Source organism: Streptomyces sp. NPDC102490 (genome assembly GCF_044765285.1).
Lineage (GTDB): Bacteria > Actinomycetota > Actinomycetes > Streptomycetales > Streptomycetaceae > Streptomyces.
Genome location: NZ_JBIWJU010000011.1, coordinates 167,348 through 281,772, shown reverse-complemented (window position 1 = coordinate 281,772; position 114,425 = coordinate 167,348). Strand labels below are relative to the sequence as shown.

Annotated in this window: 103 protein-coding genes, 1 tRNA gene and 1 riboswitch (2 of these 105 running past the window's edge); of the genes, 16 read left to right on the top strand and 88 right to left on the bottom strand. The window is 72.2% G+C overall.

Features of this window, described 5'->3' with window-relative positions; translation table 11 throughout:
• Nucleotides 1-1,375, top strand: partial view of an AAA family ATPase gene (locus ACIRGB_RS26285; RefSeq protein WP_403869751.1) — the 3' portion only. It extends 482 nt beyond the left edge of the window; 1,375 of the gene's 1,857 nt are visible here — the last part of the coding sequence; its start codon lies off the left edge, out of view; its stop codon occupies nt 1,373-1,375.
• A 32-nt stretch (nt 1,376-1,407) separates the two neighbouring features.
• Here ACIRGB_RS26285 and ACIRGB_RS26280 read toward each other — a convergent pair whose 3' ends face one another.
• The 9 genes from ACIRGB_RS26280 to ACIRGB_RS26240 form a co-directional block, all read right to left on the bottom strand.
• Nucleotides 1,408-2,445, bottom strand: coding sequence for a hemolysin family protein (locus ACIRGB_RS26280; RefSeq protein WP_403869748.1), 1,038 nt, complete (start codon nt 2,443-2,445; stop codon nt 1,408-1,410).
• A complete protein-coding gene (locus ACIRGB_RS26275; protein WP_403869744.1) occupies nt 2,442-3,773 on the bottom strand; it encodes a hemolysin family protein in 1,332 nt (443 codons plus the stop codon). The genes ACIRGB_RS26280 and ACIRGB_RS26275 overlap by 4 nt, the downstream gene beginning before the upstream one ends.
• Nucleotides 3,774-3,976: 203 nt before the next feature.
• Nucleotides 3,977-4,447: a PH domain-containing protein gene (locus ACIRGB_RS26270; protein WP_403869741.1), complete on the bottom strand. Its 471-nt coding sequence runs from the start codon at nt 4,445-4,447 to the stop codon at nt 3,977-3,979.
• A gap of 38 nt (nt 4,448-4,485) precedes the next feature.
• Entirely contained in the window at nt 4,486-5,343 is an 858-nt protein-coding gene (gene hisG / locus ACIRGB_RS26265; protein WP_403869738.1) for an ATP phosphoribosyltransferase, read from the bottom strand.
• A 49-nt stretch (nt 5,344-5,392) separates the two neighbouring features.
• Nucleotides 5,393-5,665, bottom strand: coding sequence for a phosphoribosyl-ATP diphosphatase (locus ACIRGB_RS26260; RefSeq protein WP_011027788.1), 273 nt, complete (start codon nt 5,663-5,665; stop codon nt 5,393-5,395).
• A 34-nt stretch (nt 5,666-5,699) separates the two neighbouring features.
• A complete protein-coding gene (ribH, locus tag ACIRGB_RS26255; RefSeq protein ID WP_403869734.1) occupies nt 5,700-6,185 on the bottom strand; it encodes a 6,7-dimethyl-8-ribityllumazine synthase in 486 nt (161 codons plus the stop codon).
• Nucleotides 6,186-6,206: 21 nt separating this feature from the next.
• Nucleotides 6,207-7,496, bottom strand: a complete 1,290-nt coding sequence (locus tag ACIRGB_RS26250) for a bifunctional 3,4-dihydroxy-2-butanone-4-phosphate synthase/GTP cyclohydrolase II (protein WP_403869731.1) — start codon at nt 7,494-7,496, stop codon at nt 6,207-6,209.
• Nucleotides 7,493-8,137: a nicotinamide riboside transporter PnuC gene (locus ACIRGB_RS26245; RefSeq protein WP_403869728.1), complete on the bottom strand. Its 645-nt coding sequence runs from the start codon at nt 8,135-8,137 to the stop codon at nt 7,493-7,495. Before ACIRGB_RS26245 ends, ACIRGB_RS26250 begins: the two co-directional genes overlap by 4 nt.
• The gene (locus ACIRGB_RS26240; protein WP_403869725.1) at nt 8,134-8,736 is read right to left on the bottom strand and encodes a riboflavin synthase; all 603 of its coding nucleotides are present in this window, start codon (nt 8,734-8,736) and stop codon (nt 8,134-8,136) included. The genes ACIRGB_RS26245 and ACIRGB_RS26240 overlap by 4 nt, the downstream gene beginning before the upstream one ends.
• A 148-nt stretch (nt 8,737-8,884) precedes the next feature.
• Nucleotides 8,885-9,015: riboswitch (FMN riboswitch) on the bottom strand.
• Between the two features lie 215 nt (nt 9,016-9,230).
• Between ACIRGB_RS26240 and ACIRGB_RS26235 the strand changes: the two genes are divergently transcribed.
• Complete coding sequence (locus ACIRGB_RS26235; RefSeq protein WP_403869722.1) at nt 9,231-11,606, top strand: chitinase C-terminal domain-containing protein; 2,376 nt, start codon at nt 9,231-9,233, stop codon at nt 11,604-11,606.
• 182 nt (nt 11,607-11,788) lie between these two features.
• On the top strand, nt 11,789-12,223 hold the full coding sequence (locus ACIRGB_RS26230; protein ID WP_403869719.1) for a hypothetical protein: 435 nt from the start codon (nt 11,789-11,791) through the stop codon (nt 12,221-12,223).
• Between the two features lie 208 nt (nt 12,224-12,431).
• On the opposite strand, the gene ACIRGB_RS26225 is transcribed toward ACIRGB_RS26230, so the two are convergent.
• A complete protein-coding gene (locus ACIRGB_RS26225; protein ID WP_403869716.1) occupies nt 12,432-13,631 on the bottom strand; it encodes an ROK family transcriptional regulator in 1,200 nt (399 codons plus the stop codon).
• Between the two features lie 113 nt (nt 13,632-13,744).
• On the opposite strand from ACIRGB_RS26225, the gene ACIRGB_RS26220 reads away from it, so the two are divergent.
• Entirely contained in the window at nt 13,745-14,956 is a 1,212-nt protein-coding gene (locus ACIRGB_RS26220; protein ID WP_403869714.1) for an MFS transporter, read from the top strand.
• Here ACIRGB_RS26220 and ACIRGB_RS26215 read toward each other — a convergent pair.
• On the bottom strand, nt 14,916-15,374 hold the full coding sequence (locus ACIRGB_RS26215) for a thioesterase family protein (protein ID WP_356365051.1): 459 nt from the start codon (nt 15,372-15,374) through the stop codon (nt 14,916-14,918). The genes ACIRGB_RS26220 and ACIRGB_RS26215 overlap by 41 nt on opposite strands.
• Before the next feature lie 168 nt (nt 15,375-15,542).
• On the opposite strand from ACIRGB_RS26215, the gene ACIRGB_RS26210 reads away from it, so the two are divergent.
• From ACIRGB_RS26210 to ACIRGB_RS26200, 3 genes are all read left to right on the top strand, one after another.
• A complete protein-coding gene (locus ACIRGB_RS26210; RefSeq protein ID WP_403869711.1) occupies nt 15,543-16,970 on the top strand; it encodes a uracil-xanthine permease family protein in 1,428 nt (475 codons plus the stop codon).
• A 121-nt stretch (nt 16,971-17,091) separates the two neighbouring features.
• On the top strand, nt 17,092-17,787 hold the full coding sequence (locus ACIRGB_RS26205; protein ID WP_403869708.1) for a DUF5995 family protein: 696 nt from the start codon (nt 17,092-17,094) through the stop codon (nt 17,785-17,787).
• Nucleotides 17,788-17,937: 150 nt separating this feature from the next.
• Entirely contained in the window at nt 17,938-18,870 is a 933-nt protein-coding gene (locus tag ACIRGB_RS26200; protein WP_403869705.1) for an LLM class F420-dependent oxidoreductase, read from the top strand.
• 18 nt (nt 18,871-18,888) lie between these two features.
• Here the strand turns inward: ACIRGB_RS26200 and ACIRGB_RS26195 are convergent, their stop codons facing one another.
• The 15 genes from ACIRGB_RS26195 to ACIRGB_RS26125 form a co-directional block, all read right to left on the bottom strand.
• Entirely contained in the window at nt 18,889-20,586 is a 1,698-nt protein-coding gene (locus ACIRGB_RS26195) for a flavin monoamine oxidase family protein (RefSeq protein WP_403869702.1), read from the bottom strand.
• A 64-nt stretch (nt 20,587-20,650) separates the two neighbouring features.
• On the bottom strand, nt 20,651-21,439 hold the full coding sequence (locus tag ACIRGB_RS26190) for a carbon-nitrogen hydrolase family protein (RefSeq protein ID WP_403869699.1): 789 nt from the start codon (nt 21,437-21,439) through the stop codon (nt 20,651-20,653).
• Between the two features lie 160 nt (nt 21,440-21,599).
• The gene (locus ACIRGB_RS26185) at nt 21,600-22,841 is read right to left on the bottom strand and encodes an MFS transporter (RefSeq protein ID WP_403869695.1); all 1,242 of its coding nucleotides are present in this window, start codon (nt 22,839-22,841) and stop codon (nt 21,600-21,602) included.
• Nucleotides 22,842-22,989: 148 nt separating this feature from the next.
• Nucleotides 22,990-23,442 (bottom strand): Lrp/AsnC family transcriptional regulator, encoded by a 453-nt coding sequence (locus tag ACIRGB_RS26180; protein ID WP_003977367.1) that lies wholly within the window; start codon nt 23,440-23,442, stop codon nt 22,990-22,992.
• A 15-nt stretch (nt 23,443-23,457) separates the two neighbouring features.
• Entirely contained in the window at nt 23,458-24,948 is a 1,491-nt protein-coding gene (locus ACIRGB_RS26175) for an amino acid permease (RefSeq protein ID WP_403869691.1), read from the bottom strand.
• Nucleotides 24,949-25,333: 385 nt separating this feature from the next.
• Nucleotides 25,334-25,729 carry a hypothetical protein gene (locus ACIRGB_RS26170; protein ID WP_403869687.1) on the bottom strand — a complete coding sequence of 132 codons (396 nt, stop codon included), beginning with the start codon at nt 25,727-25,729 and terminating at the stop codon, nt 25,334-25,336.
• A gap of 73 nt (nt 25,730-25,802) precedes the next feature.
• The gene (locus ACIRGB_RS26165) at nt 25,803-27,245 is read right to left on the bottom strand and encodes a GuaB1 family IMP dehydrogenase-related protein (RefSeq protein WP_403869684.1); all 1,443 of its coding nucleotides are present in this window, start codon (nt 27,243-27,245) and stop codon (nt 25,803-25,805) included.
• 108 nt (nt 27,246-27,353) lie between these two features.
• Nucleotides 27,354-27,707, bottom strand: coding sequence for a barstar family protein (locus tag ACIRGB_RS26160; protein ID WP_403869681.1), 354 nt, complete (start codon nt 27,705-27,707; stop codon nt 27,354-27,356).
• A gap of 50 nt (nt 27,708-27,757) precedes the next feature.
• The gene (locus ACIRGB_RS26155; RefSeq protein ID WP_087810377.1) at nt 27,758-28,801 is read right to left on the bottom strand and encodes a sugar-binding transcriptional regulator; all 1,044 of its coding nucleotides are present in this window, start codon (nt 28,799-28,801) and stop codon (nt 27,758-27,760) included.
• Nucleotides 28,802-28,878: 77 nt separating this feature from the next.
• Nucleotides 28,879-29,565 (bottom strand): ribulose-phosphate 3-epimerase, encoded by a 687-nt coding sequence (rpe, locus tag ACIRGB_RS26150; protein WP_403869678.1) that lies wholly within the window; start codon nt 29,563-29,565, stop codon nt 28,879-28,881.
• 150 nt (nt 29,566-29,715) lie between these two features.
• The gene (locus tag ACIRGB_RS26145) at nt 29,716-30,921 is read right to left on the bottom strand and encodes an extracellular solute-binding protein (RefSeq protein WP_403869675.1); all 1,206 of its coding nucleotides are present in this window, start codon (nt 30,919-30,921) and stop codon (nt 29,716-29,718) included.
• Nucleotides 30,918-31,856, bottom strand: a complete 939-nt coding sequence (locus ACIRGB_RS26140) for a hypothetical protein (protein ID WP_403869672.1) — start codon at nt 31,854-31,856, stop codon at nt 30,918-30,920. Before ACIRGB_RS26140 ends, ACIRGB_RS26145 begins: the two co-directional genes overlap by 4 nt.
• The gene (locus ACIRGB_RS26135; RefSeq protein ID WP_403869919.1) at nt 31,853-33,271 is read right to left on the bottom strand and encodes a VWA domain-containing protein; all 1,419 of its coding nucleotides are present in this window, start codon (nt 33,269-33,271) and stop codon (nt 31,853-31,855) included. Before ACIRGB_RS26135 ends, ACIRGB_RS26140 begins: the two co-directional genes overlap by 4 nt.
• Nucleotides 33,272-33,386: 115 nt before the next feature.
• The gene (locus ACIRGB_RS26130) at nt 33,387-35,882 is read right to left on the bottom strand and encodes a tetratricopeptide repeat protein (protein ID WP_403869669.1); all 2,496 of its coding nucleotides are present in this window, start codon (nt 35,880-35,882) and stop codon (nt 33,387-33,389) included.
• The gene (locus ACIRGB_RS26125) at nt 35,869-37,602 is read right to left on the bottom strand and encodes a trypsin-like serine peptidase (protein ID WP_403869666.1); all 1,734 of its coding nucleotides are present in this window, start codon (nt 37,600-37,602) and stop codon (nt 35,869-35,871) included. Before ACIRGB_RS26125 ends, ACIRGB_RS26130 begins: the two co-directional genes overlap by 14 nt.
• 75 nt (nt 37,603-37,677) lie before the next feature.
• Here ACIRGB_RS26125 and ACIRGB_RS26120 point away from each other — a divergent pair, with 75 nt between their 5' ends.
• Complete coding sequence (locus ACIRGB_RS26120; protein ID WP_403869664.1) at nt 37,678-37,974, top strand: trypco2 family protein; 297 nt, start codon at nt 37,678-37,680, stop codon at nt 37,972-37,974.
• A gap of 22 nt (nt 37,975-37,996) precedes the next feature.
• Here ACIRGB_RS26120 and ACIRGB_RS26115 read toward each other — a convergent pair whose 3' ends face one another.
• The gene (locus ACIRGB_RS26115; protein WP_403869661.1) at nt 37,997-39,424 is read right to left on the bottom strand and encodes an RsmB/NOP family class I SAM-dependent RNA methyltransferase; all 1,428 of its coding nucleotides are present in this window, start codon (nt 39,422-39,424) and stop codon (nt 37,997-37,999) included.
• Between the two features lie 80 nt (nt 39,425-39,504).
• Nucleotides 39,505-40,437: a methionyl-tRNA formyltransferase gene (fmt, locus tag ACIRGB_RS26110; protein ID WP_403869658.1), complete on the bottom strand. Its 933-nt coding sequence runs from the start codon at nt 40,435-40,437 to the stop codon at nt 39,505-39,507.
• Nucleotides 40,438-40,738: 301 nt separating this feature from the next.
• Between fmt and ACIRGB_RS26105 the strand changes: the two genes are divergently transcribed.
• Nucleotides 40,739-41,290: a hypothetical protein gene (locus ACIRGB_RS26105; protein WP_403869656.1), complete on the top strand. Its 552-nt coding sequence runs from the start codon at nt 40,739-40,741 to the stop codon at nt 41,288-41,290.
• A 166-nt stretch (nt 41,291-41,456) separates the two neighbouring features.
• Here ACIRGB_RS26105 and ACIRGB_RS26100 read toward each other — a convergent pair whose 3' ends face one another.
• From ACIRGB_RS26100 to pyrR, 14 genes are all read right to left on the bottom strand, one after another.
• On the bottom strand, nt 41,457-43,607 hold the full coding sequence (locus ACIRGB_RS26100) for a primosomal protein N' (protein WP_403869653.1): 2,151 nt from the start codon (nt 43,605-43,607) through the stop codon (nt 41,457-41,459).
• Between the two features lie 124 nt (nt 43,608-43,731).
• Nucleotides 43,732-44,940, bottom strand: coding sequence for a methionine adenosyltransferase (metK, locus tag ACIRGB_RS26095; protein WP_059299511.1), 1,209 nt, complete (start codon nt 44,938-44,940; stop codon nt 43,732-43,734).
• A 239-nt stretch (nt 44,941-45,179) separates the two neighbouring features.
• Nucleotides 45,180-46,382: a bifunctional phosphopantothenoylcysteine decarboxylase/phosphopantothenate--cysteine ligase CoaBC gene (gene coaBC / locus ACIRGB_RS26090; RefSeq protein WP_403869650.1), complete on the bottom strand. Its 1,203-nt coding sequence runs from the start codon at nt 46,380-46,382 to the stop codon at nt 45,180-45,182.
• 152 nt (nt 46,383-46,534) lie between these two features.
• Nucleotides 46,535-46,807 carry a DNA-directed RNA polymerase subunit omega gene (gene rpoZ, locus ACIRGB_RS26085; protein WP_003977348.1) on the bottom strand — a complete coding sequence of 91 codons (273 nt, stop codon included), beginning with the start codon at nt 46,805-46,807 and terminating at the stop codon, nt 46,535-46,537.
• A gap of 71 nt (nt 46,808-46,878) precedes the next feature.
• Nucleotides 46,879-47,472: a guanylate kinase gene (gene gmk, locus ACIRGB_RS26080; RefSeq protein WP_403869648.1), complete on the bottom strand. Its 594-nt coding sequence runs from the start codon at nt 47,470-47,472 to the stop codon at nt 46,879-46,881.
• A 37-nt stretch (nt 47,473-47,509) separates the two neighbouring features.
• Nucleotides 47,510-47,833 carry an integration host factor gene (locus ACIRGB_RS26075; protein WP_003977346.1) on the bottom strand — a complete coding sequence of 108 codons (324 nt, stop codon included), beginning with the start codon at nt 47,831-47,833 and terminating at the stop codon, nt 47,510-47,512.
• A 223-nt stretch (nt 47,834-48,056) separates the two neighbouring features.
• Nucleotides 48,057-48,902, bottom strand: coding sequence for an orotidine-5'-phosphate decarboxylase (pyrF, locus tag ACIRGB_RS26070; protein WP_403869646.1), 846 nt, complete (start codon nt 48,900-48,902; stop codon nt 48,057-48,059).
• Entirely contained in the window at nt 48,899-50,005 is a 1,107-nt protein-coding gene (locus ACIRGB_RS26065) for a quinone-dependent dihydroorotate dehydrogenase (protein WP_403869644.1), read from the bottom strand. The genes pyrF and ACIRGB_RS26065 overlap by 4 nt, the downstream gene beginning before the upstream one ends.
• A 71-nt stretch (nt 50,006-50,076) precedes the next feature.
• Entirely contained in the window at nt 50,077-53,385 is a 3,309-nt protein-coding gene (carB, locus tag ACIRGB_RS26060) for a carbamoyl-phosphate synthase large subunit (RefSeq protein WP_403869641.1), read from the bottom strand.
• Nucleotides 53,378-54,520, bottom strand: coding sequence for a glutamine-hydrolyzing carbamoyl-phosphate synthase small subunit (carA, locus tag ACIRGB_RS26055; protein ID WP_403869638.1), 1,143 nt, complete (start codon nt 54,518-54,520; stop codon nt 53,378-53,380). Before carA ends, carB begins: the two co-directional genes overlap by 8 nt.
• A complete protein-coding gene (locus ACIRGB_RS26050; RefSeq protein ID WP_403869635.1) occupies nt 54,517-55,134 on the bottom strand; it encodes a hypothetical protein in 618 nt (205 codons plus the stop codon). The genes carA and ACIRGB_RS26050 overlap by 4 nt, the downstream gene beginning before the upstream one ends.
• Nucleotides 55,089-56,375, bottom strand: coding sequence for a dihydroorotase (locus ACIRGB_RS26045; RefSeq protein ID WP_403869632.1), 1,287 nt, complete (start codon nt 56,373-56,375; stop codon nt 55,089-55,091). Before ACIRGB_RS26045 ends, ACIRGB_RS26050 begins: the two co-directional genes overlap by 46 nt.
• Before the next feature lie 5 nt (nt 56,376-56,380).
• Nucleotides 56,381-57,361 (bottom strand): aspartate carbamoyltransferase catalytic subunit, encoded by a 981-nt coding sequence (locus ACIRGB_RS26040; RefSeq protein WP_403869629.1) that lies wholly within the window; start codon nt 57,359-57,361, stop codon nt 56,381-56,383.
• 114 nt (nt 57,362-57,475) lie between these two features.
• On the bottom strand, nt 57,476-58,045 hold the full coding sequence (gene pyrR, locus ACIRGB_RS26035) for a bifunctional pyr operon transcriptional regulator/uracil phosphoribosyltransferase PyrR (protein WP_059299521.1): 570 nt from the start codon (nt 58,043-58,045) through the stop codon (nt 57,476-57,478).
• 297 nt (nt 58,046-58,342) lie between these two features.
• On the opposite strand from pyrR, the gene bldD reads away from it, so the two are divergent.
• Nucleotides 58,343-58,846 (top strand): transcriptional regulator BldD, encoded by a 504-nt coding sequence (gene bldD / locus ACIRGB_RS26030; RefSeq protein WP_003977337.1) that lies wholly within the window; start codon nt 58,343-58,345, stop codon nt 58,844-58,846.
• Nucleotides 58,847-58,958: 112 nt separating this feature from the next.
• Here bldD and nusB read toward each other — a convergent pair whose 3' ends face one another.
• The 15 genes from nusB to ACIRGB_RS25955 all read right to left on the bottom strand — a co-directional run bounded on the left by nusB (nt 58,959) and on the right by ACIRGB_RS25955 (nt 72,485).
• Complete coding sequence (gene nusB, locus ACIRGB_RS26025; RefSeq protein ID WP_059299522.1) at nt 58,959-59,387, bottom strand: transcription antitermination factor NusB; 429 nt, start codon at nt 59,385-59,387, stop codon at nt 58,959-58,961.
• Nucleotides 59,388-59,389: 2 nt separating this feature from the next.
• A complete protein-coding gene (efp, locus tag ACIRGB_RS26020) occupies nt 59,390-59,956 on the bottom strand; it encodes an elongation factor P (RefSeq protein WP_052837875.1) in 567 nt (188 codons plus the stop codon).
• A gap of 63 nt (nt 59,957-60,019) precedes the next feature.
• Entirely contained in the window at nt 60,020-61,126 is a 1,107-nt protein-coding gene (locus tag ACIRGB_RS26015) for an aminopeptidase P family protein (protein WP_403869624.1), read from the bottom strand.
• Between the two features lie 204 nt (nt 61,127-61,330).
• Entirely contained in the window at nt 61,331-62,227 is an 897-nt protein-coding gene (locus tag ACIRGB_RS26010) for a Pro-rich N-terminal domain-containing protein (protein WP_403869621.1), read from the bottom strand.
• Between the two features lie 167 nt (nt 62,228-62,394).
• Nucleotides 62,395-63,486, bottom strand: a complete 1,092-nt coding sequence (aroB, locus tag ACIRGB_RS26005; RefSeq protein ID WP_403869618.1) for a 3-dehydroquinate synthase — start codon at nt 63,484-63,486, stop codon at nt 62,395-62,397.
• Complete coding sequence (locus ACIRGB_RS26000; protein ID WP_403869615.1) at nt 63,483-63,998, bottom strand: shikimate kinase; 516 nt, start codon at nt 63,996-63,998, stop codon at nt 63,483-63,485. The genes aroB and ACIRGB_RS26000 overlap by 4 nt, the downstream gene beginning before the upstream one ends.
• The gene (gene aroC / locus ACIRGB_RS25995; RefSeq protein WP_403869612.1) at nt 63,995-65,179 is read right to left on the bottom strand and encodes a chorismate synthase; all 1,185 of its coding nucleotides are present in this window, start codon (nt 65,177-65,179) and stop codon (nt 63,995-63,997) included. The genes ACIRGB_RS26000 and aroC overlap by 4 nt, the downstream gene beginning before the upstream one ends.
• Nucleotides 65,180-65,366: 187 nt before the next feature.
• Nucleotides 65,367-65,558 carry a hypothetical protein gene (locus ACIRGB_RS25990; protein ID WP_403869609.1) on the bottom strand — a complete coding sequence of 64 codons (192 nt, stop codon included), beginning with the start codon at nt 65,556-65,558 and terminating at the stop codon, nt 65,367-65,369.
• Nucleotides 65,559-65,594: 36 nt separating this feature from the next.
• Nucleotides 65,595-65,735 (bottom strand): hypothetical protein, encoded by a 141-nt coding sequence (locus ACIRGB_RS25985; RefSeq protein ID WP_403869607.1) that lies wholly within the window; start codon nt 65,733-65,735, stop codon nt 65,595-65,597.
• Nucleotides 65,736-65,784: 49 nt separating this feature from the next.
• Nucleotides 65,785-66,624: a shikimate dehydrogenase gene (locus ACIRGB_RS25980; protein WP_403869604.1), complete on the bottom strand. Its 840-nt coding sequence runs from the start codon at nt 66,622-66,624 to the stop codon at nt 65,785-65,787.
• Complete coding sequence (gene mltG / locus ACIRGB_RS25975) at nt 66,605-68,365, bottom strand: endolytic transglycosylase MltG (RefSeq protein WP_403869601.1); 1,761 nt, start codon at nt 68,363-68,365, stop codon at nt 66,605-66,607. The genes ACIRGB_RS25980 and mltG overlap by 20 nt, the downstream gene beginning before the upstream one ends.
• A gap of 128 nt (nt 68,366-68,493) precedes the next feature.
• Entirely contained in the window at nt 68,494-68,958 is a 465-nt protein-coding gene (ruvX, locus tag ACIRGB_RS25970; protein WP_403869916.1) for a Holliday junction resolvase RuvX, read from the bottom strand.
• A 35-nt stretch (nt 68,959-68,993) separates the two neighbouring features.
• Nucleotides 68,994-71,666: an alanine--tRNA ligase gene (gene alaS / locus ACIRGB_RS25965; protein ID WP_403869598.1), complete on the bottom strand. Its 2,673-nt coding sequence runs from the start codon at nt 71,664-71,666 to the stop codon at nt 68,994-68,996.
• Nucleotides 71,666-72,028: a hypothetical protein gene (locus ACIRGB_RS25960; protein ID WP_403869595.1), complete on the bottom strand. Its 363-nt coding sequence runs from the start codon at nt 72,026-72,028 to the stop codon at nt 71,666-71,668. The genes alaS and ACIRGB_RS25960 overlap by 1 nt, the downstream gene beginning before the upstream one ends.
• Before the next feature lie 7 nt (nt 72,029-72,035).
• Nucleotides 72,036-72,485 carry a DUF948 domain-containing protein gene (locus ACIRGB_RS25955; protein ID WP_388822414.1) on the bottom strand — a complete coding sequence of 150 codons (450 nt, stop codon included), beginning with the start codon at nt 72,483-72,485 and terminating at the stop codon, nt 72,036-72,038.
• Between the two features lie 165 nt (nt 72,486-72,650).
• Between ACIRGB_RS25955 and ACIRGB_RS25950 the strand changes: the two genes are divergently transcribed.
• Nucleotides 72,651-74,840, top strand: a complete 2,190-nt coding sequence (locus ACIRGB_RS25950; RefSeq protein WP_403869591.1) for an ATP-binding protein — start codon at nt 72,651-72,653, stop codon at nt 74,838-74,840.
• A 45-nt stretch (nt 74,841-74,885) separates the two neighbouring features.
• On the opposite strand, the gene rpsD is transcribed toward ACIRGB_RS25950, so the two are convergent.
• The 5 genes from rpsD to ACIRGB_RS25925 form a co-directional block, all read right to left on the bottom strand.
• Nucleotides 74,886-75,500: a 30S ribosomal protein S4 gene (rpsD, locus tag ACIRGB_RS25945; protein WP_003977321.1), complete on the bottom strand. Its 615-nt coding sequence runs from the start codon at nt 75,498-75,500 to the stop codon at nt 74,886-74,888.
• Nucleotides 75,501-75,795: 295 nt separating this feature from the next.
• The gene (locus tag ACIRGB_RS25940) at nt 75,796-77,151 is read right to left on the bottom strand and encodes a replication-associated recombination protein A (protein ID WP_403869587.1); all 1,356 of its coding nucleotides are present in this window, start codon (nt 77,149-77,151) and stop codon (nt 75,796-75,798) included.
• 69 nt (nt 77,152-77,220) lie between these two features.
• On the bottom strand, nt 77,221-77,883 hold the full coding sequence (locus ACIRGB_RS25935; RefSeq protein WP_403869584.1) for a vitamin K epoxide reductase family protein: 663 nt from the start codon (nt 77,881-77,883) through the stop codon (nt 77,221-77,223).
• A gap of 195 nt (nt 77,884-78,078) precedes the next feature.
• Nucleotides 78,079-79,341, bottom strand: coding sequence for a histidine--tRNA ligase (gene hisS / locus ACIRGB_RS25930; protein ID WP_403869581.1), 1,263 nt, complete (start codon nt 79,339-79,341; stop codon nt 78,079-78,081).
• Nucleotides 79,342-79,352: 11 nt separating this feature from the next.
• Nucleotides 79,353-80,060 (bottom strand): MBL fold metallo-hydrolase, encoded by a 708-nt coding sequence (locus ACIRGB_RS25925; RefSeq protein WP_403869578.1) that lies wholly within the window; start codon nt 80,058-80,060, stop codon nt 79,353-79,355.
• Between the two features lie 183 nt (nt 80,061-80,243).
• On the opposite strand from ACIRGB_RS25925, the gene ACIRGB_RS25920 reads away from it, so the two are divergent.
• Entirely contained in the window at nt 80,244-81,071 is an 828-nt protein-coding gene (locus ACIRGB_RS25920; protein WP_403869576.1) for a peptidylprolyl isomerase, read from the top strand.
• A 135-nt stretch (nt 81,072-81,206) separates the two neighbouring features.
• Nucleotides 81,207-82,436, top strand: coding sequence for a DUF349 domain-containing protein (locus ACIRGB_RS25915; RefSeq protein WP_403869573.1), 1,230 nt, complete (start codon nt 81,207-81,209; stop codon nt 82,434-82,436).
• 81 nt (nt 82,437-82,517) lie between these two features.
• On the opposite strand, the gene relA is transcribed toward ACIRGB_RS25915, so the two are convergent.
• From relA to pgsA, 15 genes are all read right to left on the bottom strand, one after another.
• A complete protein-coding gene (gene relA / locus ACIRGB_RS25910; RefSeq protein ID WP_403869570.1) occupies nt 82,518-85,061 on the bottom strand; it encodes a GTP pyrophosphokinase in 2,544 nt (847 codons plus the stop codon).
• A 172-nt stretch (nt 85,062-85,233) separates the two neighbouring features.
• On the bottom strand, nt 85,234-85,782 hold the full coding sequence (locus ACIRGB_RS25905) for an adenine phosphoribosyltransferase (protein ID WP_403869567.1): 549 nt from the start codon (nt 85,780-85,782) through the stop codon (nt 85,234-85,236).
• On the bottom strand, nt 85,779-86,900 hold the full coding sequence (secF, locus tag ACIRGB_RS25900; RefSeq protein WP_403869564.1) for a protein translocase subunit SecF: 1,122 nt from the start codon (nt 86,898-86,900) through the stop codon (nt 85,779-85,781). The genes ACIRGB_RS25905 and secF overlap by 4 nt, the downstream gene beginning before the upstream one ends.
• A gap of 3 nt (nt 86,901-86,903) precedes the next feature.
• The gene (secD, locus tag ACIRGB_RS25895) at nt 86,904-88,721 is read right to left on the bottom strand and encodes a protein translocase subunit SecD (protein WP_403869561.1); all 1,818 of its coding nucleotides are present in this window, start codon (nt 88,719-88,721) and stop codon (nt 86,904-86,906) included.
• A gap of 134 nt (nt 88,722-88,855) precedes the next feature.
• A complete protein-coding gene (gene yajC, locus ACIRGB_RS25890; protein WP_403869558.1) occupies nt 88,856-89,368 on the bottom strand; it encodes a preprotein translocase subunit YajC in 513 nt (170 codons plus the stop codon).
• A gap of 175 nt (nt 89,369-89,543) precedes the next feature.
• Nucleotides 89,544-90,617, bottom strand: coding sequence for a Holliday junction branch migration DNA helicase RuvB (gene ruvB / locus ACIRGB_RS25885; protein WP_059299546.1), 1,074 nt, complete (start codon nt 90,615-90,617; stop codon nt 89,544-89,546).
• A 47-nt stretch (nt 90,618-90,664) separates the two neighbouring features.
• On the bottom strand, nt 90,665-91,270 hold the full coding sequence (gene ruvA, locus ACIRGB_RS25880) for a Holliday junction branch migration protein RuvA (RefSeq protein ID WP_403869554.1): 606 nt from the start codon (nt 91,268-91,270) through the stop codon (nt 90,665-90,667).
• Entirely contained in the window at nt 91,267-91,833 is a 567-nt protein-coding gene (ruvC, locus tag ACIRGB_RS25875) for a crossover junction endodeoxyribonuclease RuvC (protein ID WP_403869551.1), read from the bottom strand. Before ruvC ends, ruvA begins: the two co-directional genes overlap by 4 nt.
• Nucleotides 91,834-91,943: 110 nt before the next feature.
• Nucleotides 91,944-92,696 (bottom strand): YebC/PmpR family DNA-binding transcriptional regulator, encoded by a 753-nt coding sequence (locus ACIRGB_RS25870; protein WP_356365152.1) that lies wholly within the window; start codon nt 92,694-92,696, stop codon nt 91,944-91,946.
• Nucleotides 92,697-92,743: 47 nt separating this feature from the next.
• On the bottom strand, nt 92,744-93,352 hold the full coding sequence (pdxT, locus tag ACIRGB_RS25865; RefSeq protein ID WP_403869547.1) for a pyridoxal 5'-phosphate synthase glutaminase subunit PdxT: 609 nt from the start codon (nt 93,350-93,352) through the stop codon (nt 92,744-92,746).
• 12 nt (nt 93,353-93,364) lie between these two features.
• Nucleotides 93,365-94,276, bottom strand: a complete 912-nt coding sequence (pdxS, locus tag ACIRGB_RS25860; protein ID WP_030184980.1) for a pyridoxal 5'-phosphate synthase lyase subunit PdxS — start codon at nt 94,274-94,276, stop codon at nt 93,365-93,367.
• A gap of 122 nt (nt 94,277-94,398) precedes the next feature.
• Nucleotides 94,399-94,941 carry a hypothetical protein gene (locus ACIRGB_RS25855; protein WP_403869544.1) on the bottom strand — a complete coding sequence of 181 codons (543 nt, stop codon included), beginning with the start codon at nt 94,939-94,941 and terminating at the stop codon, nt 94,399-94,401.
• A 184-nt stretch (nt 94,942-95,125) separates the two neighbouring features.
• The gene (locus tag ACIRGB_RS25850; protein ID WP_403869541.1) at nt 95,126-96,289 is read right to left on the bottom strand and encodes a glycosyltransferase family 4 protein; all 1,164 of its coding nucleotides are present in this window, start codon (nt 96,287-96,289) and stop codon (nt 95,126-95,128) included.
• Entirely contained in the window at nt 96,286-97,215 is a 930-nt protein-coding gene (locus ACIRGB_RS25845) for a phosphatidylinositol mannoside acyltransferase (RefSeq protein ID WP_403869538.1), read from the bottom strand. The genes ACIRGB_RS25850 and ACIRGB_RS25845 overlap by 4 nt, the downstream gene beginning before the upstream one ends.
• On the bottom strand, nt 97,212-97,937 hold the full coding sequence (gene pgsA / locus ACIRGB_RS25840; RefSeq protein WP_403869913.1) for a phosphatidylinositol phosphate synthase: 726 nt from the start codon (nt 97,935-97,937) through the stop codon (nt 97,212-97,214). Before pgsA ends, ACIRGB_RS25845 begins: the two co-directional genes overlap by 4 nt.
• Before the next feature lie 206 nt (nt 97,938-98,143).
• On the opposite strand from pgsA, the gene ACIRGB_RS25835 reads away from it, so the two are divergent.
• Together ACIRGB_RS25835 and ACIRGB_RS25830 are read left to right on the top strand one after the other, a co-directional pair.
• Nucleotides 98,144-100,342 carry an elongation factor G-like protein EF-G2 gene (locus ACIRGB_RS25835; protein ID WP_403869535.1) on the top strand — a complete coding sequence of 733 codons (2,199 nt, stop codon included), beginning with the start codon at nt 98,144-98,146 and terminating at the stop codon, nt 100,340-100,342.
• Between the two features lie 242 nt (nt 100,343-100,584).
• On the top strand, nt 100,585-102,240 hold the full coding sequence (locus ACIRGB_RS25830; protein ID WP_403869532.1) for a hypothetical protein: 1,656 nt from the start codon (nt 100,585-100,587) through the stop codon (nt 102,238-102,240).
• 124 nt (nt 102,241-102,364) lie between these two features.
• Here the strand turns inward: ACIRGB_RS25830 and ACIRGB_RS25825 are convergent, their stop codons facing one another.
• The 4 genes from ACIRGB_RS25825 to ACIRGB_RS25810 form a co-directional block, all read right to left on the bottom strand.
• A complete protein-coding gene (locus tag ACIRGB_RS25825; RefSeq protein ID WP_403869529.1) occupies nt 102,365-102,913 on the bottom strand; it encodes an HIT family protein in 549 nt (182 codons plus the stop codon).
• A gap of 78 nt (nt 102,914-102,991) precedes the next feature.
• Entirely contained in the window at nt 102,992-104,968 is a 1,977-nt protein-coding gene (thrS, locus tag ACIRGB_RS25820) for a threonine--tRNA ligase (protein ID WP_403869526.1), read from the bottom strand.
• Nucleotides 104,969-105,060: 92 nt separating this feature from the next.
• Nucleotides 105,061-106,326 (bottom strand): hypothetical protein, encoded by a 1,266-nt coding sequence (locus ACIRGB_RS25815; RefSeq protein ID WP_403869523.1) that lies wholly within the window; start codon nt 106,324-106,326, stop codon nt 105,061-105,063.
• On the bottom strand, nt 106,323-106,889 hold the full coding sequence (locus ACIRGB_RS25810) for a DUF4365 domain-containing protein (RefSeq protein WP_127896089.1): 567 nt from the start codon (nt 106,887-106,889) through the stop codon (nt 106,323-106,325). Before ACIRGB_RS25810 ends, ACIRGB_RS25815 begins: the two co-directional genes overlap by 4 nt.
• A 171-nt stretch (nt 106,890-107,060) precedes the next feature.
• On the opposite strand from ACIRGB_RS25810, the gene ACIRGB_RS25805 reads away from it, so the two are divergent.
• A complete protein-coding gene (locus tag ACIRGB_RS25805) occupies nt 107,061-107,786 on the top strand; it encodes a 3'-5' exonuclease (protein WP_403869520.1) in 726 nt (241 codons plus the stop codon).
• Between the two features lie 77 nt (nt 107,787-107,863).
• Here ACIRGB_RS25805 and ACIRGB_RS25800 read toward each other — a convergent pair.
• The 7 genes from ACIRGB_RS25800 to ACIRGB_RS25770 all read right to left on the bottom strand — a co-directional run.
• Nucleotides 107,864-107,935 (bottom strand) — tRNA-Val (locus ACIRGB_RS25800).
• 39 nt (nt 107,936-107,974) lie between these two features.
• A complete protein-coding gene (locus ACIRGB_RS25795; RefSeq protein ID WP_403869518.1) occupies nt 107,975-108,433 on the bottom strand; it encodes an SRPBCC family protein in 459 nt (152 codons plus the stop codon).
• Nucleotides 108,434-108,472: 39 nt separating this feature from the next.
• The gene (locus ACIRGB_RS25790) at nt 108,473-111,211 is read right to left on the bottom strand and encodes a Tat pathway signal sequence domain protein (protein WP_403869516.1); all 2,739 of its coding nucleotides are present in this window, start codon (nt 111,209-111,211) and stop codon (nt 108,473-108,475) included.
• Between the two features lie 130 nt (nt 111,212-111,341).
• Nucleotides 111,342-111,941: a hypothetical protein gene (locus ACIRGB_RS25785; protein WP_403869513.1), complete on the bottom strand. Its 600-nt coding sequence runs from the start codon at nt 111,939-111,941 to the stop codon at nt 111,342-111,344.
• A gap of 13 nt (nt 111,942-111,954) precedes the next feature.
• On the bottom strand, nt 111,955-112,875 hold the full coding sequence (locus tag ACIRGB_RS25780; RefSeq protein ID WP_403869510.1) for a carbohydrate ABC transporter permease: 921 nt from the start codon (nt 112,873-112,875) through the stop codon (nt 111,955-111,957).
• Nucleotides 112,872-113,870: a carbohydrate ABC transporter permease gene (locus ACIRGB_RS25775; protein WP_403869508.1), complete on the bottom strand. Its 999-nt coding sequence runs from the start codon at nt 113,868-113,870 to the stop codon at nt 112,872-112,874. The genes ACIRGB_RS25780 and ACIRGB_RS25775 overlap by 4 nt, the downstream gene beginning before the upstream one ends.
• A protein-coding gene (locus ACIRGB_RS25770) for an ABC transporter substrate-binding protein (RefSeq protein WP_403869910.1) crosses the window boundary here: on the bottom strand, nt 113,870-114,425 show its 3' end. It continues 746 nt past the right edge of the window; only the last 556 of its 1,302 coding nucleotides appear in the window; its start codon lies beyond the right edge, outside the window; the stop codon is at nt 113,870-113,872. The genes ACIRGB_RS25775 and ACIRGB_RS25770 overlap by 1 nt, the downstream gene beginning before the upstream one ends.

Genomic DNA, 114,425 nt, shown 5'->3' with positions numbered 1-114,425 from the left:
GCTCGGCGACCCCTTACTGGGCATCGAGGCCGGCCTGTTCAGCGGCATGGCCAGGGTCCGCCTGGAGATGTACGGGCAGGCCGAGCCGCTGCTTTCGGCGGCCCTGATGCGGTGCCGCAGCGAGCAGCCGCAGCGCAAGGAACTGCGGTACTGGCTGGCGCGGGCCCACGAGGGCACCGGGCGCAGCGCCGCCGCGCTCCCCCTGTACCGGGCGGTGCACCGCGTCGACCCCGCGTTCATGGACACCTCGGCCCGGCTGGCCGCGATCGCCGAGGCCGACGGCTACGACGACGCGAGCGACTTCGCGGGGCTCGCGCAGGCGGGAGCCGGGCCGGACGGCCTGGACGGACTCGACCCCCTCTTCGGCACCGAGGAGCGCGACCTCAAGCTCTCCGTGCCCGAGCCCCCGCTGTCCGCCCCGCTGCCCCCGCTCGGCGGACCGTCGGTGCGCGAGAAGGCGGGCGGACCCGACCCGTCCCTGCCCAGCGGGCCCACCGATCCCGCCCTGCTGGAGGAGGCGCTCGCCGAGCTGGAGCGGATGGTGGGCCTCGAACCGGTGAAGCGGCAGGTCAAGGCGCTGTCCGCGCAGCTGAACATGGCGCGGCTGCGGGCCGGGCAGGGGCTGCCCGTGCAGCCGCCCAAACGTCACTTCGTCTTCTCCGGTCCCTCCGGCACCGGCAAGACCACCGTGGCCCGCATCCTGGGCCGGGTCTTCTACGCCCTCGGACTGCTCGGCGGCGACCACCTGGTGGAGGCGCAGCGGGCCGATCTGGTCGGCGAGTACCTGGGCCAGACCGCCGTGAAGGCGAACGAGCTGATCGACTCCGCGCTCGGCGGTGTCCTCTTCGTCGACGAGGCGTACTCCCTGTCCAACTCCGGGTACGGCAAGGGCGACGCGTACGGCGACGAGGCGCTCCAGGTGCTGCTGAAGCGAGCCGAGGACAACCGGGACCACCTGGTGGTGATCCTGGCCGGCTATCCGGAGGGCATGGATCGGCTGCTGAGCGCCAACCCGGGGCTGTCCTCCCGCTTCACCACCCGGGTCGACTTCCCGTCGTACCGGCCGCTGGAGCTGACCTCGATCGGTGAGGTGCTCGCGGCAGAGAACGGGGACGCGTGGGACGAGGAGGCGCTGGACGAGCTGCGGTCGATCGCCGGGCACGTGGTGGACCAGGGGTGGATCGACGAGCTGGGGAACGGGCGGTTCCTGCGGACGCTGTACGAGAAGAGCTGTGCGTACCGGGATCTGCGGTTGTCCGAGTATCCCGGGGTGCTGACCCGGGACGACCTGGCGACGTTGCGGTTGCCGGATCTGATGCAGGCGTACGGGGAAGTGCTGTCGGGGCGGGGGCCGGGGGAACCGTCCGCCATGTAGTCCCCCCGGCCGCACGCCTGCCGCGGTCGTGGCTAGGTCGCCAGCGTCACCTCTCGGTGGGCCGGGTCCCTCACCTCGCCGACCAGGAGTTCCAGTACGTCCTCCAGGGCGACCAGGCCGAGCACCTTCCCGGACGCGTCCGTGACCTGGGCCAGGTGGGTCGCCGCGCGGCGCATCACCGTGAGGGCGTCGTCCAGGGGCAGTTCGGGGCGCAGCGTGGTCATCGGGCGCCACAGGTGCTGGGGGACGGCACGGTCGGACTCCTCCAGGTCGAGGACGTCCTTGACGTGCAGGTAGCCCATGAAGGCGCCTTGGTCCACCGCGATCGGGAAGCGCGAGTACCCGGTGCGGGCGGTGAGCGCGACGATCTCCCCGGGCGTGACCGAGGGGCTGACCGTCACCAGGGACTCGCGCCCGAGGAGGACGTCCGTGACCGGGCGGGAGCCCAGTTCCAGGGCGTCCTCCAGGCGTTCCTGTTCCTCCGGGTCGAGGAGTCCGGCCTGGCCGGCGTCCTCCACCAGGCGGTTGAGCTGCTCGCTGGTGAAGACGGCCTCGACCTCGTCCTTGGGCTCGACGTGGAAGAGCCGCAGGATGCCCTGGGCGCAGGCGCCGAGCGCCACGGTGAGGGGCCGGCACAGGCGGGCGAAGGCGACGAGGCCGGGGCTGAGCCACAGCGCGGCCTTCTCGGGGGCGGCCATCGCGAGGTTCTTCGGGACCATCTCGCCGATGACCAGGTGGCAGAAGACCACGGCGGCCAGCGCGATGACGTAGCCGAGCGGGTGGATCATGCCGTGCGGCAGGTGGACCCACGCGAAGACCGGCTCCAGCAGGTGGGCGACGGTCGGTTCGGCGACGGCGCCGAGGGTCAGCGAGCAGACGGTGATGCCGAACTGGGCTGCGGCCATCATCTGCGGCAGCCGTTCCAGGCCGTACAGCACCTGTCGGGCGCGGGCGGTGCCGAGGGGTTCGATCTGGCTGCGGCGCACGGAGACGAGGGCGAACTCGGCGCCGACGAAGAAGCCGTTGGCGAGCACGAGCAACGCGGCGAAGAGGAGTTGCAGGACGCTCATCGGGCGGCCTCCAGCGCGGAGACCGCGGCGGTGCGCACCAGTCGTATCCGCTCGGCGCGGTAGTGGCCGACCTGGCGGACCGAGAGCCGCCAGCCGGGCAGTTCCGCGCGGTCGCCGACGGCCGGGATGCGGCCGAGCAGGTCGGCGACGAGGCCGGCCACCGTCTCGTAGGGGCCCTCGGGCGCCTGAAGGCCGACGCGTCGCAGGATGTCGACGCGGCAGCTGCCGTCGACGTCCCAGGCGGGGCGTCCGTCCTCGGGCGGGGCGGGGGCGAGTTCGGGCGCGTCGAGGCCGTCGTGCTCGTCGCGGACCTCGCCGACGATCTCCTCGACGATGTCCTCCAGGGTGACGACGCCGGCCGTGCCGCCGTACTCGTCGACCACGACCGCGATGGGCTGCTCGCTGCGCAGGCGGGTGAGCAGGGGCCGTACCGGCAGGGTCTCGGGGACGAGCAGCGCGGGGCGGGCGATCCGGCCGGCCGGGGTGCGCAGCCGGTCGTGCACGGGGACCGCGAGGGCGTCCTTGAGGTGCACCATGCCGACGATCTCGTCGATCTTCTCCCGGTAGACGGGGAAGCGGGACAGGCCGGTGGCGCGGGTCAGGTTGACGACGTCCTCGGCGGTGGCCGAGGAGTGCAGGGCGCTGACCTTCACCCGGGGGGTCATGACGTGCTGGGCGGTCAGGTCGCCGAGGGACAGGGTCCGTACGAAGAGGTCGGCGGTGTCCTGTTCCAGGGCGCCGGCCCGGGCCGAGTGCCGGGCCAGGGAGACCAGTTCGCCGGGGGTGCGGGCGGAGGCCAGTTCCTCGGCGGGTTCGATGCCCAGGGCGCGGACCAGGCGGTTGGCCACGGTGTTGAGCGCGGCGATCACCGGGTGGAAGAGCCGGGCGAAGGCGTGCTGGGGGCCGGCGACGAAGCGCGCCACCTGGAGCGGTTTGGAGACCGCCCAGTTCTTGGGCACCAGCTCGCCGATCACCATCTGGACCGCGGAGGCCAGCAGCATGCCGACGACGACCGACACGCCGGACACCGCCCCGTCGGGGACGCCGATGGCCGTGAACGGGCCGTCGAGGAGTTGGGCGAGTGCCGGTTCGGCGAGCATGCCGACGACGAGGGAGGTGATGGTGATCCCGAGCTGGGTGCCGGAGAGCTGGAAGGACAGCTCCTTGAGGGACTCGACGACCCGGTGGGCACGCCGGTCGCCGGCCGCGGCGGCCTGCTCGGCGTCGGGCCGTTCGACGGTCACCAGGCCGAACTCGGCCGCGACGAAGAAGCCGTTGGCGAGGATCAGCAGGAACGCGGCTGCCAGGAGCAGCAGGGGGGTGGTCATGATGCCGCCGCCTGTGGGGTGTCACAGCAAGGGGCGGCGCAGGTACTGCAGGACGATCCGTCCATCGCCGGAGGGAGTCACTCCTCGGGTAGCAGGAACCCCGCGCACCGGGCGGAGCGACGGGGGCGAGGACGCGACGGCCGCGTCCGTGTTCCCAGATTAATCACGAAAAGGGTGCCCGCGGCAGGGCCGGCGACACCGCGTCAGTCACGTGGGGCCTCGGGGAGGGCACCGGAACGGGCCTCCACGAGGTCGCGCAGGGCGCGTGCGTCGGCGAGGGCGCGCTGCCTGGCGATGCCCGGCTGGATGCCGAGCGCGGGCAGGCTGGTGCCGTCGCTGAGGTCGAGGAAGACCCAGGGGTCGCCCTGGCGGAGGTTGACCCGGAGGATTTCGGCCCAGTCGAGGTGACGTCTGGCGGTCAGGTTGACCACGGTCACGCCCGTCTCGTCGGCGACCACCCGGGGCCGGGCCAGCAGGAGCAGCACGGCGGCCAGGACGAGGGCGGTGAACACGAAGCTGAGGCGCTCGCCGGGGCCGAGGCCGTCCAGCACCATCCCGACCGCCGTGATCGTCGCGAAGGCGAGGACCGCGAGGACGATCAGGACGGCACGGGTGCGGCCCGGACGGAAGGTGACGGGCAGGGCCGGCAGGTCGTCCGGCGTGGTGTCGGGCATGGTGTGGCTCCGGGTCGTGCTCCGGGAGGGCGAAAGGGTCAGAGCCGGCAGGCGTGGATGGCCGTGGTCAGGATGGCCCGGGCGCCGATCTCGTACAGGTCGTCCATGATCCGCTGGGCCTCCTTGGCCGGGACCATCGCGCGGACGGCGACCCAGCCCTCGTTGTGCAGCGGGGACACGGTCGGCGACTCCAGGCCGGGAGTGAGGGCGACGGCCTTCTCCAGCTGCTCCACCCGGCAGTCGTAGTCCATCATCACGTACGTCCGGGCCACCAGGACGCCCTGGAGGCGGCGCAGGAACTGCTGGACCTTGGGCTCGGTGGTGTCGTCGGGCTCCGCGTCCGAGCGGCGGATGACGATGGCCTCGGACTTCATGATGGGCTCGCCGAAGACCTCCAGGCCCGCGTTGCGCAGGGAGGTGCCGGTCTCGACGACGTCCGCGATGACCTCGGCGACGCCGAGTTCGATGGCGGTCTCGACGGCGCCGTCGAGGTGGACGACGGAGGCGTCGACGCCCTGCTCGGCGAGGTGGGCGGCGACGATGCCCTCGTAGGAGGTGGCGACGGTGCGGCCCTTGAGGTCCGTGACGCCGTTCGCGGTGCCCGGCTTGCCGGCGAAGCGGAAGGTGGAGCGGGCGAAGCCGAGCGGGAGGATCTCCTCGGCGTCGGCGCCGGAGTCGATCAGCAGGTCGCGGCCGGTGATGCCGATGTCGAGCTTGCCGGAGGAGACGTAGATCGCGATGTCGCGGGGGCGGAGGTAGAAGAACTCGACCTCGTTGGTCGGGTCGACGATCCGCAGTTCCTTGGCCTCGCGGCGCTGCTGGTAGCCGGCCTCATGCAGCATCTCCCCCGCGGGGCCTGACAGGGAACCCTTGTTGGGGACGGCGATGCGCAGCATGAGGTCGGCTTCCTTTGCGTGAAGGGGTGGGGAAAGGGGGTGCGGTGGCTTACAGGTGGGCGTAGACGTCGTCCAGCGAGATGCCGCGGGCGACCATCATCACCTGGACGTGGTACAGCAGCTGGGAGATCTCCTCGGCCGCGGCGTCCTTGCCCTCATACTCGGCGGCCATCCAGACCTCGGCGGCCTCCTCGACGACCTTCTTGCCGATGGCATGGACCCCCTTGTCCACCAGTTCGGCGGTGCGGGAGGTGGCGGGGTCGCCGTTGGCGGCCTTGTGCTGGAGCTCGGTGAAGAGCTCCTCGAAAGTCTTCTTGGACATGGTGGCGCCCACTTTACGCGTAGTGCCGGCCGGCCTAACGCCATGGTTCGGATACCGAGCGGAGCGTGGCCGCCGTGGCGACGGCCGCGGTCACCGCCTCGTGTCCCTTGTCCTCGCTGGAGCCCTCGATGCCGGCCCGGTCCAGGGCCTGCTCCTCGGTGTCGCAGGTGAGGACGCCGAAGCCGACGGGGACGCCGGTCTCGACGGACACCTGGACCAGGCCCTGGGTGACGCCCTGGCACACGTAGTCGAAGTGGGGGGTGCCGCCGCGGATGACGACGCCGAGGGCGACGATCGCGTCGTAGCCGCGGCCCGCGAGGACCTTGGCGACCACCGGCAGCTCGAAGCTGCCGGGGACCCTGAGCAGGGTCGGCTCGTCGATGCCCAGTTCGTGCAGGGCGCGCAGGGCGCCGTCCACCAGTCCGTCCATCACCTTGTCGTGCCACTGCGACGCGATCACGGCGACCCTGAGGTCCCCGACGTTGCGTACGGTCAGTTCCGGTGCGCCCTTGCCGCTCACGTGTCTCCTCGTCGTGCTTGCTTACTGGTTGCCGCAGGTGGACACGGGGGTCGTGTCCAGCCAGGGCAGGTCGTGTCCCATCCGGTCCCGCTTGGTGCGCAGGTAGCGGAGGTTGTGCTCGCCGGCCTGGACGGGCATGGGCTCGCGGCCGTCGACCGTGATGCCGTGCCGTTCCAGGGCCTGGCTCTTGTCCGGGTTGTTGGTCATCAGGCGGACGGCGCGCACCCCGAGGTCCCGGAGGATCTGGGCGCCGGCGCCGTAGTCGCGGGCGTCGGCGGGCAGGCCGAGTTCCAGGTTGGCGTCGAGGGTGTCCCGGCCGCGCTCCTGGAGTTCGTAGGCGCGCAGCTTGGACATCAGGCCGATGCCGCGCCCTTCGTGGCCGCGCAGGTAGACGACGACTCCCCGGCCCTCGGCCTGGATGCGGTCCAGGGAGGCGTCGAGCTGGGGTCCGCAGTCGCAGCGCAGGGAGCCGAACACGTCGCCGGTGAGGCACTCGGAGTGCATGCGGACCAGGACGTCCTCGCCGTCGCCGAGGTCGCCGTGCACGAGGGCGATGTGCTCGACGCCGTCGACCGTGGAGCGGTAGCCGTACGCCGTGAACTCGCCGTGCCGGGTGGGCAGTCGGACCTCGGCCTCGCGGCGGACGGTGGGTTCCGCGCTGCGCCGGTAGGCGATGAGGTCCTCGATGGAGATGATCGTCAGGCCGTGCTTGCGGGCGAACGGGATCAGCTCGGGCAGCCGCAGCATGCGCCCGTCCTCACCGGCGATCTCCACGATGGCGCCGGCCGGGCGCAGTCCGGCGAGGCGGGCGAGGTCGACGGCGGCCTCGGTGTGCCCGTTGCGGACGAGCACGCCGCCGGGGCGGGCGCGCAGCGGGAAGACGTGCCCGGGGCGGACCAGGTCGCCGGGTTCGGCGGTGCCGCTCGCCAGGAGCCGGAGGGTGGTGGCGCGGTCCGCGGCGGAGATGCCGGTGCTGACGCCGTGGGCGGCGCCGGCGTCCACGGAGACGGTGAAGGCGGTCTTCATCGACTCGGTGTTGTCGTCGACCATCTGCGGGAGCCGGAGCCGGTCCAGTTCCTCGCCCTCCATGGGCGCGCAGATCAGGCCGCGGCACTCGGTCATCATGAAGGCAACGATCTCCTCGGTCGCCTTCTCGGCGGCGATGACGAGGTCGCCCTCGTTCTCGCGGTTCTCGTCGTCGACGACCACGACCGGGCGGCCGGCGGCGATGTCCGCGACGGCCCGCTCGACCGGGTCCAGGGAGAGGTCGTCGATGCCGTCGGGGCTGTAGAGGATGGGTGCCGTGCTCATGCGGGCGCTCCTTCCGGGAGGGGGCGGGCCGCGTTGCGCGAGCGCAGCCACCAGTCGCGCAGGCCCCACAGGACGAGCGCGCCGTAGAGGACGTAGACGAAGCCGGAGAAGGCGAAGCCGTTGGCGAAGTTCAGCGGGACGCCGACGAGGTCGACCAGCAGCCAGGCGAACCAGAACTCGACCATGCCGCGGGCCTGGGCGTACATGGCGACGACGGTGCCGACGAAGATGTACGCGTCCGGCCAGGGGTCCCAGGACAGAGTGGGGTAGGCGGTGAACAGGGCGCCCACCGCGAGGGTGCCGACGGCGGCCGCAGCGGCCAGCGCACCGCGCTCGCGCCAGGTGGCGAACCGTACGGCGACGGAGCCGTCCTGGGACTGCTGCCGGCCGCGGTTCCACTGCCAGAAGCCCCAGGCGGCGACGACCATGACGACGATCTGCTTGCCCGCGCTGCCGGAGAGGTGGGCGGTGGCGAAGGCGGCGAAGAGGACGAGCCCGGAGAGGAACTGCACGGGCCAGGTCCAGATCGAGCGCCGCCAGCCGAGGGCGAGGCCGAGCAGACCGATCACGTTGCCGATCATGTCCGACCACTTGATGTGCTGGTCGAAGAGCGTGAACGCCTCGGAGTTGAGCCAGTTCACCGGGTGCCCCCCTGCGTGCCGAGCAGCCGCTCGACGTACTTGGCGATGACGTCGACCTCGAGGTTGACCGGGTCGCCGGGCTGCTTGATGCCGAGCGTGGTCAGGGCGAGGGTGGTGGGGATGAGGCTGACGGTGAAGAAGTCGGGTCCGGCGTCGACGACGGTGAGGCTGATGCCGTCGACGGTGATGGAGCCCTTCTCCACGACGTAGCGGGCGAGGTCGGCGGGCAGCGAGATCTTGACGATCTCCCAGTGCTCGGAGGGCTTGCGCTCCAGGATCTCGCCGGTGCCGTCGACGTGGCCCTGCACGATGTGGCCGCCGAGCCGGGCGCCGACGGCGGTGGGGCGCTCCAGGTTGACCCGGGAGCCGACGGCGAGGGCGCCGAGGCTGGAACGGTTCAGGGTCTCGGCCATCACGTCGGCGGTGAACTCGTCACCCTCGTGGTCGACGACCGTGAGGCAGACGCCGTTGACGGCGATGGAGTCGCCGTGGCGGGCTCCTTCGGTGACCGCGGGCCCGCGCAGGCGGAAGCGACAGGCGTCGTCGAGGGTCTCGACGGCGGTGATCTCGCCCAGCTCTTCGACGATTCCGGTGAACACTTCCCGGGTCCTCCTGCCTCTTCGGGCACGGACTCCGGGGCTGTCGGAACGACAGAGTCACGAACGAGGACACCGGGAGCGACGCCGGACGGGACGCGCCCCCGACGGGCACGCCCAGAAATCGGCGGCGCGCACCTGTGCTCGCCCGCCGCGCACTGCCTCCCATCCGGACTTTAACCGTCGGTCCAGGAATTTCACCTGGTCAACCGGTCGCTGGAGGCGACCGGGTCGCGGACTGTAACCGCCGGTTCGGACTTTCACCGACCCCGGAGTGCGCTGCTTCTGGTACAGGGCCAGTGTGCCACGACTGATCCCCGTCCATGCGGACGGAGTGTGTGGGGTGGCTCACAGAACACTCCGTCCGGGCCGCGATCCCTGTCGGACCCGCGCCAACTGGGCCGCCGTCCAGCCGCCTTGAGATTGGTCCATACCTATTGACCTACTGGTCTAGTCCTCTCTAGGGTCTGCGCAACTTCCGTGGAGAGGAACCGACTGTGCCTTCCCCGTCACGCTCCAGATCCCGCCGCAGAGCGGGGCCTGCCCTGTTCGCGGCCGTCGCCGCCGTCGCCGGACTCCTGCTCGCCGGCCTTCCCGCGACCGCCTCGCAGGCCGCCGCCCAGGACTCCTGCCGCCCCGACGGCCTCTACACGACGCCCGGCGCCGACGTCCCCTACTGCTCGGTCTACGACTCCGCGGGCCGGGAGAAGATGGGCGCCGACCACCCGCGCCGGGTGATCGGGTACTTCACCGGCTGGCGCACGGGCAAGGACGGCAAGCCGGCGTACCTCGCCTCGGACATCCCGTGGGACAAGGTCACCCACATCAACTACGCCTTCGCGCACGTCGACGGCGGCAACCGGCTCTCCGTCGGCTCGGACGGCGAGAAGAACGCGGCGACCGGCATGACCTGGCCCGGGGTCGCGGGCGCCGAGATGGACCCGGGCCTCCCCTACAAGGGCCACTTCAACCTGCTCAACAAGTTCAAGAAGCAGCACCCGGACGTCAAGACGATGATCTCGGTGGGCGGCTGGGCCGAGACGGGCGGCTATTTCGCGGACGACGGCTCGCGCGTGGACTCGGGCGGCTTCTACTCGATGGCCACCAAGGCGGACGGCTCGGTCAACCAGGCCGGCATCGACACCTTCGCCGACTCGGCGGTCGACTTCGTCCGGACGTACGGCTTCAACGGCGTCGACATCGACTACGAGTACCCGACGACGATGAAGGACGCGGGCAACCCGCTCGACTGGTCCCTCGCGAACGGCCGCCGGGCCGGGCTGGTCAAGGGCTACGCGGCGCTGATGAAGACGCTGCGCGAGAAGCTCGACCGCGCGGGCGCCGCGGACGGCAGGCACTACCTCCTCTCCGTCGCCGCGCCGTCCTCGGGTTACCTGCTGCGCGGCATGGAGACCTTCCAGGTCCAGAAGTACCTGGACTACGTCAACATCATGTCGTACGACCTGCACGGCGCCTGGAACGAGTACGTCGGCCCGAACGCCTCGCTCTTCGACGACGGCAAGGACGCCGAGCTGGCGGCCGCGGGCGTCTACGGCAGCGCGCAGTACGGCGGCATCGGCTACCTCAACACCGACTGGGCCTACCACTACTTCCGCGGCTCTATGCCGGCCGGCCGCATCAACATCGGCCTGCCGTACTACACCCGCGGCCACAAGAACGTCCAGGGCGGCACCGACGGCCTGTGGGGCAAGGCGTCCGCCTCCTCCTGTCCGGCGGGCTCGGGCCTGACCAAGTGCGGTGACGGCGCCGTCGGCATCGACAACCTCTGGCACGACCTCGACACGGGCGGCAAGGAGTCCCCGGCGGGCTCCAACCCGATGTGGCACGCCAAGAACCTGGAGAAGGGCATCGTCGGCGACTACGTCACCGACTACGGCTTCCCGGCGGACACGAAGCTGACCGGCACCTACGCCCGCAAGTACGACGCGACGCTGGTCGCCCCCTGGCTGTGGAACGCCGAGAAGAAGGTCTTCCTGTCCACCGAGGACGAGCAGTCGGTCGGGGCCAAGGCCGACTACGTGGTGGACCGCGGCATCGGCGGCACGATGATCTGGGAGCTGGCCGGCGACTACGGCTGGAACGCCGCCAAGGGCCAGTACGGGCCGGGCGACACCCTCACCTCGCTGATGTACGACAGGTTCAAGTCGGCCGCGCCGTACGGGGCGGAGAAGTCGAACGCGGACCTGCCGGCGGAGGCCGTCAACGTGGACGTGGAGTTCACGGACTTCAAGCTGGGCGACTCCAACTACCCGATCACGCCCAAGCTGCGGATCACGAACCACACCAAGACCGCGCTGCCGGGCGGCACGGAGTTCCGGTTCGACTACGGGACCTCGGCCCCGGGGAACGCCTCCGACCAGTCCGGTTTCGGCACCAAGGTCGTCAGCAGCGACCACACGGGCGGCAACGTGGGCGGCCTGAAGGGTGACTTCCACCGGGTGGCGCTGAAGCTCCCGGCGTGGCAGTCGCTGGCGCCCGGCGCGACCGTCGACCTGTCGTTCAACTACTACCTGCCCGTGTCGACCCCGTCGAACTGGACGGTGACGATCGGCGGCAAGGCGTACGCCCTGGCCGGCGACCTCGCCCGGGGCACGACCGAGGTGGACCCGGGGACACAGACGCCGACGCCCACGCCGACGCCGACGGGCACGCAGTCCCCGGGGCCGAGCCCGAGCCCGACGGGCGGCACCGGGCAGTGCGCCGCCCCGGCCTGGGACGCGGCCGCCTCGTACGGCGGTGGCATCACCGTGTCCCACCGGGGGCACACGTGGAAGTCCAAGTGGTGGACGAAGGGCGAGGAGCCCGGAACCACCGGCGAATGGGGTGTCTGGCAGGACCTCGGCTCCTGCTGACCCCACCCGAACGGGCCCGGCGGCGGTGACGAAGGCCCTTGCCCGCCGTCGGGTCCCCCTCGCGCCCTGCCGGGTTCCGGCAGGGCGCGAGGCAGCGCGGCCGTGGTGCAGGTGCCGCTCGCGGGGAAGGCTTACCGCGCGGTGGCGGTGCGGTTCGGCGGCGGGGAGGGCGGGCGGCGCGGATGAGCAGACGGACGGGGCTGCGGACGGGGCTGGGAGTGCTCGCGGGCGGCCAGGTGGCGCTGGGGCTGTGGGTCCTGCTGCTGCCGGAGCTGTTCTGGAAGTGGCCGTGGGTGTCGCACCTGCCGCCCTACAACGAACACCTGCTCCGGGACTTCGGCGGGGCGGGCCTCGCGCTCGCCGTGGTGCTGTGCGCGGCGGTGGCGACGATGGAGCGCCGCCTGGTACTGACCGCCCTGGTGGCCTACCTGGTCTCCTCCGTCGCCCACCTCCTGTTCCACGCCCGGCACCTGGAGCCCCTGTCGCCCGCGAGTGCGGCGGGCTTCATGGCCCTGCTGGGGACGGCGGTGCTGCTCCCGGCGGTACTGGTGTGGCTGGCGGCGGACCGCTCGGCGTTCCACGAGCCCGCCCCCGCGGGGCGACGGCCGGCTTCCTGAGCGCACCCCTTCCCCGGCCGTCGACGGCAGTGGACGCCCCGGTGCCACTCCCCCGCATGCCGCTCCACCGGGACGAGCGCCCGCGCGCCCCGAGCCCCCGGGTGGATTCCGCCTGACCTGCGGCGTGCGCCCCGCACCGCCCCGCCCGACGCGCCGAGGGCCGTCGCTCCGGGCAGCCGGTCGCCCCCCCCGCCCCGAGCGCCGCAGGCTACCGCTCCGGCGGTGCGAAGAGTTCGTCCTGCGCGCGGTCCCGCGCGGTCAGCAGCGCGCCGCGCAGTACCGCGCCGCCGCCCAGGGTGCTGGGCCGTACCTCCGTGGCCAGCGGGGACATCCGGGTGAGGCGGTGCTGGACGCGGTCGGCGAGGGCGGCGGCGCCGGCCTGGCCGACCTCACCGGCGAGGACCAGGCAGCCGGGGTCGAGGACGGAGACGACGGCGGCGGCGCCGAGGACGACCCGGTCGGCGAGCGCGTCGAGGAACCGCCCGGCGGCCGGGTCGCCCCCGGACACCGAGCGGCGTACCGCCTCCCGGACCAGCGCGGCCGCGTGCGGCTCGGGCCCGGTGGGCCGTGCCGTCACGCCGTGCTCCGCCGCGAGCGCGGCCACCGCCGCCGACCCGGCCACGGAGTGGAAGCCGCCGTCGCAGTCGGTGGCGGAGGGCAGGCCCGCGGTGCCCGGTACCGGCATGAAGCCGATCTCGCCCGCGCCCCCGGAGACGCCCCGGCGCAGGGTGCCGTCCAGGACGACGGCGGCGCCGATGCCGAGGCCGAGCCAGAGCAGGACGAAGGTCTCGCGGTCCCGGGCGGCGCCGTCGCGCTGTTCGGCCAGGGCGGCGAGGTTGGTCTCGTTCTCGACGCCGATCCGCGCCTCGGGGAACTTCTCCTGGAGCGCGGCCATCAGCAGGCGGTGCCACTCGGGCAGCCCGCTGGAGTCCCGGAGTTCGCCGCCGACCGGGTCGATCAGACCGGGCGCGCCGATGCCGACGGTGTGCGGCCGGTCGGCGCCGGCCTCCTTCACCGCGCGCTCGACCAGGCTCACCGCCCGCTCCACCGCGGGACCGGTGCCGGAGTGGTCGTCGATCGGCACCGAGCCCTCGGCGAGGACCCGGCCGAGCAGGTCGGAGACGAGCACGGCGACACCCCGGGTGCGTACGTCGAGGGCGGCGAGGTACGCGCGCTCGGCGACGATCCCGTAGAGCTTGGCGTTGGGGCCGCGGCGCTGCTCGCCGGACTCCCCCGCCACCTCGATCAGTCCGGAGGCGGTGAGGCGTTCGACGAGATCGGCGACGGTGGGCCGGGACAGGCCGGTCAGCTGCTTCAACTGCCCTGCCGTCAACGGTCCTTCCCGCTGGAGCAGGTGCAGGGCGAGCCGGTCGTTGATGGCCCGGGCGGTGCTCGGGGATGCGGGCATGCCGGGATCCTTCCAGATCGGCGGCGCGGGGGCCCACGCCGGTAACCCACTATCTATCAGGCAGGCTCCCTGATAGTTTACGCCGCGGAACGCAGGACACGGAGGGGTGGACCATGAGCACAGCGACCTACGGGCAACGCGAGGTGAAGCACGCCCGGTACGCCGTGGCGGCCGTCTTCGCCGTGCACGGCTCCGTCACCGGCTCGTTCGCGACCCGCGTGCCGTGGATCCAGGACCACGCCGGCGTGAGCGCGGGCCAGTTGGGGCTGGCGCTCGCCTTCCCCGCGCTCGGCGCGTCCCTCGCCATGCCGCTGGCCGGGAGCGTCAGCCACCGCTTCGGCGCCCGCACCGCCCTGCGCGGTCTGCTGGCCCTGTGGACGCTGGCGCTGGTCCTGCCCTCCCTCGCCCCGAACCTGCTCACCCTCTGCCTCGCCCTGTCCGTCTACGGCGCCACGGCGGGCATGTCGGACGTGGCGATGAACGCCCTGGGCGTGGAGATCGAGAACCGTCTCGACAAGTCGATCATGTCCGGGTTGCACGGCATGTGGAGCACGGGCGCGCTGATCGGTTCGGCGGCCGGTACGCTCGCCGCCCACCTGGGCACGGACGCCCGGACGCACCACCTCCTGGCCGCCGCGGTGCTGACCGTGGCGGGCCTGGTCGCCTGCACCTGGGTGCTGGACCTCCAGCCCGCCGAGGACGAGGATCCGCCGCCGCGCTTCGCGCTGCCGCCCAGGTCGGCGCTGCTGATCGGCGCGGTCGGGTTCTGCGCGGTGTTCGCGGAGGGCGCGAGCCTGGACTGGTCCGCGGTCTACCTGCGGGACGAGCTGGAGACCTCGGCCGGTCTGGCGGCGGCCTGCACGACGGGCTTCACGCTGACGATGGCGCTGGCCCGGCTCGCCGGTGACAAGGTGGTGGACCGGTTCGGCGCGGTGCGCACCGTCCGGGTGAGCGGTGTGCTGGCCGCGCTCGGCGGTCTGCTCGTGGTGGTCGGCGGCCATCCGGCGGTGGCGATGTCCGGTTTCGCGCTGATGGGCCTCGGCATCGCCGTGGTCGTCCCGCTGTGCTTCGCCGCGGCCGGCCGGGCCGGCTCCAACCCGAGCCTGGCCATCGCGGGCGTGGCCACCATCACGTACACCTCGGGCCTGGTCGCGCCGAGCGCCATCGGCGGTCTGGCCCAGGCGACCAGCCTGGTGGTGTCGTTCGGTCTGGTGACCCTGCTGGCCTGCTGCCTGGTGGTGTTCGCGCGGGTGCTGCGGTCCGGGGACCGGAACCCCCTGAAGATCAGTCCGCCGGTCGCAGAAGTGCCCGACCGGCAGTCCTGAACGCCTCGCTCCACGGCGCCGGGCGCAGCGTCCGGGAGTCCAGCCGGACCAGCACCCGGGTGCCGCGGGCGTAGGTGGTGGCGCCGTCCGCCGAGCAGAACCGGAAGCCGTAGGTCAGCCCGGTGGTGCCGAGCCGGTCCAGCCACAGGTGGACGGCGTACGTGCCCGGCCGGGTGACCGGCGCCTCGTAGCCGATCGTCAGTTCCCTGACCGCGTTGCAGGCGTCGCCGGCCGCCGCCCAGTCACCCTCGAACCGGACGCCGTACCCGGCCCACAGCTCCGTCCAGGCCCGCTCCACCATCACCGGGTAGCGGGCGTTGTGCAGCAGTCCGAGCGCGTCCAGGTCGTCGAAGTGGACGGTGACGGGGACGAGCCGGCCGTGGGACAGGGCGGGGGCGGTGGGGGCTTCGGCGGTCACGGGCGGGGCTCCTGGTCGTGCTCGGGTGTGCTCGGGTACGGCGCTTCCCCCTCATCCTAAGCGGACGCTCAGGATTCTCTTCGGGGAAGGGTGCAGGTCAACCGCACCGCCGGACACCCCTGACAATGGTCCGGACAGACCTCGGTACAGAGAAAGCGAAACCTCACCATGGACCTCGGCGTGCGTTGGAAGCTGCACGGGGACGGCAAGGTGCCGGCCCCCGGAGCGGTGGTCCGCCCCGACGAACGACTCTCCTGGCCCCGCACGGCCGGGCTGGGCGCCCAGCACGTGGTGGCCATGTTCGGGGCGTCGTTCGTGGCTCCGGTCCTGATGGGCCTGGACCCCAACCTCGCGATCATGATGTCGGGCGTGGCGACCGTCATCTTCCTGCTCGCCACCCGCGGCCGGGTGCCCAGCTACCTCGGCTGCTCGCTCTCCTTCGTCGGCGTCGCCGCGGTGATCCGGGCCCAGGGCGGCACCAGCGCCACGGTGACCGGCGCGGTCCTCGTCGTCGGAGTCGCGCTGTTCCTGGTGGGACTCGCCGTGCAGCGGTTCGGGGCGCGGATCATCCACGCCGCGATGCCGCCGATCGTCACCGGCGCGGTGGTGATGCTGATCGGCTTCAACCTGGCCCCGGTCACCGCCTCGACCTACTGGCCGCAGGACCAGTGGACGGCGCTGCTGGTGATGCTGTTCACCGGTCTGGCCGTGGTGTGCCTGCGCGGCTTCTGGTCCCGGATCGCGATCTTCCTGGGGCTGGTCTTCGGCTACCTGCTCTCCTGGGTCCTCGACCGGATCTTCGGCAAGATCCACTCGGTGGACGGCAGCGGCAAGCTCACCGACCACTGGCGCCTCGACTTCTCCGCCGTGGGCCAGGCCGACTGGATCGGGCTGCCGTCCTTCCACGGGCCGAGCTTCGAGTGGTCGGCGATCCTGGTCGCCCTGCCGGTCGTCATCGCGCTGATCGCGGAGAACGCCGGGCACGTCAAGGCGGTCGGCGAGATGACCGGCGACAATCTGGACGACAGGCTCGGCACGGCCATCTCCGCCGACGGCATCGGCTCGGTGCTCTCCACCGCCGTCGGCGGTCCGCCCAACACCACGTACTCCGAGAACATCGGCGTGATGGCCGCGACCCGGGTCTACTCGACGGCCGCCTACTGGGCCGCGGCGGGATTCGCCCTGCTCTTCGGCCTCTGCCCGAAGTTCGGCGCGGTCGTCGCCGCGATCCCCGGTGGCGTGCTCGGCGGCATCACCGTCATCCTCTACGGCATGATCGGCCTGCTCGGCGCCCAGATCTGGATCAACGCCAAGGTGGACCTGCGCAACCCGCTGAACCTGGTGCCGGCCGCCGCGGGCATCATCATCGGCGTCGGCAACGTCAGCATGGAGTTCACCGACACCTTCTCGCTGAGCGGCATCGCGCTCGGCACCCTGGTCGTCATCACCGGCTACCACGCGCTGCGCGCCTTCGCCCCGGCCCACCTCAAGACGCAGCAGCCGCTGCTCGACGAGGGCACGTCGTCGTACGACGCGACGTCCGATGCCGGTGACGGCGGCGGCGGTGACGGCGGGGCTCAGCGCGCCGGGTCGTAGCCGTACCGCACGGTCGGCCTGCTTCCCCCCTCCCTCGTGCGCGGCGGGCGCGTTCCCCCGTTCTGGGGAAGCGTCGGGCCCGCCGGCACGGCCGTCGGCCCAAAGCTGCGACGCTGCCGCCATGGCGCACTGCGAGCAAGTCCCGACGGCCGCCTCGACGGTGGACACCGTGCTGTCCCGGATGCGCGCCCTCGACACGGCGCTGCCGGCCCGGGACGGGATCGCGGTCTTCAACCGCGTCTACCTGGCCGTCACGGAGGCCGTCGACCGGCACATCGACGGCGGCCGGTTCTCGGACGCCGCGGCCGCGTCCACGCTGGACGTGCGGTTCGCGCAGCGCTACCTGGCCGCCGTGGACGCGGCGGCGGAGGACCGCCGTCCGCCCGCCTGCTGGCGCCCGCTGTTCCAGTTCCGCCGCCATCCCGGAGTACGGCCGCTGCAATTCGCGCTGGCGGGCATCAACGCGCACATCGGCCACGACCTCGCACTGGCCGTGGTGGACACCTGCCGTGCGCTCGGCTGCGAACCCGTCGAGCTGGAGGACGAGTTCGACCGCGTGGGCGATCTGCTCGTCTCGCTGGAGGAGCGCGTCCGCGACGAGCTGATGCCGGGCCCCGACCTCCTCCAGATCGCCGACCCGCTGACCCATCTGCTCGGCTCCTGGAGCCTGGAGCGCGCCCGCGAGGCCACTTGGGCGGCGGCGCGCGCGCTGTGGGCGCTGCGCCGGCTGCCGGACGTCGCCGGGGAGTTCGCCGAACGGCTGGACGCCGCGGTGGGCTTCGCGGGCCGCATGCTGCTCACCCCGCTGCCGGACTGATCCGGCCGGTTCTCCCGGTGTGCGCGACCGGTGTGCGCGACCGGTGTGCGCGACCGGCGTGCGTTCCCGGAACAACCCTGCGATCGCTGTACGTTGAAACTGGTGGGCACCATGGGCAACATCGCACCCGACTGCGAAGGAGCACCCGGTATGACGACCCGGCTCGGACTCGGCCTCCCCCAGATGCGGCAGTACGACATCGGCAAGGACGTCCCCGACGTGGCGCGCGCGGCGGAACGGACGGGTTACGAGAGCCTGTGGGTGTTCGAGCGCGCCCTGTTCCCCGAGCCCGCGACCCAGGGGCTGTACGGCATCGAGGGCCTGCCCTGGCCGGACACGTACCGGAGCGTGGCGGAGCCGCTGGTCACCCTCGCCCTCGCCGCCGCGGCCACCGAACGGGCCCGGCTGGGCACCAGCGTGCTGGTCGCCCCGCTGCACGTGCCGTTCCAGCTCGCCAAGACGCTGGCCACGCTGGACGCGGCGAGCGGCGGCCGGGTGGTGGCGGGCTTCGGCACCGGCTGGTCCCACGACGAGTACGCGGCGGCGTCCGTACGGCCGTTCGCCGAGCGCGGCGCCGCCCTCGACGAGCTGATCGGGGTGTGCCGGGCGGTGTGGGGTCCCGACCCGGTGGTGTACGACGGCGAGGTCACGAAGATCGCGTCCGCCGTGGTCGGCCCCAAACCCGCCCGGCCGATCCCCATCCTGCTGGCGGCGGGCGACAGCGGCCGGGCCCGGCGTCGTCTGGTCGACCACGCCGACGGCTGGCTGCCGACCGGCGTGGGGGCCGAGTCCGTCGCCGAGCAGTGGCGGCGGCTGCGGGAGCTGGCCGCCGAACGGGGCCGTACGGAACCGATCCGGACGGTGCTCCGCGTCAACACGCGCTACAGCGCGGCGAATTACGAGGGCCCCGACCGACGGCCCTTCCAGGGCGGCGTCGACCAGATCGTCGAGGACCTGGCCGCGCACGCCGAGATCGGCCTGGACGAGATCCTCATCGACGTGCAGAGCACCACGCGCGACGCCGAGGAACTCAAGGAAGTCGCCGCCCAGGTCTACGAGAAGGCGAGGGCGGCCGGAATTTAGGTCCCGGCCGCGGACCTGTTAGTCCTCGGGGAGTTCCACCGGTGCGATCTCCTCGTACAGGTCGCCCGGCCCGGGGTTGGTCGGGTCGGTCTCGCCGCCGAGGTGGTGCATGACGCCCCAGACCGCGTTCAGCGCGGTCTGGACGGCGCCCTCGGCCCAGCCGGCCGTCCAGGAGATGTCGTCGCCGGCGAGGAAGATGCCCCGCTTGTCCTCGGGCAGCCGGTCCTGCATGAAGTGGGTGAACAGGCGGCGCTGGTAGCGGTAGTGGCCCGGCAGGTTGGCCTTGAACGCGCCCATGAAGTAGGGCTCGTTCTCCCAGGAGACCGTCACCGGGTTGCCGATGATGTGCTTCCTGATGTCGACCTTCGGGTAGATCTCGCCGAGCGACTTCAGCATGACCTCCATCCGCTCGTTCGCGGACAGCGGCAGCCACTTCAGGCTGTCGTCGCACCAGGTGTAGGAGAGGCAGATGACGGCGGGCTTGTCCGGGCCGTCGTCGAGCAGGTAGGTGCCGCGGGTCATGCGGTCGGTGAGCGTCATCGACATGACGTCCCGGCCGGTCTCCTCGTCCTTGTCCAGCCAGAAGGGCCGGTCCACGGGCACGAAGAGCTTGCTGGACTCCATGTAGTGGGTGCGCTCGATCGCGGTCCAGTGGTCGATCGGGAAGAGCGAGTCGTCGCAGGCGATCTTCGAGAGCAGCATCCAGGACTGGGCGGTGAAGATCGCCGCCCGGTAGGTGCGGATGTCGCCGTCGGCGTCGGTCACGGTGATCCGGTTGCCGGCGGTGCGGTTGAGGCGGGTCACGGCCGGGCGGGGCTCGCCGTTCACGTGGAGGGACTTCAGCGAGGTGCCGTAGGGCCAGTGGACGATCTTCTCCGGCTCGCGCTCCCAGAGCCTGAGCGGCAGCTGCTGGGAGCCGCCGACGATGCCGCGGTGGTGGTCGTCGGCCTCGGTGTAGACGACGCGGAGGATCTCCAGGATGGAGTTGGGGAAGTCGGTGTCCCAGCCGCCGGTGCCGAAGCCGACCTGGCCGAAGATCTCGCGGTGCCGGAAGGACTTGAAGGCCTCGGAGTCGCACAGGAAGCCGTAGAAGGTCTGGTTGTCGAGCTTCTCGACCAGCTTCGCCCAGATCTCGCGGATCCGGGGGACGTCGCGCTCGCGCAGGGCGCGGTTCATGTCGGAGAAGTCGGCGCCCTCTTCGAGGCACTTCGCCCAGGCGTCGGCGACGTCCCGGTAGACCTGCGGCAGGTCGTCGAGCGTCTCGGCGTAGTGCGACTCGCCCTTGAGGTCGACGACCGTCGAGGGGGTCGCCTCGGCCAGCGGGTTGGGGAAGGCCCGGGTCTGCAGGCCCACCAGGTCGATGTAGTGCTGGAGTGCGGTGGAGGACGGCGGGAAGCGCATCGCGCCCATCTCGGCGGTCAGCGAGGGGTCGCAGCCGTCGAAGCCGACGGTGCGCAGGCGTCCGCCGATCCGGTCGGCCTCGTAGACGACGGGCCGCAGGCCCATCTTCATCAGCTCGTAGGCCGCCACGATGCCGGACAGGCCGCCGCCGATGACCGCGACCTCACTGCCGTGCTCGGTCGCGGGTATCTGGCCGAGTCCGGCGGGGTGGGCGAGGAAGTCGTCGTACGCGTACGGGAAGTCCGGCCCGAACATGGTGATCGGCGGCTGCTGCTCGTCGGCGTGCTCGATCGCGTTGGGCACGGTGGACGTCATGGGGTACGGACTCCTTGCACGGGTGAAACGGGGGGGGAACGGGGGCGGGACGCGTGGTCCGGGCTCAGGCGAGGGCGCCGTAGAGGCCGGGGCGGCGGTCCTTCAGATACGGGTTGGCCTCGCGCGAGGCGGCCAGGAGGGCGGGGTCGACGTCGGCGAGGAGCAGTTCCTCGGCCCGCCCGCCGCGGGCCCGGGCGATGCCGTCGGGCCCGGCGAGGGTGGACAGTCCGACGAACTCGAACTCGCCCTCGCGGCCGACGCGGTTGACGTAGGCGACGTACATCTGGTTCTCGAAGGCCCGCACCGGCACGACGGACTCGGCGACGAACTGGAACGGGTGCATCTGCGCGGTCGGGACGAGCAGCAGGTCGGTGCCGGCCAGGGCATGGGCGCGGACGTTTTCCGGGAACTCCACGTCGTAGCAGATCATCAGGCCGACGGTGACGCCGTCGAGCCGCGCCTGGACGACGGGCCGCTCCCCCGGTGTGAAGTGGTCGCGCTCGAAGCAGCCGAAGAGGTGGGTCTTGCGGTAGCCGGCCAGGCGGGTGCCGTCGGCGGAGATCAGCTGCACGGAGTTGAAGACGCGCTCGCCTTCCCGCTCCGGGTAGCCGTAGGCGATCGCGAGGCCGTGGCGCCCGGTGATCTCCGCGACGGCGTCGGCCGAGTCGCCGTCGGCGGGCTCGGCCAGGACGCCGACGCCGTCGCCGATGGCGTACCCGGTCAGGAACAGCTCGGAGGTGACGAGCAGCGCGGCCCCCGCGGCGGCGGCGCGGCCGGCGGCCTCGTCGAGGACCTTGAGGTTCTCGGCGGTGGAACCGGGGCGGCCGGAGCTCTGGAGCAGGGCGGTGCGCATGCGTGTTCCTCACCGGAAGGAAGGGGGTCGGGGGGCCAGATAGACGGTACGGTCGGCGGACTCGGCCGGACAAGACGGACCTGTTGCGCGCCGGTGAGCGGATCGTTGCGTGCGTCCGGCGCCGGACGGCGATTCGTTGCGCTCCCTCCGGCGCCCGGGATCAGGAAGGGGGGCGGCGGCTTCGGCGCCGTGCCCCGGCGGCCGCGGCGGTGGCCCGGACGGCACCGGACAGCAGCAGCGCCGTCAGGACGTACGGCACCGCGGACAGCGCGAACGCGGTGCCGTGGCCCCACGCCGTGGCCCCCGCCGCGTAGGCGCCGTAGGTGGCGAGGTTGCCCAGCTCGGTGCCGAGGCCCGCGACCGAGGTCAGGGTGGCTCGCCCGGTGTCGTCGATGCGCTGCTGGAGGCGGGCGTCGGCCAGCACGGTCGCGAGCTGGAAGCCGCCGAAGGCGAGCGCCACCAGGAGCAGCGCGGCCGGTGTGCCGGCCAGACCGCCCACGGCCAGGGCGAGCGCCGAGCCGGTGAGCAGCGCGGCGAACCCGTTGGCGGTCAGACGCTCCGCCGCACCGGCCAGCAGGCTGCCGGCCGTGGCACCGGCCCAGATCACCAGCAGCAGCCAGGGCACGGTCTCGGGCGCCACGCCGGTGTCGCGCGCCAGCAGCGGGGTGTACTCGTCGAGCGCGCCCCACACCGCGGTCACGGCCGGTACGAGGAGCAGCGCGCCGCGCACGGACCGGTCGGCGCGGGCGTCGGCGAGTCCGGCACGCAGCGTCGCGGACCAGCGTGCGCCGCCGGCGGCGGGTGTGCGGTGCTCGGGGAACCGGGCCGCCACCGCCGCCGCGGTCAGACAGGCGAGCACGCTCGCCGCGCCCACCGCGTCGTAGCCGCCCCAGGCGAACACCGGACCGGCCAGGCCCATGGCGGACATGGTCGCGGCGATGCCGATCGCCCGGGCCCGGCCCATGACGCGGGCGTACCGGTGGGCCGCGCCGGCCCGGTCGAGCTCGTCGTAGACCAGCGCCTCCAGGGCGCCCGAGCCGAGCGCGCCGCCGGCGCCCCACAGCAGGAAGCCGAGCGCGAAGGCGCCGTAGGAGGGCAGGAGCACCCACAGGGCGAAGCCGGCGGCGGTGAGCAGCGGGCCGAGGATCAGCAGCAGCCGCCGGGAGACGGCGTCGGCCCAGGCGCCGGAGGGCACCTCGAGCAGGACGCCGGTCAGCGACCACAGGGCGAACAGCGAGGTCGTCTGCCAGACGGACAGACCGGTGTCGCTGAACAGCAGCGCGTACACCGGGTAGAGCAGGACGAACTCGTCGCAGAACGCGGAGGCGTACAGCGTGCGCACGAGCCGGCGGGTACCGGCGGGCGCGGCGGCGGCACGCTCGGGCGGAGGTGAGACGGTCATGAGGCCTTCCCGAGGGGGCGGATCGGACACCGGAGGTACGGCGTCCGGGGCGGCCCTCGGGAGGCGGCGCCACGGGAGGCGCGGATGGATCAATGTCGCCAGGTCATGGCACCGATGCTAGACGGCGCACGGCGCCCTGCCCAGCGGATTACGTGGGTGAGCCCGACGAGAAGCGCCGCAGCAGCGGCGAGAGCACCAGCACGGACTTGGTGCGCTCCACGAACGGCTCCCCGGCGATCCGCTCCAGGACCCGCTCGAAGTGCCGCATGTCGGAGGCGAAGACCTGGGCGACCGCGTCCGCGTCCCCGGTGACGGTGGACGCGGCCACGACCTCCTGGTAGCGCTCCAGGCCCCGCTGGATGGTCTCGGGCGAGGTGTTGCGGCGGCAGAAGATCTCGACGAACCCCTCGGTCTCCCAGCCGAGCGCGGCGGGGTCGACCCGTACGGTGAAGCCGGTGATGGCTCCGGTGGCGCGCAGCCGGTCCACGCGCCGTTTCACGGCGGGCGCGGAGAGGCCGACCGACTGCCCGATGTCCGCGTAGGAGCGGCGGGCGTCCTCGGCGAGGGCGTGCACGATGCGTTCGTCGAGATCGTTCAGCACTGCGGGTCGTTCACTTCACTTCTGGTGCGGCCGGCCCTCGGACGGGTCCGGTGCGGCGAGTCGGGAGCGGCGGTGGCCGTACACGAAGTAGAACACGAGCCCGACCGCCATCCAGACACCGAAGACCACCCAGGTGACGGTGGACAGGCTGCCCATCATCCAGACGCAGAACCCGAAGCCGAGGGCGGGCAGGACCGGCGACAGCGGGACCCGGAAGGTGCGGCGCATCTCGGGACGGGTCCGGCGCAGCACCACGACGGCGATGTTGACGAGGGCGAAGGCGAAGAGGGTGCCGATGCTGGTGGCGTCGGCGAGCTGGCCGAGCGGGACGGCGGCGGCGAGGACGCCGCAGAACAGGGAGACGATCAGCGTGTTGGCGCGGGGCGCGCCGGTCTTCGGGTGGACCTTGGAGAAGACCTTGGGCACCAGCCCGTCGCGGGACATGGCGAACAGGACGCGGGTCTGGCCGTAGAGGACGGTCAGCACGACGCTGGCGATGGCGACGACCGCGCAGAAGGCCAGCAGGGTGCCCCAGAAGCTCTGCCCGGTGACGTCGGTCATGATCTGCGCGAGGGAGGCCTCGGAGTCGGTGAAGGTCCGCCAGGGCTTGGCGCCGACGGCGACGGCCGCGACCAGGACGTACAGCACCGTGACGATGACCAGGGACAGCATGATCGCGCGGGGCAGGTCGCGCTGGGCGTTCTTGGCCTCCTCACCGGCGGTGGAGGCGGCGTCGAAGCCGATGTAGGAGAAGAAGAGGGTCGCGCCGGCCGCGCTCACCCCGGCCATGCCGAGCGGCATGAAGTGCTCGTAGTTGCCGGAGCGGAAGCCCTGCACGCCGATCGCGCAGAAGAGCACCAGGGCGGCGATCTTGACGACGACCATGATCGTGTTGGCGCGGGCGGACTCGCGGGCGCCGCCGAGCAGGAACGTCATGGCCAGCAGGACGACGATCAGCGCGGGCAGGTTGAAGATGCCGCCGTCGCCGGGCGGGGCGGACAGGACCGCGGGGAGGGTGACGCCGATGGTGCCGTCGAGCAGCTCGTTCAGGTACTCGCCCCAGCCGACGGCGACGGCGGCCACGGACACGCCGTACTCCAGGACCAGGCACCAGCCGCAGACCCAGGCGACCAGCTCGCCCATGGTGGCGTAGGCGTACGAGTAGGAGGACCCGGCGACCGGGATGGTGCCGGCCAGTTCGGCGTAGGACAGGGCCGAGAAGAGCGCCGTGAGGCCCGCGATGACGAACGAGAGCGTGACGGCCGGGCCCGCCTTGGGGACGGCCTCGCCGAGGACGACGAAGATGCCGGTGCCGAGGGTGGCGCCGATGCTGATCATCGTGAGCTGCCAGAGGCCGAGGGAGCGGCGGAGGCTGCCGCCCTCGCCCTGGCCGCCCTCCGCGACCAGGCGTTCCACGGGCTTGCGGCGCATCAGGCGCGCGGCCAGGCCCGGGGACGTGGGGGTGGCCGATGTGTCGTGGTGCGGGGGTGCGCCTTGGTCGAGCACGCGTTGACTCCTTTGTCGCTGCCGGTCGCGCCGGGGCTGGGGGCGGCGGGGACCGGCGGGCGCGCTCGTGCAGAGCGGACACCCACCGAGCGGGGTCCCCGCCACGCCACGTACAGCGCAGAACACTACGAGCGGGGCGGCGGCCCGGTAATGCAGCAACCTTGCGCGTCCGAGCACGATCGTTGCGTTCCCCGGGGCAGCGCGGGTGTTCGTTGCGCGCGGGGTGTGCGGCGTTGCGCCCGGGGTCGGTGGAGAGCGGATCGCGCCTGGTCAGCGACCACACCGCGACCGAGCCCCACAGACCGGCACGGACCGACCGCACGGCAAGGGGCCCCGCGGCCCGGCCGCCCGGCGGAGCCCCGCACGGCACCCCGGCGGTGGCCGGTCAGTGGTCGTCCGGTTCACCCGCGACGGCGCGTGCCTCGGCCGCGTCCGCGGCGTCGAAGCCGATCTGTCCGGGCCGGTCCCGAGCCTCCTCCTGGGCGTCGATCCAGCGCAGGTGCGCCTCCCAGGCGGCCTGCTTGCTGGTGCCGAGGGCGGCTCCGATCTGCGACCAGGAGGCACCCGCCTCGCGGGCGGCGCGGACGGTGAGCTGACGCCCGTAGGCGGCCTTGCGGGCGACCACCTCGCTCAGCGCGAGCAGTTCGAGGAGCTGGGGGCGGTCCAGGGCCTCGTCGTCGCCGCCGAACCCGGCGAGGGACTCGCGGGCGCGCAGTTCGTCGAGGCGGGCCACGGCGGTCAGCAGGGTGTGCTGCGGCTCGATGCTCTGCGGTGTCGTCATGCGGCCGGCGTCGCGTCAGGTCTGCTTGACGTCAAGCAGACCTGACGCGGTGCGGTCCGGTTCCGGCGGCGGGTCAGCTCCAGCTGGCGTGCAGCGGCTTGCCCTCGGCGTAGCCGGCGGCGCTCTGGATGCCGACGATGGCCTTCTCGGCGAACTCCTCCAGGGAGGCCGCTCCGGCGTAGGTGCAGGACGAGCGGACACCGGCGATGATCGAGTCGATCAGGTCCTCGACGCCGGGCCGGGCCGGGTCGAGGAACATCCGCGAGGTGGAGATGCCCTCCTCGAACAGCGCCTTGCGGGCCCGGTCGTACGCCGACTCCTCCGAGGTGCGGTTGCGCACCGCGCGCGCGGAGGCCATGCCGAAGGACTCCTTGTAGGCGCGGCCGTTGGCGTCGTGCTGGAGGTCGCCCGGGGACTCGTAGGTGCCGGCGAACCAGGAGCCGACCATCACGTTGGACGCGCCGGCCGCGAGGGCCATCGCCACGTCGCGCGGGTGGCGGACGCCGCCGTCGGCCCACACGTGCTTGCCGTACTTCTTCGCCTCGGCGGCGCACTCCAGGACGGCGGAGAACTGCGGCCGGCCCACGCCGGTCATCATGCGGGTGGTGCACATGGCACCGGGGCCCACGCCGACCTTGACGATGTCGGCGCCCGCCTCGATCAGGTCGCGCACGCCCTCGGCGGAGACGATGTTGCCGGCGACGATCGGCACCCGCGGGTCGAGCTCGCGCACCACCTTGACGGCGCTGATCATCGACTCCTGGTGACCGTGCGCGGTGTCGATGACGAGGGTGTCCACGCCCGCGTCGAGGAGCTGCTTGGCCTTGCCGGCCACGTCGCCGTTGATGCCGACGGCGGCGGCGATGCGGAGCCTGCCGTTCGCGTCGACGGCCGGGGTGTAGAGGGTGGCGCGCAGGGCGCCCTTGCGGGTGAGGATGCCGGCGAGGCGGCCGTCCTTGTCCACGGCGGGCGCGTAGCGGCGGTTGGCGGCGTCGAGGGTGTTGAACGCCTCGCGCGGGTCCAGGTCCGCGTCGATGAGGATCAGGTCCTTGGACATGACCTCTTCGAGCTGGGTGAAGCGGTCCACGCCGGACAGGTCGGTGTCGGTGACCACGCCGACGGGCCTGTTGTCCTCGTCGACGACGACACCGGCGTTGTGCGCGCGCTTGGGCAGCAGGGACAGCGCGTCGGCGACGGTCTGGTGCGGGGCGAGCACGATCGGGGTGTCCAGGACGTGGTGGCGGCTCTTCACCCAGGAGACGACGTCGGTGACGACCTCGATCGGGATGTCCTGCGGGATGACCACGAGCCCGCCGCGCCGGGCCACCGTCTCGGCCATCCGCCGGCCCGCGATGGCGGTCATGTTGGCGACGACGAGCGGGATCGTGGTGCCCGTGCCGTCCGGGGAGCCGAGGTCCACGCCCTGCCGGGAGCCGACGGCGCTGTGGCTCGGCACCATGAACACGTCGTCGTACGTCAGGTCGTACGAGGGCTGGATGTCATTCAGGAAACGCACGTGCTGCACATCCCAGTCGATCAGAGGTGGCCCCCGGACAGGTCAGCCAGGGGGAAAGAGCACGTACTTCATTGTCCCATGGCGGATCGCCGATCACCCCCGGGCAGATCATCCAGGCTGGTCGGCGGCGTCCTTGGAGGAACCTCCAGGGCCGAGGGTGACGAAGAGCCCCGGACCGCGGTCGGTGGCCTCGGCGAAGACCTCCTCGGCGACGGCCCACTCGTCCGGCCGCGCCTCGGCGTACGCCCGCCAGCCCTCCACCACGAGCACCAGCCCCTGGTCCGCCGCCCCCTCGGGCCAGACGGAGGGGTCGGCGAGGGAGTCGGCGAGCGCGTCCCAGTTGCGGCCGAACCAGTCGGGCAGCGCCAGGTCACGGGCGCAGCGGTCCATCAGGCCCGCCTTGTCCGTGACCCCGCCGAGGTCCAGCGTGACCACGAGCCGCCCCGCGGAGTCCTCGGTCATCTCGCGCCCTCTTCCTGCTCTCGTCCTGCTCTCGCGGTGCTGATCGGTCGTCAGATCCCGTCGGGGTCGGTCCGGTTGAGCGTCGACTTCGGTGCCGAGCCCGCCGTCATCAGGTAGTCCGCGGCTGAGGTGTCCGTCACCAGGCTGGTGACGAGGCCGGAGCGCAGCACCGCGTCGATGGCCGCCGCCTTGCGCTGCCCGCCCGCGATCGCCACCACCTCGGGGATACGGCGGAGCTGGTCGGCCTTGACCGTGATGCACCGCTCCCCCAGGTCCCGCCCGACCCGGCGGCCCTCGGCGTCGAAGAGGTGCGCGGACATCTCGGCGGCTACGCCGAGCGAGGCGTAGTGCGCGCGCTCCTCGTCGCTGAGCATGTCGTGCACCGTCGAGATGCCGGGCTCCCAGGAGCCGATGGAGACGCAGGCGACCGTGACCTTGTCGAAGTACTCGAAGGCCCGGGCGATCCCGGTCTGGTGCCGCAACGCCTGCGCGGTGGCCGCGTCCGGCAGCAGCATCGGCGCGTAGATGGGGTGGGCGTCGCCGCCCGACACCTGGGCGGCGCGGCGGACGGCCTCCACCGAGCCGCGCTCGGCGGTCCCGGCGTCGTACACGCCCGTCAGCTGGACCACGGTGCACGGCGGCAGCCGGTCGAGCGCCGCCGCCATGTGGATGGTGGACCGGCCCCAGGCCAGCCCGAGCACGTCCCCCTCGTTGACCAGCTCGCCGAGCAGGTCGGCGGCCACCTCGCCCAGGTTCTCCGGGTCGGGTGTCTCCTCGGCGTCGGCCGGGGACTCCACCACGACGGCGTGCCTGAGGCCGTAGCGGGCGCGCAGGGCGTCGGAACGCTCGGCGTCCAGCTCGGCCGGCACCCGGATCTCGATGCGTACTAGGTCCCGCTCGAGGGCGGTCTCGAGAACCCTGGCCACCTTGAAGCGGCTGACGCCGAACTCCTCCGCGATCTGGATCTTGGACTTGCCCTCGAGGTAGAAGCGGCGGGCCATGGCCGCCGCCTGGACCAGCTCAGCGGGTCCCATCCGCATGGCTGAACGGCCCGCCGACATACCCGACACGGCGATCTCCTCACTGCTGTTCACACTCTGGATACGCCGTTCATCCTTGCAGATTCGGCGCTGTTGATCAGCCCTGATGGGAGCCGTTCACTTTCTGTTCCTCAGTGGTCGCAGGACCAGGATGCCTTGGCGGTCGCCGCCTCGGCCTGCGTGCGTAGTGCACGTACCGCCTCGGCCGGGTCGGACGCCCCGTACACGGCGGAACCCGCGACGAAGACGTCGGCGCCGGCGTCGGCGCACCGCTCGATCGTCGAGGCCGAGACCCCGCCGTCGACCTGGAGCCACAGCTCCAGACCGTGCTTCTTGATCAGCTCACGGGTCCGCCGGATCTTGGGAAGCATGATGTCGAGGAACGCCTGCCCCCCGAAGCCGGGTTCAACCGTCATGATCAGCAGCATGTCGAGTTCCGGGAGCAGGTCCTCGTAGGGCTCGATCGGCGTCGCGGGCTTCAGCGCCATGGACGCGCGGGCGCCCTTGGCCCGGATCTCCCGCGCCAGCCGCACCGGCGCCGCGGCCGCCTCGACGTGGAAGGTGACGGAGCCGGCGCCCGCCTCGACGTACTGCGGCGCCCAGCGATCGGGGGCCTCGATCATGAGGTGGCAGTCCAGCGGGGTGTCGGTCGCGCGGGCCAGGGACTCGACCACCGGCACGCCGAGCGTGAGGTTCGGGACGAAGTGGTTGTCCATGACGTCGACGTGGAGCCAGTCGGCTCCCTCGACCGCCTCGGCCTCGTCCGCGAGGCGGGCGAAGTCGGCGGACAGGATGCTGGGGTTGATCTGCGCGGCCATGTCCCCAAGCCTGCCATGCCCGCCGGGGGGCGGGGGGACGGGTCCTCGGGTTGTGGGGGTTGTTCCTCGGGTGCGGGTGGTCCGTGGTCGCCCGCGGCCGCGCGGCGGAGCCGCGAAGTGTCACGGCCCCGTGCCCCTTCGGGGCGCGTCTCAGCCGGTGCCGCACACCGGCAGGTTCTGGGACTTGCGGAGGGCTTCGAGTTCCCTCAGGCGGGTGTCCAGTTCGGTCGGGTCGGCGAAGTGGCGGAGGACCGCCTGGTGGAAGGCGTCGCGGGTGGTGCGGGGCATGGCGTCGGAGGCGTCCCAGCAGCGGGTGCGGCCGGGTTCGCGCAGGATCGCCCCGATCTCCCGCTCGGTGGCGTCCTGCCCGGTGTCGGCCGCGGCCGTCCTGTTCGCCGTGTACTCCGGCAGCGCGGTGTCCGGGTCGGCGAGGTAGCGGATCAGCCGCTCGGCCTCCGGGGTCGGGTCCAGTACGGCCGCGAGGTCGCCGGAGACCTCCCAGGCGCCGGCGTCCGCTCCAGCGCCGGGTACGACCTCGGAGGAGTGGACGTGGTCGCCGCCCTCCTGCCGCCAGTGCCCGGCGCGGAAGGACCCCTGGTGCTCCAGGCGGCCCGGCGCGCAGTCCGCGTCGAAGGCGGTGGTCAGCACCTGCTCGACGCGGGCCCGGTCGCCCGCGCCCACCAGCTCCGCCCAGGTCGTCCAGGCCCTGCGCACGGCGTCGTCGGTCCACGGCAGCCTGCCGTTGGCCCACTCCTCGTACACCCGTGGGCCGGCCTGCTGGAGCAGGATGTCCTCCACCCAGTCGGTGCCCGGCCAGCCGGAGGTCGCGCCGGACTCCAGGCCGGCGCACCACCGTGCGGGCGGGCCGGCCGTCCCGGCCGCCGGTGCCGGTCCGGCGTACCAGACCATGCTCTTGAGGGCGGTCTTCACGGGCAGCCAGTAGGTGTGGGGGCCCTGCCCCGGCACGGTGACCTCGGGCGCCCAGAACCGGTCGTAGTCCCCGGCGTCGAACAGCCCGTCCAGCGGGTGGAGCCGGCCGTCGACGGCGTAGGCGAGCAGTTCGCCGGGGCCGGGCAGCACCGCCACGTCGGGCGGGTCGCCGGCCGCCATGTCGGCGGCCAGCACCTGGCTGAGCGCGGAGCTGCCCTGGTAGACGACGTCGATCCGGTACTTCTCCTCGAACGGCTCGATGACGCGCTCCTCGAACTGCTCGCGCTCCGTACCGCTCCAGTTGGCGAGCAGGGTGACGGAGCCCTGCCAGTCGCGCGCCCAGCGCACCCCGGCGTACACCCCGGCGCCGAGCAGGACCAGGCAGACGCAGAGGACGCCGAGCGTGCGGGTGTGCGGGCGGCTCATCGCTGCCCCCGGAACCGGTACTCGGCGATCCGCGGCCACAGCCCCCACAGCGTCAGCGCCACCACCACGATCCCTCCCAGCGGTATCCAGTCGGACAGCGAGGCCCAGAACCCGGCGTCCCCGAGCGCGCCCCGCACCTCGTCGGCCACCTCGGGGATGGCCTCCGGGGCGGCCGGCGGCACCCGTACCTCGGCGACGGAGTCGGTCATCGCACGGTGTGCCGAGACGGTCTGCCAGGCCAGGGCGGGCACGCCCACGGCACACACCGCGGTGGCGGCCAGCAACCGCAACTGCACGGGCCGCCGGAAGCGGCGCCGCAGGAACCGCTGGGTCTCCAGCAGCGCCCCGCACAGGGCCGCGTACAACACCGCGACGGCGCACCAGCCGAGCCAGAGCTGCCAGGGGAAGGCGGCCTGCCGCCGGGCCTCGGCGAGCTGTTCGCCGCGCAGGGCGTCCAGGCGGCTCATGATGTCGCCCTCGGTTCCGGCCTCGGCCTGAAGACCGAGGACCTCCTCGGCGTAGTGGAGGAAGGCGGCGCGCAACGGTGAATCCTCCGGCTCGCGGCCCCCGCGCTCCACCCAGCCCGAGTAGACGGCGATCAGCCCGGTGACGGTCTGGACGTCGTGGCGGCCCGCCCGGCCGGTGACGTTCTCCGAGGCGGCCAGGGCGAGGCTCTGCTGGGCGACCGAGATCTGGGTGAGGAACTCGCCGCTGGTGTCGCCCTCGGCGCCGGTCTCGCGGACCACGGCGTTCGCCTGGCGCAGCGCGCTCTGCGCGGTGTCGACGGCGCGGATGCCGGGCGTGCTCGCGGTGGACAGGGGGACGGTGTCGTCGTGCACGCCGCGGTAGGCGAAGAACAGCGCGAGGGTGGTCGCGGTCGCCAGGACCAACAGCAGCCGGAGCCTGCGGATCAGGTCCCGGCCGGTGGTGCTCACGGCCGTGCCTCGAAGGGGCGGCGGCAGGAGGGGCAGAAGCGGGCCTCCGCCGGAGCACCGGCCTGGCAGGCCGGGCAGCGCACGGTGGCTCCGCCGCGCGGCGCGGCACCCGCCACGCCGGAGCCGGTGCCGGTGCCGGATGCCGGGCCGTAGGTGCTGTGGCTGAACGCGGTGATCAGATGCTGGAAGTCGACGGCCTCCACATCGGGGCGCAGGACGACCCGGCCGCCCGGGGCGTCCTCGATCCGCGCCACCCGGGCCAGCCGGTCGAGCTGCTCGGCGACGCCCAGGGCGTGGGCGAGCCGCGCGGCCCGGCCCAGCTGGTGCTCGGCCAGGTCGCGCTGTCCGCGGCGGTGGGCGTCGGCCGCGGCGGCGACGGCCTCACCGAGCCGCTGGTGCTGCTCGAAGTGTTCGACCTGGGCGTCGGTGTGCCGGGACAGGGCCGGGTCGTCCGTCCAGTGCACCAGGCAGGGCCGCGGCGAGGGCAGCCGGGCCGCGCCGCCGGGCACGTCGACGGCGACGACGGCGAGCTGGAGGTCCTCCCGGTGCGGACGGCCGGACGGGTCGGCGGCCAGGCACAGCTGGTAGCGGCGCGTCTCGTCGCCCCAGGCCCGGGTGACGAAACGGCCGGTGCCGTCCTCGGCGCTCAGCTCCACCTCGGTGGGGAAGACCTGTTTGAGGTAGCGCACGGTGGCCCCGGGCATCGGGGTCACGGAGATCGCCAGCTCGGGGACGGTCTTGGTGAGCAGCCGGTTCATCAGCTGCTCGTACTCCGCCGGCAGGGCCGCCTCCTCCCGCACCGAGGAGGCGCTGCCATGGAGCCGGCGGGTGATCCGCAGCAGTTCCCGGCCGTCCCAGCCGTCCCCGATGCCCCAGGCGTCGCAGACGAAACGGCCCGCGCACTCCTCCAGGACCCGGGCCAGCGGCATGTGCTCGTCGTGCTGGTTCTTGCCGTCGGTGAGCAGCAGGACGTGACCGATCGGCGCGTCCTGTTCCGCCAGCAGCCGCCGGCTCAGGTCCAGCCAGGCGCCGATGCAGGTGCCGCCGCCCGCGACCATCTCGCGCACGGCCCGCTCCGCCCGCGCCCGGGTGCCGGCGGAGGCCGGGGCCATCCGCGGGGTGTCCGGGTACACCACGGTCGCCTGCTCGTTGCCCCGGACCACCGCGAACGGGGTGCCGTCGGGCAGCTTGCGGATCGCCGCGACCGCCGCCTCCTGGGCCGCGTGCAGCTTCTCCACCGGCCAGGTCATGGAGCTGGAGCAGTCCACCGCCAGCACCTGCGCGAGCACCGGCTCGTCCGGGCGGCCGCCGCTTCCGGTGCCGTCCACCCGCACGGTGAGGATGGCGTGCATCCGCGGGTCGTCCGCCTCGCTGGACAGGTACTTCCACTGGTCGATCTCCAGCCCGGCGGTCACCTGTCCGGCCGCCTCGCCCGCCCGGGGCGTTCCTGTCTCCACGGTGTCCGTGCCCCCTCGCCCACGTCGTCGCCTGTCTCGCCCACGTCGTCGCCTGTCCCGCACCGCCACGTGCTCACGCCGTACGCCGCCACCCCCGCACCAGCTCGCGCAGCCCGGCCGGTGCCGGGAGGACCGCGTACGCGATGTCCAGCAGGTCGCCGCGCTCGCCGGCGCTGCCCGCCTGGTCGGCGAGGCTCCTGAGCGACCCGGACAGCAGCCTGCGCAGCGCGTCCTCGGTGTCCCGCGGGCCGAACAGCTCACCGGCGGGGAAGCCGCTTCCCCAGCCGCCGGGCGGGCGGCAGGCGAGCGCGTGCTCGCGCAGTTCGGTCACCAGCCGGTCCCAGGACCCGCTGCCGTCCAGGTGCAGCTCCGCCAGCCGTCGGGCGGCCTCGCGCAGGTCCGCGGCGAGCGGCCCGGGCGCGCCGGGCAGCCGGCCGGCCAGTGTCCGCACCGCCGCGACGCGTGCGGCGTCGTAGTGCCGGGAGGTGGTCGGCACCTCGTCCAGTACGTCGACGGCCTGGCGTCGGCCCGCGCGGCGCAGCCGGACGCGGGCCAGTCCGAAGGCGGCGCTGCCCTGGGTGGGGTCGCGCCGCAGGACGGCCTCGTAGAACTCCTCCGCCTGCGCCTCGCGGGCCCCCGCGCGCGCCACCTGGGCGTCCGCCGGCCCGGCTCGCCCCGGGGCGGGCTCCCGCAGTCGCTCGGCCAGGTACTCGGCGCAGTATCCGAGCGCCAGCTTGGGCGCCGTCTCGCCGGGCAGTGCCTCGTAGGTGGCGGCGAACTCGCCCTCCGCCCCGTCCACCGCGCCGCGCGTGAGGTGGACCAGCCCCCGGTGCCAGAAGATCCGCCAGTCGTAGTCGTCGCTCCACCCCCTGGCCCGCGCCACCCACTCCTCGGCCCGCGCGGCGTTCCCGGCGTCCAGGTAGGCGCGGCACAGCCACAGCGCCGTCTCCACGGTGCGCAGCGCCGGGTCGTCCCGCGCCCGTTCGGCGATGCGGTCGGGGGTGTCCGCGGCGAGCCCGCCGAGCACGACGGCCGCCGGGTCCGAGGCATCGGGCAGCGGGACCGGCAGCGCCCGGGCCACCGCCCGCGGCTCGGGGGCGCCCACCGGCAGCTCCGGTGCCTCGGTGCCCGGGCGCCCCGTCCACCAGCGGAGCGCCGGGACCGTGCCGAGCGCGGCGCCGAAGACCGCCGCGGTCGGCTCGAACCGGGTGGAGCGCTCGGGGTACGGTTCCCGGCCACCGAGCGCCTGGTCCTCGCGGAGCACCTCCCACAGCTGGCGGGACATCTCGGCCGCGGAACGGAACCGGGCGGCGGGCTCGGGATGGGTGGCCCGGCGGATCAGCGCCTCGAAGGAGCGGGCGGCCAGTCCGGCGGGGCGGGTGGCCCGCTCGGCGAGCACCTTCAGGGTCCGGCCGACGGTGTAGAGGTCGCTGTCGACGTCGAGGCCGCGCCGGTCGCGTTCGCGCTTCGGCGGGGCGTAGCCGTGGGTGTGGACGAGCCCGGAGGACCGGTCGTCGATCCGGCGGATGGCGCCCAGGTCTATGACCTTGATCTCGCGCCCGTAGTGGATGACGTTCTCGGGCTTCATGTCGCAGTAGAGCAGGCCCTGGTCGTGCAGGTACTCCAGGGCGCCGAGGATCTTGCAGCCGTACGTGATGACGTGCCCGAACTCGAAGCCGCGGGCGCCGAACAGCCGCGCCAGCTCCTCCTCGGCGGCGAACCGGATCCAGGCGAGGGACCGGCCGCCGACGTACTCCATCACGATGTAGCCGGTCGGTTCGGCGTCGCCGGGCGCCAGGTGCTGGACGTGGGTGACGATGCGGACGATGTCGCGGTGGTGGAGCGTGGTGAGCGAGCGGCGCTCCTCGACCGCCGCCCGGCGGGCCACGGCGTCGCCGGTGTTGATCAGCCCCTTGAGGACGACGTGCAGGCCGGGCACCCGGGTGTCCTCGGCCAGGTAGACCCAGCCGTGGCCGCCGACCGCGAGGTAGCCGAGCACCTCGTAGTGCCCGGCGACCCGGTCACCGGGTCGCAGCTTCGGCCGGAACGAGTACTCCGTGCCGCACTGCGGGCAGTACCCGTGGTCGGGCGCGGGGCCGCCGTCGTAGGAGACCCCGATGGTGCCGGCGCAGTCGTCGACGCCGCAGCGCCGGCCGCCGGTCGGGGGCCGGGCGACGGTGTCGGCGGCCTCGGAGGGGTCCGGGGAGGGCAGGGCCGGCAGGACGAGGAGCCCGTCGCGGTCCAGTTCGCCGGCGCTCGGGGCGGGTGGGCTCTGCGGGGACGGAGCCGGTGCGGCGGAGCCGTCCGGGGCGGGGGCCGGACGGGGCGGCGAGGGTTCGGGGGCGAGGGCGTGGCGGAAGCAGGTGTCGCAGTACTCGGTGGCCATGATGTGGCCGCCCCGGCAGTCGGGTCTGACGCAGGCTCTGCCGCTCATGCCGGGCACTCCCCGTGCGGCCGTGGGGCGGGCCGCGGCCGTGGGGCGAGCCGCGTCCTTCTCGCCGGACTCGTCCTTCTCGCCGGACTCGTCCTTCTCGCCGGCGGCGTCCTTCTCGCCGTCATCGCGCGTCACCTCCGCCGTGGTCGTCGACGCGCCGGGTGTACGCGTCCACCGCCGCCTCCGCCGCGCCCACGTCGCAGGGCCGGGCCCGGAGCAGGGCGTGGGCCCGGAGGTAGAGGCCGTCCACCGCCGGGTCCTCCTCGCCCTGGAGGGAGTGCTGGTGCAGGACGTGATAGCCGCGCAGCCGCCCGGCGAGTTCGTCGCGCCGGTCGCGCAGCCGGTCGAGCTCCGTGACGGCCCTGGCCAGCCGGCCGGCCACCCGGTCGGCCAGCCGCTCGAACCGGTCGAGGTCGGGAGCACTGCCGGGGGCAGGGGCGGGGTCCCCGGCGTGCTTCCCGTCGTGGTCGCGCTCCCGGTCGTCGTCGTCCGCGCGCAGCAGGGCGGCCAGGGCGGCGTGCGCGGCCACCAGTTCCGAGTCGAGGGGGCGCACACCGTGCGGCACCACGGCCGCGAGGCGTTCGTACAGCCCTCCGGCGCGCGGTCCGGTGATCTCCCGCAGCCGCTCGACGAGCCGCGCGCGACGCTCCCGCGCGGGCCGGGCGAGCAGTCGGTCGCAGGCACGGCGGTGGCAGTCGCCGGCCGTACGGAAGACCAGCAGCAGACGGCTGCCGCCGGCCCGCAACACCTCCAGCAGGTCCAGCAGCTCCGGCGGATCGGCCGCCTCGTCGACGCCGACGACGACCAGGCTGAGGGTCGCCCGGGACGTGCGGATGCGGTCGATCGGGGGGTCCTCCGGGTGCTGCCACAGGCCCATGCGTTCGGCGATCCGCTCGGCGATCTCGGCGGCGGTCGTCCCGCTCGCGTCCACGGCGAGGTCGTGGCCGCCGGCCGAGGGAACGGTGCCGGGCGGGTCGAGGGACGCGCGGTCGATCGAGACCGCGGTCCGCAGCTCCCGGTCGGCGAGGGTGATGGCGCGGCGCAGCGTGGCCGCGCGGGCGGCGTCGCCGGGCCCGACGACGCTGATCTTGACCTGGCTGCCGTCGTCGCGCAGCCAGGCGGCGAGGCGCTGGGCGAACGGCTCGTCGAGCAGGTCCTGCGCGGCGCCGTCGTCGGCCGGGAGCAGCCGCTCGTCGACGGCCGTGAGACCCACGATGTGCGGCTTTAGCCGGGGCAGGTGCCGGGCGATGGTCTCCGCGGGACTCATGAAGGAGAACCGGTTGCCGTGCTGGTCCAGCTGGCCGCTGAGCACCATGCCGATGACCTCGCCGGTGCGGCTGTCGGCGACGCCCGCCCCGCTGCATCCCGGGCTGGCCAGTTCCCCGGGGCTGACCGGGCTCAGCTGCACCTGCCCGTCGCGCCCGCAGCCGCCGACGACGGTGGAGCGGAACCAGATGCCGCCGTTGTGGGCGTAGGGAAAGCCGTACATGCGCACGTCGCGGTTGCGCGCGGACAGCCGGTGCAGCCGTACCGTTTCCTCCACCGGCCGGGGCCGCTCCAGCCGCAGCAGCGCCACGTCCCCGCTGGGGTCGCCGTCGGCGTCCCGCGTTTCCGGCACGAAGGCGGTGCCGTCCACCCGGGCGGGAACCGCGGGCACGCTGTGGTCGGCCGCGCCGACGAACTCCGCGGTGAGCCGGGCCGCCGCGCGGTCCACCACATGCGCGCAGGTGAGCACCTGATCAGGGGTCAGCAGAATGCCGGCCCCCGCGATCTCCCCGTCCGCTCCCCGGATCCGCACCGCCCAGCTCGGCGTCGCCATCGGCGAGGCGGCCGGTTCTCCCCCGCCAGCAGCCATATGGGAACTATACGGGCGTCTGCTCCTGTCGCATACTGCTGCGACAAGGGTGAACGGGCTTTGTGCGGAGGCGAATTGACGAACGAACCGGGTTTCGTGGGACTGGCCGAGGTGATCGGCCGGATCCGGGGCGAACTGGAGGAGGCCCGCGCCGCCGCGGAGGGCCGGGACCTCGGTTTCGCCGTGGAGAACGTGAGCCTGACCTTCACCGTGCAGGTCCACCGCGCGGGCAGTGGCCGCGGCGGCGTCCGGATCGGCGTGGTGACGGCCGAACTGGGCGGCTCCGTCGACCACCAGACCACCCATCAGGTCCAGGTGGACCTGAAACCGGAGCGGGCGGACGGGGAACGGGTGAGGGTGCGCAGACGCTAACTGTATTGGCCCGCAGGGCTGTTCACGAGGTCCGGCGTACGAGCGCCAGGTACATGGCGTCGGTGCCGTGCACATGGGGCCACAGCTGGACGTCGGGGCCCTCGCCGAGGGCGGGGACGCCGGGCAGCAGCGGGCGGGCGTCGAGCAACTCGGTGCCGGGGTGGTGCTTGAGGACGTCCGTGACGACGGCTCGGGTCTCGGCGAGGTGCGGCGAGCAGGTCGCGTACGCGACGACGCCCCCGACGCGCACGGCCTCCAGGGCGCTGCGCAGCAGCCCGCGCTGGAGCGGGGCGAAGCCGTCCAGGTCCTCGGGGCGGCGCCGCCAGCGCGCCTCGGGCCGGCGCCGCAGGGCACCGAGCCCCGTGCACGGCACGTCGACCAGGACCCGGTCGAAGCTCCCGGGCCGCCACGCCGGGCGGGTCCCGTCGGCGGCGATCACCTGGTAGGGGCCGGGATTGCCGTCCAGCGCCCTGGCCACGAGCCCGGCGCGGTGCGGCTGCTTCTCGGAGGCGAGCAGGAAGGCGCCCCGCTCGGCGGCGAGCGCGGCGAGGAGCGCGGCCTTGCCGCCCGGCCCCGCACACCCGTCCAGCCAGCGCCGGTCCGGCCCGTCCAGCGGCGCGTTGGCGAGGGCCAGGGCGACCAGCTGGCTGCCCTCGTCCTGGACACCGGCGCGGCCCTCCCGCACGGCCTGGACGGCCCCGGGTTCCCCGCCCTCGCTCAGCCGCACCGCGTACGGCGACCAACGCCCCGGTACGGCGGCCTCCTCGCCGAGCAGCTCCTCGCGGGTGGCCCGGCCCGGCCGCGCGACGAGGGTGACCTCGGGGCGTTCGTTGTCGGCGGCCAGCAGTTCCTCGATGCCGGTGCGGCCGCCGCCCAGCGAGTCCCACAGCGCGGAGACCACCCAGCGCGGGTGCGAGTGCACGACGGCCAGGTGGTCCTCGGGATCGTCGTCGTAGGGCGGGGCGACCCGCTCCAGCCACCCGTCGAGGTCGTCCCGGGCCACCTTGCGCAGCACGGCGTTGACGAACTTGGCCCGCCCGTCCCCGAGCACGACCCGCGCCAGCTCCACGGAGGCGGAGACGGCGGCGTGGCTCGGGATGCGCGTCCCCAGCAGCTGGTGCGCGCCCAGGCTGAGCACGTCCAGGACCGGCGGATCGACCTCGCGCAGCGGCCGGTCCACGCAGTCCGCGATGATCGCGTCGTACGTCCCCTGCCGGCGCAGCGTCCCGTACACCAGCTCGGTCGCGAGCGCCGCGTCCCGGGCGTCGAAGTTCTCGGGGCCCTCCTTCTCCCGCGCCTTGCGCAGCAGCGGCGGCAGAACGAGGTTGGCGTACGCGTCCCGCTCGTCCACGGCCCGAAGCGCCTCGAAGGCGAGGATGCGGACGGGGTCCTTCTGCGGCCTGCGGTAGGGCTTGCCTGGCTTGCGGGGACGGCGGGGCTGCTCGCTCACGAAAAAGGTGCTCCGGGTGTGGGATGAAGTGCGCTCACCAGCGTACGCCGGGCCGGTGAGCGGTGCGGCGGGGGCGCGGGTCAGTCGCCGACCCGCTCGCCCTCGGTGATCCGCGCCCCGCGCGCCCAGTCCGCGGCCCGCATCGGCTTCTTGCCCTGCGCCTGCACCCACAGCAGCTCGACGGCGTGCGAGCCGGTGCCGACGTACACGTTGTTCTTCCCGGCGGCGAGCTGCCCCGGGGCGAGGTCGGTCCGGTCGGGCAGGGGCACGGCCTGCACGAGCTTGAGCCGCTCGCCGCGGAAGGTGGTCCAGGCGCCGGGGGCCGGGGTGCAGCCCCGCACCACCCGGTCCACGCGCAGCGCCGGGGCGGTCCAGGCGACCCGGGCGTCCTCGACAGTGATCTTCGGGGCGAGGGTGACGCCCTCGTCCGGCTGCGGTACCGCCTTCAGGCTGCCGTCCTCGATGCCGTCCATGGTGGCCGCGAGCAGGCCGGCACCGGCGAAGGCCAGCCGGGTGAGCAGGTCGCCGCTGGTGTCGGTGGGGCGGATGGTCTCGGTGACCGTCCCGTACACCGGGCCGGAGTCCAGGCCCTCCTCGATCAGGAAGGTGGACGCGCCGGTGATCTCGTCGCCCGCCATCAGCGCGTGCTGCACGGGGGCCGCGCCCCGCCAGGCGGGCAGCAGCGAGAAGTGCAGGTTGACCCAGCCGCGGGCGGGCACGTCCAGGGCGACGCGGGGCAGCAGGGCGCCGTAGGCGACGACGGGGCAGCAGTCCGGCGCGATCTCGCGCAGCCGCTCCAGGAAGCCGGGGTCGCGCGGCTTCGCGGGCTTGAGCACCTCGATGCCCGCCTCCTCGGCCCGCTCGGCCACGGGCGAGGCGACCAGTCGGCGCCCGCGCCCGGCCGGCGCGTCGGGCCGCGTGACGACGGCGGCCACCTCGTGACGCCCGGAGGCGATCAGGGCGTCCAGGGCGGGGACGGCGACCTCGGGGGTACCGGCGAAGACGAGCTTCATGGCTGGGACGGGCCTCTCGGGCGGGAACGTGGGCGGGCGACGCACCAGTCTACGAGCCCCGGGATCACGGAAAGCCGCCGACGGCGCGGCACCCCCACGGGAGACCTCAACCTCTCGACCGACGGGAAACGGGTGGTGCGCGGGTGGGAGACCCCCGAGGCCGAAGGCCGAGGGGGCGCACGACGCACCGCCCACGCCCCCACCCGTGACCAAGCCCGCACCCACACGTTGGTCAAGGAAGAGTTGACCGGGCCGCCCGCGCGGCCCGATTCCTTTCAACGCCGGTTCGAGAGGCTTGTTCATGGCCGACCACGCAACCCACGACGCCCAGGCTCGGGCCAGCCTGCACTTGCTGGTGCGGGACATCGAGCGGGTCCGCCGGCAGGTGGACGCACTGCGCACCCTCACCGCCCAGTTGGGCAACGTCTACCGCCCGCGCCGCTCCGGCCCCTCCACGGGCTTCGTCGTCTACGGACGCGCCCCCGCCCCGACGGTCCGTCTCGCGCAGGAACTGCGGGACAGTGTCGAGACCCTGGTCACGGCCGCCGTGGACTTCGACCGTTCGCTCGGCTTCTCGTGGGACGCGGTGGGCTCGGCGCTCGGCGTCACCAAGCAGGCGGTGCACCGGCGCTACGGCTCCCGGCGCGCCGCGGCCCAGACGGCGCCCGCCGCCGAGCCCACCGAGCACACCCCGGAGCCGACGGGCACGCGCCCGGTCAACGCGGACTCGGGGCTCCCCCCGGTGCCCACGGTCCCGGCGGCCCGCTCCATGCCGACCCAGCCGACGTCGGGCAGCCCGTCCCTGCGCGACGAGGCCCGCCCGACCGCCTTCCCCGGCCCGCGCAACGGCTGACCGCCGCCGCCGACCCGCACCGACTGACCCGCACGGGCTGATCCACCCCGACTGACCCGCACCGACTGACCGCACCGGCCGCCCGCACCGGCCGAGCCGCGACCCCACGCCGGCCCTCCGCCGCTCCCCGCCCCCGGGAGACGGAGGGCCGCGGCGTGTACGCCCCTCAGCCGATGTCGGGCGGATCGATCCGCACCCACACCGCCGCGTCGCTCCCGCGTGCCGTCCGCGCCGCCTGGGCGGCCTTCAGCGCACCGGCCAGCGCCGCCCCGCGCCCCGGCGGCACCCGGACCAGCGCACGCTCCCAGTGCTCCCCGGGCGGCGGCCCGCCCACCCGCCGCGGCCGCCCCGGTGCCGTGACCGGCAGCGGCACCGGCCCGAGCACCTCCGCCTCCCGCGGCAGGTCGACCGCGTCGAGGAAGCCGGTCACCGCCTCCGGTGGTCCCGCCACGGCCGCCATCCGCGACACCGGCGGGAAGCCCAGCTCGGCCCGCTCGGCCAGCTCCCGCAGCGCGTGGCCGACGGGGTCCCAGCGCACCAGCGCCTGCACCGGCCGCAGGGTCGGCTCGGCGACCGCGACGACGGTGCCCCCGGCGCTCTGCGGGCGCACCAGGGCCGCGGCGGCCAGCCAGCGCCGCAACGCGTCCTCGCCGGCCCGCAGGTCGGGGCGGCCGAGCATCGCCCAGCCGTCCAGCAGCAGTGCCGCCGCGTAACCGCCCTCGGCCACGGGTTCGGCCCCCGGCGTGCTCACGACCAGCGCCGGGGCCTCGGACACGGTGTCCAGCACGTGCTCCCGCCCGGAGGTGCGCACGGGCACGGCCGGGAAGGCCCGCCCCAGCTCCTCCGCGGTGCGCCGGGCCCCCACGATCTGCGCCCGCAGCCGGAAGGCGCCGCACTCCGGACAGTGCCAGGCGCTCTCCTCGCGCCCGCACCAGCCGCACCGCGGCGCGGACACGGACTCCTGCCCCTCCAGCGGACCCGAGCAGTGCCGGCACCGCGCGGGCGTCCGGCACGCCGCGCAGGCCATCCGCGGGACGTAACCCCGCCGGGGCACCTGCACGAGCACCGGCCCGTGCCGCAGTCCGTCCCTGACGGCCTGCCAGGCGAGGGTGGGCAGCCGGGCGGCGCGGGCGGCCTCGTCCCGGGCCAGGTCCTGGTCCCCCACGGTGCGCACCAGGGGCGCGCTGGCCCGTACCTGCTCCCGCGCGGCGACCAGCGGCCGGGCCCAGCCGGTCTCCACGAGCTGGGCCGCCTCCACGGTGCAGCTCCAGCCGCCCAGCAGGAAGGCGCACCGGTCCTGGGCGGCGCGCAGCAGCAGCACCTCGCGGGCGTGCGGCTGCGGGGCGTGCGGCTCGCTGTGGCTGTCGTCGCCGTCGTCCCACAGGGCGACCAGACCGAGGTCCCGCACCGGCGCGAACATGGCGGCGCGGGTCCCGATCACGGCCCGTACGGCGCCCCGGCGCACCGCGAGCCACTGCGCGTACCGCTTCTCGGGACCGGCGTCGGCGGTGAGCACCGCGTGCCGTCCCTCGCCGAGCAGCGCGGTGAGCGCGGCGTCGGCGCGGGCGACCGCCCGGCCGTCCGGCAGGACCACCAGGGCGCCCCGGCCGGAGGCCAGCGTCGCCGCGACGGCCCGCGCGAGCTCCTCGGTCCACTGCGGACCCGGCAGCGCGTTCCACACCGCGCGCGGCGCGCCCCCGGACGCGAGGGCCGCCACGAACGCCGCCCCCTGCTCGTACCGCGCCCACGATCCCGGCTCGGGGACCGGCGGTGCGGGCAGCGGCTGCGGCGAGGCCCGTTTCTCGGCGCGCGCGTTGCGCGGGGGTACGGCGAGCTGGAGGACGTCCGCGACGCTGCCCGCGTACCGGTCGGCGACCGCCCGGACGAGACCGAGCAGCTCCTCGTCGAGGACCCGCTCGGGCGAGACGACCTGGGCGAGCGCGGCCAGCGGCCCCGGGTAGTCGGACTCGGCGAGCCGCTCGACGAGGAAGCCGTCGATGAGACCGCCGCCCTCGCGCCGCCCGTCCCGCACCCGGTGCCGTCCGGCGCCGAAGCGCACCCGCACCCGCACACCGGGTTGGGCGTCGGCGTCCAGCTCCTCGGGCACGGCGTAGTCGAAATACCGGTCGAGGTGGAGCACGCCCTTGTCGACCAGGACCCTGGCGACCGGCAGCTCCTTGGCGAGCGCGGCCCCGCGCCAGGTGCGCGGCTTGGCCCGCGGGGTCTTCGCCTCGCGCACGGTCTCCCGGATGAGCGCGAGCTGCTCGGGCGGCGCGCCGTGCGCGTCGCCCTGCTCCGGTCCGTTCTCGCTGCTCACGCCTGCATTCTCGCAAAGACCACTGACAGCACGGCCAGGGCCGGAGCATGCGGCGAAGCCCGGCGCCCCCGAGGGGACACCGGGCCTCGTCACCTACCCGTCGGGCGCACCCGCGCCCGGGTGCTTACAGGCCCGCCGCCTCGCGCAGCGCGTCCACGCGGTCGGTGCGCTCCCAGGTGAAGTCGGGCAGCTCACGGCCGAAGTGCCCGTACGCCGCGGTCTGGGCGTAGATCGGGCGCAGCAGGTCGAGGTCGCGGATGATGGCGGCCGGGCGCAGGTCGAAGACCTCGTCGATCGCCTTCTCGATCTTCTCGGGCTCGACCTTGGCGGTGCCGAAGGTCTCCACGAACAGACCGACCGGCTCGGCCTTGCCGATGGCGTAGGCGACCTGGACCTCGCAGCGCGCGGCGAGACCCGCGGCCACGACGTTCTTGGCGACCCAGCGCATCGCGTACGCCGCGGAGCGGTCGACCTTCGACGGGTCCTTGCCGGAGAAGGCGCCGCCGCCGTGCCGGGCCATGCCGCCGTAGGTGTCGATGATGATCTTGCGGCCGGTCAGACCGGCGTCACCCATCGGGCCGCCGATCTCGAAACGGCCGGTCGGGTTGACCAGGAGACGGTAGTTCTCCGTGTCGATCTTGATGCCGTCCTCCAGGAGCGCCTTCAGCTCCGGCTCGACGACGAACTCCTTGATGTCCGGGGCCAGCAGCGACTCCAGGTCGATGTCGCTGGCGTGCTGGGACGAGACGACGACCGTGTCCAGGCGGACCGCCTTGTCGCCGTCGTACTCGATGGTGACCTGGGTCTTTCCGTCCGGGCGCAGGTAGGGGATGGTGCCGTTCTTGCGGACCTCGGACAGGCGCTTGGACAGGCGGTGCGCCAGGAAGACCGGCAGCGGCATCAGCGTCGGCGTCTCGTCGGACGCGTAGCCGAACATCAGGCCCTGGTCGCCGGCGCCCTGGCGGTCCAGCTCGTCCTCGTCGCCCTCGACGCGGTTCTCGTACGCCGTGTCCACACCCTGGGCGATGTCCGGGGACTGGGCGCCGATGGAGACCGAGACGCCGCAGGAAGCGCCGTCGAAGCCCTTCTTCGAGGAGTCGTAACCGATCTCCAGGATCTTGCCGCGGACCAGGTTGGCGATGTCCGCGTAGGCCTTAGTGGTGACCTCGCCGGCCACGTGCACCAGACCGGTGGTGATCAGGGTTTCGACAGCGACCCGAGAGGTCGGGTCCTCACGCAGAAGCGCGTCGAGAATCGTGTCGCTGATCTGGTCAGCGATCTTGTCGGGGTGACCTTCGGTCACGGACTCCGAAGTGAACAGGCGACGGGACACAACGCTCCCTGGGGTTGCAGCGGCTGCTGGCTGATCATTTGTGGACGGCACGGGGAGCTGCACCCGGCGACGTCCGAGAACAGTTTATCGGTCGCACTCTGCCGCGGGCCCACCTGTCTCAGCTCTCGGGAGGGCTGTGACCTGCGGCACGGGCATTCTGCCCAGAAGGAAGCGTCCTTGGCCAGGGGCGCCACGCTCGAATGCGCCGTCTTCGAGGCTCCTTCGAGCAAATGGGTCATTCACTCCAGCCGCCGGGCGACGAGGTCCCAGACCGTGTCGGCCAGGGCTTCCTTCGGGCCGTGGGCGACCGGCGTCTCGCTGCCGTCGGCGCCCAGGACCACCGCCTCGTTCTCCTCGGAACCGAAGGTCTTGCGCTCCCCCACCTCGTTCACCACGAGAAAGTCGCAGCCCTTGCGCTTCAGCTTGGCCCGGCCGTTGGCCAGGACGTCGTCGGTCTCGGCGGCGAAGCCGACGATCACCTGCCCGGAGCGGGCCCGGGCCGCGGAGACCTCCGCGAGGATGTCCGGATTACGCACCAGGGTGATCGGCTCGGGCTCCCGGTCGTCCTTCTTCTTGATCTTCCCGGTGGCGTATGTCGCCGGACGGAAGTCGGCCACCGCCGCGGCCATGACGACGGCGTCGGCGTCCGCCACGGCGCGCAGCATCGCCTCGCGCAGCTCCACCGCCGTGCCGACCGGCACCACGTCCACGCCGGCCGGGTCGGGCATCGACGTGTTCGCCGCGACGAGCGTGACGCGGGCGCCGCGGGCGGCCGCGGTGCGGGCGAGGGCGTAGCCCTGCTTGCCGGAGGAGCGGTTGCCGAGAAAGCGGACCGGGTCGAGGGGCTCCCGGGTGCCGCCGGCGCTGACCACGACGTGCCGTCCGGCGAGGTCGGGCTCGCGCACCCCGCGGGCGAGGGCCCGGCGGCAGACCTCGAAGATCTCGCCCGGGTCGGGCAGCCGGCCCTTGCCGGTGTCGACGCCGGTGAGGCGGCCGACGGCGGGCTCGATGACGACGGCGCCGCGGCGGCGCAGCGTCGCCACGTTCTCCTGGGTGGCCGGGTGCTCCCACATCTCGGTGTGCATGGCGGGGGCGAAGACGACCGGGCAGCGGGCCGTGAGCAGGGTGTTGGTGAGCAGGTCGTCGGCCAGGCCGTGGGCCGCCCTGGCGAGCGTGTCGGCGGTGGCCGGGGCGACGACGACCAGGTCGGCGTGCTGGCCGATGCGCACGTGCGGGACCTCGTGGACGTCGTCCCACACCTCGGTCGACACGGGGTTGCCGGACAGGGCGGACCAGGTGGCGGCGCCGACGAAGTGCAGTGCGGAGGCGGTGGGGACGACCCGGACCTCGTGCCCGGACTCGGTGAGTCTGCGCAGCAGCTCACAGGCCTTGTACGCGGCGATGCCGCCGCTGACCCCCAGAACGACCTTGGGCTTGTCCACCGTCTCTCCCCGGTTCGGATGCCGCGCTCGGACCGCGCGTATTGACCCATCACACACCACAGGCCCGGCAGTCGGGCTGCCGGGCCTGTGGATAAGTCAGCGTCAGGCTGAAGATATGACCGCCGATGCTGCTGGTACCGCCGATGCTGCTGCTACTGCGCCGGGCCTTCGATGGCCTCGGAGGTCAGCAGCCCCGCGTTGATCTCGCGCAGGGCGATCGAGAGCGGCTTCTCGTGGACGTGGGTGTCGACGAGCGGACCGACGTACTCGAGGAGGCCCTCGCCGAGCTGCGAGTAGTACGCGTTGATCTGGCGGGCCCGCTTGGCCGCGTAGATCACGAGGCTGTACTTCGAGTCCGTGGCCTCGAGGAGCTCGTCGATCGGCGGGTTGATGATGCCCTCGGGCGCGGAGATGGAAGAGGACACGCTCTACCTTCCGATGGATGGGAAAGATTCAGTCGGGATGACCAGGACGACCACAGGGTGATCAGTGGCGATCACACGACGTTCGTCAAGGCTAGCAGCTCGCGGGCCACGTCCTCGACCGAGGTGTTCACCAGGGTCTGGTCGAACTCCGGCTCGGCCGCCAGCTCGACCTTGGCCGCGGTGAGGCGGCGCTCGATCACCTCGGGCGGTTCGGTGCCCCGGCCGGTGAGCCTGCGCACCAGCTCGTCCCAGGAGGGCGGGGCCAGGAACACCAGCCGGGCCTCGGGCATGGTCTCGCGGACCTGCCGCGCGCCCTGGAGGTCGATCTCCAGGAGGACCGGCTCACCGGCCTCCAGGCGCTCCAGCACGGCCGTGCGCGGCGTGCCGTAGCGGTTGCCGGCGAACTCGGCCCACTCCAGCAGCTCGCCGTTGGCGATCAGCTTGTCCATCTCCTCGTCGCTGACGAAGAAGTAGTGGACACCGTGCTGCTCGCCGGGGCGGGGGCTGCGGGTCGTCGCCGAGACCGACAGCCATACCTCGGGGTGTTCCTTGCGCATATGGGCGACGACCGTGCTCTTGCCGACCCCCGAGGGGCCGGAGAGCACGGTCAGCCGCGGACGTGCGTCCGGGGGTACGGGGGACGTCCCCCGGGGTGTTGCAGCCATGCAGCGATTATTCCAGCAATCCCGGAGTGGTCCGGACTCAGCTGCCGGTGCTGCCGAACTCGCGCTCCAGGGACGCGATCTGGTTGGAACCGAGGCCGCGCACGCGGCGGCTCTCGGAGATGCCCAGTCGCTCCATGATCTGCTTGGCGCGGACTTTGCCCACGCCCGGCAGGGACTCGAGGAGGGCGGAGACCTTCATCTTGCCGATGACGTCGTTCTCCTGACCCTGCTTGATGACCTCGTGGAGGGAGGCGCCGGAGTGCTTGAGTCGATTCTTGACCTCGGCCCGCTCCCGGCGAGCCGCGGCGGCCTTTTCGAGCGCGGCTGCGCGCTGTTCAGGGGTAAGGGGCGGAAGAGCCACGCCTACGTCACCTCGGATGTCGAACTGTCGGATACGGACCGGTGAGGAACCTAGTCGCCCCTCACCTGGTGAGCCGCGAGCAACACGCTTGCCCGTTGACTCTCGACGGAGACTAGCGGTCAAGTCCGCCAGAGTCAGCGAGAACAGCGGAAAAGTCCTGGTCAGCCTCCGTCAGGCCGGACATTTAGGACATACTCCCTCTGATTTGAGGATGTATCCAGAGTCAGGACGCCGTGACCGCGGTCCGGATCTCCTCCGCGAAACGGTCCGCGGCCCTCCGCAACGCGGCCACCTCGGGTCCGTGACGAAGAACACCCCGGCTGACGTTCGGCACCACGTCGCGCAGCGCCGCACCGAACACGCGCGGCAGGTCCGCGGGCGCGGCCCCCTGGGCACCGATGCCCGGCGCCAGCAGCGGACCGTTGATGCCCAGGTCGTAGGAGGACAGGTCGCCGAGCGTGGCACCGACCACCGCGCCGAAGGAGCCCAGCGGCTCCTCCCCCGCGTTCTCGGCTGCCAGGTGCGCCAGCATCGTCTCCCCGACGCTGCGCCCGTCGCCGCGGACCGCGTGCTGGACCTCGCCGCCCTCCGGGTTGGAGGTCAGCGCCAGCACGAACAGGCCCGTGCCGCTCTCGCGCGCCAGGTCGACGGCCGGCTTCAGGGAGCCGTAGCCGAGGTAGGGGGAGACGGTCAGCGCGTCCGAGAACAGCGGGGCGTCCTTGTGCAGAAACGACTCGGCGTAGGCGGCCATGGTCGAGCCGATGTCGCCGCGCTTGGCGTCCATGACGACCAGCGCGCCCGCCGCGCGGGCCTCCTGGACCGACTTCTCCAGCACGGCGACACCGCGCGAACCGAAGCGCTCGAAGAAGGCGCTCTGCGGCTTGAGGACGGCGACCCGGTCGGCCATCGCCTCCACGACGGTGCGGCTGAAGCGCTCGAGGCCGGCCACGTCGTCGTTCAGACCCCACTCGGCGAGCAGGGAGGCGTGCGGGTCGATGCCGACGCACAGCGGACCGCGTTCGTCCATCGCGCGGCGCAGCCGGGCGCCGAAGGGCTCCATCACCGTCATGCGTGCTTCCTCACGTCGGCGCCGACCGCGTCGGCGAGGGTGGCGTACGGGCTCTGCCGCAGGCGCGCGGCGAGCCCCTTGTGAATGGCTCGGCCCCAGAAGGGCCCTTCGTAGATGAACGCGCTGTAGCCCTGGACCAGCGTGGCACCGGCCAGGATGCGCTCCCAGGCGTCCTCGGCGGTCTCGACGCCGCCGACGCCCACCAGGGTGATCCGGTCGCCCACGCGCGCGTAGAGGCGGCGCAGCACCTCCAGGGAGCGTGCCTTGAGGGGGGCGCCGGACAGTCCGCCGGTCTCCCCGACGAGGGCGGGCGGGGAGGTCAGGCCGAGGCCCTCGCGGGCGATGGTGGTGTTGGTGGCGATGATGCCGTCCAGGCCCAGCTCCACCGCCAGGTCGGCGACCGCGTCCACGTCCTCGTCGGCGAGGTCCGGCGCGATCTTGACCAGCAGCGGGACCCGCCGGGCGGTCACCGCGCGGTCGGCGGCCTCGCGGACCGCGCTCAGCAGCGGGCGCAGCGCCTCGGTGGCCTGGAGGTTGCGCAGGCCGGGCGTGTTGGGCGAGGAGACGTTGACGACCAGGTAGTCGGCGTGCGGGGCCAGCCGCTCGGCGGACTTCACGTAGTCGCCGACGGCCTCCTCCTCCGGGACGACCTTCGTCTTGCCGATGTTGACGCCGACGACGGTCCTGAAGACGGGCGTACGGGAGGCCAGCCGGGCCGCGACGGCCAGTGAGCCGTCGTTGTTGAAGCCCATGCGGTTGATCAGCGCCCGGTCGCCCACCAGCCGGAACAGCCGCTTCTTGGGGTTGCCGGGCTGCGGCTCGCCGGTGACGGTGCCGATCTCGACGTGGTCGAAGCCGAGCATCGCCATGCCGTCGATCGCGACCGCGTTCTTGTCGAAGCCGGCGGCGAGCCCGAAGGGGCCGTGCATGCGCAGCCCGAGGGCCTCGGTGCGCAGTTCCTTGAAGCGGGGCGCGAGCGCGGCGGCGACGAAGGTGCGCAGCACGGGGACGCGGACGGCGAGACGGATCCAGCGGAAGGCCAGGTGGTGGGCCCGCTCCGGGTCCAGGCGGGCGAAGAAGAGCTGGAAGAAGATCTTGTACATATGTCCTCGCAGGGCCTCGTGAGGGCCTCATGAAGAGGGGGACACCGTTTCCGGTGTCCCCCTCGGGGCTGCTAGTCGCGGGCCGCGATCAGGAATTCGGCGTGTTCCTGAAGGGAGCGCACTCCCACGTCGCCGTGGTTGAGGGCGTCGATGCCCTGCACCGCCGCCGCCAGCGCCTGGACCGTGGTCAGGCAGGGCACGGACCGGGCCACGGCCGCCGTACGGATGTCGTAGCCGTCGAGGCGGCCGCCGGTGCCGTACGGGGTGTTGACGATGAGGTCGACCTCGCCGTCGTGGATCAGCTGGACGATGGTCTTCTCGCCGTTCGGGCCGGTGCCCTCGGACTGCTTGCGCACGACGGTGGCGTTGATGCCGTTGCGCTTGAGGACCTCGGCGGTGCCGGAGGTGGCCATCAGCTCGAAGCCGTGGGCGACCAGCTCACGCGCCGGGAAGATCATCGAGCGCTTGTCGCGGTTGGCGACCGAGATGAAGGCGCGGCCCTTGGTCGGCAGCGGCCCGTACGCGCCCGCCTGGGACTTGGCGTACGCCGTGCCGAAGACGGAGTCGATGCCCATGACCTCGCCGGTGGAGCGCATCTCCGGGCCCAGCACCGTGTCGACGCCGCGGCCGTGGATGTCCCGGAAGCGGGACCACGGCATCACGGCCTCCTTGACGGAGATCGGCGCGTCCAGCGGGAGGGTGCCGCCGTCGCCGTTGGCCGGGAGGAGGCCCTCGGCGCGCAGTTCGGCGATGGTCGCGCCCAGCGAGATGCGGGCGGCGGCCTTGGCCAGCGGCACCGCCGTCGCCTTCGAGGTGAAGGGGACGGTGCGCGAGGCACGCGGGTTGGCCTCCAGGACGTAGAGGATGTCCCCGGCCAGCGCGAACTGGATGTTGATCAGGCCGCGCACGCCGACGCCCTTGGCGATGCCCTCGGTGGAGGCGCGCAGCCGCTTGATGTCGAAGCCGCCGAGCGTGATCGGGGGCAGGGCGCACGCCGAGTCGCCGGAGTGGATGCCGGCCTCCTCGATGTGCTCCATGACGCCGCCGAGGTACAGCTCCTCACCGTCGTACAGGGCGTCCACGTCGATCTCGATCGCGTCGTCCAGGAAGCGGTCGACCAGGACCGGCCGGGACGGGCTGATCTCGGTCGACTCGGCGATGTACGCCTCCAGCCGGGCCTCGTCGTAGACGATCTCCATGCCGCGTCCGCCGAGGACGTAGGAGGGCCGCACCAGGACCGGGTAGCCGATCTCGTCGGCGATGGCCTTGGCCCCGGCGAAGGTGGTGGCGGTGCCGTGCTTGGGGGCCGGCAGCCCGGCCTGCGCCAGGACCTGCCCGAAGGCGCCGCGGTCCTCGGCGGCGTGGATGGCCTCGGGCGAGGTGCCGACGACCGGCACGCCGTTGTCCTTGAGCGCCTGGGCGAGGCCCAGCGGGGTCTGGCCGCCGAGCTGGACGACCACGCCCGCGACCGGGCCCGCCTGCTGCTCGGCGTGGACGATCTCCAGGACGTCCTCCAGGGTGAGCGGCTCGAAGTACAGCCGGTCGGAGGTGTCGTAGTCGGTGGAGACGGTCTCCGGGTTGCAGTTGACCATCACGGTCTCGTACCCGGCGTCGGAGAGCGCGAAGGAGGCGTGGACGCAGGAGTAGTCGAACTCGATGCCCTGGCCGATGCGGTTCGGGCCGGAGCCCAGGATGATGACGGCCGGCTTCTCGCGCGGCGCGACCTCGCTCTCCTCGTCGTAGGAGGAGTAGAAGTACGGCGTCCGGGCGGCGAACTCGGCGGCGCAGGTGTCGACCGTCTTGTAGACCGGGCGGATGCCGAGCGCGTGGCGGACCTCGCGGACGACGTCCTCGCGCAGCCCGCGGATCTCGCCGAGCTGCTGGTCGGAGAAGCCGTGCCGCTTGGCCTCCGCGAGCAGGTCGCTCGTCAGCTCGGGCGCGGCGGCCAGCTCGTCGGCGATCTCCTTGATCAGGAAGAGCTGGTCGACGAACCAGGGGTCGATCTTCGTGTACGCGAAGACCTCCTCGGGCGTGGCGCCGGCGCGGATGGCCTGCATGACGGCGTTGATCCGGCCGTCGGTGGGCCGGACGGCCTCTTCGAGCAGCGCCTTCTTGTCGCCGGGGTCGCCGACGAAGGTGAACTGGCTGCCCTTCTTCTCCAGCGAGCGCAGCGCCTTCTGGAACGCCTCGGTGAAGTTGCGGCCGATGGCCATGGCCTCGCCGACCGACTTCATGGTGGTGGTGAGGGTGGAGTCGGCGCTCGGGAACTTCTCGAAGGCGAAGCGCGGGGCCTTGACGACCACGTAGTCGAGCGTCGGCTCGAAGGAGGCCGGGGTCTCCTGCGTGATGTCGTTGGGGATCTCGTCCAGCGTGTAGCCCACGGCCAGCTTGGCGGCGATCTTGGCGATGGGGAAGCCGGTCGCCTTGGAGGCCAGCGCGGAGGAACGGGACACGCGCGGGTTCATCTCGATCACGATGACGCGGCCGTCGGCCGGGTTCACCGCGAACTGGATGTTGCAGCCGCCGGTGTCGACGCCGACCTCGCGGATGATCGCGATGCCGACGTCGCGCAGGGTCTGGTACTCGCGGTCGGTGAGCGTCATGGCGGGCGCCACGGTGATCGAGTCGCCGGTGTGCACGCCCATGGGGTCGAAGTTCTCGATGGAGCAGACGACCACGACGTTGTCGTTCTTGTCGCGCATCAGCTCCAGCTCGTACTCCTTCCAGCCGAGGATGGACTCCTCCAGGAGCACCTCGGTGGTCGGCGAGAGGGTGAGGCCCTGCCCGGCGATGCGGCGCAGCTCCTCCTCGTCGTGGGCGAAGCCGGAGCCGGCGCCGCCCATGGTGAAGGAGGGGCGGACGACGACGGGGTAGCCGCCGAGCGCGTCGACGCCCTTGAGGACGTCGTCCATGGAGTGGCAGATGTAGGACCGGGCGGACTCGCCGTGGCCGATCTTCTTGCGGACCTCCTCGACGACCTCCTTGAACAGGTCGCGGTCCTCGCCCTTGTTGATGGCCTCGACGTTGGCTCCGATCAGTTCGACACCGTACTTCTCCAGGACGCCGTTGCCGTGCAGCGAGATGGCGGTGTTCAACGCGGTCTGGCCGCCCAGGGTGGGCAGCAGCGCGTCGGGGCGCTCCTTGGCGATGATCTTCTCGACGAACTCGGGCGTGATCGGCTCGACGTAGGTGGCGTCGGCGATCTCCGGGTCGGTCATGATCGTCGCCGGGTTGGAGTTCACCAGGATGACGCGCAGGCCCTCAGCCTTGAGCACGCGGCACGCCTGGGTGCCGGAGTAGTCGAACTCGGCGGCCTGGCCGATGACGATCGGGCCGGAGCCGATGACCAGGACGGACTGGATATCGGTGCGCTTAGGCACGCTGGCCCTCCATCAGGGAAACGAAGCGGTCGAACAGGTACGCGGCGTCGTGCGGGCCGGCGGCCGCTTCGGGGTGGTACTGGACGCTGAAGGCCGGCCGGTCGAGGAGCTGGAGCCCCTCCACCACGTTGTCGTTGAGGCAGACGTGGGAGACCTCGGCGCGGCCGTAGGGGGTCTCGGAGACCTGGTCGAGCGGGGCGTCCACGGCGAAGCCGTGGTTGTGCGCGGTGACCTCGACCTTGCCGGTCGTACGGTCCTGCACGGGCTGGTTGATGCCGCGGTGGCCGTACTTCAGCTTGAAGGTGCCGAAGCCGAGCGCGCGGCCCAGGATCTGGTTGCCGAAGCAGATGCCGAAGAGCGGGGTGCCGCGCTCCAGGACGCCCCGCATGACGGAGACCGGGTGGTCGGCGGTGGACGGGTCGCCGGGGCCGTTGGAGAAGAACACGCCGTCCGGGTTGACGGCGTAGACGTCCTCGACGGTGGCGGTGGCGGGCAGGACGTGCACCTCGATGCCGCGCTCGGCCATGCGGTGCGGGGTCATGCCCTTGATGCCGAGGTCGACGGCGGCGACGGTGAACTTCTTGTCACCGATCGCCGGGACGACGTACGCCTCGGTGGTGGCGACCTCGGCGGAGAGGTCCGCGCCGCTCATCTCGGGGGCCTGGCGGACCTCGGTGAGCATGGTGCCCTCGTCGGGCAGCGCCTGGCCGGAGAAAATGCCGACGCGCATGGCGCCGCGCTCGCGCAGGTGCCGGGTGAGGGCGCGGGTGTCGATGCCGGAGATGCCGACGACGCCCTGGGCGGCCAGCTCGTCGTCCAGCGTGCGCGTCGAACGCCAGCTGGAGGGCACCCGGGCGGGGTCCCGGACGACGTAGCCGGAGACCCAGATCTTCTTGGACTCCATGTCCTCGTCGTTGATCCCGGTGTTCCCGACGTGTGGGGCGGTCATGACGACCACCTGGCGGTGGTACGACGGGTCGGTGAGGGTCTCCTGGTAGCCGGTCATGCCGGTGGAGAACACGGCTTCGCCGAAGGTGGCCCCCACGGCCCCGTAGGCACGGCCGCGGAAGATCCGGCCGTCCTCCAGGACGAGTACGGCGGGAGTCCGGTGGGCTCCCCTGCTGGAGGTCGTCATCGTGCGCCTTCCGTTTCCGTCTTGTTGATCATGTCGTTCAGGGTGTCGACCCACTCGTTGTGCTCGGCCGCGTGGTCGGAGCGGAAGCCGGAGTCGATCAGCTTGTCGCCGTGGGCCCAGGTGACGACCAGCAGGCCGCCCTCGGTGAGGACCTTGCCGGCGATGCCCTTGTCGAGCCGGGCCTCGCGCAGCGCGGCGACGGGGACGAAGAAGTCGGCGGCGCCGGGGCGTACGACGTCCAGTCCCGCGTCCGTCAGGGTCAGCTCGACCCGGCTGCGGGTGCCCAGGCCGTGCGCGACGATGCGGTCCAGCCACTGTCCGGCGGTAGTGGAGCCGTGGTAGCGGCCGCTGAGCACCAGTCTCGCCGCACCCGGGTCGTCCGGCGCGCTGGGCAGTTCGGGGAGGTCGCCCTGGAGCGTGCCGCGCCACTTCCAGCCCTCGCGCATCAGCCAGTAGACGAGCGCGACGAAGAGGCCGAGGCCGACGACCCAGCCGACCCGGGCGGCCCAGTCGGTCACTTCCGCCGATTCCTTCTCGGCGGCCAGCAGGATTACCGGTGCTACAGATGTCACGTGAGCTTCCCGTCGACGAGCGTGGCCTTGCCCCGCAGCCATGTGTGCGTGACACGGCCCGGCAGCTCACGCCCCTCGTAGGGGGTGTTGCGACTGCGCGAGGCGAAGCCCGCGGGGTCCACCGGACCACGGTATTCCGTGTCGACGAGGGTGAGGTTGGCGGGCTCACCAGCCGAGACGGGACGGCCGTGTCCGGTGGCCTGTCCGATCCTGGCGGGCTTGACGGACATCCGGTCGGCGACGCCGGCCCAGTCCAGCAGGCCCGTGTCCACCATGGTCGCCTGCACCACCGACAGCGCGGTCTCCAGGCCCACCATCCCCATGGCGGCGGCCGCCCACTCGCAGTCCTTGTCCTCGTGCGGGTGCGGGGCGTGGTCGGTGGCGACGATGTCGATCGTGCCGTCCGCCAGGGCCTCGCGCAGGGCCATGACGTCGCGCACGGTGCGCAGCGGCGGGTTGACCTTGTAGACCGGGTTGTACGACCGGACCAGCTCGTCGGTGAGGAGGAGGTGGTGCGGGGTGACCTCGGCGGTGACGTCGATGCCGCGGGACTTGGCCCAGCGGACGATCTCGACGGACCCGGCGGTCGACAGGTGGCAGATGTGGACGCGGGAGCCGACGTGCTCGGCGAGCAGCACGTCCCGGGCGATGATCGACTCCTCGGCGACGGCGGGCCAGCCGCCGAGGCCCAGCTCGGCGGAGACGACGCCCTCGTTCATCTGGGCGCCCTCGGTGAGCCGGGGCTCCTGGGCGTGCTGGGCGACGACGCCGCCGAAGGCCTTCACGTACTCCAGGGCGCGGCGCATGATCACGGCGTCGTGGACGCACTTGCCGTCGTCGGAGAAGACGGTGACGCCGGCCGCGGACTCGTGCATGGCGCCCAGCTCGGCGAGTTTGGCGCCCTCCAGGCCGACGGTGACGGCGCCGATGGGCTGCACGTCGCAGTAGCCGGACTCCTGGCCGAGCCGCCAGACCTGCTCGACGACGCCGGCGGTGTCGGCGACCGGGAAGGTGTTGGCCATGGCGAAGACGTTGGTGTAGCCGCCGCTGGCGGCCGCGCGGGTGCCGGTGAGGACGGTCTCGGAGTCCTCGCGGCCGGGCTCGCGCAGATGGGTGTGCAGGTCGACCAGGCCGGGCAGCAGCACCTTGCCGTCCGCCTCGACCACTTCCGCGCCCTCGGCGGACAGGTTCGGGCCGACCGCCTCGACGACGGTGCCGTCGATCAGCACGTCCTGCGGCTCGCCGCCGAGCACCTTCGCACCGCGGATCAGGGTCTTGCTCATCTTTCTTACTTCTCCTCGGTGGGGCGGGCGTGGGACACGGCGGGCTCGTTGCCGCCGAGCAGCAGGTAGAGGACGGCCATCCGGATGGAGACCCCGTTGGTGACCTGCTCGACGACGGTGCAGCGGTCGGAGTCGGCGACCTCGGCGGTGATCTCCATGCCGCGCACCATCGGGCCGGGGTGCATCACGATCGCGTGCTCGGGCATCTTCGCCATGCGGTCGCCGTCGAGGCCGTAGCGGCGGGAGTACTCGCGCTCGGTGGGGAAGAACGCGGCGTTCATCCGCTCGCGCTGCACGCGCAGCAGCATCACCGCGTCGGACTTGGGAAGCGTGGAGTCGAGGTCGTAGGAGACCTCGCAGGGCCAGGTCTCGACGCCGACGGGCAGCAGGGTGGGCGGGGCGACGAGGGTGACCTCGGCGCCGAGGGTGTGCAGCAGGTCGACGTTGGAGCGGGCGACGCGGCTGTGCAGGATGTCGCCGACGAGCGTGATCCGGCGGCCGTTCAGGTCCTTGCCGAGCCCGGCGTCGCGGCCGACCAGGCGGCGGCGCATGGTGAAGGCGTCGAGCAGGGCCTGGGTGGGGTGCTGGTGGGTGCCGTCCCCGGCGTTGACCACGGCGGCGTCGATCCAGCCGGAGGTGGCCAGGCGGTAGGGGGCGCCGGACGCGCTGTGCCGGATGACGACGGCGTCGACGCCCATCGCCTCCAGGGTCTGGGCGGTGTCCTTGAGGGACTCGCCCTTGGAGACGCTGGAGCCCTTGGCGGTGAAGTTGATGACGTCCGCGGACAGCCGCTTCTCGGCGGCCTCGAACGAGATCCGGGTCCGGGTGGAGTCCTCGAAGAAGAGGTTCACGACGGTACGGCCGCGCAGGGTGGGCAGTTTCTTGATCGGCCGGTCCGCGACCCGGGCCATCTCCTCGGCGGTGTCGAGGATCAGGACGGCGTCGTCGCGGGTGAGGTCGGCGGCCGAGATGAGATGACGCTGCATCTGTCAGGCTCCGTAGGGCGAGTCATGCGGAAGAGCGGGATAATTCGGGCGGCCGGGCGCGTGCGGGGGCGCGCCGAGCAGGCGTACGGCACGGGTGGGCGCGTACGCGGGGTGCTAGGGGTGGGCGCCCGGGGCGTCCGGCTTGGCACCGAGCAGCACGGTGTCGCGACCGTCCTCCTCGGCGAGCTGGACCTTGACCGTCTCCCGCAGTGACGTCGGGAGGTTCTTGCCGACGTAGTCGGCGCGGATGGGCAGTTCGCGGTGTCCGCGGTCGACGAGGACGGCGAGCTGCACCGCGCGCGGGCGGCCGATGTCGTTCAGCGCGTCGAGGGCGGCGCGGATGGTGCGGCCGGAGAAGAGCACGTCGTCGACGAGGACGACGAGGCGGCCGTCGATGCCGTCACCGGGGATCTCGGTGCGGGCCAGGGCGCGCGGCGGGTGCATGCGCAGGTCGTCGCGGTACATGGTGATGTCGAGCGAGCCGACCGGCATCTTGCGCTCGGTGATCTGCTCCAGCTTGTCGGCGAGCCGCCGGGCGAGGAAGACGCCGCGGGTCGGGATGCCGAGGAGCACCACGTCGTCGGCGCCCTTGGCGCGTTCGACGATCTCGTGGGCGATGCGGGTCAGTACCCGCGCGATGTCGGGCCCTTCGAGAACGGGCCGGGCATCCTGCTGCTTGTCCATACGAAACGGACCCCCTTCTCCGCCTCACGGGACGGATCTTAAAGGACGTCGGATATGCGCCACCTACGGTAGCAGGCCCACAGAACATCTCCGCAGGCCCCCCTGACACTCCCCCGTCACTCTTCTGCCGCACACCGACCACCCGCTCGGCCCAATGGATGGCGAATAGCACGGAAGAGTCGGTGCGGACCATTCGGCTTGACGCAGGAGAGTAACGCTGCGTAACCTCACAGTGAGTTACCAGCCGCGCGGCCGACAACACAGCCTGCCGCGTCGACACCTTGTCCGGGGAGCCATATGTCCAGCGAATACGCCAAACAGCTCGGGGCCAAGCTCCGGGCCATCCGCACCCAGCAGGGCCTTTCCCTCCACGGTGTCGAGGAGAAGTCCCAGGGCCGCTGGAAGGCCGTCGTGGTCGGTTCGTACGAGCGCGGCGACCGTGCCGTGACCGTGCAGCGCCTCGCCGAGCTGGCGGACTTCTACGGCGTCCCCGTGCAGGAGCTGCTGCCGGGCACCACCCCGGGCGGCGCCGCCGAGCCGCCGCCGAAGCTGGTCCTGGACCTGGAGCGGCTGGCCACCGTGCCGGCCGAGAAGGCGGGCCCGCTCCAGCGGTACGCGGCCACGATCCAGTCGCAGCGCGGTGACTACAACGGCAAGGTGCTCTCGATCCGCCAGGACGACCTGCGCACACTCGCCGTCATCTACGACCAGTCGCCCTCGGTCCTCACCGAGCAGCTGATCAGCTGGGGCGTCCTGGACGCGGACGCGCGTCGCGCGGTGGCGTCCCACGACGAACTCTGAGCCCCCACCGCCTCAGCAGAAACGTGCCGCCGGGGTGGCCGGAACCGTTCGTTCGGTTCCGGCCACCCCGGCGGTTTCTTGCGTGGGTGCGGCGCGGGCACGCCTCGTGGAGCTATTCCCGCCGCAGCGAGGGCTTGAGGTCCTTCAGCCGGCCCAGCAGGCCGTTGATGAACGCGGGCGACTCGTCGGTGGAGAACTCCTTCGCCAGCTGCACCATCTCGTCCAGGACGACGGCGTCCGGGGTCGCGTCGACCCAGAGCAGCTCGTACGCGCCCAGGCGCAGGATGTTGCGGTCGACGACCGGCATCCGGTCCAGCGTCCAGTCGACCGAGTACTGGGCGATCAGCTCGTCGATGCGCCGGGCGCGCTCGGCGTAGCCCTCGACCAGCTCCATCGTGTACTCGCTGACCGGCGGCTGCCGGGTGTCGGACCGGGAGTGCCGGACCCAGTCGGCGAGCACCGTCAGGACGTCGGCCCCGCGCTGATCGCCCTCGAAGAGGATCTGGAAGGCGCGCTTGCGGGCCGTGTTGCGAGCAGCCACGGTTAGCTGTTCACCCGGCCGAGGTAGTCGCTCGTACGGGTGTCGACCTTGATCTTCTCACCGGTGGTGATGAAGAGCGGGACGTTGATCTGGTGACCGGTCTCCAGGATGGCGGGCTTGGTGCCGCCGGTGGAGCGGTCGCCCTGGACGCCCGGCTCGGTCTCCTGGACGGTCAGCTCGACGGCGGCCGGCAGCTCGACGAAGAGCACCTCGCCCTCGTGCTGCGCGACGGTGGCCTCGAAGCCCTCGATGAGGAAGTTGGCGGCGTCGCCGACGACCTTGCGGTCGATCATCAGCTGGTCGTACGTCTCCATGTCCATGAAGACGAAGTAGTCGCCGTCCATGTACGAGAACTGCATGTCACGCTTGTCGACAGTGGCCGTCTCGACCTTGACGCCGGCGTTGAAGGTCTTGTCGACCACCTTGCCGGAAAGCACGTTCTTGAGCTTGGTGCGCACGAAGGCCGGGCCCTTGCCGGGCTTGACGTGCTGGAACTCGACGACGGACCAGAGCTGGCCGCCTTCGAGCTTGAGCACCAGGCCGTTCTTGAGGTCGTTCGTGGAAGCCACGGTTGCGGAATCTCCTGGACTGGACTGACGTGGACGACCCGGGAGCGTACGCGCAGCGCGAGGCTAGAGCGCGAGCAGCTCCTTGGTCGTGATGGTGAGTAGCTCGGGTCCGCCGTCCGCCTCGGGGCGCACGACGAGCGTGTCATCGATCCGGACCCCGCCCCGGCCCGGGAGGTGGACCCCCGGTTCGACGGTGACCGGCACACAAGCGTCCAGTTTACCCATGGCCGCGGGGGCCAATTGAGGGTCCTCGTCGATTTCGAGTCCGACACCGTGACCGGTGAGTGCCGGGAGGTTCTCCGCGTACCCCGCCGAGTCCAGCGCCTGGCGGGTGGCGCGGTCCACATCACGGCAGGCGGCGCCGGGTGCGAGGGCCTCGCGTCCGGCCCGCTGGGCGGCGAAGACGAGGTCGTACAGCTCGATCTGCCAGTCGGCCGGAGAGGTGCCGATGACGAACGTACGGCCGATCTCGCAGCGGTAACCGCGGTAGGTCGCGCCCAGGCACACGGAGAGGAAGTCGCCCTCCTCCACCCGGCGGTCGGTGGGCCGGTGGCCGCGGCGTCCCGAGTTCGGTCCGGTGCCGACGGAGGTGGGGAAGGCGGGGCCGTCCGCGCCGTGGTCGACGAGGCGGCGTTCCAGTTCCAGGGCGAGGTGCCGCTCGGTGCGGCCGACCAGGATGGACTCCAGGAGTTCGCCGAGGGCCTGGTCGGCGATCTCGGCGCCGATGCGCAGGCAGGAGATCTCCTCCTCGTCCTTGACCACCCGGAGCTGCTCCACGGCCTGACCGAGGTCGGTCAGGCGCAGCGTCGGCGCGACCGAGCGCATGGCACGGTGCCGGACCACGGTGAGGTGGTGGTCCTCGGTGGCGAGGGACTCGGCGCCCTGGTCCGCGGCGAGGCCGGTGGCCGTGACGGCCGGATCACCGCCGGGGCCGGGCAGGGTGCGGACCGGAAGCGACTCGTCGGGACGGCCCTCGGTCGGCCGGTCGTCGGGCGGGCCCGAGCAGACCAGCAGGTCCTCGCTCCTGCCGAGCAACAGCACGGCGCCGTGCGGGGCGGCGCCCGCGAGATAGCGCACGTTGGCGGGCCGGGAGACGAGCGCCGCCGCGCTGCCGCCCGCGTTGCAGCGTTCCCGTAGGCGCGTCCGGCGGGCCGCGTAGACCTCTGACATGAGCCGAGCGTATGGCTCCGCCGGTGGGGGCGCCGCTTGGGTGGGCCGAGTGGGCGGGGGCCGGGGATGCGGGGTGCGCCTAGTGGGGTGGGGCCTTGTGTTGTGTGGCGGCCGGCCGCCGGTGGGGGCTGGTCGCGCCCCCGCGGCGGAGCCGCATGTCGATACAGCCCCGCGCCCCTTGCAGGGCGCTTTCCTCCCCGGCGTCTACCAGTTCGGGGGGCTGGCTATCGAGCGGGAGAGGACCTCGTCGAGGAGGTGGGCGGTTTCCGGGATGTCGAGTTGGGAGTTGTCGATGATGGGGAGGCCGGAGCCGTACCAGCCGGCCATGCGGCCGTGGATGCGGGCGACCTCCTCGTCGGTGAGGCGTCGGTTGCCGCTGCGTTCGGCGTTGCGCTCCAGGACGATGTCCAGGCCCGGCAGGAGGACGACCGGGAGCAGGCCGGGGCCGACGTGCCGCTTCCAGCCGCCGAGGCCGACGACCGGGCGGTCCGGGAAGACCGCGTCGTCGAGGATGCAGGAGATGCCGTTGGCGAGGAAGTTGCGCGCGGAGAAGCCGCAGGTTCGGCGGGCGAGGCGGTACTGCGCCTCCGAGTGTTCGTTCCACCCGGTCTGGGGGTCGGCGAAGCCGGAGCGGACCCATTCGCGGACGTCGTCCAGGCTGATGTGCGCGGTCGGGACCCGGCGGTGGTCCGCCCAGTACTTGGCCACGCTGGTCTTGCCGGCGCCCGCGGGGCCGATGAGCAGCACCGCGAGGGTGGTCGTGGTGGGGTCGGGCGCGGCGGCCGTGGCGGGGGGCACGGCGGGCACGGCCACCGGGCCGCCGGGCGGCAGCGGCACATGCCCGGTGGTGTCCGGCACGGGCGGGGCGGGAGCCGGCTGAGCGGGTGCCGGGGCGGGGGCCGGCGGGTGCGGTGCCGGGCCTGGCCCCGGGTGCGGGGCCGGGGCCCGCATCGGTGCCGTGGGGTATCCCGGCGCGGCAGGCGGTACGGGGGCGGGTCCCTGGGGCGGGCCAGGGTGGTGTGCGGCCGGGGACCAGCCGAGGGCCGGTCCGTGCCCCGGCTGGTGGGGCGGCGGCAGCGGAGAACCCACTGGGTGCTGCATCCGGTGCCACTCCGTCTCGTACAGGCGATGGGCGCTGGCGGCGGGAAGGGGGCCCGCCGTCTTGCTACCGAACGGTACCGCCCCCGGCCGTCGTTTGGTGAACGGCCGGGGGCAGCCCGAAGTGCCCGTCCCGCACGGCGAATCGGGCGGAACGGCACACCGGGGTACTACTCGCCCACCTCGCCGTAGGCGGCGAGGAGAACGGCCGGGTCGGGGCCCTCCAGAACGGTGGGCTTGGCGAGGCCGTCCAGGACGATGAAGCGCAGCAGGTCGCCGCGCGACTTCTTGTCGAGCTTCATGTTCTCGACCAGCTTGGGCCACTGGTCGTAGCGGTAGTGCAGCGGGAGGCCGACCGCTTCGAGGATGCTGCGGTGACGGTCCGCGGTGGCGTCGTCCAGGCGGCCCGCGAGGCGGCCGAGTTCGGCGGCGAAGTGCATGCCGACCGACACGGCGGCGCCGTGGCGCCACTTGTAGCGCTCGTTCTTCTCGATGGCGTGGCCCAGGGTGTGGCCGTAGTTGAGGATCTCCCTGAGGCCCGCTTCCTTGAGGTCGGAGGAGACGACCTCGGCCTTGACCTTGATGGAACGCACGATCAGCTCGGCGGTGTGCGGTCCGGCCGGGGTGCGCGCGGCCTGCGGGTCCGACTCGATCAGGTCCAGGATCACCGGGTCGGCGATGAAGCCGGCCTTGATGACCTCGGCGAGGCCCGAGACGTAGTCGTTGACCGGAAGGGAGTCCAGGGCGGCCAGGTCGCACAGGACACCGGCGGGCGGGTGGAAGGAGCCGACGAGGTTCTTGCCCTCGGCGGTGTTGATACCGGTCTTGCCGCCCACCGCCGCGTCCACCATGGCCAGCACGGTGGTGGGGACGGCGATCCAGCGCACCCCGCGCAGCCAGGTCGCGGCGACGAACCCGGCCAGGTCGGTGCTGGCACCGCCGCCGACCCCGACGATGACGTCGGTGCGCGTGAACCCGGACTGGCCGAGCGCCTTCCAGCAGTACGCGGCGACCTCGGCGGTCTTGGCCTCCTCGGCGTTGGGCACCTGGATGGCGATCGCCTCGTAGCCCTGCTCGGCGAGGTCGGCGCGCAGCGCGTCACCGGTCTCGGCGAGCGCCTCGGGGTGGATCACCGCGACCCGCTTGGCCTTGGCACCGATCAGGCCGCCCAGTTCACCCAGGAGCTGACGGCCCACCAGGACCTCGTAGGGGTCGGACCCCGCGGTGCCGCCGATCCGGATCCGGGTGACTGCTTCGCTCATGCTTCTTTCCACTCCACTGCGTCCAGGGCGGCTCGGGTCACTTCTTCCGGCGTGCGGCCGTCCGTGGCCACGACGGCCGTGGCGACCTCCTCGTAGAGGTGCCGGCGGGCCTCCATCAGCTCGCGCCACTGCTTGCGCGGGTTGACCGCGAGCAGCGGGCGCGCGGCGTTCAGACCGGTGCGCTTGACCGCCTCCTCGACGTCCATCGAGAGGTAGACGACCCGCTGTCCGGCCAGCAGCGCCCGCGTGTCGGCGTCGAGGATCGCGCCGCCGCCGAGGGCGAGGACGCCGGTGTGCTCGGCGAGCGCGACGCGCACCGCCTCCTTCTCCAGGGCCCGGAAGGCGGCCTCGCCCTCGTCCACGAAGATCTCGGCGATGGCCCGCCCCTGCGCGGCGACGATGTCCTCGTCCGTGTCCCGGTAGCCCGTGCCGAGGCGCTCGGCGAGCAGCTGCCCGACGGTGGACTTGCCGACGCCCATCGGTCCGACCAGGACGATCAGCGGCGCGCTCATCGGATGGCCAGGTTGTCGAGGTAGGAGGTCACGTTGCGGCGGGTCTCGGTCACGCTGTCGCCGCCGAACTTCTCCGCCACCGCGTCGGCGAGGACCAGGGCCACCATGGCCTCGGCGACGATTCCGGCGGCGGGCACCGCGGACACGTCGGAGCGCTGGTGGTGGGCCTGCGCGGCCTCGCCGGTGGTGACGTCCACGGTCTTCAGGGCGCGCGGCACGGTCGCGATCGGCTTCATCGCGGCGCGCACCCGCAGCAGCTCACCGGTGGTGAGGCCGCCCTCGGTGCCGCCGGAGCGGCCGGAGACCCGGCGGATGCCGTCGGGCGTGCTCACGATCTCGTCGTGGGCCTGGGACCCGGGTACGCGTGCCAGCTCGAAGCCGTCGCCGATCTCGACGCCCTTGATCGCCTGGATGCCCATGAGGGCGCCCGCGAGCCGCGCGTCGAGCTTGCGGTCCCAGTGGACGTGCGAGCCGAGGCCCACCGGCACGCCGTAGGCGAGGATCTCGACGACGCCGCCGAGGGTGTCGCCGTCCTTGTGGGCCTGGTCGATCTCGGCGACCATCGCCTTCGACGCGTCCGCGTCCAGGCAGCGCACCGGGTCGGCGTCCAGCCTCTCCACGTCGGCCGGCGTCGGGTACACACCGTGTGGCGCCTTCGCCGAGGCCAGCTCGACGACATGGCTGACGATCTCGACGCCGGTCGTCTCCTTGAGGTACGACCGGGCCACCGCGCCCAGCGCGACCCGGGCCGCCGTCTCACGGGCCGAGGCACGCTCCAGGATCGGCCGGGCCTCGTCGAAGCCGTACTTCTGCATGCCGGCGAGGTCCGCGTGGCCGGGGCGCGGCCGGGTCAGCGGGGCGTTGCGCGCGAGGCCGGCCAGCACCTCCGGGTCCACCGGGTCGGCCGCCATGACCTGCTCCCACTTGGGCCACTCGGTGTTGCCGACCATGACGGCGACCGGGGAGCCCATGGTCAGACCGTGCCGGACGCCGCCGAGGAAGGTGACGTCGTCGCGCTCGAACTTCATCCGCGCACCGCGCCCGTAGCCCAGCCGCCGCCTCGCCAGGTGGTCCGCCACCATCTCGGTGGTGATCGGCACGCCGGCGGGCAGTCCCTCCAGCGTCGCGACGAGTGCGGGACCGTGGGACTCCCCCGCGGTCAGCCAGCGCAACCTGCTCAACGGTGCTCCTCAGTGCTCGCGCCCCGGTATGCCCCGCGTACGGGTCTTCTCCGCGTACGCGACGGTCCGACCGGGTGCGCGGCCCCGGTCCGCCGCCTCCGATCCTCCCACGTCCGGCCGCCCGACCCGGTCGCCGGTCCATTTGCCGGACGCGCGGACGGACACGCGGGCACACACGCGGGCGGTGTCAGGCGGGTCGGTCGCCCTGCCGCGGCGGGGCGTAGGAACCGAGGAAGTCGGCGCCGCTCTCCTGCCGCCGCGCCGGGGCGTAGGGGCCGAGGAAGTCGGCCCCGCTCTGCCCCTGCCGCGGCGGCGCGTAGGGCCCGAGGTGGTCGGCGCCGGTGCCCTGGTCCTGCCGCGCCGTGCCGGTCGGGGCCACGCCCGCACGGCTCGCGCGCCGCCGGGCGAGTCCCCTCTACGCCTTGGCCACCCAGCTCGCGACGACGGCGAGCACGATCAGGGCGAGCACCGTGATCTGCAACCAGTCGGGCAGGAAGCCCAGGACGGCCTCGAAGATCTGGGTCTTGGTCGAGGCCAGCGGCACGCCGGTGTCCATGGATCGTCTTCCCCCTCAGGTTCCACCCCCTGCCGAAACGTGAGGAGTCCTAGCGATCCGCGAGCGCGCGCTCTCCCGCTTTTCGCATGGCGGCCAGCGGCGCGGGAGCCCGGCCGGTCATCTGCTCCACCTGGAGCACCGCCTGGTGGAGCAGCAGGTCGAGGCCGCTGACGACGGCACCGCCGTACGCCGACCAGCGGGCGGCGAGCGGGGTGGGCCAGGGGTCGTAGAGCACGTCGAAGAGGGTGGCGGGCCGCTCGGGGACGGCGGCGGCGAGGGCGTCGGTGGCGCCGGCCGGCGTGGTGGCCACGACCAGCGGGGCGCGCAGCGCCTCCTCGGCGTCCGCCCAGTCCGCGACGCGCACGTCGACGTCGAGCCGCCGAGCCCAGCCCCGCATCTCGTCGGCGCGGGCCGCGCTGCGCACGTAGACGGTGATCTCGCCGGTGCAGATCCGGGCCAGTGCGGCCAGCGCGGAGGACGCGGTGGCCCCGGCGCCGAGGACCGCGGCGGTCTCGGTCTTCTCGATGCCGTGCTCGCGCAGGGCGGCGACGATGCCGGGGATGTCGGTGTTGTCGCCGGTCCTGCGGCCGTCCTCCCCGAACACGACGGTGTTCACCGCGTCCACGGAGGCCGCGGTGTCGCTGATCGAGTCGAGCAGCGGGATCACCACCCGCTTGAGCGGCATGGTCAGCGACAGTCCCGCCCACTCGCTCCCCAGCTCCTCGAAGAAGCCGGGGAGCGCCGCCTCGTCGACGTCGAAGCGGTCGTACGTCCAGTCGGCGAGGCCCAGCTCCGCGTAGGCGGCGCGGTGCAGCACCGGGGAGAGGGAGTGGGCGATCGGGGAGCCGAGTACGGCGGCCCGGTGCCGGTCAGTCGCCGGAACTGGCATCGAACTTGTCCTTCAGCTTCAGGAACTCGTCGTGGGTCTTGGCGAACTCGGTCTTCTTCACGCCGTCGGTGGCCACGAAGTAGATCCAGCCGTCCGTGGTGGGGTTGAGCGCCGCTTGCAGGGCCTCGTCGCCCGGGTTGTCGATGGGCCCGGGCGGCAGGCCCCGGTTGGTGTAGGTGTTGTACGGGTCCATGTTGCTGTTGATCTCGGACTCGCTGATGTCGATCTTGCTCTGCCGCATCAGGTAGTTGAACGTCGAGTCGAACTGGAGCTTCTGGTTCGTCTCGGTGTTGGACTCCTTGAGCCGGTTGTAGATGACCTCGGCCATCTTGCGGAAGTCGTCGTGCGTCTTGCCCTCCGCCTGCACCAGGCTCGCGGCGGTGAGCAGCTCCCACGGGCCCTTCAGGCCCAGGCCCGCCGCCTTCTCCTCGAGGCCGATCTTCTCGTACTGCTCGCTGGCCCGTGCCACCATCTGCTTGAGCACGTCCTCGGGCTTCTGCCCCTTGGCCGCCGAGTAGCTGGACGGGTAGAGGAAGCCCTCCAGGGGGTCCTTGACGCCCTTGTGGTTCAGCGCCCACTCGGGCAGGCCGAGTTCCTTGTACTGGGACTTGGCGACCTCGGCGGTGGTGCCCGCCTTCACCCCGAGGCGTTTGTCGATCAGCTCGTAGACGGCGGCGTTGCGCCTGCCCTCGGCGATGATCAGGTTGCTGCGGCTCTTCGGGCTGAGCAGGAGTTCGACCGCGCTCTCGGCCGACATCTCCTTCTGGAGCGTGTACACGCCGTCCTGGATGCTCTTGCCGCGCGGGTTGCTCTGCTGGGCGGCGATGAAGGCGTCGACGCTCTTCACCACGCCCTGCCGCTTGAGTTCCTGGCCGATCGTGGAGCCGCCCGCGCCCTTGGGGATGGTGACGGTCACCTGCTCGCCGTTGCCGCCGCCCGCGAAGTCCGGGGCCGTGCCGAAACGATCCTGGTAAAACTGATACCCGAAATACCCGACACCTGCCACACCGCCGCCGAGCACCAGGCACACCACCAGGCAGGCGCATCCGCTGCGGCGTTTCCTGGGCTTGCCGCCGCCCCGGGTCCTGCGGTCCCCCCGGCCCTCGCCCGGCGCGTCGTCGTCCCCGTCGGGGTCCCCGCCTCCGAAGAAGGCGTGCTCCCCCTCGTCGGGTCCGGGGTCCCAGTCGGTGCGCTGCGGCTCGGGCTCGGCGCGCCGGCGGGTGGGCGGCTCCGGCGGCGGATACGCCTCGGGGGTGCCGTAGAAGTCGGGCTGCTCGGCGCCGTAGCCGGCCTGCTGTCCGTAGGGGTCGGACGGGTCGGCCGGGTACTGCGCCTGGGGGTGCGCTCCGCCGCCCCAGCCGTTGTCGTGAGCCTGCTGCGGCGGGGCCTGGGGCGCGTACTGCTGGTCGTACTGCTGCTGACCGTACTGGTGCTGGTCGTACTGCTGCTGGTCGTGCTGCTGCTGGTCGTACGGGTGACCGTACTGGTCGTACTGCGGCTCGGGGTGCTGGTGGCCGTACTGGTCGTACTGCGGCTGCCCGCCGTCGTACGGCGACTGGCCGCCGTTGCTCCAGTCGCCGTAACCCTGCTGCGCCTGCTGCTCCGGATACTGCTGCGGTTGGCCGCCGTAGGGGGACTGCTGACCCTCGTGGGCCTGCTGTCCGCCCCATCCGCCGTCCCCGTACAACGGGTCCTCGGGAGGCCACGGTTCGGAGCCCGGGCCCCGGCCATACTCAGTCATCGATCCCCTAGAGCCGCGAGGCGATGGGGTGCGCGACCTGTGCCGAAGGGCTCGCTTCCGTTCCGCCTCTTGCTGTGCGGTGGCTGTTCGAATGCCTCCGCATCGCGCGGAACGTTACCGTACCGCGATCAGATGACCACTTCGACGCCCTCACCGGGTGGCCTGCCTGACACCCGTTCGGATTCGAGGGCCTGCTGAAGGATGATCACAGCGGCGGCCTGGTCGATGACGGACCGGCCCTTCTTGGACTTCACTCCCGAGGCCCGCAGCCCCTGGCTGGCGGTGACCGTCGTCATCCGCTCGTCGACGAGCCGGACCGGGACCGGCGCGATGCCGCGGGCCAGCTCCTGCGCGAAGCGCCTGACCTTGGCCGCGGCCGGGCCCTCGCCCCCCTTGAGAGAGCGAGGGAGGCCGACGACGACCTCGACGGGTTCGTACTCCGCGACCAGTTGCCGCAGGCGCCGGTGCGCGGCGGGGACGTCGCGGCCGGGGACGGTCTCCACCGGGGTGGCGAGGATGCCGTCGGGGTCGCAGGAGGCGACCCCGATGCGGGCGTCGCCGACGTCGACGGCCAGGCGGCGGCCGCGGCGCATCACCGGGCCGTCCGGCTGTCCGTTCTCGGGCGTGCTCACTTGGCGGTGTCCGCCACGAGGCGCTCGACGGCGTCGACGGCCTCGCCGATGGCGGCCGGGTTCTGGCCGCCGCCCTGGGCGACGTCCGGCTTGCCGCCACCGCCGCCACCGAGGGTCTTGGCGGCGGTACGCACCAGGTCACCGGCCTTGAGACCGCGCTCGCGGGCGGCCTCGTTGGTGGCGATGACCGTGAGGGGCTTGCCGTTGACCGTGGTGAACAGGGCCACGACGGCGGCCCGGCCGCCCTGGATGCGGCCGCGCACGTCGAGGACCAGCTTGCGCAGGTCGTCGGCGGTGGTGCCGTCCGGGACCTGCCCGGTCACCAGGGCCACGCCCCGCACGTCCTTGGCGGAGTCGGCGAGACCGCCGGCGGCCTGGAGGACCTTCTCGGCGCGGAACTTCTCGATCTCCTTCTCGGCGTCCTTGAGCTTGCCGAGCATCGCGGAGACCTTCTCCGGCAGCTCCTCCGGACGCCCCTTGATCAGCTCCTGGAGCTGGGCGACGACCGTGTGCTCGCGGGCGAGGAAGTTGTAGGCGTCCACGCCGACCAGGGCCTCGATGCGGCGCACGCCCGAGCCGATGGACGACTCGCCGAGCAGCTTGACCAGGCCGAGCTGGGCGGTGTTGTGCACGTGGGTGCCGCCGCACAGCTCCTTGGAGAAGTCGCCGATGGTGACGACGCGCACGCGCTCGCCGTACTTCTCGCCGAACTCGGCGATGGCGCCCTGCTTCTTGGCCTCGTCGATGCCCATGACGTCGGCGCGCACGTCGAGGTCGCGGGCGAGCACCTCGTTGATCTTCTGCTCGACGTCGGTCATCACGGCCGTCGGCACGGCGGACGGCGAGCCGAAGTCGAAGCGGAAGCGGCCGGGCTGGTTCTCGGAACCGGCCTGGGCGGCCGTCGGGCCGAGGGCGTCGCGCAAGGCCTGGTGGGTGAGGTGGGTGGCCGAGTGGGCGCGGGCGATGGCCTTGCGGCGGCGGTCGTCGATGGAGGCCTGCGCCTTGGCACCGACGGTGACCTCGCCGACCTGGACGACGCCCTTGTGGACGTACACGCCCGGGACCGGCTTCTGGCAGTCGCGGACCTCGATCACGGCGCCGGTGTCGACTCGGATCCGGCCGGTGTCGCCGATCTGGCCGCCGCCCTCGGCATAGAACGGGGTGCGGTCCAGGACGATCTCGACCTCGTCGCCCTCGGTGGCGGCCGGGGAGGAGGCGCCGTCGACGAGGATGCCGACGATCGTGGACTCGCTCTCGGTGTCGGTGTAGCCGACGAAGTCGGTGGCACCGGCCTGGTCGGCGATCTCCCGGTAGGCACCGGCGCCCGCGTGACCGGTCTTCTTGGCCTGGGCGTCGGCCTTGGCGCGCTCCCGCTGCTCCTTCATCAGGCGGCGGAAGCCGTCCTCGTCCACGGAGAGCCCCTGTTCGGCGGCCATCTCCAGGGTGAGGTCGATCGGGAAGCCCCAGGTGTCGTGGAGCAGGAACGCCTTGTCACCGGCGAGGACGCTGCCGCCCGCGGCCTTGGTGTCGCTGACGGCGGTGTCGAGGATGTTGGTGCCGGCCTTGAGCGTCTTGAGGAAGGCGTTCTCCTCGGCGAGGGCGACCTTCTCGATCCGCTCGCGGTCGGTGATCAGCTCGGGGTACTGCTGCCCCATCATCGCGATCACGACGTCGATGAGGTCCTTGACGACCGGCCCGGTGGCGCCGAGCAGCCGCATGTTGCGGATGGCGCGGCGCATGATGCGGCGCAGCACGTAGCCGCGGCCCTCGTTGCCGGGGGTGACGCCGTCGCCGATGAGCATCACGGATGTGCGCATGTGGTCGGTGACCACGCGCAGGGACACGTCCGAGGTCTGGGCGTCGCCGTAGGCCACGCCGGTCAGTTCGGTGGCCTTCCTGATGACGGCCATGGAGGTGTCGATCTCGTACATGTTCTGCACGCCCTGCAGAATCATGGCGAGGCGTTCCAGGCCGAGGCCGGTGTCGATGTTCTTGCTCGGCAGTTCGCCGAGGATCTCGAACTCCTCCTTGCCGATGCCCTCGCCCCGCTCGTACTGCATGAAGACGAGGTTCCAGATCTCCACGTACCGCTCGTCGTTGACGGCGGGGCCGCCCTCGACGCCGAACTCGGGGCCGCGGTCGTAGTTGATCTCGGAGCAGGGGCCGCAGGGGCCGGGGACGCCCATGGACCAGTAGTTGTCCTTCTTGCCCAGGCGCTGGATGCGCTCGGAGGGGACGCCCACGACGTCGTGCCAGATGCGCTCGGCCTCGTCGTCGTCCTGGTAGACGGTGATCCACAGACGCTCGGGGTCGAGGCCGTAACCGCCCTTGTCCTGGGGGCTGGTGAGCAGCTCCCAGGCGTATGTGATGGCGCCTTCCTTGAAGTAGTCGCCGAAGGAGAAGTTGCCGCACATCTGGAAGAACGTGCCGTGGCGGGTGGTCTTGCCGACCTCTTCGATGTCCGGCGTGCGCACGCACTTCTGCACGCTGGTGGCGCGGTCGAAGGGCGGCTTGACCTCACCCAGGAAGTAGGGCTTGAAGGGCACCATGCCGGCCGGGACGAGGAGCAGAGTCGGGTCGTCCGCGATGAGCGACGCCGAAGGGACGACGGTGTGACCGCGCTCCTCGAAGAAGCTCAACCAGCGGCGACGAATCTCGGCCGACTCCATCAGTGGTCCTCATTCCGGTTGTACGGGTGCGTCGTCCTGTCGTCGACGACGTACTTCGGGTTGCTGCTGTCGCTGTTCTCGATGGCGTAGGGGTGCCGGGGGGCGGCCGGTTCGCGGTCGACGGGGGCCTTCAGGCCCAGCGCGTCGTCCAGTTCGGCCTCCCGCTGGGCCATGTTGTCGCGGACGTCGAGCGCGAACCCCACCACGCGGTCCCTGACCCTGGTGCCCACGTCGAGGGCCTTGTTCGCCGCGGTGGCGGCGAGGCTGTCGGGGGTGAGCTGCTTGAGCTTCCGGTTGACCTTGGTGGTGGCCCACACACCGGCGGCCATGCCGGTGCCGAACCAGAACGTACGGCGGAACATCGCTCGGTCAGCCCTTCTTCCGCTTCGTCCGCCGCGCGGCCGGGAGCGTGCGGCCCACGATCACGGTACGCCGCGCCTGGGCGGCCGGGGCGGAGATGTCCTCCTTGCGACCGCCGAGTGCCCGGCGCACGCCGTATCCGAACGCCGCGACCTTGACCAGCGGGCCGCCGAAGGTGGAGGCCACGGTGGTGGACAGCGCGGAGGCGTTCGAGGTGACCTCCTGGACGTCGGAGGCGATCGCGTCGACCCGGTCGATCTGGGTCTGCGCGCTGCGCACCGCCGCGGAGGCGTCGGCCAGCAGCGGGACGGCCTGATCGGTCACGTCCGCCACGAGTTTGGTGGTCGTCCTGAGCGTCTGGGCCAGCCTCGCCAGTGCGACGGCGAGGAAGGAGACCAGGATCGCCCAGAAGACGGCCACCAGGATCCCGGCCACCTCGCCACCGGACACTGTGTGCACCCGCTCCCTGAAAGACGTGCCTGAACATCGGGAAAGTCGTGCACCGAGCCTATCGCGCCGGGCGCGGGGCTCCGTACCCGATTCCCCGTCCCGCGCGGCGTGGTCCGGCCGAGTTCGGTGAAGCGATTGTACGGAGTGAATACGGTTCAGTACGCTCCGTGTTTCATGCGAGACCATCGGCGCGACGGCGTCCCGCACGGCAATCTCCCGCTGGAGCTCGACACGTTCGTGGGCAGAGGGGCACAACTGGCGGAGCTGGCCCGGGCGCTGGACTCCGCACGACTGGTGACCGTCACCGGCACCGGTGGCGTCGGCAAGTCCCGGCTGGCCGCGCGGGCGGCCGCGCGGCGCTCGCCCCGGGACGGGGTGTGGCGGGTGCACCTGGCGCCGGTGCGGGACGAGGAGTTCGTCGACTACGCGGTCGTGGAGGCGCTCGGCCTGACCGACCACACGACCCGGCTGCCCCGCGAGACACTGCTCGCGCACCTGGCCGAGCGGGAGCTGCTGCTGCTCCTGGACGGCGTCGAGCACCTGGTGGACGCCTGCGCGGCGCTGGTGACGGACCTGCTCGGCCGCGCCCCGGGGCTGCGGGTGCTGGCGGTGGGGCGCAGGCCGCTGGGCGTGGCCGGGGAGCGGCTCGTCCCGCTGGCGCCGCTGGAGACGGAGGAGGCGATGGAGCTGCTGACGGTTCGGGCCGGGCAGCGGGGCGTCACCTGCGGCTACGCCGCCGACCCGGACGCGGACCAGCGGGAGGTGCGCGAGCTGTGCCGGCGCCTTGACGGAATCCCGCTGGCGATCGAGCTGGCGGCGGGGCGCCTGGGCGCGCTGTCGCCGGGGCAGGTGCTGCGCCGGCTCGACGACCGGTTCCGGCTGCTGACCGGCGGGGACCGCACCGCGCTGCCCCGGCACCGGACGCTGCGCACGGCGATCGGCTGGAGCCACGAGCTGTGCACACCGCCTCAGCGGCTGCTGTGGGCGCGGCTCTCGGTGTTCGCCGGCGCCTTCGACCTGGAGGCCGCCGAGTACGTGTGCAGCGGGGACGGTCTGCCGGCCGACGACGTGCTCGACGTGCTCTCCGCGCTGCTCGCGCAGTCCGTGCTGACCCGTGAGGAGACCCCGGCCGGGGTGCGCTACCGGATGCTCGACACGGTACGGGCGTACGGCGCCGACTGGCTGGAGGCGACGGGGGACGCGGACCGGCTGCGGCGGCGGCACCGGGACTGGTACGTGGGCCTGGCGACCTGGTGCGAGCTGGAGTGGTTCTCGCCGCGCCAGGGCGAGGTCGCCGCGCGGGTGGACGCCGAGCTGCCGAATCTGCGCAGCGCCCTGGAGCACTGCCTGGACGAGCCGGACGGTGCCCACCTGGGCCAGTACCTGGCGGGCGCCCTGTGGTTCCACTGGGTCGGCTGCGGACGGCTGTCGGAGGGGAGGCACTGGCTGGAGCAGGCGGTGCGGCTGGACGCGGAGCCGACGGCGGGCGAGCAGTCCCGGCTGAAGGCGCTGTGGGTGCTCGCCTACGTGGCGATCCTCCAGGGCGACACGGTGCCCGCGCTGGCGGCCCTCCAGGAGTGCCGGGAGGAGGCGGAGCGGTCGGCGAACCCCACGGCGGTGGCGTACGCGGAGCACCGCACCGGCTGTCTGGCGCTGGTCACGGACGACATGCCGCGTGCTGAATCGCTCCTGCGCTCCGCGCTGCGCCGCTACCGGGAGATCGGCGAGCTGAACAGCAACGTGCTGATGGGCCAGGTCGAGCTGGCGATGGCCCGGGCGTTCCAGGGCGATCTGCCGGACGCGGTGCGCCTGTGCGAGGACGTGCGCCAGGTGTGCGAGGACCACGGCGAGCGCTGGACGCGGGGATACGCCCTGTACGTGCTGGCCTACGCGGCCTGGAGCGACGGCGAGCCGGTGCGCGCCCGCGAGCTGCTGGCCGACTGCCTGGGCAGTGCGCACCGCTTCCGCGACCAGCTGGGCTCGGTGCTGGCGGTGGAGCTGCTCGCCCTGGTCACGGTGGCGGAGGGCGACGCGGCGGAGGCGGCGGTGCTGCAGGGCGCGGCGGCTCGGATGTGGCCGACGGTGGGGCTGCCGCTGTTCGGCTCGGCGCACTACAACGCCCCGCACGAGCTGTGCGAGGCAGCGTCCCGGGACCAGCTGGGCGACGAGCGGTACGAGGAGTGCGTACGGCACGGGACACGGCTGGGCCGCCGGGAGGCGGTGGCGCGGGCGCTGCGCCGGCCCGGGGTGCCCGTCTCGCTGCCGGGGCCGCGCCCGACGGCCGGGGGGCAGGCCGCGGCGGGTGCCCGGACGGCGAAGCCCGCCGCCTCGCCCACCCGGAAGGGCGGGGAGACTGCGGGCTGAGGTACCGCTGGTACTGCGCCTGCGCGTGTCAGCGCGTCCGCTGGATCAGCGGGCGTAGTACTCGACGACGAGCTGCTCGTCGCAGATCACCGGGATCTCCTTGCGGTTCGGCTCGCGGTCCAGGCGGAACGCCAGGGCCTTGAGGTTCACCTGGAGGTAGCGCGGGGTCTCGCCGTCGGGGGCGAAGCCACCCTCGCGGGCGATGGTGAAGAGCGTCTTCTCCTTGGAGCGCTCGCGCACCTGCACCACGTCGTCCGGGCGGACGCGGAAGGACGGCTTGTCGACCTTCTGGCCGTTGACCTGGATGTGGCCGTGCACGACCATCTGGCGGGCCTGGTAGATCGTGCGGGCGATGCCCGAACGCAGGACCAGCGCGTCGAGACGGCGCTCGAGCTCGATGACCAGGGCCTCGCCGGTCTTCATGTTGGTCTTGGAGGCACGCTCGTAGGCGCGGACGAGCTGGCGCTCGCTGAGGTCGTACTGCGCGCGCAGACGCTGCTTCTCGAGCAGACGGACCTTGTAGTCCGAGTTCTGCTTGCGGCCGCGGCCGTGCTCACCCGGCGGGTAGGGGCGGGCCTCGAAGTACTTGACGGCCTTCGGGGTCAGCGCGATGCCGAGGGCACGCGACTTCTTGACCTTGGGGCGGGGCTGGTTCGCCACTGTGTGTGTCTCTTCTCTAGGTTTCCGGCTTGTCAGGGTTGAGGGAGGTCGCAATCCGCAGCCGGGGAAACCCGCCGGGTCCGCTCGGGACCTGCCGGGCAGCCGCTCCCCTGGTCTGGGCACATACGTGCAGCACGCGAGTGGCCCACCGACCGCTCCCGGAAGCCGGGTGGTGGTGGGCTGCCCGCGACACCATCGACGGTGCGCGACGCTCCTGGAACCCTTGGGAGGTTCCGGCCGGTTGTCCCGTTCTGACTGCACGGGACTCGGCGCTCCGGGTGATTCTACAGGCTGCTCAGGACGGCTTGCGACCGAGGTGCCCGCGGGTCCACTCCACCGCGTCCGCGTACCGGGCCTCGGCGCCGTGCCGGGTCGGTGTGTAGTACGTCCGCTCCTTCAGCCCGTCCGGGGCGTACTGCTGGGCGGCGATGCCCTCGGGCAGGTCGTGCGGGTACACGTACCCCTGCCCGTGCCCCAGCTTGCCGGCGCCCTTGTAGTGGCTGTCGCGCAGGTGGGCGGGGACCGGGCCGGCGTGTCCCTTGCGCACGTCCTCCAGGGCGGCGCCGATGGCGGTGGTGGCGGCGTTGGACTTGGGGGCCAGGGCCAGGGCGATGGTGGCGTGGCTGAGGGTGAGGGCGGCCTCGGGGAAGCCGATCATGGCGACGGCCTGGGCGGCGGCGACGGCGAGCGGCAGTGCGTTGGGGTCGGCGAGGCCGATGTCCTCGCTGGCGGAGATCATCAGGCGCCGGGCGATGAAGCGGGGGTCCTCGCCGGCCTCGATCATCCGGGCCAGGTAGTGCAGGGCGGCGTCGACGTCGGAGCCGCGGATGGACTTGATCAGGGCGCTGGCGACGTCGTAGTGCTGGTCGCCGTCGCGGTCGTACTTCACCGCGGCGCGGTCGACCGTCTCCTCCAGCGTGGTCAGGGAGACCTCCGCCTCGCCCTTGTCCAGCGCGGCCCCGGCGGCGGCCTCCAGCGCGGTGAGCGCGCGGCGGGCGTCGCCGCCGGCGATGCGCAGCAGGTGCTCCTCGGTGTCCTCGGGGAGGGTGACGGCGTCCTTCAGGCCGCGCTCGTCGCTCAGGGCGCGGCGCAGCAGGTCCCGCACGTCGTCGTCGGTGAGGGGTTCGAGGGTGAGCAGGAGGGAGCGGGAGAGCAGCGGGGAGATCACCGAGAAGTACGGGTTCTCGGTGGTGGCGGCGATCAGGGTGACCCAGCGGTTCTCCACGGCCGGGAGCAGGGAGTCCTGCTGGGCCTTGCTGAAGCGGTGGATCTCGTCGAGGAAGAGGACGGTCTCCTTGCCGTACCCGCCGACCGCGCGGCGGGCGCCGTCGATGACCGCGCGGACCTCCTTGACGCCCGCGGTGATCGCGGACAGCTCCACGAAGCGCTTGTTGGTGGCCTTGGAGACGACGTAGGCCAGGGTGGTCTTGCCGGTGCCCGGCGGGCCCCAGAGGATGACCGAGGAGGGCCCCGCGGGGCCGGACGCGCCCTCGCCGACCAGGCGGCGCAGGGGGGAACCGGGCTTGAGCAGGTGCTGCTGGCCGACGACCTCGTCGAGGGTGCGCGGGCGCATCCGCACGGCGAGGGGGCTGCCGGTCGGGTCCTTCTCCTGGCGTTCTTCGGCTGCGGCGGTGAACAGATCGGGCTCCACCCTCTGAACCCTAAAGGACCGCACCGACAACGCGACGGGCCCGGTGGACCGGGGCGGCCGGCCGGTCCGTCAACTGGTCCAGAAGTCCCACCAGCGGGTGAGGATCATCATGCCGATGATGCCGATGTGCAGCACCGGCAGGACCCAGGTGAACTCGCCGAAGAACGCGCGCAGCCAGCCCGGCGCGGGCAGGAAGCCCTTGCGGACGTTGAAGGAGGTCACGTACCAGAACATCAGGATCGTGGCGACCCAGGCCAGGCAGCACCACAGGCACAGCGAGTTGATCCGGTACAGGGACTGGAACTGCAGCCAGGAGACGAAGCCGACACCGAACAGGCAGCCGGCGTTGAAGGTGAGCCAGTACCAGCGCGGGTAGGTGGCGCGGGCGAGCAGGCTCATGCCGACGCAGATGACGATGCCGTAGGCGACGAGGCCGAGCATCGGGTTGGGGAAGCCGAAGGCGGAGGCCTGGTCGCTCTCCATGATGTTGCCGCAGGAGACGACCGGGTTGAGGCTGCAACCGGGTGTGAAGGTGGTGCCGGCGACCTTGGCCTCGAGGATCTTCTGCTTGTCGATCGTGATGACCCACGCGGCGAGCAGACCGGCCGCGCCCGTGATCACCAGCAGCAGTGCGAGCGCGCGGCTGCCGCCCTCGGTGCGCGGGGTGCGGGTGCCGCTGTCCGGCGCGGACTCTGCCACGGTGGAGGCGTCCTTCACTGTCGTCTTGCTCATCACGCCGATTCCGTCACTGGGGAGTGGGACCTGCTTCGGGCAGGGGCCATTGTGCCGCACGACCCTGTAGGGGCACCGTTCGATGAACATATGAACGGATCGGCGTTCACTCCGTGGAGGCGCGTTCCGGCCAACACCCGTTCCCCGGGGGCACACGCGAACGAAACGCGTGCCCCCGGAGGGGACACCGGCCCGTCAGCCGAGCCTCGACTCCAGCTCCGCGACGATTTCGTTGACGCCGATCGCGGTCTGCTCGCCGGACTCCATGTCCTTGAGCTGGACGACGCCCTCGGCCAGGTCGCGCTCGCCCAGGACCAGCGTGTAGCGGGCGCCGGAGCGGTTGGCCGCCTTCATCGCGGCCTTGAGGCCCTTGCCGCCGTAGGAGAAGTCGGCCGCGACGCCGTTCTTGCGCAGCTCGGTGACCTTGGCGAACAGGATCCGGCGGGCCTCCTCGCCCAGCGGGACGGCGAAGACGGCGGTGGCGGACGGGATGTCCAGTTCGATGCCCTCCGCCTCCAGGGCGAGGACGGTGCGGTCGACGCCGAGGGCCCAGCCGACCGAGGGCAGGGAGGGGCCGCCGATCATCTCGGACAGGCCGTCGTAGCGGCCGCCGCCGCCCACCGCGGACTGGGAGCCGAGCCCGTCGTGGACGAACTCGAAGGTGGTGCGGGTGTAGTAGTCCAGGCCGCGGACCAGCTTCGGGTCGTCCTCGAAGACCACGCCCGCCGCCGTGATCAGCTCGCGCACCTCCTCGTGGTACGCCTTGCAGGCGTCGCACAGGTAGTCGCGCAGCAGCGGGGCGTCGGTGAGCTGCTTCTGGACGTCGGGGCGCTTGTCGTCCAGGACGCGCAGCGGGTTGATCTCGGCGCGGCGCAGGGTGTCCTCGTCGAGGTCGAGACCGCGCAGGAAGTCCTGGAGCGCGGCCCGGTAGACGGGGCGGCACTCCTGGTCGCCCAGGGAGTTGAGCAGGATGCGGAAGTCCTGGAGGCCGAGCGCGCGGTACGACTGGTCGGCCAGGATGATCAGTTCGGCGTCCAGGGCCGGGTCCTCGGCGCCGATCGCCTCGGCGCCGACCTGGGAGAAGTGGCGGTAACGGCCCTTCTGGGGGCGCTCGTAGCGGTACTGCGAGCCCGAGTACCAGACCTTCACCGGCAGGTTGCCCGCCTTGTGCAGGTTGGCCTCCAGGACCGCGCGCAGCACCGGAGCGGTGGTCTCCGGGCGCAGGGCGAGCCGGTCGCCGCCCTTGGTCTCGAAGACGTACATCTCCTTGGTCACGATGTCGGTGGACTCGCCGACGCCGCGCGCGAACAGCTCGACGTTCTCGAAGCCGGGCGTCTCGATGTAGCCGTAGCCGGAGTTGCGCAGCGGGGCGGCGATCGCCTCGCGGACGGCCAGGTACTTGGCGGAGTCCGGCGGCAGCAGGTCGTACGTGCCCTTGGGGGCCTTGAAGGTGCTCACGGAAGGTCTCGTCACATTCCTCGTCGGGGCGCGTCGGGAGCGCCCTGGCCGGCGGCCACCTGCCGCAAGTACGGGTTGGTGGCGCGCTCCTGGCCGATGGTCGTCTGGGGGCCGTGTCCGGACAGCACCACGGTGGAGTCGTCGAGCGGCAGGCACACGCGTGCCAGGGACTCGAGCATGTCGTCCATGGAGCCACCGGGGAAGTCGGTGCGTCCGATGGAGCCGGCGAACAGCAGGTCGCCCGAGAACATGACCGGCGGGATGTCCGCCGTCTCGGGCAGGCCGAAGGTCACCGACCCCTTGGTATGGCCCGGGGCGTGCGCGACGGTCAGCTCCAGGCCCGCCAGCGCCAGCTGCGCACCGTCGGTCAGCTCCTTGACGTCGTCGGGCTCCCCGACGGTCAGCTCGCCCATGAGCGGCATGCCGATGGTGCGGCCGATGCCCTTCTCGGGGTCGCTCATCATGTAGCGGTCCTCGGGGTGGATCCAGGCCGGCACGTCGTGGGCGCCGCACACCGGGACGACCGAGGCGACGTGGTCGATGTGGCCGTGGGTGAGGACGACGGCGACGGGCTTGAGCCGATGCTTGCGGATCGCTTCCTCGACTCCGGGGGCCGCCTGGTGGCCCGGGTCGATGATCACGCACTCCTCACCGGCGGCGGGGGCGACGAGATAACAGTTCGTCCCCCAGGCACCGGCGGGGAACCCGGCAATGAGCACGATCGTCCTTCGTTTGGGTCGGTACGGGTGGGCTTGCGCACGCGTCGCGCCCATGGTCAGAGCCTACCGGCGGTGCCGATTCCTCAGCGAACCCATATACGGTACGGGGCTACACGCCCACGGTCGGCTCATCGCACCCACGCGTACCGGTCGGCACACGAAGACGCATGAGGAGAGAACCCGGTGGTCACCCAGGAGCAGCGGCGGCGTCAGCTCGCCCGGGAGAAGTTCTTGCGGCAGCAGCAGCGCCGCACCTCCGCGCGGCGCAAGGCGCGCATGCGCAACGCCGCGATCGCGTCGGTGCTCGGCGTGATCCTTATCGGCAGCGTCGCGCTGTACACGACCGGCGTGGTCCTGGGGGACGACGACGACAGCAAGACGAACGCGAGCGCGGACGTCACGCCGAGCGCCTCGGCTCCGAGCAAGGCGCCGGACCCGTGCGAGAAGCCCGCCGAGGGCAAGGTCAAAACGCAGACCTGGAAGAAGGAACCTGCGATGACCATCGACAAGTCGGCGCAGTACACGATGAAGCTGGCGACCACGTGCGGTGACATAGACATCGCGCTGAAGGCGGACGCGGCACCGCACACCGTCAACTCGTTCGACTTCCTGGCGGGCAAGGGCTTCTTCGACCACACGCCGTGCCACCGCCTCACCACCAACGGCATCTACGTGCTCCAGTGCGGCGACCCGACGGGGCAGGGCAACGGCGGTCCCGGCTACACCATCCCGGACGAGAACCTGAAGGACAAGAGCCTCAAGTCGAACACGTACCCGGCGGGCACGGTGGCGATGGCGAACACCGGACAGCCGGGCTCCGGCGGCAGCCAGTTCTTCCTCGTGTACCAGGACAGTCCGCTGCCGCCGAGCTACACGCCGTTCGGCACCATCTCCGACAAGGGCATGACCGTGCTGAAGAAGATCGCGAAGGCCGGGGAGAGCACCGGCCAGGGCGACGGAGCGCCCAACGCGACGGTCGTGATCGACAAGGCCACCGTCACGAAATCCTGACCCTCATCAGCGAAAGTTCGGTCGTGCGGGATGCGGACAGGCCCCCCGCCGGTCGCCTATGTTGGCCGTGACGAAACTGTGGACGATGCCCGGGGGTAGCGAAGCCCTCCGCAGGCATCATGTGGAGGAGGCGCTGTGAGCAGCGACCCGTGGGGCCGCGTCGATGAGACGGGGACCGTGTACGTGCGGACGGCCGACGGCGAGAAGGTCGTCGGATCCTGGCAGGCAGGCTCCCCCGAGGAGGCACTGGCCTACTTCGAACGCAAGTACGAAGGCCTGGTTGTGGAGATCGGCCTCCTCGAGAAGCGGGTGAAGACCACCGACCTGTCGGCCAAGGACGCCCAGACCGCCATCGACCACCTGCGCGAGCAGGTGGACGCGCACCACGCGGTCGGCGACCTGGAGGCCCTGCGGGCCCGGCTGGACCAGCTCGTCGCGCTCGTGGAGGCACGGCGCGAGGAGCGCAAGGCCCAGCGGGCCAAGCAGTCCGACGAGGCGCGCGGCGCCAAGGAGGCCCTGGTCGCCGAGGCCGAGGAGCTGGCCCGCTCGGACCAGTGGCGGGCGGCCGGTGAGCGGCTGCGGTCCCTGGTCGACACCTGGAAGGGCCTGCCGCGCCTGGACCGCAAGTCCGACGACGAGCTGTGGCACCGCTTCTCGCACGCCCGCTCGGCGTTCTCCAAGCGCCGCAAGCAGCACTTCGCGCAGCTGGACGCGCAGCGCGAGGAGGCCCGCCGGACCAAGGAACGGCTGGTCACGGAGGCCGAGGCGCTGTCGAACTCGACGGACTGGGGGCCGACGGCCGCGCGCTACCGCGATCTGATGTCCGAGTGGAAGGCCGCGGGCCGCGCCCAGCGCGAGCACGAGGACGAGCTGTGGAACCGCTTCCGCGGCGCCCAGGACGTGTTCTTCGCCGCCCGCAGCTCGGTCTTCGCCGAGCGGGACGCCGAGCAGGCGGAGAACCTGAAGCTCAAGGAGGAGCTGGCCGAGGAGGCCGAGAAGCTCGTCCCGGTCACCGACCTCAAGGCGGCCCGCGCCGCGTTCCGTTCGGTCAACGAGCGCTGGGAGGCCATCGGCCACGTGCCGCGCGACGCCCGGCCGAAGGTCGAGGGACGGATGCACGCCGTCGAGCGGGCCCTCCAGGAGGCCGAGGAGGCCGAGTGGCGCCGGACCAACCCGGAGGCACGCGCGCGTGCCGAGGGCCTGACCGGTCAGCTCCAGGCCGCCGTGGACAAGCTGCGCTCCCAGGTCGAGCAGGCGCGCGCCCAGGGCAACGACGCCAAGGCCGACAAGCTCGCGCGTGAGCTGGAGGGCCGCCAGGCGCTCCTGGACCAGGCGCTCAAGGGGCTGCACGAGTTCGGCGGCTGACGGTCGCGCACCGGACACGAGAGGGGCTCCCGTAGATCGCGTACGGGAGCCCCTCTCAGTGTGTGCGCCTTGTGCGGCCGCCTACGACGGCCTGCGCGCCGACGTCACCCGGTACACGTCGTAGACGCCCTCCACGCCGCGTACGGCCTTCAGGACGTGCCCGAGGTGCTTGGGGTCGCCCATCTCGAAGGTGAAGCGCGAGGTGGCCACGCGGTCCCGGGAGGTCTGGACGGCGGCCGAGAGGATGTTGACGTGCTGGTCGGACAGGACCCGCGTGACGTCCGACAGGAGCCGGGAGCGGTCCAGGGCCTCGACCTGGATGGCGACCAGGAAGACGGAGGACTGGGTGGGTGCCCACTCGACCTCGAGGATGCGCTCGGGCTCGCGGGACAGCGAGTCCACGTTCACACAGTCGCTGCGGTGGACGGAGACGCCGCTGCCGCGGGTGACGAAGCCGATGATGGGGTCGCCGGGCACGGGCGTGCAGCAGCGGGCCAGCTTGACCCACACGTCGTCCACGCCCTTGACGACCACGCCCGGGTCGGCGCTGGTCCGGCGCTTGCGACTGCGTCCGCGGGCCGGCGGGACCGACTCGTCGATCTCCTCGGTGGCCGCCTCCTCGCCGCCGAGCGCCGAGACCAGCTTCTGCACGATGTTCTGCGCCGAGACGTGGCCCTCGCCGATCGCCGCGTACAGCGCGGAGATGTCCGAGTAGCGCATCTCGTGGGCGAGGGTGACCAGGGAGTCGCCGGTGAGGATGCGCTGGATCGGCAGGTTCTGCTTGCGCATCGCGCGGACGATGGCGTCCTTGCCCTGCTCGATCGCCTCGTCGCGGCGCTCCTTGGAGAACCAGCCGCGGATCTTGTTGCGGGCGCGCGGCGACTTCACGAAGCCCAGCCAGTCGCGGGAGGGGCCCGCGCCGGCCGCCTTGGAGGTGAAGACCTCCACCAGGTCGCCGTTGTCCAGGGTCGATTCCAGCGGCACCAGCCGCCCGTTGACCCGGGCCCCTATGGTGCGGTGGCCGACCTCGGTGTGGACGGCGTAGGCGAAGTCCACGGGGGTCGCCCCGGCGGGCAGCGCTATGACGTCGCCCTTGGGGGTGAAGACGAAGACCTCGTTGCGGGAGAGGTCGAAGCGCAGGGACTCCAGGAACTCGCCGGGGTCCTCGGTCTCCTTCTGCCAGTCCAGCAGCTGGCGCAGCCACGCCATGTCGTTGAGGTGGTCGTCCTTGCCCTTGCCGGACGACTTGGGGGCGTCGGTGCGCACCTTGGAGGCGCCGGCGACGGCCTCCTGCTTGTACTTCCAGTGCGCGGCGATGCCGTACTCCGCGCGGCGGTGCATGTCGAAGGTGCGGATCTGCAGCTCGACCGGCTTGCCGCCGGGCCCGATGACCGTCGTGTGCAGCGACTGGTACATGTTGAACTTGGGCATCGCGATGTAGTCCTTGAACCGCCCCGGAACCGGGTTCCAGCGGGCGTGGACCGTGCCGAGCGCCGCGTAGCAGTCGCGGACGGTGTCCACCAGGACGCGGATGCCCACCAGGTCGTAGATCTCCGCGAAGTCACGGCCGCGGACGATCATCTTCTGGTAGACGCTGTAGTAGTGCTTGGGGCGGCCGGTGACGGTCGCCTTGATGCGGGCCGCCCGCAGGTCCTGCTGGACCTCGTCGGTGACGACGGCCAGGTACTCGTCGCGCTTGGGGGCGCGCTCGGCGACCAGGCGGACGATCTCGTCGTACATCTTGGGGTAGAGGATCGCGAAGGCGAGGTCCTCCAGCTCCCACTTGATGGTGTTCATGCCCAGCCGGTGGGCGAGCGGCGCGTAGATCTCCAGGGTCTCGCGCGCCTTCTTCTCCTGCTTCTCGCGCTTGAGGTAGCGCATGGTGCGCATGTTGTGCAGGCGGTCGGCGAGCTTGATGACCAGGACACGCGGGTCCTTGGCCATGGCGACGACCATCTTGCGCACGGTCTCGGCCTGCGCGGCCTCGCCGAACTTGACCTTGTCCAGCTTGGTGACGCCGTCGACCAGCAGGGTGACCACGTCGCCGAAGTCGCGGCGCAGGTCCTCCAGGCCGTACTCGGTGTCCTCGACGGTGTCGTGCAGCAGCCCCGCCATCAGCGTGGCCGGATCCATGCCCAGCTCGGCGAGGATGGTGGTGACGGCGAGCGGATGCGTGATGTACGGATCGCCGCTCTTGCGCTTCTGGCCGCGGTGCCAGCGCTCGGCGACCTGGTAGGCGCGCTCGATCTGGCGCAGGGTCGCCGTCTCGATCTTCGGGTCGTTGCCGCGCACTATGCGCAGCAGCGGCTCCAGGACCGGGTTGTACGGGTTGGCGCGCTGCACGCCGAGGCGGGCGAGACGGGCGCGGACGCGGTTGGAGGAGCCGGAGCGGGCGGGCTGCCCGGCGGGGGCGCGGACCACGGGCGCGTTCTGCGGGCGCTCCGCGGGCAGCGCCTTGGGGCCCGGCTGCTGCTCGGCGGGCTTGTCGACCGGCGCGGACGGGGCGTGCTGGATCGGCCCGCGCGTGTCGTTCTTCGCCTGGGGCGCGCTCGGCGCGGGCTTCGCCGCGGACGCCGAGGCGGACTCGGGCTTTGCGGCGGTCAGTGGCTGGGCCTCGTCTGGCAAGAGGACTCCTCGTGCGCGATCCGGGTCCCCCGGTCAGGCTCCGGATACCCCATGGTAGCGATCCTGCTCTCCGGGATCGCCTTCTGGCCAATGTGGGGGCTGTCAACCCCTGCAACGCCCGGGGCGGGCGCCGGATTCCTCCGGGCCCGCCCCAGGGTGCGGTGTGCGCGGTTCAGACCGTGAGCAGCGCCTTCAGCGGTGCCCCGGCCAGCGCGGGCTCCAGACGGGCCCGCCCGCCGAGGAAGCCCAGCTCCATCAGCACGGCGAGGCCCGCGACCTCGGCACCGGCCCGCCGGATCAGCTCCAGCGAGGCCTCAGCGGTGCCGCCGGTGGCGAGGACGTCGTCGACGACCAGCACGCGGTCGCCCGCGCTGAGGTCCTCGGCGTGCACCTCGATCTCGGCGGAGCCGTACTCCAGGTCGTACGCCTGGCTGAGCGTGGCTCCGGGGAGCTTGCCCGCCTTGCGTACGGGGATGAAGCCGAGGCCCGCCCGCAGGGCGACCGGGGCGCCGAGGATGAAGCCGCGGGCCTCCAGACCGACGACCTTGGTGGCGCCGGTGCTCCCGGCGACCTCGGCGAGCGCGTCGGTCAGGGCGGTGAACGCCGCCGGGTCCGCCAGGAGCGGGGTGATGTCCTTGAACACCACGCCCGGCTCCGGGTGGTCGGGCACGTCCCGGATGCGGCTGAGGAGCAGCTCGGTGAGGTCGGTCGTGCCGGTCATCGGCGCTTCCCCGAGGGTCGGCCGCGGCCCCTGCCGCGGGACGCGGACTGGTTGCGCGGGCCGACGACCGCGGGTGCCGCGTCGTCCGGCTCGTCGGCGTCGTACGCCCCCTCGTCCTCCGCGGACTGCGCGGACTCGCCCTTGGCCGTCGCCTGGGCCCGCTTGGCGAGGACCCGCTTCTTGAGGGCCTTCATCTGCGGCTCGGCCTCCTTGAGGTCGGCGACGAGCGGCGTGGCGATGAAGATCGACGAGTAGGCACCCGCGGCGAGACCGACGAACAGCGACAGCGAGATGTCGTTGAGCATGCCGGCGCCGAGGACGCCGCCGCCGATGAACAGCAGGCCCGCCACCGGCAGCAGCGCGACCACCGTGGTGTTGATGGAGCGGACCAGGGTGCTGTTGATCGAGCGGTTGGCGATCTCCGCGTAGGTCCAGCGGGTCTGTTTGGTGATGTCCCGGGTCTGCTCCTTGAGGCTGTCGAAGACGACGACCGTGTCGTAGAGCGAGTAACCGAGGATCGTCAGCAGACCGATCACCGTGCCCGGGGTGACCTCGAAGCCGACGAGGGCGTAGATGCCCACCGTGATGGTGATGTCGTGGATCAGTGCGACGAAGGCGGCCAGTGCCATCCGCCACTCGAACGCGATCGCCAGGTAGATCACCACGAGGACCATGAAGATCCCGAGGCCCTGCCAGGCCTTGTTCGCGATCTGGTCACCCCAGCTGGGGCCGACCAGGTCGGCGTTGATCTTCTCCGCGGGGACGTCCAGGTTCTTGGAGAGGTCCTCCTTGATCTGGTCCGACTGCTGGGTGTCGGTGCCCGCGATCTGGATGCGGAGGCTGCCGTCGCCGAGCTTCTGGACGATCGCGTCGTGGCCGGAGGCCTCCTCCGACCAGGTCTCGGTCTGGGAGACCGAGGCGCTCATGTTCTTCGGGGTGGTGAAGACCGCGCCGCCCTGGAACTCGATGCCCATGTGCAGGCCGCGCACCGCCAGGCCGACGATGGCCGTGATGGTGATGAGGATCGAGATGCCGTACCAGATCTTGCGGTTCTTGACGAAGTCGTAGCCGACCTCGCCGTGGTGCAGTCGGGCGCCGAGTGTGCCGAGCTTCGACATCTCTCACGCCTCCTTCGGGTCGACAGGGCCGGCGGCAGGACGGGACGGACGGCGGGTGCGGCGCAGCGGGGGCTTGGCACCCAGGGCCTTGGGATCGAGGCCGGACCACTTGTGACCGCTGGAGAAGAACTTGCGCCGGGCCATCAGCGTCAGCAGCGGCTTGGTGAACAGGAACACCACGACCACGTCGAGCAGGGTCGTCAGGCCGAGCGTGAACGCGAAGCCCTGCACCTTGCCCACCGTGACGATGAAGAGCACCGCGGCGGCGAGGAAGGACACGAAGTCGGAGACCAGGATGGTGCGCCGGGCGCGCGGCCAGGCCCGCTCGACGGCGGGACGCAGCGTGCGGCCCTCCCGGATCTCGTCGCGGACGCGTTCGAAGTACACGATGAACGAGTCCGCCGTGATGCCGATGGCGACGATGGCTCCGCACACGGCCGGCAGGTTCAGCGCGAAGCCGATGGTCGGGCCGAGCAGCGCCATGATCACGTAGGTGAGGCCGGCCGAGACCAGCAGCGAGCAGACGGCGATGAACGACAGGCCGCGGTAGTAGAACAGCAGGTAGAGGACGACCAGGGCGAGGCCGATCGCGCCCGCGATCAGACCGGCGTGGAGCTGCTCACCGCCGAGCGCGGCGGTGACGGTGGTGACGCTGTCCTCCTTGAAGGTCAGCGGCAGCGCGCCGTAGGACAGCATGTTGGCGAGGCTCTGGGCCTCCTCCTGGTCGAAGCTGCCGGAGATTTCCGCGTTGCCGCCGGTGAGCGCCTGGCTGACGTACGGGTCGGAGACGACCTGGTTGTCCAGGACGATGGCGAACTGGTTCTGCGGGGACTGGTTCTGCGCCAGCTTGCCGGTGATGTCCGCGAACTTCTTGCTGCCCTTGTCCGTGAACTTCATCGTCACGGTCCAGCCGGCGGCGGTCTGCGTGTTGTAGACGGCCTCGGCCTCGTCGACCTCGGTGCCGTCGACCGCGGCGGGGCCGAGGATGTACTTCTGCCACTGGCCCTGCGAGTTCTGGCCGCAGGCCACGGTCTGCTCGCCGGGCTTGGCGCCCTTGCCCGCCTTGGCGCGGGCGCCCTTGTTCGTGCAGTCCAGCGCCGCGTACTGCTGCTGGAGCTTGGCGGTGGCGTCGTCGCCTGGGGCGCTGGCGCTCGGGGACGGGGCGGCGCCGTCGGAGCTCTTCGCGGACGGGCTGGGGTCGGCCTTCAGGGCGTCGCTGGCGGCGCGGCCCTGGGAGGTGGCGCTCGCCGACGCGGAGTCGGACGGCGTGCCGCTCGCCTTGTCCCCGTCGGTGGCCTTGTCGCCGTCGGTGGCCTTGTCGCCGTCGGTCGCCTTGTCGGTGGCCTTGTCGGTCGCCTTGTCCGTGGCGCCGCCGGCCTCGCTCGGCGAGGGGCTGCCGGTCGCGTTGGCGCCGGAGAGCTCGGTGGCGAGGACCGGACGGAAGTACAGCTTGGCGGTGGTGCCGACCTGCTGCCGGGCTTCCTTCGAGTTCGTCCCCTTGGGGATGTTGACGATGATGTTCCGGTCGCCCTGGGTCTGGACCTCGGCCTCGGACACACCCAGACCATTGACACGGCGGTTCATGATCTCGACCGCGGTGTCCATGTTGGTCTTGTTGATCGCCGACTCCTGGCCCGCCTCCGGCACCGCGCGGAGCGTGATGCTGGTGCCGCCCGCCAGGTCGATGCCGAGACGCGGAGTCGTGTGCCCGGAGGCGAACATGCCTCCGGTGAGCGCCACGATGGCGATCAGGATCAGGGCCAGCGAGCGCCCGGGCTTACTCTGAGCGCTCGCATTCTTTCCCTTTTTAGGTGCTACCACCTTGGTGTACTCCCTCTCGGGCCGCTTCGCGCCCAGAAGGCGTCACCGGCGGCCATCACATGGTGTCCGGATCCGTGCGAGCCGCGCGTCGCGCGGGGTGCGCGGGACCCGTCCCGCGCACCCCGGGGCACGGCTTACTTCGCCTCGGAACCGCCGTCGGACTTCTTCGCCTGCTCGTCCGTCTTCGCCTCGGCGGGCGCGGCGTCGACCGTCGGCTCGTCGGCCGTCTTGTCGGCGGGCTCGACGGCCTTCTTGCCGAGGTCGACGGACTTGTCGTCGGAGGCGGCGTCGGCGGGGGCGTCGGTCTCGGTGAGGGAGGAGGCGTCGTCGGGGACGACGTCCGCGTCGGACTTCAGGTCGTACTCGATGCCGTGGACGATGCGGTTGTACTCGTCGTCGGAGAGGACGGCACCGATCGAGTTCTTGGCGAAGAGCAGTTCCACCCCCGGGCCGGCGTCGAGGAGGACCGTGTCGTCGTTGACCTCCTTGACCGTGGCGTACATGCCCCCGATGGTGCGGACACCGGTTCCGGGCTGCATCTCGTTCCGCATGGTGGCGGCCTGCTGCTGCTTCTTCTTCGCCGACCGGGTCATCAGGAACATGGCCCCGATGAGCACGATGAACGGGAGGAGGGTCACGAGACTCACGGGTCGGTACTTCCTTCACACGACCGCGATGGTGAGCGGCCTGATGGTTGGGGGTGTGTACACCGCCGACAAGGGCGGCATCGGCGGAGTCTAGGCGAGTCCGCGCGCATGGAACAACGCCCAGCATGGCACCGGGGTTCCTGCTCCGGCGAATGTGCCTCGCGTGAGCGGGTCGTCACGCCCCGAACAAGTCCTGTTGTCCGTTTCCTGAACTCTGGGAACGCGGCGGGGTGAGGCCGAGATGCGCCCATGCGGCCGGAGTGGCCACCCGTCCGCGCGGGGTGCGGGCGAGCAGACCCTCCCGTACGAGGAAGGGTTCGGCGACCTCTTCCACTGTCTCACGCTCCTCCCCCACGGCGACGGCGAGCGTGGACAGGCCGACCGGTCCGCCGCCGAACAGCTTGAGCAGGGCTTCCAGCACCCCGCGGTCGAGGCGGTCGAGGCCCCGGGCGTCGACCTCGTAGACGGCGAGGGCGGCCGCGGCGATCTCCTGGGTGATCAGGCCGTCGGCCTTGACCTGGGCGTAGTCGCGGACCCGGCGCAGCAGACGGTTGGCGATGCGGGGGGTGCCGCGGGAGCGGCCGGCGATCTCGGCGGCGCCGGTGGGGTCGATCTCGACGTCGAGCAGGCCGGCGGAGCGGTGGATCACGCGCTCCAGTTCCGCCGGTCCGTAGAACTCCATGTGGGCGGTGAAGCCGAAGCGGTCGCGCAGCGGGGGCGGCAGCAGTCCCGCGCGGGTGGTGGCGCCGACCAGGGTGAAGGGGGGCAGCTCCAGGGGGATGGCGGTGGCGCCGGGGCCCTTGCCGACGATGACGTCGACGCGGAAGTCCTCCATCGCCATGTAGAGCATCTCCTCGGCGGGCCGCGACATGCGGTGGATCTCGTCGAGGAAGAGGACCTCGCCCTCCTGGAGCGAGGAGAGGATCGCCGCGAGGTCGCCGGCGTGCTGGATGGCGGGGCCGGAGGTGATGCGGATGGGGGCTTCCATCTCGGCCGCGATGATCATCGAGAGGGTGGTCTTGCCGAGGCCGGGGGCGCCGGACAGGAGCACGTGGTCGGCGGTCGCCCCGCGCGCGCGTGCGGCACGCAGCACCAGGTCGAGCTGTTCGCGGACCTTCTCCTGGCCGATGAACTCACCGAGGTCCTTGGGGCGCAGGGCCGCCTCCACGGCCTGGTCCTCGCCGTCGGCGACCGCGCCCACCAGCCGCTCGGCGGCGGCCTCCGCGTCGGTCGTGTCGTCCCAGTTCACTTGATTCTCCTTGCCGTGGCGCACCGGGTCGGTGGTGGCGGGCGTGGTCAGCGGGCGCGGTTCAGCGTCTGGAGGGCGGCCTTGAGCAGCTGGCCCACCTGCGGCGTGCCCCCGGCGGCCTCGGCCTGCGGCGCCACGGCGGAGACGGCCTCGTCGGCCTCGCGGGTGGCGTACCCGAGGCCGATCAGGGCGGCGTGCAGCTGGTCGCGCCAGCCGGTGCTGACCGGGGCGCCGACGACGGGGGCGCCGATGGGCTCGCCGAGCCGGTCCTTCAGCTCCAGGAGCAGCTTCTGCGCGCCCTTCTTGCCGATGCCGGGGACGGCGGTGAGCGCCTTCTCGTCGCCGGTGGAGACGGCTCTGCGCAGGGCGTCGGGCCGGTGCACGGCGAGCATGGCCTGGGCGAGGCGGGGGCCGACGCCGCTGGCGGTCTGGAGCAGCTCGAAGACCTGGCGCTCGTCGTCGTCGGCGAAGCCGTACAGCGTGAGCGAGTCCTCGCGCACGACGAGCGAGGTGGCGAGCTTGGCGGGCTTGCCGAGCCGGAGGGCGGAGAGCGTGTTCGGCGTGCACTGGACGGCCATGCCGACGCCGCCGACCTCGACCACCGCGGCGTCGGGTGCGAGGGCGGCGACGGTGCCGCTGACGAAGGCGATCATGCGGGGCGGCCTTTCGACGGGTGGGAGGTCCGCGGGCGCTGCGGGCCCTGCGCGGCGTGCAGGGCCACGGCCTGCTGGAGGCGGTTCTGCGCGGGGGCGCGCCAGATGTGGCAGATGGCGAGCGCGAGGGCGTCGGCGGCGTCGGCCGGCTTGGGCGGGGCGGCGAGCCGCAGCAGGCGGGTGACCATGGCACCGACCTGCGCCTTGTCGGCGCGGCCGCTGCCGGTGACGGCGGCCTTGACCTCGCTGGGCGTGTGCAGGGCGACGGGGATGCCGCGGCGGGAGGCGCACAGGATCGCCACCGCGCTGGCCTGGGCGGTGCCCATGACGGTGCGGACGTTGTGCTGGCTGAAGACGCGCTCCACGGCGACGAACTCCGGCCGGTGCTCGTCGAGCCACCGCTCGATGCCCTGCTCGACGGCGACGAGGCGGTGGCCGAGGTCGGCGTCCGCGGGCGTGCGGACGACGCCGACGCCGATCATGGTGAGCGGCCGACCCGCGACACCCTCCACGACACCGACCCCGCAGCGGGTCAGCCCCGGGTCCACCCCCAGTACGCGCACGTAACCCGGCCCCTCTCGTCGATCACCTGTTTGTGCAGGCTATCGGGTGCCACCGACAAAGCGACGGGCCGACGGAGTGTGTCCCCGTCGGCCCGCTGAGCAGGGACGCGTTACGCGTCGACCTTCTCCATGATCTCGTCGCTCACGTCGAAGTTGGCGAAGACGTTCTGCACGTCGTCGCTGTCCTCCAGGGCGTCGATCAGCCGGAAGATCTTCCGCGCGCCCTCCTCGTCCAGCTCGACCTGCATGGTCGGGACGAAGTTGGCGTCGGCGGACTCGTAGTCGATGCCGGCCTCCTGGAGGGCGGTGCGGACCGCGACCAGGTCGGTGGCCTCGCTGAGCACCTCGAAGGACTCGCCGAGGTCGTTGACCTCCTCCGCTCCCGCGTCCAGGACGGCGCCGAGGACGTCGTCCTCGCTCAGCTCGCCCTTGGGCACGATCACGACGCCCTTGCGGTTGAAGAGGTACGACACCGAGCCCGGGTCGGCCATGGAACCGCCGTTGCGGGTCATGGCGACGCGGACGTCGGAGGCGGCGCGGTTGCGGTTGTCGGTGAGGCACTCGATGAGCACCGCGACGCCGTTGGGACCGTAGCCCTCGTACATGATCGTCTCGTAGTCGGCGCCACCGGCCTCCAGGCCGGCGCCGCGCTTGACCGCGGAGTCGATGTTCTTGTTCGGGACCGACTGCTTCTTCGCCTTCTGGATGGCGTCGTACAGCGTCGGGTTGCCGTCGATGTCGGCACCGCCCATGCGGGCCGCGACCTCGATGTTCTTGATCAGCTTCGCGAAGAGCTTGCCGCGCTTGGCATCGATGACGGCCTTCTTGTGCTTCGTCGTGGCCCATTTAGAGTGGCCGGACATCTGCCTGTCTCCTTCGCGTAACCCGTCTTTGTACGAACGGAGGAATCCTACAAGGACTCCGCCGCCCGGTTGGCGCGCACCATGTCGGCGAAGAGCCGGTGCACCCGGTGGTCGCCGGTCAGCTCCGGGTGGAACGACGTGGCCAGCGCGTTGCCCTGGCGGACGGCGACGATGTGACCGTCGTGCTCGGCGAGCACCTCGGCGGCGGCGCCCACGGACTCGACCCAGGGAGCGCGGATGAACACGCCCTCCACGGGAGCGCCCTCGACGCCCCGGACGTCGACGGCCGCCTCGAAGGACTCGTTCTGCCGGCCGAAGGCGTTGCGGCGCACGATCATGTCGATGCCGCCGACCGTCTCCTGCCCGGAGCGCGGGTCGAGGATCTTGTCGGCCAGCATGATCATGCCCGCGCAGGTGCCGTAGACGGGCATGCCGTCGCGCACGCGCGCGCGGAGGGGGTCCATCACTCCGAAGAGGACGGCGAGCTTGGAGATGGTGGTGGACTCGCCGCCGGGTATGACCAGGCCGTCCACCTCGGCGAGTTCTTCGGGGCGCCTCACCGGCCTGGCCACGGCGTCGGCCACGGCCAGGGCGACGAGGTGCTCCCGTACGTCGCCCTGGAGGGCCAGGACGCCGATGACGGGGGTGTCACTCATGGGTCCGGTGCCCTACCAGCCGCGGTTGGCGTAGCGCTCGGTCTCGGGGAGGGTGTCGCAGTTGATGCCGACCATGGCCTCGCCGAGGTTGCGGGACGCGTCCGCGATGATCTTCGGGTCGTCGTAGAAGGTGGTGGCCTTCACGATGGCGGCGGCGCGCTTGGCGGGGTCGCCGGACTTGAAGATGCCGGAGCCGACGAAGACGCCCTCGGCGCCGAGCTGACGCATCAGCGCGGCGTCGGCCGGGGTGGCCACACCGCCGGCCGAGAACAGGACGACGGGGAGCCTGCCCAGCTCGGAGACCTCCTTGACCAGCTCGTAGGGGGCGCGCAGCTCCTTGGCGGCGGCGTACAGCTCGTTGTTGTCGCAGCCGCGCAGCCGGGCGATCTCGTTCTTGATCTGGCGCAGGTGGCGGACGGCCTCGACGACGTTGCCGGTGCCGGCCTCGCCCTTGGAGCGGATCATGGCCGCGCCCTCGGCGATCCGGCGCAGGGCCTCGCCCAGGTTGGTGGCACCGCAGACGAAGGGGGTGGTGAAGGCGAACTTGTCGCTGTGGTTGACCTCGTCGGCCGGGGTGAGGACCTCGGACTCGTCGATGTAGTCGACGCCGAGGGACTGCAGGACCTGGGCCTCCACGAAGTGGCCGATGCGGGACTTGGCCATCACCGGGATGGAGACGGCGCCGATGATGCCCTCGATCATGTCCGGGTCGGACATCCGGGCCACACCGCCGTCCTTGCGGATGTCGGCCGGGACCCGCTCCAGGGCCATGACGGCCACGGCGCCCGCGTCCTCGGCGATCTTCGCCTGCTCCGGCGTGACGACGTCCATGATGACGCCGCCCTTGAGCTGCTCGGCCATGCCGCGCTTCACGCGGGCGGTGCCGGTCTCGGGTGCCTGGTTTTCGGAGAGCGTGCTGGACACGGGTTACCTCGCTGAGGAGAAGGGGTTTGTGCAGCACCGAGGAAACGTGAGGCGAGCAGGCCACAGCAAGGGCCAATGGGAAGGCTGTGGATCGTTTTCGTCCCGGGCTCCGCCGGTACGGGTCACGCCGCCCGCTCGACCAGGGCGGCCGGTGACTCGTCGTCCATCTCGAAGGCCAGCGGGAAGGGCGCGTGCCCGGCGAGGCGGAACCAGCGGACCTTGCGGTGCTCGCGCAGTCTGCGCGCGGCGCCCACCGCGTCGTTGTGGAAGCGCCGGGCCATCGGCACCCTCCGGACGGCCTCGGCCAGTTCGTGGGCGGCCTCCTCTCCCCCGGGCGCCTCGCGCACCACGTCCACCTGCTGCGCGTCGGCGAACACGGCGCGCAGGGCCTGGCTCAGCTCGCTCTCGGCAACCTCCCGCTGTTCCTCCTCGGCCTGCCGGGCGGCGTGCGCGGCCTCGTAGAGGACCATGGAGGCGGCCGGGTCGAGCACCCCGGAGGTGGCGAGTTCCTGGGCCACGGACGCCCTGCGCAGCAGCTGCGCGTCCAGGGCGGCACGGGCGGCGTCGATCCGGGCGTGCAGCCGGTCCAGGCGGCCCGCCGTCCAGCTGAGGTACAGGCCGACGGCGACGAGGACGACCAGGATCCAGATGAGGGTTGCGGTCACGGGCCGCAACCCTATCGGTGGGCCGAGAGACCCACGTACGTCCGGTGGGCCCCGGTACGCGCGGGACGCCCGGCCCCTACCCGCCGACGGGGTGTCGCCTCGTCCGCCGGTGACGGTGCTCGCCCTGGTCCGCCCGTGCCCGTCGGTGGCCGTACGCGCCCGTGCCCCCGTGCGTCCCGGGGGGTCAGTCCCTCGCGAGCCCGAAGCGGGCCCGCAGGCCCGTCGCCCGGTCGTCCGTCGCGACCGCCGCCGCTCCCGCGGTGACCGTCTCGTAGACGGACAGGATGTCCGCGCCCACGGTGGACCAGTCGAAGCGCCGTACGTGGGCGCTGCCCCGCTTGCGCAGCGCGGCCCGGCGTTCCGGGTCGGCCAGCAGGCGTACGGCCGCTTCCGCCAGGGCGTCGGCGTTCTCGTTGGGGAACAGTTCGCCGGCCGCGCCCTGGTCGAGGACCTGGGCGAAGGCGTCCAGGTCGGAGGCGAGGACGGGGGCGCCGGCCGACATGGCCTCGACGAGGATGATGCCGAAGCTCTCGCCGCCGGTGTTGGGCGCCACGTACAGGTCGACGCTGCGCAGGAGGCGGGCCTTGTCCTCGTCGCTGATCATGCCGAGGAACTCCACCCGGGAGCGCAGTTCCCTGGGCAGGCTCTCGACGGCCTCCTCCTCGTCCCCGCGCCCGGCGACCAGCAGCCGGGTGCGCGGGCGGGCGGCCAGGATCCCGGGCAGCGCCCGCATGAGCACCGGAAGGCCCTTGCGGGGCTCGTCGATGCGCCCTATGAAGCCGATCGTGTCGCCCTGCCACTCGGGCCTGGGCTCCGCGCCGGCGAAGAAGTCGACGTCGACGCCGTTGGGGATGACGACCGCGTCGCCGCCCAGGTGCTCGACGAGCGTGCGGCGGGCGTACTCGCTCACGGCGATCCGGGCGCTGATCTTCTCCAGGGCGGCCTGGAGGATCGCGTACGCGGCGATCATCGCGCGGGAGCGCGGGTTGGAGGTGTGGAAGGTGGCCACGATGGGGCCCTGGGCCGCCCAGCAGGACAGCAGGCCCAGCGAGGGCGAGGTCGGCTCGTGGATGTGGATGACGTCGAAGGCGCCGTCGTGCAGCCAGCGCCGGACCCGGGCCGCCGACAGGAAGCCGAAGTTCAGCCGGGCCACCGAGCCGTTGTACGGCACCGGCACCGCGCGGCCCGCGGAGACGACGTACGGGGGTAGCGGGGTGTCGTCGTCGGCCGGGGCGAGGACGGACACCTCGTGGCCGAGCCGGATGAAGTACTCGGCGAGGTCCCGGATGTGGAACTGGACGCCGCCCGGCACGTCCCAGGAGTACGGGCAGACGATGCCGATCCTCACCGGGCGCCCCGCTCGCGGGCGCCGGGCGCCTTGGCCGGGTCGAGATCCTTGAGCCACAAGCGCTGCAGCATGTGCCAGTCCTCCGGGTGGTCGGCGATCCCCGTGGCGAAGGCATCGGCCAGCGCCTGTGTCATGACAGACGTCTTCTCGGCCCGGGTACCTGACTCGGGCACCCCGACCGGCGGGTGCACCCGGCCCCGCATCACCGGCGAGTCGTCGTACCAGAGCGTCACCGGCAGCAGCCGTGCGCCGGTCTGCTGGGCGAGCAGCGCGGGACCGGCGGGCATCCGGGCCGTCTCGCCGAAGAAGTCGACCTCCACGCCGGAGGCGGACAGGTCGCGGTCGGCGACCAGGCAGACCAGGCCGCCGTCGCGCAGCCGCCGGGCCAGCGTGCCGAAGGCGGTGCCGCCGCTGTGCGGCAGGACCTCCATGCCGAGGCCCTCGCGGTAGGCGACGAACCGGTCGTACAGGGTCTCCGGCTTGAGGCGCTCGGCGACCGTGGTGAACGGGATGCCGAGCTTGGTGGTGACCCAGGCGCCCGCGAGGTCCCAGTTGGCCAGGTGCGGCAGGGCGAGCACCACGCCCTTGCCGGCGTCCAAGCCGTCGGTGAGGTGGTGCAGGTCCTCGGGGGTGAAGCCGTTCTCGATCCGCTCGGTGCTCCACGCCGGGAGCCGGAACGACTCCATCCAGTAGCGCAGGTACGAGCGCATGCCCGCGCGCGAGAGGGCGGCGAGCCGCTCCGGGCCCGCGTCGGGCACCACGCGCGCGTAGTTGCTCTCCAGGCGGCGCACTCCCGCGCCGCGCTGCTTCCAGGCGAGGTCGGCGATGCTGCGGCCCAGGCGCACGGCGGCGGGCTCGGGGAGCTTCTTCACGGTGGTCCAGCCGGCGCCGTACAGACCGTCGGTCAGGCGGTCCCGAGCGCTCACTTCGCCGCCTCGGTGCCCTGGTTCGCCTGCGCGGCGGCGTCCGCCTCGGCGGCTTCCCGGCGGACCGTGACGACCCGCTGCACCAGCGTGACGAGGCTGCCGACGGCGACGATCCACAGGGCGATCGGCAGCAGGTACTGGATGCCGGGCACGCCGAACTTGTGCAGCCCGGCGAATCCGGCGGCGACCAGCGAGATGACGAGGCGCTCGGCGCGCTCGACCAGTCCGTTGACGGCCACCGGCAGACCGATCGCCTCGCCGCGCGCCTTGGTGTACGACACCACCTGGCCGCTGGCCAGGCAGAAGATCGACACCGCGCACAGGACGTTGTCGTCGCCGCCCCCCGCGTACCAGAGGGCGAGGCCGCCGAAGATCGCGCCGTCGGCGACCCGGTCGAGGGTCGAGTCCAGGAACGCGCCCCAGCGGCTGGAGCGGCCCAGCTGGCGGGCCATGTTGCCGTCGACGAGGTCGGAGAAGACGAAGAGCGTGATCACCACCGTGCCCCAGAAGAACTCACCCATGGGGTAGAAGACCAGCGCACCCGCGACCACACCCGCGGTGCCGATCAGCGTGACCGTGTCGGGGCTGACGCCCCGGCGGATGAGAAACGCGGCGAACGGTGTGAGGACACGCGTAAAAAATGCACGCGCGTACTTGTTCAGCATGGCCTTCCCGACGGTCGGTGTGGCGCCGCGGCCCTTGCTGGCCACCGGCTGGCCCATCGTAGTCACGCGCGCGCGTGGGCGGTGGCCGGGCACCCTGAGCCCGTGGAGAGCGGCCGGTGGGCGGCGGGATCGGGTCCTTCGTATGGACGCGGCGTGACGGGAGTGGAAAGCTCGAAGGACCGCGGGCGTCGCGTGAGCCGCCAGTGCACGCGGTCCCGCGTGTCCGCGCCCCCAGTGACCTCACCGTGCACGGGAGGCAAGACATGGGCGACAAGGCACACACCCATCCCGGAGCCGCCGGAAGGGCAACGGCGGCCGACCACCCCGCGTCCGTACGGAACGTGGTGCTGGTCGGCCACTCCGGATCGGGCAAGACGACCCTGGTGGAGGCTCTCGCGCTGACGGCGGGAGCGGTGAACCGGGCGGGCCGCGTGGAGGACGGCGGCTGCGTCTCGGACTACGACGACATGGAGCACCGCCAGCAGCGCTCCGTACAGCTCTCCCTGGTGCCGGTCGCCTGGGACGGCATCAAGATCAACCTCTTGGACACGCCCGGGTACGCCGACTTCGTCGGTGAGCTGAGGGCCGGTCTGCGCGCCGCGGACGCGGCCCTCTTCGTCGTCTCGGCCTCCGACGGCGTGGACGGCTCGACCCGCATGCTCTGGGAGGAGTGCGCCGCCGTCGGCATGCCCCGCGCCATCGTGATCACGCACCTGGAGGCCGCCCGCGCGGACTTCGAGGAGATGACGCGGATCTGCGCGGAGGCGTTCGGCGGCGACGACCCCGACGCCGTACTGCCGCTGTACCTCCCGCTGCACGGTCCGCCCGCGCCCGACGGGCACGCGCCCGTGACCGGTCTCGTGGGGCTGCTGTCGCGGAAGCTGTTCGACTACGCCTCGGGCGAGCGGGTGGCCTCGGAGCCGGGCGAGGCGGAACTGCCGCAGCTCGACGAGGCCCGCTCGATGCTGATCGAGGGGATCATCTCGGAGAGCGAGGACGAGACCCTCATGGAGCGCTATCTCGGCGGCGAGCAGGTCGACGTCAAGACGCTCGTCGAGGATCTGGAACGGGCCGTGGCACGCGGGGTGTTCTTCCCCGTCCTGGCCGCCGCGCCGGCCGCCGAGGGCGCCCGGCAGGGACTGGGCACGGTCGAGCTGCTCGAGCTGATCACGCGCGGCTTCCCGACGCCCCTGGAACGCGCGGCGCCGCGGGTCACCACGCCCGACGGCACCGGCCGCGAGCTGCGGATGTGCGATCCAAAGGAGTCGCTGGTCGCGGAGGTCGTCAAGACGTCCTCGGACCCCTACGTCGGCCGGATCTCGATGGTCCGCGTCTTCTCCGGCACCCTGCGCGCCGACCAGACGGTGCACGTGTCCGGGCACGGGATGACCGACCGCGGGCACGAGGACCACGACGTCGACGAACGGATCGGCGCCCTGTCGACGCCGTTCGGCAAGCAGCAGCGTCCGGTCACGCACGTGATCGCGGGCGACCTCGCCTGCGTGGCCAAGCTGACCCGCGCGGAGACCGGGGACACCCTCTCGGCCAAGGACGACCCGCTGCTGATGGCCCCCTGGGAGATGCCCGACCCGCTGCTGCCGCTCGCCATCGAGGCGCACAGCAAACCCGACGAGGACAAGCTCTCCCAGGGGCTGGCCCGGCTGGTCGCCGAGGACCCGACGATGCGCCTGGAGCACAACCAGGACACCCACCAGGTGGTCCTGTGGTGCCTGGGCGAGGCACACGCCGACGTGGCCCTGGAGCGGCTGCGCAGCCGCTACGGCGTCCAGGTCGACGTCGTACCCCACCGGGTCGCCCTGCGCGAGACGTTCGCCGGCCGGGCGGCCGGGCGCGGGCGGCACGTCAAGCAGTCCGGCGGGCACGGCCAGTACGCCATCTGCGAGATCGAGGTGGAGCCGCTGCCGGGCGGCTCGGGCATCGAGTTCGTGGACAAGGTCGTCGGCGGCGCGGTGCCCCGCCAGTTCATCCCGTCCGTCGAGAAGGGCGTGCGCGCGCAGGCGGCCAAGGGCGTCGCCGCGGGCCACCCGCTGATCGACGTGCGGATCACGCTGCTCGACGGCAAGGCGCACTCCGTGGACTCCTCCGACGCCGCCTTCCAGACCGCCGGCGCGCTGGCGCTGAGGGAGGCCGCGGCCGAGGCGAGGATCCACCTGCTGGAACCGGTCGCCGAGGTGAGCGTGCTGGTCGGCGACGACTACGTGGGCGCGGTGATGAGCGACCTGTCCGGACGGCGCGGCAAGGTGCTGGGCACCGAGCAGACCAGCGGCGGCCGCACCCTGATCAGGGCCGAGGTGCCCGAGATCGAGATCGGCCGCTACGCCGTCGACCTGCGCTCCCTGTCGCACGGCACCGCGCGCTTCGACCGGCGCTACGCGCGGCACGAACCGATGCCGGCCCAGGTCGCGGACCGGCTGCGCGAGGAGGTGCGGGTGGCGTCCTAGCGGAGCCCGGCCCTCCGGTGCGGCGTCCGCCGCACCGGGGGTCCGCTCCCCGCATCGGAGTCCACCCGCCCCGGCGCGCGACGGCACGCCCGGCGGCCGGACCGCGCGCGTGGGGGCGCCTTTGGACGTCCCGTGACGCGCGGCGGTGCCGGCGGATACGCTGATGACCAGATCAACAGGTGTGCGGGGCAGGGAAGTCGGGAAGGCCGCAGGAGCGACAGTGGTGGCGATCGGGGGCGGGAATGACCGTTGACGGCGGTTACGCGGACTTCTTCGGACCGCAGGTGCCGCGCACGGACGACGGCGGCCAGACGGCCACCTTCGCGCTGGCCTCGGCCGCCTACCGGGACAGCGAGGCCGAGGAGATACTCAAGGCCAACAGCGAGTGGCACAAGTCGTCCGTGAGCAAGCCCCGGATGAAGCTGTTCCGGCCCAACCTCGGCGAGGCGTACTCCCGGGCGATCATCGACCGGATGCTGGGCCCCAAGCGGGCCCCGCTCATCCAGTCCTTCGGCACCCAGCCCCAGGTGGTCGTGGAGCACAGCCTCGCCGCGCACCGCATCCGCAGGGACCGGGACAACTGGCTCAGTGCCGTCATGGTGCTGTGCGGCCTGCTGTTCCTGCCCGGACTGCTGATCTGGCTCCTGGTCTTCCAGATCCGCACCACCATCGCCCGGCGCGAGGACAAGCGGGCCGGCGCGCTCGCCACCACGCTGCTGCTCGCGATGGCGGCCCTCGCCGTGCTCTTCCTGCTCAAGATGCCCTTCAGCGGCTTCTGGGGCTGGTACGCGCGCGCCTGCGTCGTCGCCCCGGTGATCGGCTGGTTCTGGGCCAAGCGGATCTGCGAGCGCACGGCACGGGACCTCCGGGAGCGCTGGAGCGGCCTGCTGTCCGGCGCGGGCGTGGGCGCCAAGGTGCCCGAGGCGGTGCCGAGCAGCCCCGGCGAGACGGCCGCCGAGGAACTGCGGCAGTCACTGGCCCGGCTCAGCGCCGAGCAGCAGTCCAACTCCGTCTTCTACGCCGGCCCCAAGGGAATCCTCGGCATGGGCACCCGCTGGGGCAACTGGCAGCTCGCCGAGGAACTGGTCCCCGCCGACCCGGACCGGGAGATCAACCCGTTCCGCAGCTGGGACGTGATCAAGGCCATCCACGACCGGCTGCGGATGCTGGAGCGCGGCCCGCTGCACACCGGCGGCTTCACCAAGCCGACGGTGCGGCACTGGATCGTGACCCCGATCGGTGAGAACGCCGACGCGGTGTCCCGGCCCGAGGGCACGGACGTCGAGGCGTACCAGGTCAAGCAGCACGCGATACAGGAGATCTGCGACAAGCAGCAGTTCGGCGCGGGCGACCGGCACTACCTGGGCGTGCAGTGGACGCTGTGGGACGGCCAGTTGGTCATCTCCATGCTGATCACGGTGACCGTGCTGCACGAGACGCTGCGCATCGAGGTCACCGGTCACGCCCTGGGGCCGGTGCACTCCCTGTTCACCAGCAAGCCCGCGGCCAAGGAGAAGACGGTCCAGAAGTCCGTCAAGTTCTGGGAGACCCGCACGGTGAAGCTCCCGCTGGTCGACGCCGACGAGGTGGTGCGGCTGGCCGCGCGGGCCCCGCTGACCTGGTACCCCCCGCTGCTGTACTGGCTGGGCGGCAAGCTCACGCTGCCCGAGCCCTTCGGCCTGCGGCACGCCTGGGCGGACCGGCCCTGGCGGCACCGCTTCATGGCCGACGACGCGCTGCGCGCGGCCACGCCGGTGCTGCGGGCGGTGCACTCGGCGGCGATCAAGGTGCTGAAGGAGAACGGCGTGGACACGGAGAAGTTCGGCGCCCGCGCGGGTGGTCTGAGCGGGGCGGTGCAGGAGGCTGTGCCGAAGAAGGCGGACGTCTACGACGCGTAGGCCTCCGGCGGTGGGGCGGGGGCTTTGCAGGGTGGCCGTCCCCGGGGGCTGCGCCCCCGGACTCCCGCTTTCGGCCTGGACGGCCTCGTCCTCAAGCGCCGGACGGGCTGAGGGAGCTTGGAAGCTAGGCCGTGGGCCAGGCTTCCGCCAGCATCTTGCGGGTGTCTCCCAGGAGCTGCGGCAGAACCCGCGTGTGGCCGATCACGGGAAGGAAATTGGTGTCGCCGCCCCAGCGAGGCACCACGTGCTGGTGCAGGTGCGCGGCGATGCCGGCGCCCGCCACCGCGCCCTGGTTCATGCCCAGGTTGAAGCCCTGGGCCCCGGAGGCCGTGCGCAGGGCCGTCATCGCCTGCTTGGTCAGCTCGGCCAGCTCCGCCGTCTCCACGGTGTTCAGCTCCGTGTAGTCGGCGACGTGGCGGTACGGGACGGTCATCAGGTGGCCGCCGTTGTACGGGTACAGATTCAGCACCGCGTACACGTGCTCACCGCGCCGGACGATGAGGCCGTCCTCGTCCGACTTCGCCGGGATCGAGCAGAAGGGGCATCCGTCGTCGGCGCCGGGGCCGCTCGGCTTGTTCTCGCCCTGGATGTACGCCATCCGGTGGGGCGTCCACAGACGCTGGAAAGCGTCCGGCGTCCCCACTCCCAACTGCTGCTCCGGCTCACTCGTCATGCGTGCAGCATATGGCTTCGCGTACGGCGACAGGGAAGGCCCCCGGGATCTCTCCCGGGGGCCCCGCACACCCGGCGGTCAGACCTGCGCCCGCTCCTCGACGACCTTGGCGATCTTCGCGAGGGCCTCCTCGACGGGGATGCCGTTCTCCTGGGAGCCGTCGCGGTAGCGGAAGGAGACCGCGCCGTTCGCCATGTCCTCGTCGCCCGCGATGACCATGAAGGGCACCTTCTGCTTCTGGGCGTTGCGGATTTTCTTCTGCATCCGGTCCGAGGAGGAGTCGACCTCGACGCGCAGGCCCTGCCTCTTGGCGGACGCGGCGAACTTCTCCAGGTACTCGACGTGCGCGTCGCCGATCGGGATGCCCACCGCCTGCACCGGCGCCAGCCATGCCGGGAAGGCGCCCGCGTAGTGCTCCAGGAGCACCGCGAAGAAGCGCTCGATGGAGCCGAACAGCGCGCGGTGGATCATGACCGGGCGGGTCTTGGTGCCGTCCGCGGCCGTGTACTCCAGGTTGAAGCGCTCCGGCAGGTTGAAGTCGAGCTGGATGGTCGACATCTGCCAGGTGCGGCCGATCGCGTCCTTGGCCTGGACGGAGATCTTCGGGCCGTAGAACGCGGCGCCGCCCGGGTCCGCCACCAGCTCCAGGTTCTGCTTCTCGGCGACCTGGCGCAGCGTCTCGGTGGCCTCTTCCCAGGCCTCGTCGGAGCCGACGAACTTCTCCGGGTCCTTGGTGGACAGCTCCAGGTAGAAGTCGTTCAGGCCGTAGTCGCGCAGCAGGTTCAGGACGAAGGTGAGGGTCTTGTCCAGCTCCTCCGACATCTGCTCGCGGGTGCAGTAGATGTGCGCGTCGTCCTGGGTGAAGCCGCGGGCCCGGGTCAGGCCGTGCACGACGCCCGACTTCTCGTACCGGTACACGGTGCCGAACTCGAAGAGGCGCAGCGGCAGCTCACGGTAGGAGCGCCCGCGCGCGTCGAAGATCAGGTTGTGCATCGGGCAGTTCATGGGCTTGAGGTAGTAGTCCACGCCCTCGTCGAGCTGCATGGGCGGGTACATGCCGTCGGCGTACCAGTCCAGGTGGCCCGAGGTCTCGAAGAGCTTCCCCTTGGTCGCGTGCGGGGTGTAGACGAACTCGTAGCCCTCCTCCTCGTGGCGGCGGCGCGAGTAGTCCTCCATCACCCGGCGGATGATGCCGCCCTTGGGGTGGAAGACGGCAAGGCCGGAGCCGATCTGCTCCGGGATGGAGAACAGGTCCAGCTCGCTGCCGAGCTTGCGGTGGTCGCGCTTCTCGGCCTCGGCGAGGAACTCCAGGTGCGCCTTCAGCTCGTCCTTGGTGGGCCAGGCGGTGCCGTAGATGCGCTGGAGCATCGGGTTCTTCTCGCTGCCGCGCCAGTAGGCGGCGGCGTTGCGCATCAGCTTGAAGGCCGGGATGTTGCGGGTCGTCGGCAGGTGCGGGCCCCGGCAGAGGTCCTTCCAGCACAGCTCGCCGGTCTTCGCGTCCAGGTTGTCGTAGATCGTCAGCTCGCCGGCGCCGACCTCGACGTCCGCGCCGTCGTCGTGCGACGCGGAGCCCTTGAGGCCGATCAGCTCCAGCTTGTACGGCTCGTCGGCCAGCTCCTCGCGGGCGGCCTCGTCGGTGACCACGCGGCGGGAGAACCGCTGCCCGCGCTTCTGGATCTCCTGCATCTTCTTCTCGATGGCCTTGAGGTCATCGGGGTGGAAGGGCTTCTCCACGTCGAAGTCGTAGTAGAAACCGTCCTTGACGGGCGGGCCGATGCCCAGCTTGGCCTCGGGGAACAGCTCCTGCACGGCCTGCGCCATGACGTGCGCGGTGGAGTGGCGCAGGATGTTCAGACCGTCCTCGGAGGAGATCTCGACACCCTCGACGGTCTCGCCGTCCTGCACCTCGTAGGCGAGGTCCTTGAGGTCGCCGGACACGCGGGCGGCGATGATCGAGCGCTCGCCGGCGAAGAGCTCGGCGGCCGTAGTGCCCGTCGTCACCACGCGTTCTTCCCGCTCGGAATCCCGCTGGATGATCACACGGACGTCTGACACCGGTCTCTCCTGACTGAAGGTGGGGCCGCGGCGCCATACCGGAGCGCACGCATGGGGGCGATCGTACCGACCCGGGGCCGCCCACCGCGAAATCAGTCCCGGCAGTCCCCTCCGTCCCCTCCGTCGCCGCAGGTCTCCTCGAAGAAGGCCGCGACCTCGACGTGGTCCTGGACGGCCTTCAGGAGCCGGTCCCGCTCCGCGTCGTCGACCTGGACGGGGGTGATCTCGCAGGCGCCGGTGAGCCTGCGGAACCCGCCCCGGCTCTCCAGTCGCCCGAGCACCCGCACCGGCAGCCCGACGAGGTGGGCGTGCCCGGCGATCCGGTACGCCTCCTCGTCCAGCGCCATCCGCACGTGCGGCACCTCGGCCCCGGCCAGCACCCGCAACCGTACGGTGCCGGTGCCGCGCGGTCCGGGCCGGCGCATGCGGACCACGGTGCCGGTGATCCGCACCGGTACGGAGGGCTCCGCGCGCAGGTAGCGGGCGGCGGCCTCGCGCAGGGCGGGCAGGTCGCCGGGCGAGAACTCGACGGGTTCGGTGAGGACGCCGCAGCCCTCGGGAACGCCCGCGGCCGGCGCCCAGCCGACGGCGATCCGGGCGCCCTCGGTGCCGCGGACCAGGGCGACGAGGGACTCCGTCAGCTCGTGGCTGACGCCCGCCGCGACGGCCGAGTCGAAGGCCTCCGTGCCCCCGGTGGCCCGCCGGTAGTCGACGGCCTCGCGGGCGGCGTGGAGGGCCTGGTGAAGGCGTACGGCGAGGGGGCGGCCGGTGCCGACCGGCAGGAACGCCGTGAGGCGGCGGCCGTCGGGGGCGGGGCCCACCACGACGTTCTCCAGGGCCGCGCCGGCGGCGCGCCGGTGCCGGGCGCCGTAGTAGCCCGCCCGCGCGCGCGTGGCGAGCGCTCCGGCGAGCAGCATCCGGCGGGCGGCGGAGCGCAGCTGCTCCTGTGCCGTCCAGGACGCGGTGTCGCCGGGTCCCGTCGGTGTGTCGCGTTCCCAGCGGATCTCGTCGCTGGGGACGGCGAGGGCGAGCAGGATCTCGCGGGCGGCGGGGGTGCCGCTGCGGGTCAGGGCGTGCAGCGCCTCGCCGAGCAGGTCGTCGCTGTCAGGGAAGGCGCGGGTGACCGGCACCAGGAGGCTGGTGGCGCCCGCGGCCGGTCCTGGCGGGGTCCAGCGGCCGTAGCGGCCCGGGGCGCCGCCGCGCCGGTGCCAGCCGTGCCGGTGCAGCAGCGCGGTCAGCACGGCCGGGTCGACGGCGCCGGGCTCCGGGGTGCCGCCGTCGCGGGGGGTGTGGTCGAGGGCGTCGGCCGGGTGCGGCCGTACCGAGCGCGGGGGATCGCCGGTCGGGCGGTGCGTCATGGTTTCCCTCCCGTCCCGACCCGCGTCATGATCTCGCACAGCGCACGGTCGTCGAAGATCCGCGCGGTCGGTATCCGCACGGTGGTGCGCCGCCGTCCGGTGACCGGATGTCCGGCGAGGTTGGTCCAGTAGCAGCAGTGCCTGAGGTCGAGCCGGTCGTGGCCGGCGCGCAGCCACTGGTCCCGGGACCGGGGGACGATCATGACGACCAGGATCTTGTGCACCGACACGGGGGTGCGGGCCAGCTTCGCCAGGTGGTCGTTGTCCAGGGTGAAGGAGAAGGAGCGGCCGGGGGGTCCTGGGGCGATCTGGTAGGTGGCCTTGAGCTGCACCTTGATGGTGACCTCGTCGTCGACGGTGTGCCCGGGGGCACTGTGGCTGACGTGCCAGTCGATGCCGTTGTCCGGGAAGGGCTGGGAGAGCGAGCAGCCCGCCGCGGCGGCGACCGCGTGGAGGTAGCCGACCTGCAAGGTCTCCATGCAGGCGGTGGTGGCGAGGGAGCCGCGTGAGGGCGCGGTGCGCTCGGGCAGCAGCCCGCCCCGTTCGGGCTGCGCAATGGCCATGGCCAACAGCCTTCCAGAACTGGTGAATCCCGGTGGTAGGTCTGTGAACTGCAAAGACCCGTACTCCTGTTGTGTCCTTCCGGCGTACGTCGCAAACAGCCCGGGTATCACCGAACCGGGACAAGGGACGGCACGTCAGCTGCCGTGCTCGGACGAGGAGTTGAGTGCCCTATGACGAGCTGGTTCGAGGGGCCGCTGGCCGCTTTCGACACGGAGACGACGGGTGTGGACACCGAGACCGACCGGATCGTGTCGGCGGCCCTCGTCGTCCAGGACGCGCCGGGGCTGCGCCCGCGGGTGACCCGGTGGCTGGTGAACCCGGGGGTGCCGGTGCCCGAGGCGGCGACGGCGGTGCACGGGCTGACCCAGGAGCATGTGCAGCGCCACGGCCGCTGGCCGGCGCCGGTGATGTACGAGATAGCCGAGGCGCTGACCGAGCAGGCCCGGGCCGGGCGTCCGCTGGTGGTGATGAACGCGCCGTTCGACCTCACACTGCTGGACCGGGAATTGCGCAGGCACCGCGCCTCGTCGCTGGGCCGGTGGCTGGAGCGGACGTCGCTGCACGTGCTGGACCCGCGCGTACTGGACAAGCACCTGGACCGCTACCGCAAGGGCCGCCGTACCCTCACCGATCTGTGCGCGCACTACGGCGTGGAGCTGGCGGGCGCGCACGACGCGGCGGCCGACGCCCAGGCGGCGCTGGAGGTCGTGCGGGCGGTGGGGCGGCGTTTCCAGGCACGGCTCGAGCGCCTCTCCCCCGCGGAGCTGCACACCCTCCAGGCGGTGTGGCACGCGGGTCAGGCGCGCGGCTTGCAGGCGTGGTTCGCGCTCAACGGCACCCAGGAGCCGGTGGACCCGGCCTGGCCGTTGCGGCCGGAGCTGCCGGCGGCGGCGTGACCCTTCGTCCCCGGCCCGCGTGAACGCCGGAACACGAAGAAGCCGGTCCGTCGTGCGACGGACCGGCTCTTCCCGGGTGGGCGATACTGGGTTCGAACCAGTGACCTCTTCGGTGTGAACGAAGCGCTCTCCCACTGAGCTAATCGCCCGGGAACGCACTGAACCATACAGGGCGCCGCGCGGTTCCATCAAACCGCTTGCCGGCCCCCCGCCAGGTGCGCGGCGAGACCCCGCCGCCCGGCCCGCATCATGAGGCGGTGGTTGGCGCGGAACAGGGGGCGGCCGGGCACGGCGAGGCGGCGCAGCAGCGGCTTGCGCACGACGACCTCCTGGTCGTAGCGGACGAGGGTGGCGGAGCCTCGCGGGGCGACCGTCCAGCGCGCCCAGCCCTCCAGGTCGCCGCTCATCGCGACGTCCAGCACCCCCGCGGCCGGGTCCCGGCGCCCCTCCCGCACGGTCGCGGTCAGTTCGTACGGGAGCAGGGAGCGGAACCGGAGGACGCCGCTGGTGTCGTCGAGCCGGGTGACCTCGCGGACCTGCGGCCACCAGCGGGGGTAGTCCTCGACGCGTTCCAGGGCGCGGTAGACGTCCGGGGCGGGCGCGGGCAGCGGCCACAGGCTGCGGAAGCGGTAGTGGTTCCAGTCCATCCGTGCAGTGTGCCCGCGCCCGCGCCGGTCAGGGGCCGGCTACGGCATCCTGTCCCCCAGGAGTGCGAGGTTCTCGATGGCGGCGAGGCCGTAGAGGGCGGTGTCGTTGGTGGACACCCAGCTCGCCTCGCTCCCCGGCACCAGCGTGAGGGGGCCGCTCAGCTTCTGTGTGGTCCAGGGCGCCGACTCCCGGTAGCCGTCGGAGTCGTAGAACTTCTGCCACGCGCGCGTGGCGAGCTTGTCGTCGCCGGTCCGTACGGCCGCGTACGCGTCGAGGCGCGAGTGGCCCTGGAAGAGGATGAGGCTGCCGAAGTTCGTGCCGTAGCGCGCGGCCTGTTCGGCCTTGGTCGCGTTGAAGTAGCGGCAGTAGTCGTAGTACGCCTCCTCGAACTTGGGCATGTCGACGAGGTCGATCAGTTCGGCGCACAGTTCGTTCAGGCCGAAGACGGCCGAGAGGTGGGAGACCTCGACCTTCGGTGTGTCGGCGACGGCGAACTTCCCGGTGTCCAGGTCGTACAGGCCGCTGCCCTGGACGAAGCCGTTGGGCTGGGCGGCGATGGTCTCCATGGTGGACAGGACGCGGTCCCTGGCCTTCTCCCACTTCGGGCCCCTGCGTTCCCACTCGGTGAGCCACGCCGAGACCAGGCCGCTCCAGTCGGTGCCGAAGCCGATGGACAGGGCGTTGCGGTCGGGCGTGTAGGGCTCGGTGCGGATCTTGCGGAGCGGGTCGAGGGCGAGGAAGGTCTCGTCGGAGTCGACGTTGGCGTGCATGAGGTCGCCGACGCGTTCGTCGGCGGTGAGGAAGTAGTAGAAGCGCCGGTAGGTGGTGTTGGCGATGCGCTGCTGCTTGGCGCTGTCGGCGTAGTGCTGGACGCCGTGGCGGGTGCCGAGGCCGGCCCATGTGCCGAGGTGGTAGACGTCGACCTCGCCGGTGTGCCGGGTCATGGCCTCGGCGAAGCGGAAGATGTCGGCGCGCCCGGAGCGCAGGTAGGCGTACCAGAGCCAGAGGTCCGGGGAGAGTTCGGAGTTGTCCCAGGCGTAGCCGCCGATGTCGTAGCGCCACTGGTGCCGGGCGGCGTCGTAGGTGTGCATGATGTCGCCGTAGTCCCAGAAGCCGTACCAGCGGCGCTGCTCCACCTGGTCCTTGTAGTAGGTGAAGAGGAAGTCGAGGTGGTCCTCGATCTTCGCCTTGGCGGGGGTGGAGCGGTCGGGCGCGGCGTAGAGGCCGGGGCCGAAGACGCCGGCCTTGATGAGCTGTGCGGGCGGGGCGGCGAGCTGGGGCAGGACGCGTACCGCCCCGGCCTGTTCGGCGAGTTCCTCGGCGCTCGGGGTGGCGGCGTTGGCCCAGAAGAGGAGTTCCGAGGTGCGGGCGATGCCGTAGGGGGTGCCGAACTCCGGTTCGTAGTCCTCGTAGGTGATGTTGAGGCCCTCGAGTTGTTCGGGGAACGTGTCCTGGCCCATGCCGTCGTGGTAGAAGCGCAGGTCCATCGGCTGGGCCTCGGGCGACCAGAGCCAGAGGGTGACCTCGGCCTCGTCGGTCTGGGCGGCGCGGATGTCGAGTTGGGCGGGGTGCTTCTCCCAGAAGTCGCGCAGGCCGAAGGAGAGGCCGCCGCTCACGCCGCCGACGTAGCCGAAGCCGGAGGCGCGCCGTCCGCCGCCCGCGCCGATCCAGCCGTGGCCCTTCTTGGTGCGCTTGCGCAGGGTGAAGCCGTCGGCGGACAGCTGGGCGAGGGTGTAGTCGCCCCATTCGGGGATGTACTTCAGGCGGGTGGTGACCCGCTGGTCCCAGGTGGCGGGGTCGGGCAGCTTCTCCCCGGCGAACTGGGCCGCCTGTACGGCCGCCCCGGGGTCGCGGCGCAGTCCGGTGATGCCCTTGACCGCCTCGCGGAGCAGGCCGGTGCCCTCGCCGCCGATGCGGATGTGGCGGTCGTAGGACGCGTCGCGCATCGGGACGGTGAAGCGGACGCCGAGGCCGCGGATGAAGTCGCCGCTCGCCTTTCCGGGCTCCTGCTTCCCGTCGAAGGTGAGGGTGTGCACCATGCGGAAGGAGTCGGCGCCCGCGTAGAAGTAGAGGCGGATGGAGAAGGGCAGCCAGCGGCGGTGGCCCTTGCGGTGCTTGCCGTCGATGCGGACGACGGCGCGGACCGGGCCGTCCTGCTCGACCTTGACCTCGTCGACCGCGCCGTCGAAGCGCTCGTACGCCACGGTGCCCTGGTCGCCGTCCTCGATCTCGGGCTGGCGCAGCAGGACGAGGCGGCCGTTCTTGGCGATCTCGGTGGAGCCCCGGATGACGGACTTGATCAGCGCCGATCCGGATGTGCCGATTCTCGCGGTGATGACGCCGGTCGATATGTCGAGGGTGCCGCCGCGCCGGGTGACGGTGACCTTCTTGGCGGGCGCGGCCGGGGAGCCGGCGGCCAGGGTGAGCTTGCCGTTCCCGGAACCGACGGCGTGGGCGGTCCACTTGAGGGAACCGTCGGGCCAGTGGGCGAGCGGCCAGGACTGCACGGGTACGGCCTTGCCGTCGGCGTCCGTGACGGCGAACGACTGGTCTTCCCGGAAGGTGCCCCTGGGCCAGGGGACGCCGACGGTGGAGCCGGGGGCGGCGCCGAGGCCGCCGTCCTCCAGCCAGGTCAGCGTGACGGGGCTGTCGTCGGCGGCCGCGGCGGCGGCGGGCGCGGCCTGGGCGTTCTTGGTGCCCAGTGCCCAGCTGAACTGGGCGGCGGCGCCGGCGACGGCGGCCGCCTTGAGGAGGGACCTGCGGGGGATGGGGGACATGGCCTTTCCTTTCCGTGCGGGCGTGCAGGGGTGTCAAGGGCATGACAGTGAGAGGTGCGGCGCCGGGGCACCGACCTCGGTACGCGGGAGCCGCTCCGGCACGGGGCCGCTCCGGGGTGAAGGCGCCGGGTCAGCGGCGCCGGTGGCGCTCCTCCACCGCGACGGCGGCCGCGGCGACGGCACCCAGGGCGGCGACGGCCAGCGGTGCGCTGAACCACGCGGAGCAGACCACGAGGGCCAGTCCGCCGACGAGCAGGAAGGAACCGGCCGGGTCGAGCACGGTACGGCGGCCCGCCCGCGCGAGCAGCGACCGCCAGGCGGCGCCGGGGTGCCAGTCCGCCGCCGCCCGCAGCCCCGCGACGGCCGCGCCGATCAGGGCGAGGACGCCGACGGCGCCGACCAGCGGACCGCCCGGCAGCCCGTCCCGCACGGCACGCACGTCGACCCACACCACCGCCAGGGCGGCCCAGCCGGCGACCCCGACGAGCCACCCGTGGCGCGCCGCCGCCCGGAAGTCGGCGCCGAACTCCCGCCAGCCGCCGCGCTCGTGGGCCAGCCGGCGCCCGAGGTGCCGGGCGCCGGCCGCGAACGCGGCGGGGTAGGTGACCAGCGGCAGGGCCGCCACCGCGATCCACACCCCGGTGAGCAGGCACTCGGCGAACAGGGCGAAGCCCTGGGCGAACCGGGACTCCCCCGGCTCCGTACGGGCCCCGGCCCGCGCTTCGGTCATCGGAATCCCCACCTCAGCCCTTCAGGCCGGACGTCGCCATGCCGTCGATCAGATAGCGCTGGAAGGCCAGGAAGAAGGCGAGGACCGGCAGCAGGGCGACGAGCGACATGGCGATCATGCCGCCGTAGTTCGCCAGGCCCTCCTGGTCCACGAACATCTTGAGGCCGAGGGAGATCGTGTACTTGCCGGGCTCGTTGAGGTAGATCAGCGGGCCCATGAAGTCGTTCCAGGAGTTGATGAAGGTGAAGATCGCGCTGGTGATCAGTGCCGGCCGGCACAGCGGAAGCACGATCGACCAGTAGATGCGGACGTGCCCGCAGCCGTCGAGCCGGGCGGCCTCGTCCAGCTCCCTGGGCAGGTTCCGCATGAACTGCACCATCAGGAAGACGAAGAACGCCTCGGTGGCCAGGTACTTCCCCAGCAGCAGCGGGGTGTACGTGTTGATCATGTCCAGGTTGCGGAAGAGCACGTACTGCGGGATCAGCAGCACGTGGTACGGCAGCAGCAGCGTGCCGATCATCAGGGTGAAGAGCAGGTTGCGGCCGGCGAACCTGATCTTCGCGAAGGCGTAGGCCGTCAGTGAGCAGGACACCACGATGCCGATCACGGAACCGACGGCGAGGAAGAGCGAGTTGACGAAGAACGTGGAGATGGAGATGTCCGCGATGCCGTCGGCGAGGCTCGTGTAGTTGGAGGTGATCGGGTCGCCCGGGAAGAGGTCCAGGCTGCCGACGATGTCGCCGCTCTCCTTGAAGGAGCCGCCGATCACCCAGAGCACCGGGTAGAGGAGCACGGCGAGGATCGCCAGCGACCCGAGGTGCCAGGCGAACGACCCGGGCAGCCCGCGCCGGAGCGCGGCGCCCCTGGTGGACGGGGGCGGTGGGGCTTTGGGGGCTTCGGTGGCCAAAGTGACATCGGTGGCCTGCGCACTCATCGGCCGCCCTCCTCGTAGTGCACCCAGCGCTTCTGGGACCAGAACAGCACCGCGGTGACCAGGGCGACCGCGACCAGCAGCATCCACGCCATGGCGGAGGCCAGGCCCATGCGGCTGTTCTCGAAGCCCTGGACGTACAGGTAGCAGGTGTAGACCATCGTGCCGTCCGCCGGACCGCAGGCGTTGCCTCCGGCGCCGCCGCCGACGATGTAGGCGGAGCTGAAGATCTGGAAGGAGTGGATGGTCTCCAGCAGGACGTTGAAGAAGAGGACCGGGGAGATCATCGGCAGGGTGATGTTCCAGAACTGCCGCAGCTTCCCGGCGCCGTCCACGTCGGCCGCCTCGTACAGTTCGCGCGGAACCTGTTTCAGACCGGCCAGGAAGATGACCATCGGGGCGCCGAACTGCCAGACGGTGAGCGCCATCAGGCTGTAGATGATCAGTTCCGGGTCGCCGGTCCAGCCGCCGGCGTCGATCCCGAAGAGCTGCTGCGTACGGTCGACCACCGCGTCGTCCGAGAAGATCGCCTTCCACACGATGGCGATGGACACGCTCGCCCCGATCAGCGACGGCGCGTAGAACGCGGCCCGGTAGAAGGCCTGTCCGCGCCGTTTCTGGGCCAGCAGCAGCGCGACCCCGAGCGCCGCGATCAGCTTGATCGGCGTGCCGACCACGACGTACCACAGGGTGATGCGGACCGAGTGGCGCCAGCGCGGGTCGCCGAACATCTCGGAGAAGTTGTCCAGGCCGATCCACCTGGGCGCGTCGAACAGGTTGTAGTCGGTGAACGCGAAGTAGAGGGAGGCGGCCATCGGGCCCGCCGTCAGCAGCAGGAACCCGGCGATCCAGGGGGACATGAAGAGGTATCCGGCCAGGTTCTCCCGGCGCCTGCGTCGCTTCAGCCCGGCGGGGCGCGGGGCCTTCACGGGGCCGTGCCGCGGCCCGGAGTCCGTCAGGCCCTCCCTCGCGGGGGCGTGTGTCACGGCGCTTCCCATCAGCCGGCGAGAGCCGTCTTCGACTCGGTGAAGAACTGCTCGACCGCGTCCTCGACGGACCGCGAGCCGAGCGCCATCTCCTCCGCGATGCGCAGGAACGCGGCCTCGCAGATGTCGGCGCCGTTCGGGTGCGGGGTGATCCGCTCCAGGACGCCGGCCCGGACGAGTGACTCCTCGTAGGCGGCGATGGCCTTGTTGACCGGGTCGGTCGGCTGGTACGCGTCGTACTGGGCCTGCGTGGCGGGCACGCCGCGGTCGTAGCCCATGATTTTCGCGACCTCGGGGTCGTGGACCATGAAGTCGATGAACCGGGCGACCTCCTTGGGGTGCTCGGTGCGCTTGTAGCCGCTGAGCATCAGGGAGCCGAGGTACTGGCCGGTGCGCTTGCCGTCCGTGGTGGGGATCGGCGCGAGACCGTACTCGCTCTTGCCCTCGGAGGTGTAGCGGACGGTGAAGTTGTCCCAGGTGAACTCACTGCCGGCGAGTTCCGCGGAGAGCGCCGACTTGGGCTTGATCTGGGCGACCTTCTTGGGGGCGGCGAACAGGCCGGACTTC

Bases quoted from the DNA above. Each gene is read 5' to 3' on its own strand.
- ACIRGB_RS26280 (WP_403869748.1), bottom strand. From the start codon at position 2,445: ATGAGCGTCCTGCAACTCCTCTTCGCCGCGTTGCTCGTGCTCGCCAAC.
- ACIRGB_RS26275 (WP_403869744.1), bottom strand. From the start codon at position 3,773: ATGACCACCCCCCTGCTGCTCCTGGCAGCCGCGTTCCTGCTGATCCTC.
- ACIRGB_RS26270 (WP_403869741.1), bottom strand. From the start codon at position 4,447: ATGCCCGACACCACGCCGGACGACCTGCCGGCCCTGCCCGTCACCTTC.
- hisG (WP_403869738.1), bottom strand. From the start codon at position 5,343: ATGCTGCGCATCGCCGTCCCCAACAAGGGTTCCCTGTCAGGCCCCGCG.
- ACIRGB_RS26260 (WP_011027788.1), bottom strand. From the start codon at position 5,665: ATGTCCAAGAAGACTTTCGAGGAGCTCTTCACCGAGCTCCAGCACAAG.
- ACIRGB_RS26250 (WP_403869731.1), bottom strand. From the start codon at position 7,496: ATGAGCACGGCACCCATCCTCTACAGCCCCGACGGCATCGACGACCTC.
- ACIRGB_RS26230 (WP_403869719.1), top strand. From the start codon at position 11,789: ATGAGCAGACGGACGGGGCTGCGGACGGGGCTGGGAGTGCTCGCGGGC.
- ACIRGB_RS26225 (WP_403869716.1), bottom strand. From the start codon at position 13,631: ATGCCCGCATCCCCGAGCACCGCCCGGGCCATCAACGACCGGCTCGCC.
- ACIRGB_RS26220 (WP_403869714.1), top strand. From the start codon at position 13,745: ATGAGCACAGCGACCTACGGGCAACGCGAGGTGAAGCACGCCCGGTAC.
- ACIRGB_RS26210 (WP_403869711.1), top strand. From the start codon at position 15,543: ATGGACCTCGGCGTGCGTTGGAAGCTGCACGGGGACGGCAAGGTGCCG.
- ACIRGB_RS26205 (WP_403869708.1), top strand. From the start codon at position 17,092: ATGGCGCACTGCGAGCAAGTCCCGACGGCCGCCTCGACGGTGGACACC.
- ACIRGB_RS26200 (WP_403869705.1), top strand. From the start codon at position 17,938: ATGACGACCCGGCTCGGACTCGGCCTCCCCCAGATGCGGCAGTACGAC.
- ACIRGB_RS26195 (WP_403869702.1), bottom strand. From the start codon at position 20,586: ATGACGTCCACCGTGCCCAACGCGATCGAGCACGCCGACGAGCAGCAG.
- ACIRGB_RS26190 (WP_403869699.1), bottom strand. From the start codon at position 21,439: ATGCGCACCGCCCTGCTCCAGAGCTCCGGCCGCCCCGGTTCCACCGCC.
- ACIRGB_RS26185 (WP_403869695.1), bottom strand. From the start codon at position 22,841: ATGACCGTCTCACCTCCGCCCGAGCGTGCCGCCGCCGCGCCCGCCGGT.
- ACIRGB_RS26170 (WP_403869687.1), bottom strand. From the start codon at position 25,729: ATGACGACACCGCAGAGCATCGAGCCGCAGCACACCCTGCTGACCGCC.
- ACIRGB_RS26160 (WP_403869681.1), bottom strand. From the start codon at position 27,707: ATGACCGAGGACTCCGCGGGGCGGCTCGTGGTCACGCTGGACCTCGGC.
- rpe (WP_403869678.1), bottom strand. From the start codon at position 29,565: ATGGCCGCGCAGATCAACCCCAGCATCCTGTCCGCCGACTTCGCCCGC.
- ACIRGB_RS26145 (WP_403869675.1), bottom strand. From the start codon at position 30,921: ATGAGCCGCCCGCACACCCGCACGCTCGGCGTCCTCTGCGTCTGCCTG.
- ACIRGB_RS26125 (WP_403869666.1), bottom strand. From the start codon at position 37,602: ATGGCTGCTGGCGGGGGAGAACCGGCCGCCTCGCCGATGGCGACGCCG.
- fmt (WP_403869658.1), bottom strand. From the start codon at position 40,437: ATGAAGCTCGTCTTCGCCGGTACCCCCGAGGTCGCCGTCCCCGCCCTG.
- ACIRGB_RS26105 (WP_403869656.1), top strand. From the start codon at position 40,739: ATGGCCGACCACGCAACCCACGACGCCCAGGCTCGGGCCAGCCTGCAC.
- gmk (WP_403869648.1), bottom strand. From the start codon at position 47,472: ATGGCTGCAACACCCCGGGGGACGTCCCCCGTACCCCCGGACGCACGT.
- pyrF (WP_403869646.1), bottom strand. From the start codon at position 48,902: ATGACGGTGATGGAGCCCTTCGGCGCCCGGCTGCGCCGCGCGATGGAC.
- ACIRGB_RS26065 (WP_403869644.1), bottom strand. From the start codon at position 50,005: ATGTACAAGATCTTCTTCCAGCTCTTCTTCGCCCGCCTGGACCCGGAG.
- carA (WP_403869638.1), bottom strand. From the start codon at position 54,520: ATGACGACCTCCAGCAGGGGAGCCCACCGGACTCCCGCCGTACTCGTC.
- ACIRGB_RS26050 (WP_403869635.1), bottom strand. From the start codon at position 55,134: ATGGCTGCGGGGCAAGGCCACGCTCGTCGACGGGAAGCTCACGTGACA.
- ACIRGB_RS26045 (WP_403869632.1), bottom strand. From the start codon at position 56,375: ATGAGCAAGACCCTGATCCGCGGTGCGAAGGTGCTCGGCGGCGAGCCG.
- ACIRGB_RS26040 (WP_403869629.1), bottom strand. From the start codon at position 57,361: ATGCAGCGTCATCTCATCTCGGCCGCCGACCTCACCCGCGACGACGCC.
- pyrR (WP_059299521.1), bottom strand. From the start codon at position 58,045: ATGGACAAGCAGCAGGATGCCCGGCCCGTTCTCGAAGGGCCCGACATC.
- bldD (WP_003977337.1), top strand. From the start codon at position 58,343: ATGTCCAGCGAATACGCCAAACAGCTCGGGGCCAAGCTCCGGGCCATC.
- ACIRGB_RS26015 (WP_403869624.1), bottom strand. From the start codon at position 61,126: ATGTCAGAGGTCTACGCGGCCCGCCGGACGCGCCTACGGGAACGCTGC.
- ACIRGB_RS26010 (WP_403869621.1), bottom strand. From the start codon at position 62,227: ATGCAGCACCCAGTGGGTTCTCCGCTGCCGCCGCCCCACCAGCCGGGG.
- aroB (WP_403869618.1), bottom strand. From the start codon at position 63,486: ATGAGCGAAGCAGTCACCCGGATCCGGATCGGCGGCACCGCGGGGTCC.
- ACIRGB_RS26000 (WP_403869615.1), bottom strand. From the start codon at position 63,998: ATGAGCGCGCCGCTGATCGTCCTGGTCGGACCGATGGGCGTCGGCAAG.
- ACIRGB_RS25985 (WP_403869607.1), bottom strand. From the start codon at position 65,735: ATGGACACCGGCGTGCCGCTGGCCTCGACCAAGACCCAGATCTTCGAG.
- ACIRGB_RS25980 (WP_403869604.1), bottom strand. From the start codon at position 66,624: ATGCCAGTTCCGGCGACTGACCGGCACCGGGCCGCCGTACTCGGCTCC.
- mltG (WP_403869601.1), bottom strand. From the start codon at position 68,365: ATGACTGAGTATGGCCGGGGCCCGGGCTCCGAACCGTGGCCTCCCGAG.
- ruvX (WP_403869916.1), bottom strand. From the start codon at position 68,958: ATGCGCCGCGGCCGCCGCCTGGCCGTCGACGTCGGCGACGCCCGCATC.
- alaS (WP_403869598.1), bottom strand. From the start codon at position 71,666: ATGGAGTCGGCCGAGATTCGTCGCCGCTGGTTGAGCTTCTTCGAGGAG.
- ACIRGB_RS25960 (WP_403869595.1), bottom strand. From the start codon at position 72,028: ATGTTCCGCCGTACGTTCTGGTTCGGCACCGGCATGGCCGCCGGTGTG.
- ACIRGB_RS25950 (WP_403869591.1), top strand. From the start codon at position 72,651: ATGCGAGACCATCGGCGCGACGGCGTCCCGCACGGCAATCTCCCGCTG.
- ACIRGB_RS25935 (WP_403869584.1), bottom strand. From the start codon at position 77,883: ATGAGCAAGACGACAGTGAAGGACGCCTCCACCGTGGCAGAGTCCGCG.
- ACIRGB_RS25905 (WP_403869567.1), bottom strand. From the start codon at position 85,782: ATGACCGGCACGACCGACCTCACCGAGCTGCTCCTCAGCCGCATCCGG.
- secF (WP_403869564.1), bottom strand. From the start codon at position 86,900: ATGTCGAAGCTCGGCACACTCGGCGCCCGACTGCACCACGGCGAGGTC.
- ruvA (WP_403869554.1), bottom strand. From the start codon at position 91,270: ATGATCGCCTTCGTCAGCGGCACCGTCGCCGCCCTCGCACCCGACGCC.
- ACIRGB_RS25870 (WP_356365152.1), bottom strand. From the start codon at position 92,696: ATGTCCGGCCACTCTAAATGGGCCACGACGAAGCACAAGAAGGCCGTC.
- pdxT (WP_403869547.1), bottom strand. From the start codon at position 93,352: ATGAGTGACACCCCCGTCATCGGCGTCCTGGCCCTCCAGGGCGACGTA.
- pgsA (WP_403869913.1), bottom strand. From the start codon at position 97,937: ATGGGCCAGCCGGTGGCCAGCAAGGGCCGCGGCGCCACACCGACCGTC.
- ACIRGB_RS25835 (WP_403869535.1), top strand. From the start codon at position 98,144: ATGGGCGACAAGGCACACACCCATCCCGGAGCCGCCGGAAGGGCAACG.
- ACIRGB_RS25830 (WP_403869532.1), top strand. From the start codon at position 100,585: ATGACCGTTGACGGCGGTTACGCGGACTTCTTCGGACCGCAGGTGCCG.
- ACIRGB_RS25825 (WP_403869529.1), bottom strand. From the start codon at position 102,913: ATGACGAGTGAGCCGGAGCAGCAGTTGGGAGTGGGGACGCCGGACGCT.
- ACIRGB_RS25815 (WP_403869523.1), bottom strand. From the start codon at position 106,326: ATGACGCACCGCCCGACCGGCGATCCCCCGCGCTCGGTACGGCCGCAC.
- ACIRGB_RS25810 (WP_127896089.1), bottom strand. From the start codon at position 106,889: ATGGCCATTGCGCAGCCCGAACGGGGCGGGCTGCTGCCCGAGCGCACC.
- ACIRGB_RS25805 (WP_403869520.1), top strand. From the start codon at position 107,061: ATGACGAGCTGGTTCGAGGGGCCGCTGGCCGCTTTCGACACGGAGACG.
- ACIRGB_RS25795 (WP_403869518.1), bottom strand. From the start codon at position 108,433: ATGGACTGGAACCACTACCGCTTCCGCAGCCTGTGGCCGCTGCCCGCG.
- ACIRGB_RS25790 (WP_403869516.1), bottom strand. From the start codon at position 111,211: ATGTCCCCCATCCCCCGCAGGTCCCTCCTCAAGGCGGCCGCCGTCGCC.
- ACIRGB_RS25785 (WP_403869513.1), bottom strand. From the start codon at position 111,941: ATGACCGAAGCGCGGGCCGGGGCCCGTACGGAGCCGGGGGAGTCCCGG.
- ACIRGB_RS25780 (WP_403869510.1), bottom strand. From the start codon at position 112,875: ATGAGTGCGCAGGCCACCGATGTCACTTTGGCCACCGAAGCCCCCAAA.
- ACIRGB_RS25775 (WP_403869508.1), bottom strand. From the start codon at position 113,870: ATGGGAAGCGCCGTGACACACGCCCCCGCGAGGGAGGGCCTGACGGAC.